At 45.3% G+C, this 115343-nt stretch carries 103 protein-coding genes, 1 pseudogene and 1 other annotated feature (2 of these 105 running past the window's edge); of the genes and pseudogenes, 80 read left to right on the top strand and 24 right to left on the bottom strand.

Features of this window, described 5'->3' with window-relative positions; translation table 11 throughout:
* Positions 1-274 carry the 5' portion of an ATP-binding protein gene (locus tag AC27IJ_RS15125; RefSeq protein WP_312446811.1) on the bottom strand. The gene continues 284 nt to the left of window position 1, outside the view, so 274 of the gene's 558 nt are visible here — the first part of the coding sequence; its start codon is at positions 272-274; the stop codon falls past the left edge of the window.
* 11 nt (positions 275-285) lie between these two features.
* Positions 286-780, bottom strand: a complete 495-nt coding sequence (locus AC27IJ_RS15120) for an NADH-quinone oxidoreductase subunit NuoE family protein (protein ID WP_312446814.1) — start codon at positions 778-780, stop codon at positions 286-288.
* Between the two features lie 218 nt (positions 781-998).
* On the opposite strand from AC27IJ_RS15120, the gene AC27IJ_RS15115 reads away from it, so the two are divergent.
* The 10 genes from AC27IJ_RS15115 (at position 999) to AC27IJ_RS15070 (ending at position 9457) form a co-directional block, all read left to right on the top strand.
* Complete coding sequence (locus AC27IJ_RS15115) at positions 999-1346, top strand: DRTGG domain-containing protein (protein ID WP_312446816.1); 348 nt, start codon at positions 999-1001, stop codon at positions 1344-1346.
* On the top strand, positions 1346-1768 hold the full coding sequence (locus AC27IJ_RS15110; protein WP_312446818.1) for an ATP-binding protein: 423 nt from the start codon (positions 1346-1348) through the stop codon (positions 1766-1768). The genes AC27IJ_RS15115 and AC27IJ_RS15110 overlap by 1 nt, the downstream gene beginning before the upstream one ends.
* 101 nt (positions 1769-1869) lie before the next feature.
* Complete coding sequence (locus AC27IJ_RS15105; RefSeq protein WP_312446820.1) at positions 1870-3282, top strand: [Fe-Fe] hydrogenase large subunit C-terminal domain-containing protein; 1413 nt, start codon at positions 1870-1872, stop codon at positions 3280-3282.
* Complete coding sequence (locus tag AC27IJ_RS15100) at positions 3260-3610, top strand: hypothetical protein (protein WP_312446822.1); 351 nt, start codon at positions 3260-3262, stop codon at positions 3608-3610. Before AC27IJ_RS15105 ends, AC27IJ_RS15100 begins: the two co-directional genes overlap by 23 nt.
* On the top strand, positions 3591-4307 hold the full coding sequence (locus AC27IJ_RS15095; RefSeq protein WP_312446824.1) for a PHP domain-containing protein: 717 nt from the start codon (positions 3591-3593) through the stop codon (positions 4305-4307). The genes AC27IJ_RS15100 and AC27IJ_RS15095 overlap by 20 nt, the downstream gene beginning before the upstream one ends.
* A gap of 90 nt (positions 4308-4397) precedes the next feature.
* Entirely contained in the window at positions 4398-5357 is a 960-nt protein-coding gene (locus tag AC27IJ_RS15090) for a polysaccharide deacetylase family protein (RefSeq protein WP_312502333.1), read from the top strand.
* 326 nt (positions 5358-5683) lie between these two features.
* A complete protein-coding gene (locus AC27IJ_RS15085; RefSeq protein WP_312446828.1) occupies positions 5684-6058 on the top strand; it encodes a GntR family transcriptional regulator in 375 nt (124 codons plus the stop codon).
* Positions 6055-6762 carry an ABC transporter ATP-binding protein gene (locus AC27IJ_RS15080; protein WP_312446830.1) on the top strand — a complete coding sequence of 236 codons (708 nt, stop codon included), beginning with the start codon at positions 6055-6057 and terminating at the stop codon, positions 6760-6762. The genes AC27IJ_RS15085 and AC27IJ_RS15080 overlap by 4 nt, the downstream gene beginning before the upstream one ends.
* Positions 6763-6779: 17 nt before the next feature.
* On the top strand, positions 6780-7652 hold the full coding sequence (locus tag AC27IJ_RS15075; protein ID WP_312446832.1) for a hypothetical protein: 873 nt from the start codon (positions 6780-6782) through the stop codon (positions 7650-7652).
* 653 nt (positions 7653-8305) lie between these two features.
* A complete protein-coding gene (locus AC27IJ_RS15070) occupies positions 8306-9457 on the top strand; it encodes an aldo/keto reductase (protein WP_312446834.1) in 1152 nt (383 codons plus the stop codon).
* Positions 9458-9551: 94 nt separating this feature from the next.
* Here AC27IJ_RS15070 and AC27IJ_RS15065 read toward each other — a convergent pair whose 3' ends face one another.
* The 3 genes from AC27IJ_RS15065 to AC27IJ_RS15055 are packed head-to-tail and all read right to left on the bottom strand — an operon-like array spanning position 9552 to position 11720.
* Complete coding sequence (locus tag AC27IJ_RS15065; protein ID WP_312446836.1) at positions 9552-10757, bottom strand: class I SAM-dependent rRNA methyltransferase; 1206 nt, start codon at positions 10755-10757, stop codon at positions 9552-9554.
* A 14-nt stretch (positions 10758-10771) separates the two neighbouring features.
* Positions 10772-11293, bottom strand: coding sequence for a hypothetical protein (locus AC27IJ_RS15060; RefSeq protein WP_312446838.1), 522 nt, complete (start codon positions 11291-11293; stop codon positions 10772-10774).
* A gap of 7 nt (positions 11294-11300) precedes the next feature.
* Positions 11301-11720 (bottom strand): DUF4430 domain-containing protein, encoded by a 420-nt coding sequence (locus AC27IJ_RS15055; RefSeq protein ID WP_312446839.1) that lies wholly within the window; start codon positions 11718-11720, stop codon positions 11301-11303.
* Positions 11721-11942: 222 nt separating this feature from the next.
* Between AC27IJ_RS15055 and AC27IJ_RS15050 the strand changes: the two genes are divergently transcribed.
* The 5 genes from AC27IJ_RS15050 (at position 11943) to AC27IJ_RS15030 (ending at position 15578) form a co-directional block, all read left to right on the top strand.
* On the top strand, positions 11943-12560 hold the full coding sequence (locus tag AC27IJ_RS15050) for an SIR2 family NAD-dependent protein deacylase (RefSeq protein ID WP_312502332.1): 618 nt from the start codon (positions 11943-11945) through the stop codon (positions 12558-12560).
* Between the two features lie 71 nt (positions 12561-12631).
* Positions 12632-13240 carry an imidazole glycerol phosphate synthase subunit HisH gene (hisH, locus tag AC27IJ_RS15045; protein WP_312502330.1) on the top strand — a complete coding sequence of 203 codons (609 nt, stop codon included), beginning with the start codon at positions 12632-12634 and terminating at the stop codon, positions 13238-13240.
* A gap of 11 nt (positions 13241-13251) precedes the next feature.
* Positions 13252-14013, top strand: coding sequence for an imidazole glycerol phosphate synthase subunit HisF (gene hisF, locus AC27IJ_RS15040; RefSeq protein ID WP_312446846.1), 762 nt, complete (start codon positions 13252-13254; stop codon positions 14011-14013).
* A 38-nt stretch (positions 14014-14051) separates the two neighbouring features.
* Entirely contained in the window at positions 14052-14726 is a 675-nt protein-coding gene (gene ung, locus AC27IJ_RS15035) for a uracil-DNA glycosylase (RefSeq protein ID WP_312446847.1), read from the top strand.
* An 18-nt stretch (positions 14727-14744) separates the two neighbouring features.
* Positions 14745-15578: an undecaprenyl-diphosphate phosphatase gene (locus AC27IJ_RS15030; RefSeq protein ID WP_312446849.1), complete on the top strand. Its 834-nt coding sequence runs from the start codon at positions 14745-14747 to the stop codon at positions 15576-15578.
* Between the two features lie 90 nt (positions 15579-15668).
* Here AC27IJ_RS15030 and AC27IJ_RS15025 read toward each other — a convergent pair whose 3' ends face one another.
* Positions 15669-15914: an HPr family phosphocarrier protein gene (locus AC27IJ_RS15025; protein ID WP_312446852.1), complete on the bottom strand. Its 246-nt coding sequence runs from the start codon at positions 15912-15914 to the stop codon at positions 15669-15671.
* 279 nt (positions 15915-16193) lie between these two features.
* Positions 16194-17222 carry a 3-deoxy-7-phosphoheptulonate synthase gene (locus tag AC27IJ_RS15020; protein ID WP_312502328.1) on the bottom strand — a complete coding sequence of 343 codons (1029 nt, stop codon included), beginning with the start codon at positions 17220-17222 and terminating at the stop codon, positions 16194-16196.
* 173 nt (positions 17223-17395) lie between these two features.
* Between AC27IJ_RS15020 and AC27IJ_RS15015 the strand changes: the two genes are divergently transcribed.
* The 12 genes from AC27IJ_RS15015 (at position 17396) to pdxT (ending at position 29305) form a co-directional block, all read left to right on the top strand.
* Positions 17396-17683 carry a hypothetical protein gene (locus AC27IJ_RS15015; protein ID WP_154522825.1) on the top strand — a complete coding sequence of 96 codons (288 nt, stop codon included), beginning with the start codon at positions 17396-17398 and terminating at the stop codon, positions 17681-17683.
* A 50-nt stretch (positions 17684-17733) separates the two neighbouring features.
* Positions 17734-18507: a MurR/RpiR family transcriptional regulator gene (locus AC27IJ_RS15010; protein WP_330694961.1), complete on the top strand. Its 774-nt coding sequence runs from the start codon at positions 17734-17736 to the stop codon at positions 18505-18507.
* A 189-nt stretch (positions 18508-18696) separates the two neighbouring features.
* On the top strand, positions 18697-20289 hold the full coding sequence (locus tag AC27IJ_RS15005) for a PTS transporter subunit EIIC (protein WP_312502326.1): 1593 nt from the start codon (positions 18697-18699) through the stop codon (positions 20287-20289).
* 34 nt (positions 20290-20323) lie between these two features.
* Positions 20324-21649, top strand: coding sequence for a 6-phospho-alpha-glucosidase (locus AC27IJ_RS15000; protein WP_312502324.1), 1326 nt, complete (start codon positions 20324-20326; stop codon positions 21647-21649).
* Between the two features lie 349 nt (positions 21650-21998).
* Complete coding sequence (gene deoC / locus AC27IJ_RS14995) at positions 21999-22697, top strand: deoxyribose-phosphate aldolase (protein ID WP_487149593.1); 699 nt, start codon at positions 21999-22001, stop codon at positions 22695-22697.
* Between the two features lie 22 nt (positions 22698-22719).
* Complete coding sequence (locus AC27IJ_RS14990; protein ID WP_487149591.1) at positions 22720-23181, top strand: PTS sugar transporter subunit IIA; 462 nt, start codon at positions 22720-22722, stop codon at positions 23179-23181.
* Positions 23178-24542, top strand: a complete 1365-nt coding sequence (locus tag AC27IJ_RS14985) for a PTS fructose transporter subunit IIC (RefSeq protein WP_312446866.1) — start codon at positions 23178-23180, stop codon at positions 24540-24542. The genes AC27IJ_RS14990 and AC27IJ_RS14985 overlap by 4 nt, the downstream gene beginning before the upstream one ends.
* A 26-nt stretch (positions 24543-24568) precedes the next feature.
* A complete protein-coding gene (locus AC27IJ_RS14980; protein WP_312446868.1) occupies positions 24569-25585 on the top strand; it encodes a Gfo/Idh/MocA family oxidoreductase in 1017 nt (338 codons plus the stop codon).
* A gap of 75 nt (positions 25586-25660) precedes the next feature.
* Positions 25661-26701, top strand: a complete 1041-nt coding sequence (locus AC27IJ_RS14975; RefSeq protein ID WP_312446869.1) for an alcohol dehydrogenase catalytic domain-containing protein — start codon at positions 25661-25663, stop codon at positions 26699-26701.
* Positions 26702-26905: 204 nt separating this feature from the next.
* The gene (locus AC27IJ_RS14970; protein WP_312446871.1) at positions 26906-27685 is read left to right on the top strand and encodes a DeoR/GlpR family DNA-binding transcription regulator; all 780 of its coding nucleotides are present in this window, start codon (positions 26906-26908) and stop codon (positions 27683-27685) included.
* A 176-nt stretch (positions 27686-27861) separates the two neighbouring features.
* Positions 27862-28734 (top strand): pyridoxal 5'-phosphate synthase lyase subunit PdxS, encoded by an 873-nt coding sequence (pdxS, locus tag AC27IJ_RS14965; RefSeq protein WP_487149587.1) that lies wholly within the window; start codon positions 27862-27864, stop codon positions 28732-28734.
* A gap of 10 nt (positions 28735-28744) precedes the next feature.
* Positions 28745-29305 carry a pyridoxal 5'-phosphate synthase glutaminase subunit PdxT gene (gene pdxT, locus AC27IJ_RS14960; protein WP_487149585.1) on the top strand — a complete coding sequence of 187 codons (561 nt, stop codon included), beginning with the start codon at positions 28745-28747 and terminating at the stop codon, positions 29303-29305.
* 429 nt (positions 29306-29734) lie between these two features.
* On the opposite strand, the gene AC27IJ_RS14955 is transcribed toward pdxT, so the two are convergent.
* Entirely contained in the window at positions 29735-30943 is a 1209-nt protein-coding gene (locus AC27IJ_RS14955) for a winged helix-turn-helix domain-containing protein (protein ID WP_487149583.1), read from the bottom strand.
* Between the two features lie 492 nt (positions 30944-31435).
* On the opposite strand from AC27IJ_RS14955, the gene AC27IJ_RS14950 reads away from it, so the two are divergent.
* The 7 genes from AC27IJ_RS14950 to AC27IJ_RS14920 all read left to right on the top strand — a co-directional run bounded on the left by AC27IJ_RS14950 (position 31436) and on the right by AC27IJ_RS14920 (position 46741).
* Positions 31436-37432 carry a fibronectin type III domain-containing protein gene (locus AC27IJ_RS14950; protein WP_487149581.1) on the top strand — a complete coding sequence of 1999 codons (5997 nt, stop codon included), beginning with the start codon at positions 31436-31438 and terminating at the stop codon, positions 37430-37432.
* An 88-nt stretch (positions 37433-37520) separates the two neighbouring features.
* Positions 37521-37777, top strand: a binding site (T-box leader).
* A gap of 39 nt (positions 37778-37816) precedes the next feature.
* Entirely contained in the window at positions 37817-39040 is a 1224-nt protein-coding gene (gene tyrS / locus AC27IJ_RS14945; protein WP_312502312.1) for a tyrosine--tRNA ligase, read from the top strand.
* Between the two features lie 303 nt (positions 39041-39343).
* On the top strand, positions 39344-42463 hold the full coding sequence (locus tag AC27IJ_RS14940) for an alpha-mannosidase (protein WP_487149579.1): 3120 nt from the start codon (positions 39344-39346) through the stop codon (positions 42461-42463).
* Between the two features lie 130 nt (positions 42464-42593).
* A complete protein-coding gene (locus tag AC27IJ_RS14935; RefSeq protein WP_312446882.1) occupies positions 42594-43136 on the top strand; it encodes an HAD family hydrolase in 543 nt (180 codons plus the stop codon).
* An 18-nt stretch (positions 43137-43154) separates the two neighbouring features.
* Positions 43155-44090: an ABC transporter permease gene (locus AC27IJ_RS14930; RefSeq protein WP_312446885.1), complete on the top strand. Its 936-nt coding sequence runs from the start codon at positions 43155-43157 to the stop codon at positions 44088-44090.
* Positions 44090-44956 (top strand): carbohydrate ABC transporter permease, encoded by an 867-nt coding sequence (locus tag AC27IJ_RS14925; protein WP_312502307.1) that lies wholly within the window; start codon positions 44090-44092, stop codon positions 44954-44956. The genes AC27IJ_RS14930 and AC27IJ_RS14925 overlap by 1 nt, the downstream gene beginning before the upstream one ends.
* 177 nt (positions 44957-45133) lie before the next feature.
* The gene (locus AC27IJ_RS14920) at positions 45134-46741 is read left to right on the top strand and encodes an extracellular solute-binding protein (protein WP_312446889.1); all 1608 of its coding nucleotides are present in this window, start codon (positions 45134-45136) and stop codon (positions 46739-46741) included.
* Positions 46742-46849: 108 nt separating this feature from the next.
* On the opposite strand, the gene AC27IJ_RS14915 is transcribed toward AC27IJ_RS14920, so the two are convergent.
* A complete protein-coding gene (locus AC27IJ_RS14915) occupies positions 46850-47764 on the bottom strand; it encodes an AraC family transcriptional regulator (protein WP_312446891.1) in 915 nt (304 codons plus the stop codon).
* A 169-nt stretch (positions 47765-47933) separates the two neighbouring features.
* Between AC27IJ_RS14915 and bglB the strand changes: the two genes are divergently transcribed.
* Both bglB and AC27IJ_RS14905 read left to right on the top strand, forming a co-directional pair.
* A complete protein-coding gene (gene bglB, locus AC27IJ_RS14910) occupies positions 47934-49010 on the top strand; it encodes a beta-galactosidase BglB (protein WP_312502304.1) in 1077 nt (358 codons plus the stop codon).
* Between the two features lie 65 nt (positions 49011-49075).
* The gene (locus tag AC27IJ_RS14905) at positions 49076-50722 is read left to right on the top strand and encodes a hypothetical protein (RefSeq protein ID WP_487149575.1); all 1647 of its coding nucleotides are present in this window, start codon (positions 49076-49078) and stop codon (positions 50720-50722) included.
* A 169-nt stretch (positions 50723-50891) separates the two neighbouring features.
* On the opposite strand, the gene AC27IJ_RS14900 is transcribed toward AC27IJ_RS14905, so the two are convergent.
* The gene (locus tag AC27IJ_RS14900; RefSeq protein WP_487149573.1) at positions 50892-52223 is read right to left on the bottom strand and encodes an HD-GYP domain-containing protein; all 1332 of its coding nucleotides are present in this window, start codon (positions 52221-52223) and stop codon (positions 50892-50894) included.
* 253 nt (positions 52224-52476) lie between these two features.
* On the opposite strand from AC27IJ_RS14900, the gene treR reads away from it, so the two are divergent.
* The 3 genes from treR (at position 52477) to treC (ending at position 56410) form a co-directional block, all read left to right on the top strand.
* Positions 52477-53190 carry a trehalose operon repressor gene (gene treR / locus AC27IJ_RS14895; protein WP_312502300.1) on the top strand — a complete coding sequence of 238 codons (714 nt, stop codon included), beginning with the start codon at positions 52477-52479 and terminating at the stop codon, positions 53188-53190.
* Between the two features lie 151 nt (positions 53191-53341).
* Positions 53342-54751, top strand: a complete 1410-nt coding sequence (gene treP, locus AC27IJ_RS14890; protein ID WP_312446900.1) for a PTS system trehalose-specific EIIBC component — start codon at positions 53342-53344, stop codon at positions 54749-54751.
* On the top strand, positions 54752-56410 hold the full coding sequence (treC, locus tag AC27IJ_RS14885; RefSeq protein ID WP_313259226.1) for an alpha,alpha-phosphotrehalase: 1659 nt from the start codon (positions 54752-54754) through the stop codon (positions 56408-56410).
* Here treC and AC27IJ_RS14880 read toward each other — a convergent pair.
* The 3 genes from AC27IJ_RS14880 to AC27IJ_RS14870 are packed head-to-tail and all read right to left on the bottom strand — an operon-like array spanning position 56407 to position 58923.
* Positions 56407-56970 (bottom strand): manganese efflux pump MntP, encoded by a 564-nt coding sequence (locus AC27IJ_RS14880; RefSeq protein WP_312446902.1) that lies wholly within the window; start codon positions 56968-56970, stop codon positions 56407-56409. The two genes, treC and AC27IJ_RS14880, sit on opposite strands and share 4 nt — an antisense overlap.
* Positions 56971-57009: 39 nt before the next feature.
* Positions 57010-57531, bottom strand: coding sequence for an NYN domain-containing protein (locus tag AC27IJ_RS14875; RefSeq protein WP_312446903.1), 522 nt, complete (start codon positions 57529-57531; stop codon positions 57010-57012).
* A gap of 21 nt (positions 57532-57552) precedes the next feature.
* Positions 57553-58923, bottom strand: a complete 1371-nt coding sequence (locus AC27IJ_RS14870) for an MATE family efflux transporter (protein ID WP_312446904.1) — start codon at positions 58921-58923, stop codon at positions 57553-57555.
* A gap of 731 nt (positions 58924-59654) precedes the next feature.
* On the opposite strand from AC27IJ_RS14870, the gene aspS reads away from it, so the two are divergent.
* The 5 genes from aspS (at position 59655) to AC27IJ_RS14845 (ending at position 65685) form a co-directional block, all read left to right on the top strand.
* Positions 59655-60986 (top strand): aspartate--tRNA(Asn) ligase, encoded by a 1332-nt coding sequence (gene aspS, locus AC27IJ_RS14865; RefSeq protein WP_487149569.1) that lies wholly within the window; start codon positions 59655-59657, stop codon positions 60984-60986.
* Between the two features lie 92 nt (positions 60987-61078).
* On the top strand, positions 61079-61372 hold the full coding sequence (gatC, locus tag AC27IJ_RS14860) for an Asp-tRNA(Asn)/Glu-tRNA(Gln) amidotransferase subunit GatC (protein WP_487149567.1): 294 nt from the start codon (positions 61079-61081) through the stop codon (positions 61370-61372).
* Between the two features lie 12 nt (positions 61373-61384).
* The gene (gene gatA, locus AC27IJ_RS14855) at positions 61385-62950 is read left to right on the top strand and encodes an Asp-tRNA(Asn)/Glu-tRNA(Gln) amidotransferase subunit GatA (RefSeq protein ID WP_487149565.1); all 1566 of its coding nucleotides are present in this window, start codon (positions 61385-61387) and stop codon (positions 62948-62950) included.
* Positions 62934-64367 (top strand): Asp-tRNA(Asn)/Glu-tRNA(Gln) amidotransferase subunit GatB, encoded by a 1434-nt coding sequence (gene gatB, locus AC27IJ_RS14850; RefSeq protein WP_487149563.1) that lies wholly within the window; start codon positions 62934-62936, stop codon positions 64365-64367. The genes gatA and gatB overlap by 17 nt, the downstream gene beginning before the upstream one ends.
* A gap of 31 nt (positions 64368-64398) precedes the next feature.
* Positions 64399-65685: an aspartate aminotransferase type Ic gene (locus AC27IJ_RS14845; RefSeq protein WP_312446912.1), complete on the top strand. Its 1287-nt coding sequence runs from the start codon at positions 64399-64401 to the stop codon at positions 65683-65685.
* 82 nt (positions 65686-65767) lie between these two features.
* On the opposite strand, the gene AC27IJ_RS14840 is transcribed toward AC27IJ_RS14845, so the two are convergent.
* The 5 genes from AC27IJ_RS14840 to AC27IJ_RS14820 all read right to left on the bottom strand — a co-directional run bounded on the left by AC27IJ_RS14840 (position 65768) and on the right by AC27IJ_RS14820 (position 69629).
* A complete protein-coding gene (locus AC27IJ_RS14840; protein ID WP_487149560.1) occupies positions 65768-66646 on the bottom strand; it encodes a LysR family transcriptional regulator in 879 nt (292 codons plus the stop codon).
* Between the two features lie 100 nt (positions 66647-66746).
* The gene (locus AC27IJ_RS14835) at positions 66747-67295 is read right to left on the bottom strand and encodes a GNAT family N-acetyltransferase (RefSeq protein WP_312446914.1); all 549 of its coding nucleotides are present in this window, start codon (positions 67293-67295) and stop codon (positions 66747-66749) included.
* An 87-nt stretch (positions 67296-67382) separates the two neighbouring features.
* Complete coding sequence (locus AC27IJ_RS14830; RefSeq protein WP_312446915.1) at positions 67383-68579, bottom strand: NADP-dependent isocitrate dehydrogenase; 1197 nt, start codon at positions 68577-68579, stop codon at positions 67383-67385.
* Between the two features lie 72 nt (positions 68580-68651).
* On the bottom strand, positions 68652-69071 hold the full coding sequence (locus AC27IJ_RS14825; protein ID WP_312446916.1) for a metal-dependent transcriptional regulator: 420 nt from the start codon (positions 69069-69071) through the stop codon (positions 68652-68654).
* Between the two features lie 261 nt (positions 69072-69332).
* A complete protein-coding gene (locus AC27IJ_RS14820) occupies positions 69333-69629 on the bottom strand; it encodes a hypothetical protein (protein ID WP_487149557.1) in 297 nt (98 codons plus the stop codon).
* A 294-nt stretch (positions 69630-69923) separates the two neighbouring features.
* Here AC27IJ_RS14820 and AC27IJ_RS14815 point away from each other — a divergent pair, with 294 nt between their 5' ends.
* The 3 genes from AC27IJ_RS14815 to AC27IJ_RS14805 all read left to right on the top strand — a co-directional run bounded on the left by AC27IJ_RS14815 (position 69924) and on the right by AC27IJ_RS14805 (position 75797).
* On the top strand, positions 69924-72788 hold the full coding sequence (locus tag AC27IJ_RS14815; protein WP_487149555.1) for a penicillin-binding transpeptidase domain-containing protein: 2865 nt from the start codon (positions 69924-69926) through the stop codon (positions 72786-72788).
* 13 nt (positions 72789-72801) lie between these two features.
* Positions 72802-74919 (top strand): penicillin-binding transpeptidase domain-containing protein, encoded by a 2118-nt coding sequence (locus AC27IJ_RS14810; protein ID WP_487149553.1) that lies wholly within the window; start codon positions 72802-72804, stop codon positions 74917-74919.
* A gap of 434 nt (positions 74920-75353) precedes the next feature.
* A complete protein-coding gene (locus AC27IJ_RS14805; RefSeq protein ID WP_487149551.1) occupies positions 75354-75797 on the top strand; it encodes a hypothetical protein in 444 nt (147 codons plus the stop codon).
* 9 nt (positions 75798-75806) lie between these two features.
* On the opposite strand, the gene AC27IJ_RS14800 is transcribed toward AC27IJ_RS14805, so the two are convergent.
* Complete coding sequence (locus AC27IJ_RS14800; protein WP_487149549.1) at positions 75807-76082, bottom strand: hypothetical protein; 276 nt, start codon at positions 76080-76082, stop codon at positions 75807-75809.
* A 252-nt stretch (positions 76083-76334) separates the two neighbouring features.
* Between AC27IJ_RS14800 and AC27IJ_RS14795 the strand changes: the two genes are divergently transcribed.
* The 3 genes from AC27IJ_RS14795 to AC27IJ_RS14785 are packed head-to-tail and all read left to right on the top strand — an operon-like array spanning position 76335 to position 83449.
* Complete coding sequence (locus AC27IJ_RS14795; RefSeq protein WP_487149547.1) at positions 76335-77390, top strand: hypothetical protein; 1056 nt, start codon at positions 76335-76337, stop codon at positions 77388-77390.
* 16 nt (positions 77391-77406) lie between these two features.
* The gene (locus AC27IJ_RS14790) at positions 77407-82872 is read left to right on the top strand and encodes an RHS repeat-associated core domain-containing protein (RefSeq protein ID WP_487149545.1); all 5466 of its coding nucleotides are present in this window, start codon (positions 77407-77409) and stop codon (positions 82870-82872) included.
* A 4-nt stretch (positions 82873-82876) separates the two neighbouring features.
* On the top strand, positions 82877-83449 hold the full coding sequence (locus tag AC27IJ_RS14785; RefSeq protein WP_487149543.1) for a hypothetical protein: 573 nt from the start codon (positions 82877-82879) through the stop codon (positions 83447-83449).
* 113 nt (positions 83450-83562) lie between these two features.
* Here AC27IJ_RS14785 and AC27IJ_RS14780 read toward each other — a convergent pair whose 3' ends face one another.
* On the bottom strand, positions 83563-83763 hold the full coding sequence (locus tag AC27IJ_RS14780) for a DUF6809 family protein (RefSeq protein WP_487149630.1): 201 nt from the start codon (positions 83761-83763) through the stop codon (positions 83563-83565).
* A 76-nt stretch (positions 83764-83839) separates the two neighbouring features.
* Here AC27IJ_RS14780 and AC27IJ_RS14775 point away from each other — a divergent pair, with 76 nt between their 5' ends.
* The 3 genes from AC27IJ_RS14775 to AC27IJ_RS14765 all read left to right on the top strand — a co-directional run bounded on the left by AC27IJ_RS14775 (position 83840) and on the right by AC27IJ_RS14765 (position 85105).
* Positions 83840-84247 carry a hypothetical protein gene (locus AC27IJ_RS14775; RefSeq protein WP_487149541.1) on the top strand — a complete coding sequence of 136 codons (408 nt, stop codon included), beginning with the start codon at positions 83840-83842 and terminating at the stop codon, positions 84245-84247.
* Positions 84235-84636, top strand: a complete 402-nt coding sequence (locus AC27IJ_RS14770; RefSeq protein ID WP_487149539.1) for a hypothetical protein — start codon at positions 84235-84237, stop codon at positions 84634-84636. Before AC27IJ_RS14775 ends, AC27IJ_RS14770 begins: the two co-directional genes overlap by 13 nt.
* Positions 84637-84838: 202 nt before the next feature.
* On the top strand, positions 84839-85105 hold the full coding sequence (locus AC27IJ_RS14765) for a DUF1871 family protein (RefSeq protein WP_487149537.1): 267 nt from the start codon (positions 84839-84841) through the stop codon (positions 85103-85105).
* Positions 85106-85222: 117 nt separating this feature from the next.
* On the opposite strand, the gene AC27IJ_RS14760 is transcribed toward AC27IJ_RS14765, so the two are convergent.
* Together AC27IJ_RS14760 and AC27IJ_RS14755 are read right to left on the bottom strand one after the other, a co-directional pair.
* Positions 85223-87013 (bottom strand): BlaR1 family beta-lactam sensor/signal transducer, encoded by a 1791-nt coding sequence (locus AC27IJ_RS14760; RefSeq protein ID WP_487149535.1) that lies wholly within the window; start codon positions 87011-87013, stop codon positions 85223-85225.
* 2 nt (positions 87014-87015) lie between these two features.
* Complete coding sequence (locus AC27IJ_RS14755; protein ID WP_312445066.1) at positions 87016-87399, bottom strand: BlaI/MecI/CopY family transcriptional regulator; 384 nt, start codon at positions 87397-87399, stop codon at positions 87016-87018.
* Between the two features lie 210 nt (positions 87400-87609).
* Between AC27IJ_RS14755 and AC27IJ_RS14750 the strand changes: the two genes are divergently transcribed.
* The 9 genes from AC27IJ_RS14750 to AC27IJ_RS14710 all read left to right on the top strand — a co-directional run bounded on the left by AC27IJ_RS14750 (position 87610) and on the right by AC27IJ_RS14710 (position 99684).
* On the top strand, positions 87610-89052 hold the full coding sequence (locus AC27IJ_RS14750) for an ABC transporter substrate-binding protein (RefSeq protein WP_487149533.1): 1443 nt from the start codon (positions 87610-87612) through the stop codon (positions 89050-89052).
* A 64-nt stretch (positions 89053-89116) separates the two neighbouring features.
* On the top strand, positions 89117-90055 hold the full coding sequence (locus tag AC27IJ_RS14745) for a carbohydrate ABC transporter permease (protein ID WP_312445069.1): 939 nt from the start codon (positions 89117-89119) through the stop codon (positions 90053-90055).
* A 12-nt stretch (positions 90056-90067) separates the two neighbouring features.
* Positions 90068-90931, top strand: a complete 864-nt coding sequence (locus tag AC27IJ_RS14740; protein WP_487149530.1) for a carbohydrate ABC transporter permease — start codon at positions 90068-90070, stop codon at positions 90929-90931.
* A gap of 64 nt (positions 90932-90995) precedes the next feature.
* Positions 90996-92819, top strand: coding sequence for a histidine kinase (locus tag AC27IJ_RS14735; RefSeq protein ID WP_487149528.1), 1824 nt, complete (start codon positions 90996-90998; stop codon positions 92817-92819).
* Positions 92819-94414, top strand: a complete 1596-nt coding sequence (locus AC27IJ_RS14730; protein ID WP_487149526.1) for a response regulator transcription factor — start codon at positions 92819-92821, stop codon at positions 94412-94414. Before AC27IJ_RS14735 ends, AC27IJ_RS14730 begins: the two co-directional genes overlap by 1 nt.
* 13 nt (positions 94415-94427) lie before the next feature.
* Positions 94428-96425, top strand: a complete 1998-nt coding sequence (locus AC27IJ_RS14725; protein WP_487149524.1) for a heparinase II/III domain-containing protein — start codon at positions 94428-94430, stop codon at positions 96423-96425.
* A 176-nt stretch (positions 96426-96601) separates the two neighbouring features.
* Complete coding sequence (locus AC27IJ_RS14720) at positions 96602-96916, top strand: FeoA family protein (protein ID WP_312445075.1); 315 nt, start codon at positions 96602-96604, stop codon at positions 96914-96916.
* Positions 96907-98217 carry a FeoB small GTPase domain-containing protein gene (locus AC27IJ_RS14715; RefSeq protein ID WP_487149522.1) on the top strand — a complete coding sequence of 437 codons (1311 nt, stop codon included), beginning with the start codon at positions 96907-96909 and terminating at the stop codon, positions 98215-98217. Before AC27IJ_RS14720 ends, AC27IJ_RS14715 begins: the two co-directional genes overlap by 10 nt.
* Positions 98218-98388: 171 nt before the next feature.
* Positions 98389-99684: a redoxin family protein gene (locus tag AC27IJ_RS14710; RefSeq protein ID WP_487149520.1), complete on the top strand. Its 1296-nt coding sequence runs from the start codon at positions 98389-98391 to the stop codon at positions 99682-99684.
* A gap of 90 nt (positions 99685-99774) precedes the next feature.
* On the opposite strand, the gene AC27IJ_RS14705 is transcribed toward AC27IJ_RS14710, so the two are convergent.
* On the bottom strand, positions 99775-100467 hold the full coding sequence (locus tag AC27IJ_RS14705) for a FadR/GntR family transcriptional regulator (RefSeq protein ID WP_312502261.1): 693 nt from the start codon (positions 100465-100467) through the stop codon (positions 99775-99777).
* Positions 100468-100742: 275 nt separating this feature from the next.
* On the opposite strand from AC27IJ_RS14705, the gene ilvD reads away from it, so the two are divergent.
* The 11 genes and pseudogenes from ilvD (at position 100743) to AC27IJ_RS14650 (ending at position 108774) form a co-directional block, all read left to right on the top strand.
* The gene (gene ilvD, locus AC27IJ_RS14700; RefSeq protein WP_312445083.1) at positions 100743-102458 is read left to right on the top strand and encodes a dihydroxy-acid dehydratase; all 1716 of its coding nucleotides are present in this window, start codon (positions 100743-100745) and stop codon (positions 102456-102458) included.
* A gap of 148 nt (positions 102459-102606) precedes the next feature.
* Positions 102607-102750, top strand: coding sequence for a hypothetical protein (locus AC27IJ_RS14695; RefSeq protein WP_312445084.1), 144 nt, complete (start codon positions 102607-102609; stop codon positions 102748-102750).
* A 51-nt stretch (positions 102751-102801) separates the two neighbouring features.
* A complete protein-coding gene (locus tag AC27IJ_RS14690; RefSeq protein WP_313260793.1) occupies positions 102802-102978 on the top strand; it encodes a hypothetical protein in 177 nt (58 codons plus the stop codon).
* A gap of 237 nt (positions 102979-103215) precedes the next feature.
* Positions 103216-103686 carry a methylated-DNA--[protein]-cysteine S-methyltransferase gene (locus AC27IJ_RS14685; protein WP_312445086.1) on the top strand — a complete coding sequence of 157 codons (471 nt, stop codon included), beginning with the start codon at positions 103216-103218 and terminating at the stop codon, positions 103684-103686.
* Positions 103673-104290: a DNA-3-methyladenine glycosylase family protein gene (locus AC27IJ_RS14680; RefSeq protein WP_312445087.1), complete on the top strand. Its 618-nt coding sequence runs from the start codon at positions 103673-103675 to the stop codon at positions 104288-104290. The genes AC27IJ_RS14685 and AC27IJ_RS14680 overlap by 14 nt, the downstream gene beginning before the upstream one ends.
* 133 nt (positions 104291-104423) lie before the next feature.
* Entirely contained in the window at positions 104424-105176 is a 753-nt protein-coding gene (locus AC27IJ_RS14675; RefSeq protein ID WP_331655719.1) for a DNA alkylation repair protein, read from the top strand.
* A gap of 32 nt (positions 105177-105208) precedes the next feature.
* Positions 105209-105772: a bifunctional transcriptional activator/DNA repair enzyme AdaA gene (locus tag AC27IJ_RS14670; protein WP_312445088.1), complete on the top strand. Its 564-nt coding sequence runs from the start codon at positions 105209-105211 to the stop codon at positions 105770-105772.
* 93 nt (positions 105773-105865) lie between these two features.
* Positions 105866-106009: a hypothetical protein gene (locus tag AC27IJ_RS14665; protein WP_312445089.1), complete on the top strand. Its 144-nt coding sequence runs from the start codon at positions 105866-105868 to the stop codon at positions 106007-106009.
* Complete coding sequence (locus AC27IJ_RS14660; protein ID WP_487149515.1) at positions 106006-107622, top strand: recombinase family protein; 1617 nt, start codon at positions 106006-106008, stop codon at positions 107620-107622. Before AC27IJ_RS14665 ends, AC27IJ_RS14660 begins: the two co-directional genes overlap by 4 nt.
* Positions 107623-107634: 12 nt before the next feature.
* Positions 107635-108480, top strand: a pseudogene (locus AC27IJ_RS14655) (nucleoside recognition domain-containing protein); the annotation flags it as partial.
* Positions 108481-108546: 66 nt separating this feature from the next.
* Positions 108547-108774 (top strand): hypothetical protein, encoded by a 228-nt coding sequence (locus tag AC27IJ_RS14650; protein WP_312445091.1) that lies wholly within the window; start codon positions 108547-108549, stop codon positions 108772-108774.
* A 128-nt stretch (positions 108775-108902) separates the two neighbouring features.
* On the opposite strand, the gene AC27IJ_RS14645 is transcribed toward AC27IJ_RS14650, so the two are convergent.
* Entirely contained in the window at positions 108903-109301 is a 399-nt protein-coding gene (locus tag AC27IJ_RS14645) for a bacteriohemerythrin (protein WP_312445092.1), read from the bottom strand.
* Between the two features lie 294 nt (positions 109302-109595).
* On the opposite strand from AC27IJ_RS14645, the gene AC27IJ_RS14640 reads away from it, so the two are divergent.
* The 7 genes from AC27IJ_RS14640 to AC27IJ_RS14610 form a co-directional block, all read left to right on the top strand.
* A complete protein-coding gene (locus tag AC27IJ_RS14640) occupies positions 109596-110384 on the top strand; it encodes a pseudouridine synthase (protein WP_313152471.1) in 789 nt (262 codons plus the stop codon).
* Positions 110374-112332: an NAD-dependent DNA ligase LigA gene (gene ligA / locus AC27IJ_RS14635; RefSeq protein WP_487149512.1), complete on the top strand. Its 1959-nt coding sequence runs from the start codon at positions 110374-110376 to the stop codon at positions 112330-112332. The genes AC27IJ_RS14640 and ligA overlap by 11 nt, the downstream gene beginning before the upstream one ends.
* A gap of 3 nt (positions 112333-112335) precedes the next feature.
* Complete coding sequence (gene metA, locus AC27IJ_RS14630; RefSeq protein ID WP_313259935.1) at positions 112336-113253, top strand: homoserine O-acetyltransferase MetA; 918 nt, start codon at positions 112336-112338, stop codon at positions 113251-113253.
* A gap of 121 nt (positions 113254-113374) precedes the next feature.
* Positions 113375-113638 (top strand): hypothetical protein, encoded by a 264-nt coding sequence (locus AC27IJ_RS14625; protein WP_312445098.1) that lies wholly within the window; start codon positions 113375-113377, stop codon positions 113636-113638.
* Between the two features lie 347 nt (positions 113639-113985).
* Positions 113986-114510: a CarD family transcriptional regulator gene (locus tag AC27IJ_RS14620; protein WP_312445099.1), complete on the top strand. Its 525-nt coding sequence runs from the start codon at positions 113986-113988 to the stop codon at positions 114508-114510.
* A gap of 291 nt (positions 114511-114801) precedes the next feature.
* Positions 114802-115125: a hypothetical protein gene (locus AC27IJ_RS14615; protein ID WP_487149509.1), complete on the top strand. Its 324-nt coding sequence runs from the start codon at positions 114802-114804 to the stop codon at positions 115123-115125.
* 155 nt (positions 115126-115280) lie between these two features.
* On the top strand, positions 115281-115343 hold the 5' end (the start) of the coding sequence (locus AC27IJ_RS14610) for a hypothetical protein (protein WP_487149507.1). It continues 111 nt past the right edge of the window; the window shows 63 of its 174 coding nt (coding positions 1-63); the start codon lies at positions 115281-115283; its stop codon lies beyond the right edge, outside the window.

The following is a 115343-nucleotide window of genomic DNA, read 5'->3' as shown; positions in this document are numbered from 1 at the left end:
CTGACTCAATGGAAAAACTTCCGCCTGTACTTTCCGCCGCATATTTAAAAAACGGAACGCCAAGGCCCACCTTTCTGGTTCCTCTGGTGGTAAAGAAGGGATCGGTCACTTTAAGCACCTGTTCCTTTGTCATACCGCAGCCGTTGTCCTCAATGGTGACAATCAGTTTGTCTGCCGCAGAATCAACGGTAACAAGAATGGTAACCAGGGTAGCCCCTGCCCGTGTGGAGTTTTCCGCCACATCCAGAATATTTAAAGAGATCTCTGTCATCATAAGCGTTATTTTTATTCGTACTTAGCAAGAATATCAGGAACATCGTCAGCGCTCAGCCTTCCGTAAACCTCCCCATTCACCATCATGACGGGAGCCAGGCCGCAGGCACCTACGCAGCGGCAGGAATCAAGGGAATACTTACCATCCGGTGTGCATTCGCCGTTGGTAATCCCTAGGATTTCTTCAATCTTATGGAAGATGTCTCCGGAACCCTTTACATAGCATGCGGTTCCAAGACAAACAGATATCTGGTACTTGCCCTTTGGCTGAAGTGCGAACTGGGCATAAAAAGTTGCAACACCATAAATCTTCTCAAGCGGTAAACCCGTTTCGTCAGAAATTATGGTCTGGACTTCGATTGGAAGATAGCCATAAATCTCCTGTGCCTTTTGCATGATAGGCATGAGAGATCCTTTTGTATCTTTGAGTAGGGCGATTGCTTCCTTTAAAGCAGCTTCCTGCTCCTTTGTCCCGTTAAACTGGACGCCTTGTTTTTTACAAGCCATTTGATAACCTCCTTAAATGTTGCTTATGCAATGTATCTGATATTTTACCATGTTATTGAGAAAAAATCTATAGTTTAATCAATATTCGACAAAAAAATAACAATCCTTCCGTGTAATATTTCTATACCAGACGCCCTATTTATGATATAATGGTCAATAATGATATGAATTGTGTGAATTGAGCGAATTGAGCGAATGTAGGAAAGGGGAGCGTCAATATGACAGTAAGAAATGTGAGAGATAAATTGGGTGCCCGGGTGCTGGCAGGAGAGGACCATCTTGATGAGGAAGTCCGGAGTGCCTGCGGTTCTGACATGATGAGCGATGTTCTGGCGTTTTCCAAAGATCATTCCGTCCTTCTTACGGGACTTTGCAATCCTCAGGTGATCCGTACGGCAGAGATGCTGGACATTGTCTGCATCGTTTTTGTCAGAGGCAAGACGCCGGATGAGTCCATGCTTCAGATGGCGGAGGAGCGGGGTATCATTATCTTATCTACCGGGCACCGCATGTTCTCGGCTTGCGGCATGCTTTATGAGGAAGGGCTTCATGGAGGTGCGGTCTGATGACGGATATGATGACGTTTCACTACAGGATTTCTCCCGATGATTTTACAAGGGCAGGAGAAGCCAGCAGTGATGTAAAGAGCAAGCTGAAAAAGATGGGGGTCACCCCGGAAGCGGTGCGCAAGGTGGCCATTGCCATGTATGAGGGGGAGATCAACATGGTGATCCACGCACAAGGGGGAGAAATAACCGTTAACATAACCCCGAACCGGATCGAGATGATCCTGGCTGATGTGGGCCCCGGAATACCGGATATTGCTTTGGCAATGCAGGCAGGATATTCCACCGCGCCGGATGCGGTGCGTTCCCTGGGCTTTGGAGCCGGAATGGGGCTTCCGAATATGAAAAAGTATTCGGATGAGATGGAAATCGATACGGCAATAGGAAAAGGAACGACCATCTGTATGGTGGTGAACATATAAAAGGTTTTTTTTAGGAACAGCGCCGGAACGTGAGGCGAGTGGAAACACTATACCTTTATGCCCAAAGGACGTGGGCGATAACTTGGAAATGAGGTAAAAATGTGGATAAATTTTATCATTCGGTAAGGCTTGATGAAGAGCTTTGCATGGGGTGTATTAATTGCATCAAACGGTGCCCTACCCAGGCCATCAGGGTGAGAAATGGGAAGGCACAGATCAACAGTAAATTCTGCATTGACTGCGGGGAGTGCATAAGGGTATGTCCTCACCATGCAAAACATGCCACATATGACAAGCTGGAGGCTCTGAAACAGTATAAATATACGGTGGCATTGCCGCCTCCGTCCCTGTACAGCCAGTTTAATAATCTGGATGATGTGAATATTGTTTTAAATGCCCTTCTTATGATGGGATTTGATGATGTATTTGAAGTGAGTGCGGCGGCGGAGTTAGTGAGCGAGGCTACCAGGGAGTATTTAAGTGAAAATCAGGACAAGCTTCCGGCCATCAGTACCGCCTGCCCTTCCGTAGTGCGGCTCATACGGGTCAAGTTCCCAAACCTGATCCCCAATCTGCTGCCCTTAAATCCTCCGGTGGAGGTGGCGGCTATCCTTGCGGTCCAAAAAGCCATGGAAAAAACCGGACTTGAAAGGGATAAGATCGGTATCATTTTTATTTCCCCCTGTCCCTCCAAGGTCACCTATGTGAAGTCTCCTTTGGGAACGGAGCACAGCGAAGTGGATAAGGTCCTTGCCATAAAAGATTTATATCCCCAGCTTTTATCCTGCATGAAGGCGGTGGGAGATGATCCGCCGGAGATCGGGACTTCAGGTAAAATCGGAGTCAGCTGGGGGCGCAGCGGAGGAGAAGCAAGCGGCCTGTTTACCGAGGATTACTTAGCAGCAGATGGCATTGAAAATGTCATCCGGGTCCTTGAAGATATGGAGGACCAGAAGTTTACAAACTTAAAATTTGTGGAGCTGAGCGCCTGCAACGGCGGCTGCGTGGGCGGTGTGCTCACGGTGGAAAACCCATATGTTGCGGAGGTGAAGCTGAAACGGCTTCGGAAGTACATGCCTGTGGCAAGGAGCCATATGCAGGCGGGAGCCGAGGAACTGGTAAAGTGGACTAAGGAGGTCCAGTATGAGCCGGTGTTTAATTTAGGCGAGACCATGATGGAAAGTTTTGCAAGGTTAAATCAGGTAGAAAGACTTTTAAAGAAGCTTCCCGGCTTAGACTGCGGTTCCTGCGGGGCGCCTACCTGCAAGGCCCTGGCTGAAGATATCGTGAGGGGAGAAGCGGTGGAATCAGACTGCGTTTATTTCCTCAGGGACAATGTGCATAAGCTGTCGGAGGAGGTTTCCAGGCTGGCGGCCGATATCGTGGAAGGCGACAGGGACAGTTATGAAAAATTCAAGGTCATGACAAAGTATATCCAGAGAATTTCCGATGAAATGACTCAGCTTGACAGAAAAGAGTGGAGGAAGCGAAATGACGGTAAGGGAATTGATTGACAGTAATCTATTTGAAGTGATCAATGAAGGAGAAGAGCTTGGCCGTGAGATCAAAAAGCCGTTTTGCTGTGATTTATTAAGCATTGCAATGGGAAGAGCGGCAGAGGGCTGCGCATGGGTAACGGTGATGGGAAACATAAACACACTTGCGGTAGCCTCTCTTGCCGACGCTGCCTGTGTTATCATGGCAGAGGGAACGGCTCTTGACGAAGCGGCTGTAAAAAAAGCGGCGGACCAGGAGATCACGGTTTTGAAAACAGAGCTGCCCATTTTTGAGGCCGCCCTGTTGATCTATCAAAGGCTCCCTCATGATGAACTTAACCTATGATCTTCACATCCATTCCTGCTTATCACCGTGCGGGGATGATGATATGACGCCGGCGAATATAGTGGGGATGGCCGCATTAAAAGGGCTTGACGTGATCGCGGTGACGGATCACAACTCCTGTAAAAATTGTCCGGCTGTGCTGCATTTTGCAAAGGAATATGGGATTGTAGCTTTGCCGGGAATGGAAGTCTGTACTTCGGAGGAAGTACATGCGGTATGCCTGTTTTCTGATCTTGATAAGGCCATGGAGTTTGATGAGTATGTGTATGAACGGCTGATGGCTTTTCCAAATAAGGAGGAAATATTTGGTAAGCAGCAGATATATAATAAGGAAGATGTCCTATGCGGAACCGTGCCCAATCTTCTTATTAACAGCGTGGATATCTCCTTTGACCGGTTATGGGACTTAGTCCGGTCCTATGGAGGTGTTATGTTTCCGGCCCACATCGACAAGTCTGCCAACAGCCTGCTCTCCAACTTAGGATTTGTGCCTCCTGACAGTCAATTTGCAACGGCGGAGGTAAAGGACCTTACAAGGCTTCACGAGCTTAAGAAAAAGAACCCATATCTGGAGGGCTGCCGTATCATCAGCAATTCCGATGCTCATTATTTGGAGGACATTCATGAGCCAAGGCTGACAATTGAAGCAGAAGAGAAAAGCATGGAAGCAGTGGTCCGTGCGCTTTTGCACCACTAGGACTTTTTAATTAAGTTTGGAAATTTTCTTCCAATTTTCTCCTCTTTCCTGTATAGTAGTGGTTATTAACAGGGAAAGGAGAGATGTAACATGAAAAAACTAATACAATGGGGCTTCGGCCTGATGACCGTAGCACTTGTGACAGCGTTCGTACCAGCGACACCGTTTCCTTCCATGGCGGATGAAACGGCATCGGGCCAGGAGGCATCGGAAGTACGGAATGACTGGATAGATGAAAACCTGGGACCAGGAGTGGCCAGGTGGGTAGATGGGAATGGTAATATTTCAGAACAACCGGGAAAGCAGACGGAAGATGGGGCCGGTGACGAGAGCCAGAGCAGCACGGAGGGCCAGGACTTAAATGCCGGGACTGCAGCAGAAGGGCAGCAGGAGACGGCTTCGCAGGAAAGCCAGGAACAGGCGCCCGCAGGACGTTATGTCGACCCTTCAAGGCCAATGGTGGCTCTGACCTTTGATGACGGGCCTTTTGCACCTGTGGGAAATCAGATTATGGATTGTCTGGCACAGTACGGCGGAAAGGCCACGTTTTTTGTGGTGGGAAGCCGTGTTTCCGCTTATGGGGCGGAAATGCAGCGCATGGTTGCGGAAGGGCATGAAATCGGCAATCACACTTACGAGCACAAAAACCTGACCAAGTTAAGCGGAGCCCAGATCCAGAGCCAGATCAACCTTTGCAATGACGCGGTACAAGCTGCCTGCGGCGTAAGGCCCGCCCTGGTAAGACCGCCGGGAGGAGCAAAAAACGGCACGGTCCTTGCAAATGTGCAGGCTCCTGTGATTATGTGGAGCATTGATACAAGGGACTGGAAGACGCGAAATGCCAGTAAAACGGTAAATTCGGTTATGAGCCAGGTACGGGACGGGGATATCGTTCTGATGCATGAGCTTTATTCCCAAAGCGGAGCGGCTGCCCTTGAAATCATCCCCAGGCTTACAGAAGCAGGTTACCAGTTGGTTACGGTCAGTGAGATGGCCGCGCTCCGTGGAGGAGTTGCTCCGGGCGGAGTTTATTTTCACTTTTATCCGTAAAGGATGAAGGAACTGTACAGATTTTAATATGGAACTTAAGATGTTTGAGCACCCCTATGTGTGGGTGTTCAAACATTTTTATTTATGCGGGCACCGAGCCGAACGAATACATGAAACTGAATCCCGGTATCGGAGATAACTAATTTAATCTTGCAGATGTCCACCTGGTACGCCAGATTAATGTAGAGAGTATACGATGACCAAGTTTTGGCAATGGTTTGAAAAATGATATTTTTAAAATGCCTATTGACAAATACTTAAAATAACTGTATTATTGTATTAACCAATTAGTACAACAATACAATAACACAAAAGGAGGCGGTCTCATGATCTGGAAACTGACCGATGATCGGCCGATCTGGATACAACTCGTCGATCAGCTCACCTTGCGCATCGTGTCTGGCGTGTATGCATCCGGCGCGGCTGTGCCAACGGTGCGCGCGCTGGCAAGCGAGGCAGGTGTTAACCCTAACACGATGCAGCGTGCACTGGCGGAGCTGGAAAGCAGGGGGCTGGTCGAAACGCGCCGCACAGCGGGACGGATTGTTACAGAGGATTTCTCACTCATCCGCAACGTGCGGGAAGAGCTTGCTTATGCGCGAATGGATGAATTTCTTGCGTCCATGCGTGCTCTTGGCTACACCGACGAACAAACCCGCGAGCTGCTCGCAGCATGGGATAAAAAGGAGGAACAGGTATGAATCAGGAACTTATTACTGCGCACGGCCTGACTAAGATTTACGGTACAAAGCCTGCGCTTGACCATATTGATCTGACGGTCGGCCGCGGCCGAATTGTCGGCCTTCTGGGGCCAAATGGCTCAGGCAAGACCACCTTTATCAAGCTTCTGTGCGGACTCTTGCAGCCAACTTCCGGCACACTGGAGGTAAACGGCAATGCGCCCGGCGTGGAAACCAAGTCAGTTATCTCTTACCTGCCAGACCGCATGTACTTTGCCGACTGGATGAAGGCCTGCGATCTGACAGACTTTTTCGCTGACTTTTATGCAGACTTTGACCGCACAAAGGCATTGGAAATGTTCGTGGCTCTTGGCATCCAGCCGAGTGACCGGCTCAAGACCATGTCTAAAGGCACCAAAGAAAAGGTGCAGCTAGCGCTCATCATGAGCCGCAAAGCGCAGCTTTATCTGCTTGACGAACCGATCGGCGGCGTTGACCCGGCAGCACGTGACTTCATCCTGAACACGATTCTGACCAACTATAACGAAAATGGCACAGTTATGCTGTCCACTCACCTGATTTCTGACATCGAGCGCGTGTTGGATGAGGCCATTTTCCTGCAAAACGGCAAGGTTGTGCGCCACGACACCGTGGATAACATCCGCGAGCAGGAGGGAAAGTCAGTCGATCAGCTGTTCCGCGAAATTTTCGCGTACGGCAGCTAACAAAAGGAGGAAGTAAGATGTTTGGCAAACTATGCAAATACGAATTTAAATCCATTGTGCGCACGCTTGCGCCGATTTATCTGGCGATTATCGCCATATCCATTCTCAATGCATTTTTGGGCGTAGGCTCGCTGGCTAACGGTTATTATAATGACCTGATGTCTGGCTTAAGCTTTGGCCGCGGCCTCGTAGGCCTGATTCAGACGGTCTCCGTGATCGCCTACTTCGGCGTACTGGTTGCACTGAGTGTACTGACGCTGATCGTAGTTATTCAGCGGTTTTACAAGGGCCTTTTATGTGATGAAGGCTATTTGATGTTTACCCTGCCGGTGAAGCCCTGGCAGCTGATCGCAGCAAAGGGCACGGTAGCGTTTGTGATGTCAATGGCCAGCTTCCTGACGGCTTTGGTATCCATTTTTATTCTGGTTTTAGGCACCGCAGGTCCTGCTAAGTTTTTTGCGGCAATTACCGATCCCCAGATATGGGCTGTCATCAACCGCGGGTTTGCTCAAGTTCCGTCCTGGCCGCTGCTCGTGTTTGAGCTGATTATTCTGATCGTAGCCAGCGGATTGGTTAAGCTTTATCACATGTACTTTTCCATGGCACTGGGCCATCTGTCAAACAAGTACCGTGTGATGATGTCCGTTGTTGCATTTATTGCAATATCTATGCTTTTTAGCTTTATTAACGGCTTTGCAATGATCATACTGGCAAATATACCGTCCTTAAAATCGTTCTTCAGCATGATTGATACGATGCCCGATACACAGGGGATATCCCTTGTCATGCACCTGACCTTCATCGGTTCGATTATTTACAACGTCATTCAGCTTGCAATATTCTTTTTCGGCACTGAGCGTATCCTGTCCAAGCGCCTTAATCTGGAGTAATAAAATAAATCTGAGTATGAAGGTAACGAAACAGGACGCTGTAAAATCAAGCAATTTAAACGATAAAAAATGCTGCCTCGCAATTAATTGTAAGCTAATTAATTGTGAGGTATTTTTTTATGAATTCGATCCATTCAGCAAAACATTTCCTCAGGATTTAAATCAACTTTTTCATACTAAGGAGTTTCAGTAATACTGTTAAAAAGGTAAATAAAATTAATAAATGAAATTATAAAAAAAGCATAAAAAAAGCATATAAAAGGTATATAAAAGGTATATAAAAGGTATATAAAAGGCGCAACAGCCCTTATAATTTTTATTATTTATCCTCCGGACAAAGTCTTGACTTATTTCATTTACAAGTGATGTTATAACAGTTATAATGAGGCAAAGGAATGAGATATTGAATGACTCTGCCGACATTAGGAAAGCCAATCAGAGTAAAAATTGAAGATTTTTATGGAATGGCTGAATATGGTTGGAAAAGGGCTGATATAGATAATGAGAAGTCTTGACACATACTTCAGCGGAGGAATGATTGATATGTTTTTAACAGAAAGTTCAGAGGTATTTGTTCGGCAAGATGGCAGTTGTAGACATGAGAATAGGCGAATCAAAGATTTAATAGAAATTTTAATATAGGAGGTAATAAAATGGAATACAGAGAGGTCGGGAAAACCGGCAAACATGCTAGCATCATTGGCCTTGGCTGCGAACACCTTGACGGCAAGCCATATGAGCAAGTAAAGGAGACGATTGACGCCGCACTGGAGTATGGCGTTAATATTATGGATGTTTTTATGCCAGGCACGGAAGTCCGCGAAAACATCGCAAAAGCACTTGGAAATAGGCGCGATCAGGTGATGTTACAAGGACATATCGGCTCCACGAATATAAACATGCAGTACGATATCAGCAGGGACTTACCTGTGGTCAAGCAGTATTTTGAAGAGCTGTTACGGATCTTCGGTTACATAGATTTTGGCATGATGTTTTTTATTGATTCAGAGCAGGACTATAAAAATGTTTTCGAGACAGATTTTGTCACATATGTGGAGCGTTTAAAACAACAAGGTGACATCAGGCACATTGGTTTTAGCTCCCACAATCCTGAAACAGCAGTGAAGGTCATTGAAACCGGAGTGCCGGAGATGATGATGTTCAGCATCAATCCCGCATTTGATATGCTCTCATCGAAAGCGAGCATTTTCGATTGTCTGGATAACGGCTTCCAGGCAGGGGTTTTTAATGGTATTGATCCTAAACGCTCGGAATTATACAAGCTGTGTACACAAAAACAAGTTGGTATTACTGTGATGAAAACCTTTGGCGGCGGCAAACTGCTCTCGCCGGAACATACGCCTTACAGCAGGCCGATGACTTCGGCGCAGTGTATCCATTACGCACTGTCAAGGCCGGCAGTGACCAGTGTCCTGACAGGCTGTAAAACGCGGGATGAAATGAATGACACCATGAATTATCTGTCGGCATCTGAAACTGACAAGGACTACACTTGGATTTATAATGAAGTACATAGTGCTTTTGAGGGAAATTGTGTGTATTGCGGGCATTGCCAGCCATGTCCCTCCGAAATAGACATTGCAACTGTTAACAAATACTTAGATATTGCACGGCTTGATAAAGAAGCTGTACCGCCATCCATACGTTCTCATTATCAAAGCCTTCATCATGGCGGCGATGAGTGTATAGCCTGCGGCAGCTGCGAAGAGCGTTGTCCATTTGGAGTGCCTATCATTAAAAATATGATAGAAGCCGAAACGCTGCTTGGGAGAAGAAGTGAATAATAATGTTGGTAATGTGTGAATGAGTCGTCGGGGGTATTCCTAAAGTAAGATCTAAAATTACTTTTGGGATACCCTCGGCTATTTGATTATCCGTTTATTTCTCGTCACAGACCTGAAAAATATAAAACTTCAGGTAATAAGAGGTTTCATCCCCCGCCCACAGAATGGGATGATCCGCCGCCTGGGTCCGGTATTCTACCTGGCGGAGGCGTTTGTGGACGTTTGCGGCTGCCTCCCGGATGGTTTTTGCGAAAAGTTCGGGGGTCATGAAATGGGAGCAGGAGCAGGTGGCTAAATAGCCGCCGTCCCTGACCAGCTTCATACCGCGAAGATTGATCTCACGGTAGCCTTTTACCGCGTTTTTCACGGAGTTCCTGGATTTGGTGAAGGCAGGGGGATCCAGGATCACCACATCATAAGTTTCCCCGCTTTTTTCCAGCTGGGGAAGTAGTTCAAAAACATCGGCACACTGAAAGTCCACCCGGTCAGATAAGCTGTTTAATGCGGCGTTTTCTCTTGCCTGTGCGATGCCAAGCTCAGAGGCATCTACGCCAAGGACTTCCCTTGCTCCGGCTATGCCGGCGTTTAAGGCAAAGGATCCGGTGTGAGTGAAGCAGTCTAAGACCCGCTTGTCCTTACATAAGCGCTGAATGGCAAGGCGGTTGTATTTCTGGTCAAGGAAAAAGCCGGTTTTCTGGCCGTCCTGGACGTCAACCAAATATTTAACACCGTTTTCTGTGATTTCCACTTTCGTGTCAAAGGAAGGTCCGATGAAGCCCTTCAAACGCTCCATGCCTTCCTGGAGGCGGACCTTGGCGTCGCTTCGTTCGTAAATGCCGCGGATTTTTATGCCGTCCTCATTGAGAACCATTTTCAGTTTTTCCAGGATCACAGGCTTTAGACGGTCAATGCCAAGGGCCAGGGATTCCACTACAAGGACATCGTCGAACTTGTCTACCACGATCCCGGGAAGAAAGTCGGCTTCCCCGAAGATAAGGCGGCAGCTGGAGGTGTCTACAGTGGCTTTGCGGTATTCCCAGGCGTTGCGGACCCGCATTTCCAGGAAGCTTTCGTTTATTGTTGTGCCTTTTTTTCGGGACATGATACGGACGGTGAGCTTGGAATTGGTATTGATGAAGCCTTGACCCAGGATATAGCCGTCAAAGTCTTCCACAGATACGATATCACCATTGGTGTAATCCCCGCTGATGGTATCGATTTCATTGTCATAGATCCACAGGCCGCCGGCTTTTAATGAGCGGCCTTCTCCTTTTTTTAATCTTACAGTTGCTGATTCCATAAGCATACACTCCTTTATTGATGTGATAGACCTCGTTTCAGCGAGGTGAGCAGCCGGTATAACGGCTGGAACAAAATGAGGGACAGAAAGAAATTACCTGTTCCGTGGACGATATCATATGGGATTCCTGCCGCCCACCAGGTAAAAGCTGCGCCGGGGCCTCCGGTAATGAAGTAGAACCCGGTGCAGAATAATCCGAACAGCATTCCAAAGATTCCGGAAAGCAGGGATATGCCAAAGGTTTTTGGCGTTTTGTTGTTGTAAATCAAAAATACAGCGGCCGGAAGAATGGGCCACACATACAAATAGGAAAACCACCAGAGGCCGAAGCCGTAGACCAACCCTTCCAATACAACAAACACGTACAGGATGAGCCATACGTGTTTGCGGAATACGAGGGTGTATAAAATTAGAAGCAGGGATACCAGTTCTACGTTGGGAAGCCAGGACAAACTCACCTGACTGACAAATAAAAGGGCTGAAAGCAGTGCGTCTAATACCAGCTCCCTGGTGGTAAACAGGGGATGGTTTCTCATTATTTTTTTATTCCTCAGAGGACAGGGTGTATTGAAAGGTATAGCGCTCACCATCCTTGATGGCCTGCTGGCTCACTCCATAGCTGCAAGGTTCCCCGTCGCAGAGAAGAGCCCAGTAAGCGCCGTCCTTTTTGTAGTCTGCCCGTTTTCCGTTAATAGTAGTGGCCATGAGGCCAAATTCTTCGGAAGTGGTTCCATCGATTTGAAAATTTGGTATGGATTTAAGCGCTTCTAACAGAAACTGCGCTTCTGTGGTTATCTGGTAGTGATCCGTTACTCCGTTTTCATATATCACTTCAATAGAAATGCTTTTTGTCCCTGCCATGGGAACCGGTTTTGTCAGGGTATATACGACCAACAGAAGTGCCAGGACCGCAATGGCGGCGCAGCCTCCCAGAAAGGGAGAAAGCCTCTTAAACTTATTCATAATCTGCTGACTTCCTTTTTTAATATTTTGCATCCAATGAATCAAAGGGATATGCAAGCAATGAGCCGGGTACAGGAATGCAGGCATTCCTGCATCTGACTAAATGCATGGATTAGTATAGCATATATCCATGGTACGCCGCAAGAACAGAATTTCCATCTTTTCTTAAAATACCCTTTGATGTATAATAAATGGGTATTGTTTGAAAGAGAAGGTGGATGGATGACTGTGAATGAACAGATTTTAGAAGAAATAACAGCTTGCGAAAAGCTTTTGATCGGAATCGGAGAGGAATGGAAGGCAGAGGAAATGCCGGATATTGGAAGCCTTTATGAGAAGATGGCCGGACTCATAAAAAACAAGGATTTTTTTATTGTAACCACAGTTACCGATGGAGAGATACTGAAATCTTCCCTGGAACAGAGCCGGCTGGTAGCCCCCTGCGGGAATGAAACATGGAGGCAGTGCTCCAAATCCTGTTCAAAAGATATCTGGGAGCCGGGAGAGATTCCCCAGGAGGTCTGTCCTCATTGCGGGGCACCTCTTACGGGCAATACCATAGAGGCTGAGGAGTACATAGAAGAGGGCTACCTTCCCCAATGGAAGGCCTATACCACATGGCTGGCAGGGACCCTTAATAAAAAGCTGCTGGTTTTGGAACTTGGGGTAGGTTTTAAGACTCCTACGGTCATCCGCTGGCCTTTTGAGAAGTCTGTGTCCTTAAACAATAAGGCCCATATGTACCGGATTCACGGGAAGTTTGCCCAGCTGCCGGAAACTGTAAAGGGAAAGGCTGATGCTGTTTTAGAAAGTTCTACAGAATTCTTTCGGAAATTATAGGCTTATTTTGCGTTGTACATTACACGTTACTGTGTTAAAATGTTGAAAAAAGGCGTAAAGAGGTGACGGCTATGATTGCGATAATCGACTACGATGCTGGAAACTTAAAGAGTGTGGAGAAAGCACTGACCGCCCTGGGGGAAAAGCCGGTGGTAAGCAGGGAAAAGGAAATCCTCCTTTCTGCGGACAAGGTGATTCTTCCTGGCGTTGGCTCCTTTGGTGATGCTATGGAAAAGCTTCATCAGTATGAACTGGTGGAGGTGATTCATCAGGTGGTCACAAGGGGAACGCCTTTTCTCGGGATATGCCTGGGGCTTCAGCTTTTCTTTGAAAGCAGCGAAGAGTGCGAAGGGGTCATGGGACTTTCCCTGCTTCCGGGAAAGATCGTGCGATTCCCGGAGACGCCGGGGCTTAAAGTCCCTCACATGGGCTGGAACCGTCTGGATATAAAGCCTGGTGCAAGACTTTTTAAAGGGATTGATTCCGGGGCATATGTGTATTTTGTCCATTCATATTATTTAGAAGCGGGCCGGGAATCCGATGTGGCCGCATCTGCAGCCTATGGAATCAGATTCGGGGCATCGGTGGAACGGGAAAATCTTTTTGCCTGCCAGTTCCATCCGGAGAAGAGCAGCGATACTGGTTTAAAGATTCTGAAAAATTTCATTGAATTGACTTAAGGAGGAACCGGATGCTTACGAAGAGAATCATTCCATGCCTGGATGTAATGGACGGAAGAGTGGTAAAGGGCGTTAATTTCGTGAATTTAAAGGATGCCGGGGACCCGGTGGAGATTGCCGCGGCTTATGATAAGGCCGGCGCCGATGAACTGGTGTTTCTTGATATCACCGCATCCTCTGACAACAGGAATACGGTTGTGGAGATGGTGAGCCGGGTGGCGGAAAAGGTATTTATCCCTTTTACCGTAGGCGGGGGAATCCGCACGGTGGAGGATTTTAAAATGCTTTTAAGAGAAGGTGCGGATAAGATATCCATCAATTCCTCAGCAATCAATACCCCTCAGCTGATCTCTGACGCAGCAGGCAAGTTTGGGCGCCAATGCGTAGTGGTTGCCATTGATGCCAGAAGGCGGGCAGATGGAAGTGGATGGAACGTATATAAGAATGGGGGCCGGATCGATACCGGACTGGATGCGGTGGAATGGGCCATGAAAGCAGACAGCCTTGGAGCAGGGGAGATCCTTCTTACCAGCATGGACTGCGACGGAACAAAGGCCGGGTATGATGATGAGCTGAACCGCGTCATAGCTGAGAATGTTTCCGTGCCGGTGATTGCTTCAGGAGGCGCAGGAACGATGGAGCATTTCCATCACGCCCTGACCAAAGGAAAGGCAGATGCAGCTTTGGCGGCATCCCTGTTTCATTATAAGGAACTGGAGATCATGGAATTAAAACGTTATTTAAAGATCATGGGAGTACCGGTGAGGATTTAAGGATAAAAGAAAAACATGGAAAATGCAAAGGAGAAAGAATGGGAGCAATTGAAAACGACTGGCTGGAACCCTTAAACGGAGAGTTTAAAAAGCCATATTACAGGGAACTTTATCAGAAGGTGAAGCATGAATATGAAATGACCCAGGTCTTTCCGGACCCAAACGACATATTTAACGCGTTTCAGTTCACGCCTCTTTCTAATGTAAAGGTAGTGATTTTAGGGCAGGATCCTTATCATAATAATGGGCAGGCCCACGGGCTGTGTTTTTCCGTAAAGCCTGATGTGGATATTCCCCCGTCTCTTGTGAATATTTATCAGGAGCTGCGGGAAGATTTGAGCTGTGAGATTCCCAATAACGGATATTTAAAAAAGTGGGCGGACCAGGGGGTCATGCTTCTTAATACAGTGCTTACCGTGCGTGCCCATGCGGCCAATTCCCACCAGGGGATGGGCTGGGAAACCTTTACGGATGCTGCCATTAAGATTTTAAATGAACAGGACCGGCCCATGGTATTCCTCTTATGGGGACGTCCGGCTCAGAATAAGAAGGTGATGCTCACGAACCCCAGGCATTTAATTTTAGAGGCGCCTCACCCCAGCCCACTTTCCGCTTACCGTGGATTCTTTGGATGTAAACATTTTAGCAGAACCAATGCTTATTTAAAGGAAAATGGGTTTGAGCCTATTGACTGGCAGATTGAAAATATTTAAAAAGACAGGGGAAAAGGAATGAATATCATTGAGATTTTAAAAGTAATTGTTCTTGGAATCGTGGAGGGCTTTACTGAGTGGCTTCCCATAAGCAGCACAGGGCATATGATCCTGGTGGATGAGATCATACACCTAAATCAGCCGACCGCCTTTAAAAACATGTTTTTGGTGGTAATCCAGCTGGGGGCGATCCTGGCGGTTCTGGTACTGTATTTTGATAAGCTAAACCCTTTTTCAGCCAGGAAAAAACCGGCGCAGAAGCAGGCAACTCTGATTCTCTGGTCAAAGATCGTTTTAGCCTGCATTCCGGCCGCTGTGATCGGCTTCCTGGTGGATGATATCCTGGATGAGTATCTGATGAACGGCTATGTGGTGGCAGCGACCCTGATACTCTATGGCGTGCTGTTTATCGTTATTGAGAACAGGAACCAGTACCGGAGTTTTGAAATACAGAAGGTGGGGGATATCTCGTACCAGACAGCCCTTTGGGTCGGCCTGTTTCAGCTTCTTGCCCTGATTCCGGGCACCTCCCGTTCCGGCGCTACCATTCTTGGAGCCATGATCTTAGGATGCTCCCGGGCTGCTTCCGCGGAGTTTTCCTTTTTCCTGGGAATTCCGGTGATGTTCGGAGCCAGTCTTTTAAAGGTTGTGAAATATGGAATGAATTTTACCGGCCCTCAGATATTTTATCTGATTTTAGGCATGGTGGTGGCTTTTGTGGTTTCTGTTTATTCGATTAAGTTCTTAATGGGATATATCAGACAGCATGATTTTAAATTCTTCGGGTATTACAGAATTGTATTGGGAGCAGTGGTGCTTTTGTATTTTATCATTACGGCTATCCTTGGCTAAGGAAATAATGAAAAGAGAGTTGATGATCAGCGATATGCTAATATCAACTCTCTTTTGGATGATAATCCATAAAGGTTCCTTTCTGACGGATCATGGTTGAAACAGCATCTCAATCCGTCCTTCGGCGGCCTGCTCATCAATGCCGTCGAAATTAAATTGTAAGTTCCGATTCTGCGTGTTAAGCCCTTTTTTCATCTCATCGTAGTCCTTGACGTTTACCTTTATTAAACCGTAGTCAATATAGATATCACAGTCAAAGGCATTGGCAGTGTTGATTAAAAGCGCGAGGGGAATGGGGGTGTAACGCAGCTGGATATCGACTTCAATGGTCCGCATACCCATACCTCCTTTTCCTGATAGCCGGATAAACCCGGCATGAACGTGCCAACAACTATATAGGGGTTATAGAGGTATCAACAGGATGAAGAGTCATATAACTGACTACAATTTTATTTTACCATCTCTTGTTAGAAAAACAAGATAAAATTGAAAAATAATTGAAAAATAGGTCAAATACTAATAACAAACAGAGAATACGAGGAGTAATCAGCAAAAAGAAACATGCCGGAGGCAATAAAAAGTGCCTCTGGCATGATCTTAAGTTGAAATATTATTTTATGCATTTTCAGCGATTTCATAGATCAGACGTTTAGAATCTTCCCAGCCAAGGCAGGGATCTGTGATGGATTTTCCGTAGATGCCTTCTCCTACCTTCTGGCTGCCTGGCTCAATGTAGCTTTCAATCATCAGGCCTTTTACCAGAGCGCGGATTTCAGGGGAATGCTTTCTGCTGTGAAGAACTTCTTTGGAGATACGAATCTGTTCCATGTATTTTTTGTTTGAATTGGAGTGGTTGGTATCCACGATGCAGGCCGGATTCTGGAGATTGCGGCGGCTGTACATCTCATGAAGAAGGAATAAGTCTTCAAAGTGGTAGTTGGGGATGCACTGGGCGTGCTTGTTGACTGCGCCCCTTAGGATGGTGTGGGCCAATGGATTGCCTTTGCTCCTTACTTCCCAACCCCTGTAGGTGAAATCATGGGCCTGCTGTGCAGCCACAACGGAGTTAAGCATAACAGACAAATCTCCGCTGGTAGGGTTTTTCATACCAACGGCAACGTCACAGGCACTGGAAGTCAGGCGGTGCTGCTGGTTTTCCACGGAGCGGGCGCCAATGGCAATGTAGGACATGATATCATCTAAGTATCCAAGGTTTTCCGGATACAGCATCTCATCGGCTGTGGATAGACCAGTTTCCATAAACACATTCATGTGCAGCCTGCGGATGGCAATAAGGCCTTCGTGCATGTCCGGCTTTTTTTCCGGATCAGGCTGGTGAAGCATCCCCTTGTACCCTTCTCCAGTGGTTCTGGGTTTGTTGGTATAGATTCTTGGTATGAGGATCAGACGGTCTTTTGTTTTTTCCTGTACTTCTACAAGCCGGTTTACATAATCAGAAACAGACTCCTCATTGTCAGCGGAGCAAGGACCGATAATAACAAGAAATTTATCGCTCTTTCCGGTAAGTACGTCGCTGATCGCCTGATCTCGTTCTATTTTAAGGGCTTTAAATTCTGCTGGAAGTGGAAAGCGTTCCTTGATCTCTTCCGGGCTTGGCAGATTGTTTACGTATTGAAATCCCATGGCATCCTCCTGTGTATGTGATTATTCTGTGTTTTTTCTGTTGATTATATAACAGAACCCGTGAAAAATCCAGCATTCATTGAAAATTTAGCAATGTGCCTCCCTAAAGTGTTTCTTTTTAAGGAAAAATGGTGTATGATTGCAGAGAATGAAAAGAGGAAGGATGGATTTCAATGGAACGATACTGGAATTGGCAGGGAAACTATATCGGAGTAAGGCAGAGGGATTACTTAGCCGCCTGTGACGGAAGGATTCTTGGGAAATTCTATGGAAAGGAAATCTACGACCAGAACGGGAATTATATCGGAGAAGTGGGCAGGGGCGGCCGCCTGATAAAAAATAAGAACAAGGAAGATTTTCGCCGCCAGGGGTTCAGCACTTATGTGAAGGGAACCATAACTGCACCGTTAAAGGACTGCGCCCCTTATCCCATGATCCAGGGGTATGAAGATTTTTTATAATGGCGGTGCATTCATTCGTATGCAATAATTAAGAAAGAAGGATGGCAGGAATGGTGGATTTAAGTAAGCTGACAGCGGGAAAGAACTTAACAGAGGTTGAGGATGGCGTTCTCCGTTATATCATTGAACACATGGATTCCATGCTTAAAATGGGAGTGCGGGGAGTTGCAAAGGAAAATTACACCTCAACCTCCACCATTATGCGCCTGACAAAAAAGCTGGGCTACAGCGGATTTGTGGATATGTATTACAAGCTGTTGCCGCTTGTAAACCGGGCCAGAGACAATGAGGATGCCGGTATGCAGTTTATCAATAGCTTTTGCTCCAACTCTCTTCTAAAGTATAATTCTTACGAAGACATCCGGGAATTTGCCAGGAGTCTGGGTTGTCTGGATGGAGGTTACGTATTCTTGTATGCAACAGGTTTTTCCGCCATTCCTGTGGAATACTTAACAAAAAAGCTTCTTGTCCTTGGGATAAAATGCATTTATTCCAATGGAATGGATTCTATCGGTGTTTTTGAAAACAATCTGGAGAACATGAAAATGCTCATTGTAGTTTCCCGGTCAGGCGAAACGGACTGGGTAGCGGACCGGGTAAAAACTGCCAGAGAGAACGGAATTTTTACCGTGTCCTTTACCAATGAGGCGGAAAACCGGGTCAGCTCCATAACAGATATGCAATTTCGCATAGAGGACAGCAATAAGCTGGATGACAGAAATATGATGGCAAACACTTTTTTCCCCAATGTGTTCATGCTGATGGAGCTTTTAATCTATGAATATCACAAGGTGCTTCAAAATATGGATAAAAAAGAAGAATAAAGGTTCCGGATGACGTTTAAAATAGCGGCATCCGGGATTTTTTTTGAAACCTGTTACTACTTGGAATAACAGGTTCCTATCCTTGCCCAAAGTATATACAAAGGGGGATACGGCGGCTATAATACGGATATGAATTTCACGTGAAATGAAAAACAGAAAACCAATCATTGATAGTTGGAGGAAAAGAGAATGAAAGATAAAGTGATGGATCAGTTGCAGCGCTTTTCAAAAGCAATGTTCATCCCGGTTTTGATCCTGCCCATCGCAGGTATTTTAATCGCTGTGGGGAACTTATTTACCAATGCAAAATTGCTGGAGCTTCTGCCCTTTATGGACAATCCGGTGACAAAGGGCTTTGGCACCATTTTGTCAGGATCCCTGGTTTCGATATTAAATAACTTAGGGCTGATCTTCTGCGTGGGACTTGCGGCAGGACTTGCCAATAAGAAAAAATATGAGGCCGGATTTACTGCTCTTTTGGGATTTTTGGTATTTATTAATGCCATGAACAAGTTCATGACCCTGACGGGGATTCTGTTTACAGGGGAATCTTTAAGGGGAACGGGTCAGGCCATGGTGCTGGGAGTACAGATCTTGGACATGGGCGTGTTCCTGGGAATTATTCTTGGAATCGTAACTGCCATGGTTCACAACCGGTTCTGTGAAACGGAATTTCAAAATGCATTCCAGATTTACGGAGGTTCCAGGTTTGTATTCATCGTATTGATTCCTGTGACTGTTTTCCTGGCTGTTCTCCTTACCTATGTCTGGCCGTTTGTCCAGTTGGGGATCACCAGCCTTGGCGGATTCATCAACCGTTCCGGTAATTTCGGTATCTTTATATACGGTGCTCTGGAACGCCTTCTCATACCTACAGGCCTTCACCATCTGGTCTATACCCCGTTTTTATACACCTCTCTGGGAGGCGTTGAAACCATAGGAGGTCAGGTGTTCGAGGGCGCCAGGAACATTTATTATGCAGAGATCGCAGATCCTTCCATTCAGGTGCTGTCCCGGTCAGTCATATGGGATGCAAGAGGAATTTCCAAGATGTTCGGTCTTATGGGAGCCTGTCTTGCCATGTATCATACGGCAAGGCCGGAAAACCGCAATAAAATAAAAGCCATTCTGATTCCTGCCGCATTTACTTCTTTTATTGCAGGCGTTACAGAGCCTATTGAATTTTCCTTTATGTTCGTGGCTCCGGTCCTGTTTGCCGTTCATGCGGGTTTGAGCGGACTGAGCATGGTGGTTCTTAATATATTAAATGTCCGTGCCATCGGTCCCAACGGCTTTTTAGATTTCCTGCTTTTCAATGTGCCTTTGGGAATCCGTAAAACCGGATGGCCCATGTACATCGTCACAGGCCTTATATTTTTTGTGGTTTATTACGCCATATTCCGCCTTCTCATTACAAAACTGAATTTAAAGACTCTGGGGCGCGAAACAGATGGCATGGAAATGAAGCTTCACACCAAAGCGGAATATAAGGAAAAGGTGGCTTCTGAAAAAGAGGGAAAAGACGGCGATGATGTGGATGCCCCGCTGATTATAAAAGCCCTGGGCGGTGCCGGTAATATTGAAAAGGTGGATAACTGTTTCACCCGTCTGCGCCTGATTCTTACAGATCCGGACCTGGTTCAGGATGAGGTGCTGAAAAATGGCACCGGAGCCAACGGCGTAGTGAAAAAGGGCAATAACGTTCAGGTGGTCTATGGCTTAAAGGTAACTGCCGTAAGAAGGGCCGTGGATGAGGAGCTGGGAAACGGCGAAAGTAACTAACTGAAAAACCAGGCAAAGCAAGGAGGTAAATAAGTTGAAAAAATTCTCAATCGTAATCGCAGGCGGCGGTAGCACCTATACACCCGGCATTGTAATGATGCTGATGGATAACCTGCACCGGTTTCCCATACGTTCTTTAAAGCTTTATGACAACGACGGAGAGCGCCAGGAAACCCTGGCAAAGGCAATAGAGATCGTTATGAAGGAAATTGCGCCGGAGGTGGAATTTTCCTATACAACAGATCCCAAGGAAGCCTTTACTGATGTGGATTTCTGCATGGCTCATATCCGGGTGGGCAAATATGCCATGCGGGAGCTGGATGAAAAGATACCCATGAAATATCATGTGGTGGGACAGGAGACATGCGGTCCCGGCGGAATCGCATACGGGATGAGAAGCATTGGCGGTATGATGGAGTTAATTGATATTATGGAGAAATATTCTCCGGACTGCTGGATGCTCAATTACTCCAATCCGGCTTCCATCGTGGCAGAGGCCTGCCGTGTGTTAAAGCCCCATTCCAAGGTGTTAAATATCTGCGACATGCCGGTGGGAACCAAACGGCGTATGGGATATATCGTAGGCAGGGACCCAAAAGACATGGATGTAAAGTATTTTGGGCTGAACCATTTTGGATGGTGGACCAGCGTAAAGGATAAGGATGGAACCGATTTGATGCCCCAGCTTTTGGATTATGTATCTAAAAACGGATATCTGACGGAGAAGGCTGTGGAGACTCAGCATATGGATGAAAGTTGGCAGCTGACCCATAAAAAAGCGGCGGATTTATTAAAGCTGGAGCCTGATTTTCTTCCCAATACGTATTTAAAATACTACCTTTACCCGGATTATGTGGTGGAGCACACCGATCCCAGCCATACCAGGGCCAATGAGGTGATGGAGGGAAGAGAACATGAGGTGTTTAACGCCGCAAGGGCCATCATAAAGGCAGGAACCGCAAGAGGGGGAGAATTCTCCATTGACAATCATGCTTCTTTTATTGTGGATCTGGCTTGTGCCATTGCCTTCAATACCCGTGAGCAGATGCTCTGCATCGTGGAAAATAAGGGTGCCATCTCTAATTTTGACCCAACTGCCATGGTGGAAGTGCCATGTCTGGTAGGAAATGAAGGGCCTGAGCCTTTATGCCAGGGGAACATTCCCACCTTTGAAAAGGGTATGATGGAAGAACAGCTTGCAGTAGAGCGTTTGGTGGTGGAAGCCTGGACCGAGGGAAGCTATTTAAAACTTTGGCAGGCCTTGACCTTATCAAAGACCGTACCAAGCGCCTCTGTTGCAAAACAGATTTTAGACGATCTTCTAGAGGCCAATAAAGAGTATTGGCCGGAGTTAAAGTAGGATTTTCTTAATTTCAAAGAAAAAAACGCTTAGCGAGATGATTGCCTCGTCCTTTTAATAGGACGGGGCTTTTTTTTTATCCCATACAATAAAACTTATCGTTATATAAAAAACCTCCAGCAATAATAAATGTGGGTAAAAAGCCACAAGTAAAAACGGAAGGCATCCAAATCCATAAGAACACATTACACTGCGTCTCATCGATACTCTTCAAACAAAAAGTTGAAATGAAAATGAAATCAAAGTATATAAAAATATATGAAAGAATATATTGACAAAGTGAAAAGATATGATAATATAATATTGAAATATAAAATCAAACAAAAATAAAGAGAAAGGAAATGAAAGAATGAAACTAAGTGAGTTAACGGAAGTTAAGCTGGCAAACCTGTTTGATCATACCTGCTTGAAAGCCTGTGCGGTGAAAGCAGATTTCGATCAGCTGTGCAGGGAGGCAAAAGAGAATGGTTTTAAGATGGTAGCGATCAATTCCTCACCGGTCGCCTATTGCAAATCCCTGTTAAAGGATACTCCGGTCCATGTGGGGGCCGCAATAGGATTTCCACTGGGACAGACAACCATCGAGACAAAGTGCTTCGAGACGCAGGATGCGATCCGGCATGGGGCGGATGAAATTGATTATGTAATCAATATCGGAGAATTGAAAAACGGAAATTATGATTACATTGAAGAAGAGATGAGACGGATCTGCGAAATCTGCCGGGAAGCCGGTGTTTTGAGTAAGGTTATCTTTGAAAACTGCTATCTTGAAAAAGATGAGATCCGCAAAGCAGCGGAGATTGCCCAAAAAGTGAAACCGGATTTTGTAAAGACCTCCACCGGATTCGGAACAGGCGGGGCCACTGCGGAAGATGTGAGGCTGATGAAAGAGGTCGTAGGAGAAGAGATCAAAGTGAAGGCAGCAGGTGGAATACGTGACTGGGAAACCTGCAGGCAGATGATTGAAGCCGGGGCTGAGCGCATCGGCACCAGCAGCAGTTTTAAAATACTGGAAGGCTACCGTGAGGCTTTGAAGACCGGCTATTAAAAGATGAGGGTGGGGAACAAAAATGCTTAAAATTTCAGCTTTAATCAATGAAGGTTTAATGATTACAGATTTATCGGCAGCCCATAAAGAGGAATGTCTTGCTGAGATGATCGCCCGACTTAAGGCAGATAGACGGATTGCAGACGAAGCGGTTTTTCTGGAGACGGTGATGGAGCGGGAGGCGGTTGGACCTACGGGAATCGGCATGCAGGTGGCAATTCCTCATGGTAAGAGCCATACAGTCAGGCGGCCAGCCCTTGTTTTTGCAAAAAGCAAAGACGGTGTGGATTTCAATGCTCCGGACGGGAGCCTTGCATCCCTGATCTTTCTGATTGCAGTACCGGACACAACGGATGATCTGCACTTAAAGATATTGGCGAAACTGGCAAGAAGCCTGATGCATGAAGAATTCAGAAGCCGTTTGCTGACATGTGAGGATAAAAGACAACTGTTCACTATTTTAGAAGAGGGGGTTTCTTTATGAAATTAGTAGCAATTACTTCCTGCTCCACAGGAATCGCACATACTTATATGGCGGCAGAGAAACTTATGATGGAAGCAAAGGCCATGGGACACGAGATCAAGGTTGAAACACAGGGGTCCATTGGTGCGGAGAATGTGCTTGCAGCGGAAGACATTGCCGCAGCAGACGCAGTGCTTATCGCATCCAATACCGGTGTCAACAAGGAACGGTTTCATGGAAAACGTCTGTATGAGACCAATGTGGAGGACGGCATCAACAAAGCTGGTGAGATCATTGAAAAGGCACTGGCAAGTACATATATTTACAAAAACACTGAGGCAGTCACGGATACGAATGCAGCGCAAAATTCAAAACAAAAGGTCAGTGTATACAAGCATCTGATGGCCGGTGTTTCCTATATGATTCCCTTTGTCGTGGCGGGAGGCATCTGTATTGCCCTTTCTTTTGCATTCGGCGGCATCCATTCGGAGGGGGCGATTGCACAGGCTTTCAGCATGATTGGCGGCGGAGTTTGCATGGCCCTGATGTTCCCAATTCTGGGAGGATTTATCGGCCACTCCATCTCCGACCGTCCCGGCCTTCTGCCCGGTATGGTGGGCGGTATGCTTGCAAGTACACTGAATGCGGGATTTTTAGGAGCGCTGATCGGCGGATTCTTAGGCGGATACGCGGCATTATTCCTGAAAAAAACGATTAAAATGCCAAAGGGACTGGAAGGCTTGATGCCTGTTTTGATTGTACCGTTTTTATCGTCTGTGATTGTAGGGCTTACCATGATTTTTATCATCGGCACTCCGTTTAAGGCGCTGAATACATGGATCACAGAGTTTCTAAACAGCTTATCCGGTGTGAATTCAGCTCTTTTGGGATTGATTCTTGGGGCAATGATGGCGGTCGATTTAGCTGGGCCGATCGGAAAGGCAGCTTATTTCTTTGGGGTTGCTTCCCTGACGACCTTGTCTCCGGGAGAGACGGCACCGGTTATGGCGGCAGTTATGGCTTCGGGTATGGTTCCTCCGTTAGCAATGGCACTTTCCACCATCATTGCAAAGGATCGTTATACCACAGACCAAATTGAGTCGGGAAAGACGGCTTGGATCTTGGGGGCTTCTTTTATCAGTGAGGGGGCAATCCCCTTTGCGGCAGCCGATCCGGTCCGTGTACTGCCTTCTGTTACCATAGGAGCTGCGGTTACCGGCGCGCTCTCTATGATCTTTAACTGCGGGCTTGCGGTTCCCCATGGCGGAGCCTTTGTATTTGTTATTCCGGGGGCGGTTTCCAATCTGCCGCTCTACCTTGTGGCAATTATCGTGGGAACGATCATATCCGGAGTTTTGGTAAGCTTTTTAAAGAAACGCTGATTTGACAGCGGTGAGGGGAAATAAGGATGAGAGACATAATAAATATCTGTTTGATCGGCGCAGGGCGTGCAGGAATGATTCATGCCAGAAATTTCGTATCTCGTATACCGAACGCGAAAATGGCGGCAGTCTGTGATCCTTCGGAAGCTGCGTGCCAGGCTGCGGTGAAGGAACTGGAGATTTCACTGTATTATACAGATTATAAGGAAGCGCTGAAAAATGAGGAGATCGATGCTGTAGTCGTTGTCACTCCTACCGTGTTTCACCATGAAATTGTGATAGCGGCCGCAAATGCAAAGAAACACATTCTCTGCGAAAAGCCCATGGCTATGAATGAGAAAGAGTGCGAGGAGATGATTGGTGCCGCAAAGGCAAACGGCGTCAAGCTTCAAATCGGGTTCATGCGGAGATTTGATGACAGCTTCGTCTATGGGAAGAAGCTTGTGGAGGAAGGGGAGATCGGTGATGTGGTGCTTGTTAAATCCCTCACAAGGGGCCCCAGCATACCCAAGCCATGGATGTATGATATTAAAAAGAGCAACGGTCCTCTCGCAGAAGTAAACAGCCATGACATCGACACGCTCCGCTGGTTTACAAAGGGAGAATTTCAAACCGTATACGCTGTGGCCGGAAATTACCGGTGCATGGAGGCGAAAGAGGAATTCCCTGATTTCTATGATAACGTAATACTGAATGCGAAGTTTGACAATGGCATTCTGGGAAGCATTGACGGCGCCCAGGGAGTGGGCTATGGATACGATGCGCGCGTGGAAATACTGGGAACCAGAGGACTGATCACATTAGGGGAGCTAAAGGATAAGTCCACAGTCATATATACCAAAAATAAGGTTGGTAAAATGGATGTTGTGAACAGCTGGACCCACCTGTTCCGGGAGGCTTATATCAATGAAGACATCAGCTTTATCCAGGCGATTTTAAATGACCGGGAACCGGAAGTGACAGGAAAGGACGGTTTGATGGCTGTAAAGGTGGTTAATGCCGGAAATGAATCCATTGTCACCGGAGAGATTGTGAAACTGTAAGGTGCAGGCTGCAGGAATTGTACCCCAGGGAACGTACTGCAGAAGCAGAGAGTGTAGAAATATAAGGGAGTATTTATGAAAGCGATAAGATTATATGGAAAAGAGGATCTGCGTCTGGAGGACGTAAATGTGCCTGAAATATCCGAGGATGAAATTCTGATAAAGACAAAGAGTGCGGCGCTTTGCGGAACTGATATCCGTATGTACAAAAACGGTGCGTCAGGAATCGATAAGGATCATCCGCTAATCATCGGACATGAGATCAGCGGGATCATTGAACAGGTTGGCAAACAGGTACGGGGCTATCGTCCCGGCATGAGGGTTGCCGTAGCCCCCAATATGGGCTGCGGAACCTGTGACCGCTGTGTGTCCGGCAATACCCATCTGTGCGCGGATTATCAGGCGCTTGGAATCAACTTAGACGGAGGATTTGCGGAATATGTCAGGATTCCGAAAGCGGCGGTTATCCAGGGAAATATAAAAATACTGGAGGACCACATGGGCTTTGACGAGGCGGCTGTGGCAGAACCGCTTTCCTGTGTGTACAACGGACAGGAGCAGGCAGGAATTCATCCCGGGGATAAAGTGCTGGTTATCGGAGCAGGGCCGATCGGTCTGATGCATGGAATGCTGGCAAAGATGCAGGGAGCAGGCATGGTCATGATGAATGATTTATCCGTAGAACGTCTGGCTTACTGTAAGTCTCTATATCCGTATATGCAGACCATAGAGGCAGATTCCCTTCGTGAGACGGTGATGCGTCTGACGAAAAACCGGGGTGCGGATGTGATTATTGTTGCCTGCCCGTCGGGAGAAATGCAGTCCATGGCCATCGAGCTGGCAGGCTTGTTCGGCAGAGTTTTGTTCTTTGGAGGCCTGCCAAAGGACCGGGAGAAGGTTTCAATCAACTCCAACTTAATCCACTATAAGCAGATCAGTATCCATGGAAGCACCAGGGCCAGTTTAAGCCAGTACCGCAAAGTCCTGGATTTTGCGGCAGACGGTGTCATCGACTTAAAGCAGCTTGTTACCCATGTCTATGAGATAGGCGATTACCAGAAGGCTTTTAGTGAAGCGGTAAAATCCATCGGACTCAAGCATGTGATACGATTTTAACCTCATCAAGTAAGTCCCCCATTTCAATGCCGGAAAGGCATAAGTGGTGATGGGGGACTTACTTGTGCCCGATAATGCGGGGCACGCTGTGAGTAAGTAGCAAAGCGGATTGCGAATATCCGATTGACAATTGGCATTCTCCTGACTTTATTTTTTTGGATATTTATAGTATATTAGATATAGTAAAAGCAGGGGTGAAGCCAAATGAATGAAAAAGAGACCGTATTTATGGAAGAAAGAAAGCAGATGATTTTGAATTTACTGCAGGAGACCGAGAAGGTGACGGTAGCCTATTTAAGTGAACTGTTCAATGTATCAGGTGCAACAATCCGCAGCGACTTAAGAGATTTAGAGAACGAAAAGCTTTTGCTCAGGACCCATGGCGGGGCAATGCGGATATCCAAGTCGGCATTTGAGATAGAGCCGCAAAAGCGCGGAGAATCTACCGAATGCAAGGAGGCGATAGCCAGGGAGGCGGTAAAGTTCATTGACGACGGGGATACGATTGCGGTGGATACGGGCAGTACCTGTTATATGTTTGCCAAGCTTCTGGGGACAAAAAAGGATCTTCGCGTCGTGACCAACGACTTAAGCATTGCCGCTCTGCTGGACCAGTTTGAGGATATTACAGTTTATTTCATCGGAGGTGTCATCCGTAAGCATTATAATTGTACGATAGGCAGCTTTGGTTCCGCACCGTTTCAGGATCTGGTTGTGGATAAGGCAATTATGGGTACAAATAGTTTTACTCTGGCAAAGGGAGCGACAACTCCTGATGTGGGACAGGCGGAGATGAAAAGGCTGCTTGTCTCAATATCGGATAAGGTTTTCATCCTTGGAAACAGTGATAAAATCGGCCGGAATTCGTTTGTGACCTTTGCGGAGAGCAATCACATTGATGTGATCATTACGGATGGGGCGATCAGTAAGGCATATAAAGAAAGCATAGAGGACAGTGGTATTGAATTGGTGATTGCTGAATAAAAGGGAGTGCGGCAAAGGAAAACTACGCCTCCACCTCAATCATTTGTTTCTAAGGCTGCTCAAAAAAATTCTAACTGGTATTTTTAAATAAACATAAACTGGTACTTTCGATAAGGCCAGTTTTGAGGCATAATAAGGATATTAACTTAGACTCTAAAATACCAGGAGGATTTATCATGTCAGAGCAATATGAACTCAATAAAAATCTGGCTCAAATGCTAAAGGGCGGCGTAATCATGGACGTCAGCACCCCGGAACAAGCGCAAATAGCTGAAAAAGCGGGTGCGTGCGCGGTGATGGCATTGGAGAGGATTCCCGCTGATATTCGGGCAGCAGGTGGCGTTTCCCGGATGAGTGACCCTAAAATGATTAGAGGGATTCAAGCGGTGGTTTCCATTCCCGTAATGGCAAAAGTACGCATTGGTCATTTTGTGGAAGCGCAGCTTTTGGAGGCCATCGAAATCGACTACATAGACGAAAGCGAAGTGCTTTCTCCGGCTGATGACATCTATCACATTGACAAAACTAAATTCCGCGCCCCCTTTGTCTGCGGTGCGAAAGACTTAGGAGAAGCATTGCGCCGCATTGCTGAGGGCGCGTCGATGATTCGTACCAAGGGCGAGCCAGGGACTGGCGATGTGGTGCAGGCCGTGCGGCATATGCGGAAAATTCAAAGCGAAATACGGATGCTCACTGCATTGCGGGCAGATGAATTATTTGAAGCCGCTAAACAACTGGCTTCCCCATTGGATCTGGTGAAATGGGTGGCACAAAACGGCAAACTGCCTGTGGTGAACTTTGCCGCCGGAGGCGTGGCGACTCCTGCTGATGCCGCGCTGCTGATGCAGCTGGGAGCGGAAGGTGTGTTTGTGGGTTCTGGCATCTTTAAATCCGGCAATCCGGAAAAACGTGCTGCCGCCATTGTGAAAGCTGTTACCAATTTTAATGATGCAAAGCTGATCGCAGAACTTAGCGAAGACTTGGGTGAAGCAATGGTAGGTATCAACGAGCAGGAAATCGCCCTCTTGATGGCGGAACGTGGAAAGTAGAGTGAGCACCATGAGAATTGGAATACTTGCCTTGCAGGGCGCATTTATAGAGCATGAAAAGATGTTGTCCAATCTGGGGGCAGACAGCTTCGAAATCCGGCAACGGGCAGACTTTACCGAAGAGATGAGCGGCTTAATTTTGCCTGGCGGCGAAAGCACGGTGATGGAAAAGTTGATGCGGGAATTAGAATTAAAGGAGCCAATCCTTCAAATGATTCAGAGTGGATTCCCTGTGATGGGTACCTGCGCTGGTATGATTCTGCTGGCGAAAACGATTATCGGAGGTGAAAGCCATCTTGCCTGTATGGACATTACAGTGGAGCGCAACGCATACGGGAGGCAACTGGACAGCTTCAAAACTGAATCGGAATTTGGCGGCATTGGAATCATTCCGATGGTGTTTATCCGTGCGCCATATGTTGCGAATGTTGGTCAGGGTGTGGAGGTTTTGGCAAAGGTTGATGGAAAAATCGTAGCTGCCCGGGAAAAGAATATGCTGGCTTGTGCTTTCCATCCAGAGTTGACGGAAGATACGACCGTTCATTCTCACTTTTTACACATGTGTAGATAAATGAATTGTTGAGAGAAGATTTTGTTGAGTGACAATAAAACGAGCTAAATAGAGTATGCCACATGATGCAGGGCCTCGATTGTTCGTGATGCTGCTTCCTGGCTTCCGTAGATATCGCTGTATTAAAATGATATAATTAGGTTTAGGGGAAACAGGAGGATCAAAACTGTAAAGCGGATTGTGCAGCGTGTATCCTCATTTTTCCATACTGGATTTAGTTGTTATCTCCTGATATTCTCAGAAGAAAGCATCAATTAAGAGCCAGCTGGCTCATAGTGAAGTTCAGGTTAGTTTAAAATCAAACAGATACACGATTTTCTGTGTATCTGTCTTTTGCTTCGCCTGGTATTGTCGTAATCGAAACAGTGCAAGACCGTAATGAACCCTGATAGTTGGAAACATGCAGCCTATGAACAGAAATCATACCTGTCATGCATCCAGATATGCAAAATCAATCACATCACACTCATTAAATTTAGCGAACCGTTTCATACAGCCGTTAACGGCTGCCTGAAGCTTTTTTGTTTGCCTGATTCCATCCTCATACCAGATGTTTTTGACAACCAGCGTACGTTTCTTTATGTCAGCAACTGCTTCCACGCGTCCGATAAAACTATTGCCATAAAGAATCGGTAAAACATAAAAACCATATTTACGTTTGTCAGCCGGAGTATAGATTTCCCAGGTGTATTCATAGCCAAATAATGCACGGATCAGCTTTCTGTCCCACATCATGCAGTCAAGCGGTGCAATCAGTTCACAGCGGGGTTTATAAGTATCGGTTTGTAATACAGTATCTATAAGAAATAAATCCTCTGCCTGGCAGAAAAGAATATCCTTTAAGCCGTCTACACTGACTTGCAGAATTTTCCCTTCATCGAGCAATTCTTTGAACATTTCAGTTCTTTGAGGAGATTTAAGCCCCCAAATATTTAACCATGCGTCAGACGGACGATTCCATAGAAGCCCTACTGCGCCTATCCGCCGAAGAATACGCCATTTTTGATGCTCAAATTCATCCGGCAGCGGGTCAGGAATGCCAAGGAGTTCGGCAGGTAAATGTTTATGGGTGAGGTCGTAATACTTCCGAGAGCCTTTTTTATGGTGAATGATCAGCTCACCGGTAGAATATAACTGTTCCAGCACCGCCCGTGATGCATTGGTATCGCCGCTCCAATTACCGCTCCAATGAATGGAAGAGTGCCAGTGTATGCTGCCCTGTATGGGCAGGTTGTCAGAGCCGACCGCTCCGTTTGCCTGGATGTAATCCTTCGTGTTTGCTTCCAGCTCCTCCAGTTCTTTGAAACGCCGTCCGCCTTCCCGTGCAGCATTCCGATAACGTTCAAAATACGGCCAGTCCTCTGTGGGAATGATGGAAAGATTTTTATCGGGATAATCCACAAGCATTCGGTCGTTATACAGCAGCTCGTAAAGCGTTTGCTTTGTAAAGCCTTTGACACGGGATTGCAGCGTAAGCTCCGCATTCTTTCCGCAGGAATCAACCGGATCAAACTGAATACAGCCTGCCTGGCGCACAAAATCAAAGGCGCCCTGCTTACCGTTAAATTTGTGATCGCCCAGCAGCCCGTGTTTGAGAAGCATAAAATGTCTTGCCTGTTTGTTAGTTAAAGTGATCATAGGTTTTCTCCCAGTATGTTTCCGGATTCGTTATTGTGCTCTCTTTTTGATGCAGTAATGTTCGCAATTCTAGATGCATTCATTCTACCACAATCCAAAATATTTTACTATCTTCCATAACTTCATATCATGTAAAGCCACGAATCTTTCGTCTGTTTGCCAGTCAATCCCAATCTTTAAAATTGTTTCGTTTGTTTCAGATTACCTGCAATAAAATCAGTTCATTCTTTCTGATAATCAAAAAATGTCGATAAATGTAAGCGCTTTACCATATGAAATATTAAAAACAATGACCAAAAACAAGTGAGAAATATGTAAAAAATATACAGCAGATCCATATCGTAATTTGATTATATTGAATAAATTCACCAATAAAGATTAGGATTTATTTACAAAGTTTGATACAAATGTAAATATATGGTTGATTATTAATTTTCTACGCTGTAATATTGAACTGTAAGCGCTTACACTACTATTTGGGAGGGAACAAAAATGAATGCTTTATTAAAGCGGTGCAGGAAGGCATTAGCTGTATTCCTTGCCGTGGCAATGCTGCCCCAGTTTGCAGCATCCGGTGGGGGGACTGCTTATGCAGAGTTATCCTCAGCTCTGGATGGCATTAAGGAAGCAACGCCGTCCAACGCGGCGGCCACGCCATCCAATGCCGATGCTTCTAAGGCATACGGGGATGTCTCTGTTCTGGAGACAATGGCTACGCCATCGGTTGCGGCTGCCTCTCCATCCAATGCAGAGCTTTCACTGACGGGTGAGAGCCGTTACAGCAGATCGGAAGGAAGCTATGATGTAACAAATGTAAGAGTACTTAAGCTTGCTTATGATGATACATCCATTACTCTGGTTTGGGACAAGCCGGAGAATTACGGGGATGTGGCAAATTACAATATATACTGTGATGAAGTAAAGATAGGAGATGCACGAAGCAATTTTGCAAAGTATGCGGATTGGGCCAGTACATATATGAACGCTTTTTACGGTTATTATGATGCCCGGGAGATAGATATGGTAAAGGCAGATATCCATACCTTCCGGGCGGACGGGCTCACACCGGATACCAGTTATACCTTTTCCGTTGCGGCAGTGGATGCAGATGGGGCAGAGTTGGGGGACAGGGCCTCGGTCATCTGGTCTACAACTGGGACGCCGGAAGTATTTGATATCCGGGATTACGGAGCGGAGCCGGTGGAAACAGGTTTTACTTCCAGTGATGAAGATACAGATGCCTTTATTGCAAAGAATACAAGGGCTATCCAGAGCGCCATTGATGCTTGCAGCGAAGGCGGAAAGGTAGTGATTCCGTCAGGAATCTATATGTCCGGTTCTCTGTATTTAAAGAGCAACATGACCCTGGAACTGGAAAAGGGAGCAGTTCTCTTTGGTTCGCCCAATGTGGGCCACTATGATCAGAACTATCTTTTATACCCTTATTCTACCGATACCAGGTCCTGGGCCCTGATCAATGCCTACAGCGCAGATGAAAACGGATTGTTTGAAAATATCCGTATTGTGGGAAAAGGCACGGTTTATGGAAACGGGTGGAAATATGGTTCCGGCAGCGCCATAAGCGGAGATGGTTATTCCCCTGCTTTTCAGAAAAGACAAAGCGGTGATCCTGACTGGACAAAAGCAGAGTTTCAAAAATATGCGCTGAAGAACTGGGTGGCAGGAAGCAACAGCAAGGTTTCCGGAAGCAGCAATTTTGGCATATTGGCCAAGAGCGCCTTTGATATGGGAAAAGGAAAGGGGCTTAACGACAGTGAAGCTTATGCCATGAGGCCAAATCTGATCGTTCTCCGGGGCGTGAATGGAGTTTATATCGAAGGAATCACAGTGGAAAATCCTGCAAACCATACGATTGCGGTCCTTGACAGTGAACATGTAGTTTCTGAAAATGTAAAGTACATTACATACGATGCAAACAATGGGGACGGAATCGAGCTTGGCAATACCCAGGATGCAATGGTTTTTAACAATTTCTTCGACACAGGCGATGATGCGGTCAATTTTGCCACCGGTATGGGCAAGGGCGTGCAGGATACGGAACAGAGGCCGTCAAGCAATATCTGGACCTTTAATAATTTTCTCCGTGAATGCCATGGAGGTGCCATTGCAGCAGGCAGCCACACCGGAGCGGGCATTGGGGAGATACTGGTGGAGGATAATGTCTTAAACCACAGTGATATGCCGTTCCGCTTCAAAAGCGCTCCTGTAAACGGCGGCGGGGTATCTGATATTCTGATCCGCGATTGCGCCGTAGGGGATGCCCAGCAGGTATTTACTTTTAGTACCTCCTACTCCGACGCCAATCAGGCCGTAACGGTAGAACCGGCAGATAAGCCGGCGGAGTTCTATGAGATTGACGCGTACAATATTACGGCGGATACCATTACAAAGAATACGTTCGAAATAACGGCATCTGTGGATTATGGAAAGATGTTCCAGCCATGGCATACCCACCATGATTTGTATTTCCAGGATATTACGTTTACCAACATTGAACCGTCCCTGGCAAAAAGCTCAGAATCGCTGGCGGGTGTTTCCAATGCCGTCTTCCACAACGTGGTCATGAACTGGAGGGGAATTGAGAAAAAAGACAATGACGCGGCAGCTTCTGATTACAAGGCATGGGGATCCGTTAAATTCTGCAATGACTTAAGCTTTACGGGAACCACGACCCAGTCCACCGTCTCCTATGATGCCATGGCAAAGCCGGTATGGCCGGATGATGTTCTGACGGTCGCCAGTGCGTCGGAAGCCTCAAGGAACGGATCTGAACGAAGAGTGAAGCTAAAATGGCCTGCGGCAGAAGACGGGGAACAGGAGACCGGCAGCGGAGGAATCACAGGCTATATCGTTGAAACCTACTTAAATGATGAATTGATCGACGTAACAAAGCCTGTGACCGGCACTTCCTGTGAACTGGGAGGACTTTCCCCTGATATGACCTATGTGTTTAAGATATATGCAGTCGATGCTCCGGGAAATAAGGTGCTGGGGCTCCTATATGACTGGACTACATCAGGAGGAGAAGACCCGGAAGTCAAAGAACCGGCAGATGGTAAAATCACATTCAGCGGAATTGGGTACACATGGGGAACTGCCAAATTCAAATCCGCGAAGGTGGCGGATTCCAGAATACGGGGTTATCATGCCTATGTAAACGGCGAGCTTGCGGCTACCGTTTATAATTACCAGCTTGAAAAACCAGAGGCGGGAGAGATCAGCATGACCATCGGCCGTATGCTGGAGGAGAAAAACGATGTATATCTGGAAGCGTTTACGGACTCGGACCAGATTTATGAGTACGAGGAGGAAACCGTAAAAACAACCAGGGCTTATGATTACCTTGCGCCGGTATGGAAAAGCAGTGGATTAAAGGTATCCTTATCCGGCAATGATTTCATCCTTTCATGGAACGAACCGGAGGATGAATCAGGTATCTACGCATACCGTGTTTATGCAGATGGAAAGCCCGTGTATACAACCGAAGGGGATTACTTTAATCATGTCAACGACGCTTATACCACGAAGGATACGTCCTTTACGGTGACAGGACTGGATCCGGCGGAGCATCACACATTCCGTGTAGAAGCAGCAGACCGCTGGTGGAAAGCCCTGAATGGAAGCGGGCCGTTCCATTGGACCAACAGCGGCCCGGCAGGAAACTGGAACGGACCGGAGGCGGAAGTCCTTTGGAGATCCTCGGCATTCGGGCAATCCACAGACTTAAACTTCAGTTCCAATGTGCTGGACAATAAAGTGGGGGTCAACTACACCTGGCCGGTAGGTTCCGGTGAACCTCTGGGTATGGAAGGAAGACCGGTCCAGGATGTTGTGATTGAATCAAGAGGCGGAAAGCTGCAGGCAGGACATGACGGTTTGACCTTTTATTATGCAGAGGTACCTACCAATAAGAATTTCAGTCTGACCGCAGATGTCACCGTAGAGCAAATGGGACCAGAGAACGGAACCAATCCAAACCAGCAGGAGGGCGCAGGTCTTATGGTCCGCGATATAAACGGCTCTCCCAGAAAGGATCCCTTAGAAGAAGGTTATGAGGAATATCCGGCCGCTTCAAATATGGTAATACTTCATGCAGGATCAGCAGGAAAAACACTGAATGCGGATTTAAACTTGCTGGCGGCAGCCCGCTATGGAGTTAACAGTCCGGCAGGAAATTTAAAGTCAGTAAAAACTACGGCAACCTTTGAAAAGTCCGTATCAAAAGCAGATAAAAAATATGCGCCGGAAGGTGCCCCCTATTCGTCCAATTTTTATGGGACCCAGATGAAGCTTCGTCTGGAGCGGACGGATGAAGGGTTTAAGGCCTCCCATCTTGATGATGAGGGTAATGTGGTCAGCACCTATACCTTTACGGACAAAAATGTCACCCCCAACATTGTGGCTCATCTGGATAAAGATACCATGTACGTGGGATTCTTTGCCGCAAGAAATGCCCGTATGTCGGTGAAAAATATCTCCTTGGTATTAAGCGATGTAGAACAGGCGGATGAGTCACCGGCTTATATTGCCCCAGACGATGAATCTGCGTCACTTTATGTGGCATCTGCAGCCTATACCAATCGCCCTGCTTATACGGTTTCAGCTCTTACCAATCAGTCTGGCCGTATGATTGTAAGCCAGGATGGAGCGGTCATTGCGGCAAATAAGGAAGTCACAGGAGGGGTCCAGTTCATTTGCCAGGCTGTCATCACAGGAGACGAGGCAGAATTCAAGTTGAGTTTTGTACCGAACGAAGGTGCTGATGCAGGAAAAGAGAAGGTGCAGACCTTCCGCGTGAAAAAGGAAAGCTATGGGAATGACTTATACGCGGCACCTGACGGAAGCGACTCCGGAGCCGGAACCATGGAGGCGCCCATGTCTATGGAGTCAGCGATAAACAGACTGGTTCCCGGAGGAACGATCTACATGGCAGAAGGAACGTACGGACCGTTCCAGATTCCCCTCAGTTCGTCCGGAAATAAAGATGCCAGGAAAGCCCTGACTGCAAGAGGAGCAGTAAAAATAGCAGGAAGCGGAAAGATCTTTGTTCTGGATTCCGATTACTGGGATGTAACAGGTCTTGATGTGGACGGTAAGAATGTGGAAGGAAGCAGAGGCGTGATGATCCACGGCAGTCACAATGTGATAAAAGATTCCCTGATCCACAACACTTCCAGTGATGCGGGCCTTACGATCACAAAGTCACGGGGCAGCAGGGCATTGTGGCCCTCCTATAACCTGATTGAAAACTGTGAGTCTTATGAAAACATTGACGGCTCAAGGATCAATGCCGACGGATTTGCTTCAAAATCCTGTTCCGGCGATGATAACCGCTTTATAAACTGCGTGTCTCATGATAATGCGGATGATGGCTGGGATCTGTACAATACCTTGTCCGACGGCCCCAACGGAAGGACCATTATTGAAAATTGTGTGGCATATAATAATGGGAACAATGGATTCAAGCTGGGAGGAGAAGGCCGGGAGGTCAGGAACATCTTAAGAAACAGTGTGGCATTCCACAATAATCTGGATGGAATTACAGATAATTTTAATCCGGGAGAACTGATCATCGAAAATAATACCTCCTTTGATAACCGGCGTTTTAACATCATCATGCGCCCCAGTCCTTATAAGTCAGATTCAGACGGAAATTTAACAGCCGACGGCACTGTGGTAAATAATGTATCATATCGAACCGCATCCTACAGTGCCTCCCTTGATAAAGTATACGATGATAAAATTGCAGCCAGAGAAATAAGCAATAATTATTTATATCAGAACGGAATGAATGCCATAACATCCGATAACTTCCTTTCCCTGAATCCGGCGGAATGCTTTAGCAGAGTTAATGGAAGAATCGTATTCGGCGATTTCCTGCGTCCGGCAAAGGACAGTGTCATAAGGAGGGCAGGTGCAGGTGCGGATCTGCCGGGAATCAATGATCCGGAACCGGAGCCAGAACCGGAACCTGAGCCTAAACCGGAACCTGAGCCAAAACCTGAGCCTGAGCCAAAACCTGAGCCTGTACCGGGAAAGAATACCGGCGGCGGTTCTGACTCAGACAGAGACTATGGCATAAAAAAACGCTCCGATGAAACAAAGGGAAGCTGGAAAAAGACTGGAGAAGGCTGGCGCTTCCAAAGACAGGATGGATCGTATCCGAAGGAAGAGTGGATAAAGGTCAGCGGAACATGGTACTATTTTGGACTGACCGGTTACATGGCCACCAGCTGGAATGAAGTCGGCGGAATCTGGTATTTTATGGACCAGAGCGGTGCAATGAAAACAGACTGGGTGATGTGGAACGGAACATGGTATTACATGAACCTTGACGGATCTATGGCGGTGGGCTGGATCAATGTCCATGACAAATGGTATTATCTGAATCAGTCAGGAGAATGCCTGATGAATACGATCACGCCGGACGGATACCGGGTTGATGAGAATGGAGCCTGGGTAAAATAAGATCATGACCAGACATAAAAAAAATAAAAAAACCACTCTTGACAAATAAAACAAAACAACATATACTAGTCAATAACTTCATAAACAAGTAAAAGCGTTGATAAGAACAAGTAGCAGTACGAAGGACCACACAGAAAGCAGCCGGCAGATGAGAGGCGCGTGGAATACGGATTGCGAATACATCTTTGAGCTTCGCACCCAACGGCCAAAAAGCCAAGTAGGCTGCGACGGATTCCCGCACCCGTTATTGTGCTAGAGTATCGCATCAGGTACTCAAAGAGGTGGACAGCGTGAGCTGTTTATAAACTTAAGGTGGTAACACGAGACTTCAGCCTCGTCCTTTTGATAGGACGGGGCTTATTTTTATGAAAAAGGAGAATGATGATGAAGATTTATGAAGAATTGAAAGCCCGTGGCCTGATCGCCCAGGTGACCAACGAAGAAGAGATCAGCAAAATGGTAAATGAAGGAAAAGCCGTATTCTATATCGGATTTGATCCCACGGCCGACAGCCTTCATGTAGGTCATTTTATGGCCCTGTGCTTAATGAAGCGTCTTCAGGAGGCAGGTAATAAGCCCATCGCCCTGATCGGAGGCGGAACCGGTATGGTTGGAGATCCTTCCGGAAGAAGCGACTTGCGGCAGGTAATGACAGTGGAAACAATCCAGCATAACTGTGACTGCTTTAAAAAGCAGATGAGCCGTTTTATAGACTTTTCGGAAGGAAAAGCTCTTATGGTTAATAACGCGGACTGGCTGCTGAACTTAAATTACATCGATTTTCTTCGGGAGGTCGGCCCCCATTTTTCCGTCAACCGTATGCTGACCGCAGAATGCTATAAGCAGCGTATGGAAAAAGGCTTAAGCTTCCTGGAATTCAACTACATGATCATGCAGAGCTATGACTTCTATGAGCTGTTTAACCGTTACGGCTGTAACATGCAGTTTGGCGGAGATGACCAGTGGAGCAATATGCTTGGCGGTACAGAGCTGATTCGCCGGAAGCTGGGAAAAGATGCACATGCTATGACCATCACCCTGCTATTAAATTCCGAGGGTAATAAGATGGGTAAAACCCAGTCCGGCGCTGTATGGCTTGATCCGGAAAAGACTACTCCTTTTGACTTTTTCCAGTACTGGAGAAACATTGCTGATGCGGATGTGTTAAAATGCCTGCGCATGCTTACCTTCCTTCCTATCGAGCAGATTAACGAGATGGACGGCTGGGAAGGCAGCCAGTTAAATGAAGCAAAAGAAATTCTTGCCTATGAGCTGACCAATCTGGTTCATGGGGAAGAGGAAGCAGAAAGAGCTAGAGAGAGTGCCAGAGCGCTGTTTACCGGCGGCAATGCGGCAGATATGCCGACCTGTGAGCTGGAAGAGGCAGATTTTACGGACGGAAGTATTGACATCCTGTCCATTCTTCAGAAATCTGGTTTAGCTCCTACCCGTTCCGAGGCAAGGCGCAATGTGGAACAGGGAGGAGTAACTGTAGAAGGCGAAACTGTTTCCGACGTGAAAGCCGTTTTTGCAAAAGAACAGTTTTCCGGAGATGGGATGATCGTAAAACGCGGTAAGAAAAAATTTGTAAGAGTAATTGTAAAATAATAAAAAAGTGGCTGTTGAAAGATCAATGCTATTCAGCTAAAACTTCACACCTCTTCAAGATAGAACAGGGCTTGCAGAAATGCATGCCCTGTTTTTTGCGTACTTTCATAAGCATTGCCTGATTTTATAATTTTCTACGCCGTCTTTTGATTCGTATAAATGACTTTAAAGTTTTTCATGTAGAACATTTGCAATAAATGCAAATGTTCTACGGCAACTTGACAAACATTGCGTAGTTACCCGCCCATGAGATAACGTATAATAAGGAAAGTAGATTGTACTATACTAGGGAGGGATATGTAGATGGTGCTTGCAGCAGAACGAAACGGACGGATAAACATATGGATTGAGGAATTAAAAGACCATTTGTTTTATAAGCTTGATGATGTGGCATTTACTGGATTTACGACGAAACAGCATTTCACTTATGAGGAAGCAATAAAGCAGGATTTTTATCCAATGCCCCAGGGGACTTCATGGGGAACCAAATGGGAATACGGCTGGTTTCAGACAGAGATTGTATTGCCCAAAGAGGCGGAGGGAAAACGGATTTTCCTTCATTCTGAGGTAGGTGGGGAGATGTTGATCTGGGTGAATGGAAAAGCAGCAGGTTCAAAAGATTTAAAACACGACGGAATTACACTGACCCGCTGCGCGAATGCAGGTGAGCGTTTTTTTGTGGTAGCAGAAAGCTATGCTGGGCATGGTCCAAGATTGGAAAAGGGGGGACCATGCCCACCTTGGCGTATTGCGGTTCCCGAACCTCCGCCGTTTCAGGTAAAGATTGGCGCTTCGGATTTTGGTATCTGGAATGAAGATGCATTTCAGCTTCTCATGGATGTACATACCCTTTACAAGCTTTCCGAAGGGCTTGATCCCAAGTCTTTAAGAGCTATGAAAGTAAACCAGGGACTTTTGGAATTTACCTTTCTGGCAGATTTTGAGCTGGACCGGGAAGCACGGGATGAATCCTTTCGTAAGGCAAGAAAAGAACTGGCGCCGCTGCTTTCCTGCGTCAATGGGTCAACTGCACCGGAGTTTACCATATTTGGACAATCCCATCTGGATCTGGCCTGGCTATGGCCCTGGGAGGAAACAAAACGAAAATGCGTCAGAACCCTGTCTACACAAATTGCTTTGTCCGAAGAATATGAAGATTACAAATTCCTTTTATGTGAACCTCCCATTATGGAAAATGTAAAAGAAAATTATCCGGAGCTGTACGGACGTCTTCTTCAGAAGGTCGAGGATGGATCATTTATACCGGAAGGCGGGATGTATGTGGAATCGGATACCAATCTGGTATCCGGAGAGAGCCTGATCCGTCAGTGCCTTTACGGAAGAAAGTGGTTTTTAGAAGAGCTGGGAAAAGAAAGTGTCATGGTTTGGCTTCCGGACTGCTTTGGTTTTAACGGACAGCTGCCTCAGATCATGAAAGGCTGCGGAATCCGCTACTTTACGACTCAGAAGATAGCCAGGGCACGGAAAGGCTGTGATGTATTTCCTTATAATAATTTCTGGTGGGAAGGAATTGACGGTACCAGAATTTTAACTCATTTTTATAAAGAGAATAATGCCAGGCTGGATCCCCTTGAATTAATCAAGAGATGGCGGGAGGATCGTGTTCAGCAGGAGAATATTGATTCCTTTCTCTTTCCTTTCGGATTTGGTGACGGCGGAGGCGGTGCCACCAGAGAAATGGCAGAAGTAGCAAGGCGTGTAAAGGATTTAGAAGGAGCCCCACGCACCCACATGGAAAGCCCTGTTAATTTTTTTCAAAGGCTGGAAGAGGAAGGTTCAGTAACGGAGGTTTACAGAGGGGAACTCTACCTGCCCTGGCATAGGGGAACCTACACAACCCAGGCGTGGATCAAGAAAGAAAACCGGCTGACAGAACGGAAGCTCCGAGAAGCAGAACTTTTAAATTCCATCGCATGCTTCACAGAAAGCGGAAAAAACCGGAGGGAAGAGCTGGAATCTTTATGGAAAGTGCTGCTCTTTAACCAGTTCCATGACATCATTCCCGGAACCTCCATTACCAGGGTATATGAGGATGCCAGAGAAGCGTTAAAATCCATCGGAGAAAAAGCACTTGGTTTTTACGTAGAAGCAAGAAAGCAGATTACAGGATCAGAGGATGACGGTGTCTTAATATTCAATTCTTTATCCTGGGAGCGGGAGGAACTGGTGGAGATTCCGGCCAAAGATGGAGATCGTTTGGTTCGGAGCGGAAGATTCCCTGTGACCCAGAAAATCGGAGACAGGCTGCTGATTCCTGTGAAGGTTCCTTCCTGTGGCTATACCGATCTTGGCGGGCAGACCCAAACAGCTTATGGAAATTCCGGAATTTCAGAAGAAAAGGTATGCCGGATCTATGAACAAGATGGTTGGTTTGTTCTGGAAAACGGGCTGGCCAAGGTTATTGTTGACGGTCTTGGTCAGGTGAGGAGTGTTATAGATCAGGAAACAAAAATCGACTATGTCGATGGGATTGCAAACCAGTTTTTCCTGTATCAGGATATTAATGTGGATTATGATGCTTGGGAGATAAGTTCCTTCTATAAGAATGTACCGGTAGAGTTGGGGGATACGGCGGTGCTCACCATTGAGGAGAGAGGGCCGCTTAAAGTGGTGCTTCTGGTAAAGCGGATGATTCACCAATCCTCTCTGATGCAGAGAATTGCATTATCCTATAACAGCAGGCGGATTGATTTTGTTACGGTCATTGACTGGCAGGAAACTCATAAGCTGCTGAAGTCAGCTTTCCCGATTAATATCCGAACGGAAGAAGCTTTGGAAGAAATCCAGTTTGGGTATGTTAAACGCCCAACCCATCAAAACCGCCGTTACGATGCAGATCGTTATGAGGTATGCAATCACCGGTATACTGCTATGACGGAACCGGGAAGGACCGCAGCAGTACTCAATGATTCCAAATATGGAATCAGCACCAGTGGCAATTCTATAGAACTGACTCTTTTAAAGTCTCCTGTATGGCCGGATATGCATGCGGATAAAGGAATACAGGAATTTACTTATTCTTTCTATATAGATAGCAGGAATTTTACAGAAAGCGGAGTTGTAAGGGAAGGGATGCAGTTAAACAGCCCCCTGACATTTTGGGGGAAAGGTACCGGAGAAAAAGAATTTTTCCGGATCTCAGCAGAAAATGTGATTTTGGAGACGGTGAAGATGGCAGAAGACGGCGAAAATCATATGGTTTTAAGATACTATGAAGCATTAGGAAAACATACCTCCTGTTTGGTGACGGCTAGCTTTAAAATCAGCAAAGTGTGGGAAACTACCATGGAGGAGAACCTGGAAGGCGGAAAAACTGTTCCAGTGAATCTGCATGAAAATTGCAGTGAGATACTCTTGCATTTCGCTCCTTTTGAGATTAAAACCCTTCGGCTGGTTCCATAAACGCAAAAAATGCGAATAAGGTAGTTTCGATAAAAACAAATTACGCATAGCAACAATGTGACCAAAATATTATAATGATTTCATCAGCTTTAAGAAGAAAACACCAAAACTTGATACGGAGTTAACAAAGATGCCAAAAAAACTAATCATTTTTACAGACAGTGGAGATACAATTATTGACGAAGGTACCGAAATCCACAATGAAGATGGTATTGTAGTTCACGCAGAATTGATACCCGGTGCAGGAGAGACTCTAAAAGCCCTTTACGATGCCGGTTATGTCATTGCCATGGTGGCGGATGGAGAAGAACAGTCCTTCACCAATGTTTATGAAGAAAACGGCCTTGGTTATTGTTTCCACACCAGAACAATTTCCGAGATAGTCGGGATCCAGAAACCTTCCCAACGGATGTTTCAGGACGCCATGGAGAAGAATCACCTTACAGAAGAAGACAAAAAGAGGGTGGTTATGATTGGAAATAATGTGAGAAAGGATGTTGCAGGAGCCAACCGTTTTGGAATTACTTCTATTCTTATTGACTGGTCTCCACGTTATGATATGATTCCGGCTGATGAATGGGAAACGCCGGACTATACCGTCCATGAACCGAAAGGACTTCTGGCTCTGGTAGAAAGACTGGAGGCAGAGCTTATAAAAGACGGGAGCGTATAGAAAGAAGGTGTGGATAATATGAAAGAAAAAACAACAAAGGGAAAGGTGCGAAAGATCCCGTTTAAGGTATATCTGCGCAATACCTGGCAGCTTTACTTAATGCTTCTGATTCCGGTAATTTATATGCTTCTGTTCCGTTATAAGCCAATGATCGGAGGCATAATTGCTTTTAAGAAATTTAATGTATTTGCCGGTATCTGGAACAGTCCGTGGGTTGGTCTTGCGAACTTTAAGGAAGCCTTTGGATCAAAGGATTTCTGGAATGCATTGAAAAATACCCTGATTTTAAACGCAGGTGATTTGATGATTGGATTTCCGATTCCAGTTTTTATTGCTGTATTCCTTTTTGAGATCAGAAACATACATATCAGGAAAGCTACGCAGACAATTTTGTATCTGCCTCACTTTCTTTCCTGGGTTATTATTGCAGGTATTATTACACAGCTGTTTTCCGCGAGTGGTCTTGTCAATGATCTGATCCGGAGAGCAGGATTTACAGAAGTGAACTTCTTAAGTTCTCCGTTTGTCTGGCGTTTTGTGTATTGGTTTTCAGGTGTCTGGCAGTCAGCAGGTTACTCTCTGATCATTTTTCTGGCAGCACTGACAGCGACTGATCCGTCATTAGGCGAAGCAGCGTATATAGACGGTGCTACAAGGCTTCAGAGAATTGCCCATGTTACGATACCGCAGATCAGACCAACGATTTCTATCATGCTCATCATGCAGCTTGGAAAAATCGTATCTATTGATTTCGACCGTCCTTATATGATGGGAAATACTTTAGTAAAGAGTGCTTCAGATGTTATTAGTACCTATGTTTATAACGTTGGCCTTCAGGCAGGACGTTTTGATTTTGCTACTGCAGTTGGATTGTTCCAGTCAGTGGTGGGAATTATCCTGATTCTATCGGTTAATAAAGTTTCCAAAAAAATGGGAGAGGAGGGAATTATGTAATGGGAGAATTAAAGAGCAAGACAGAACGCCGGTTTCAGTTTTTCTGGAATACTTTTTTTGCAGCAATCAGTATTATTGCGCTGATACCGATCCTCCGCGTTATATCCATGTCCTTCAGCTCCAAAGATGCAATTCTGAGCGGAAAGGTTTTTTTATATCCGGTACAGTTTACGACGGAAGCTTACGTCAGGGCATTTCGAAGCGGAAGTTTCGCCTCTTCCTTTATTTATTCCGTTTTTCTGATGCTGGGATCTACGGCTGTGTGCATGATCATGACAATCATGGCGGCATACCCACTTTCGAAGAAGAATTTAAAAGGCGGAACAATCATTATGGCCCTGTTTGTTGTGACTATGTATCTGGATCCGGGAATCATCCCCAAATATTTGAATGTGAAGGATTTTAAGATGATTGATACCGTATGGGCTCTGCTCATCCCGGAGGCACTCAGCGCGTATAATATGATCATAATGTGTACCGCTTTCAAGGGATTAGACTCCTCACTTTATGAAGCGGCAAAGATTGATGGCTGTAATGAGATTCAGACCTTATTTAGAGTAGCGATTCCTTTGGTTTATCCGACATTGGCTACACTCGCTCTGTTTTATGCAGTAGGCAGATGGAACCGATTGAGTGACGTTCTTTATTATGTAAACACTTCTAAGCTGTACACGGTTCAGATGGTATTAAAACAGCTGATTGAATCAGTTAAGATATCCCAGGAAGAAGGGATTGCATCACAACTGGTTGCTGATAACATAAAATCAGCAAGCATTGCGATTTCTATGACACCAATGATTATTGCCTATCCGTTTATACAGAAGTATTTTACAAAGGGCATTATGCTTGGTGCAGTAAAAGGCTGATTATTATTTTAACCTCGTCAAGTAAGTCCCCCACTTCAAGGCCGGAAAGGCATAAGTGGTGGGTGGGGACTTACTTGTGCCCGATAAAGCGGGGCACACTGTGAGCAAGTAGCGAAGCGGATTGCGAATATCCGATTGACTAATAAATATGGGAAGAGAAGAAAGGGAGGGTTTTTTATGAGAAGAGCAAGATTATTGAAAAGCTGTATGGCAGTTTTTGCAGCAGCAGTTCTGGTAACCGGATGCGGTTCCGGTGCCGGCAAGGACGCGGCGAAAACAGCAGGCACTGCAGAAACAAAGGCTGGGGCGACGGCAGCGGAAGAGAATGGAGAGGAAGTAACCATCAAGGTTATGGTTTGGGACAGAGGTGATGCAGCTCCTGGAACGACTGTAGAAAACAACACCCAGACGGAATGGATCAAACAGCAGATGAAGGAAAAGTATAACATCAATGTGGAATATGTTTCCGTTCCAAGATCCTCTTCTGATGATAAGCTGAACATCATGATGTCCGGCGGAAACGCTCCTGATATCGTATTTACATACAATCAGAACATTTACTATAACTTTGCACAGAATGGCGGTCTGGCTGACTTAACACAGGCGTATGAAACCTATGGCTCAGATATTAAGAAATTTGTTTCTGATGCACAGAATATGGGACAGATCGACGGAAAACAGTTTGCAATTATGAAGCAAAGAGGTGTGGAATCTCCTCGTCATACTGCTTATATCCGTCAGGACTGGCTGGATAAGCTGGGAATGGAAATGCCGAAGACAAAAGAGGAATTGACTGCGTACTTACAGGCAGTAAAGGATAAGAATCCAGGCGGTGTTGATCATGTAATTCCATGGGCAATGAGCGGACGCAATGATACAGAGAAGGGTTATTTAAACTTTGTAGGTTCTTATGTAAACCTTGAAAGCGACAAGGATGCTTATGTTTACAGCGAGACTTATATGGCAGTTGCTAAAGGCGCTGTTGAAGGGCTCAGGAAATTAAACGAATTGTACAACAAGGGACTTATCACAAAAGATTTTGCTACAGATACAACCGAAGATATCTACAAAGCTCAGGTAACTGCAGGCAATGCAGGATTCTTCTTAGATGACACAGAGCGTCCATGGGATTACATCACGATCTTAAACCAGAGTACAGGCGGAAGAACTTTTGTACCGGTACAGTGCTTTGAACTGGCCGACGGTTCCTACCGAACACCGTTCGAACAGAGATACGGTATGTTTGTAATGGTTCCAAAGTCAAGTGAGAAAAAGGTTGATGCTTGTATGAAGTATCTAAACTGGCAGGCAGATCCGGAAGTTGCTGAGAATATTGTTTACACAACAGAGCATAAGAGAGACGAAAACGGAGTACCGATTAAATTATCCAGTGAAGAGCTTTCCAGCAAAGGATATCCGGGAACCTGTGATGACTTAAATATTGTAAATCTTGCTATGGAATGGACGAAGAGTAAAGATGCTATCGTATCCAAATGGGCAAAAGATCAGTCAGTTGACTGGGAAACTCCGGATTGGTTCTCCAATTTCTATGATGTACGTTCTGAAGGCAAATTCCGCTTCCCTGTATACTCTAATATTTCTCAGGCAGAGGCAGATTACGGACAGAATGTAGTAAACATGTTGATTGAATATGTTTACAAACTGGTAAGCTGCTCACCGGATCAGTTCGACAGTATGCAGCAGAAAGAATACAACAACCTTGTAAATGCAGGGCTGCAGAAGATTCTTGACGCAAGAGCAGAATATTATGACAGCATAAAGTAATTCCTTTTACGGGGCAGAAGGCTATAAGAAGCTCGTTACAGCTCTTTTTCATCGAAATAGTGATGATGCCGGGAAGCTGTAACGAGCTTTTTCTGTCCATTTGGTATTTTAAAGAATGGTTGGAAGGCTGTTTCCGCCTCCATCTTTTCGAAATTCCGATGGTGACTGGCTGCAATATCTTTGAAAAATACGGTTAAATTGAGAGAAGCTGGTAAAACCGCATTCTTCCGCCAGTTCAGAAATCTTCTTTTTGGTGTTTATAAGCAGGTATTGTACGTTTCGGATCCGTGTCATCTGAATGTACTGGGTGAGGGTGTACCCCGTCACATCTCTAAACTGATGGGACAGATAGTAAGGACTGATATAAAATTCCCTGGAAAGGGAGTCCAGAGTCAATTCTTTCGAATAATGATTATGAATGTAATTGGCAATGGTGTATATTTTTTTGGAGGCTTCATTCTTTAAAGGCTCATTGGTGTAGATGTTAGAAGGTGCCAGCTGCCTAATCGTATAGAGAAACTCCACAAACATTCCGTGAACAATCAGGGATTTTAATTCCGGTTCTTCATCCTGAAAGGAGTAGCGGTAAATTCGGTTTAGTTTTTCGTTGATCAGCTGCTGTTGTTTGGAGGGGAAGCGGTATATGGGAAGGGGGGAATAAAATGGTTCGAAAAGCTTTTGATAAGTTTCCGGCATTCCCCAGAGTTCGGGAGGGTACAAAAAGCCGATGATAAGCCGTTTGCTGGGAGCTCCTTTCTGATATTCCGTTTGGTGAAGAACCGATGGGCGCAGAAGAACCAGGTCACCTGCACGGATGGAATAAGGGAGACCCTCTACCAGGTGGCATGCCTGAGGACTGATTAATATCATGATTTCATAAAAGGAATGAAAATGCTGGAATGGCATGTTGATATCGAAGGAACGTTCATCGTAGTCAAAGTAATAATAAAGGGAATGCTGGATATCGTTGATGGTAATATTATGTTTTTTCTTATAAAGCAGTGTATCACCTTGATTTGTCATAGAAATCGCCTTTATTCTTTCTAGGGAATGGTCATGTTTCGGATATGTATTATAACAGAGTGGTCACAAGATATGCAATACATTAGCTGAAAAAAAGGAAAAATATTGTAGAGATTGCAAAGTGCACCGACCGATAAGGTGGCGACAGCAGAAAGGGAGTGACAAAGGAATGGAAAAATTAAAAGAAAAAATAGATTTGCTGGTTTCAAGCTTTGAAAAGATTCTTTATGAAGAAGATGATATCTTCTTAAAAAATATGGAAAAAAATAACCTGTCCGGAGACAATACAGAGCGCTACCGGTACTGGGAATGGACGCAGGGAGTAGGACTGTTTGGTTTATGGAAAATATATGAAGAAACCGGAGAGAAAGAGCTTTTAGAGAAACTGGAAAACTATTATGGAAGACAGCTTGCCATTGGTTTGCCTGCACGCAACATTAATACAACAGCTCCTCTTCTGGCCTTGTCCTATCTGGCAGAAAAAAGTGGAAATGAGACCTATATGGAAATCTGCAGGAACTGGGCACAGTGGCTTGTGGAAGAACTTCCCATGACAGAAGAAGGCGGATTCCAGCATCTGACCTCCGATACTTTAAACGAGCAGGAGCTGTGGGATGACACATTGTTTATGGCTGTTTTATTTCTGGCCCGTATGGGAGTTCTGCTGGATAATAAAAAATGGATTCATGAAGCGGAATACCAGTTCCTTCTTCATGCTAAATATCTGGCTGACAGAAAAAGCGGTCTCTGGTACCATGGCTGGACATTTCACGGCCGCCATAATTTTGCAAATGCATTCTGGGGAAGAGGAAACAGTTGGATCACTATGGCGATTCCGGAATTATTCGGCATCATTCCTTGCAGCGGAGCTGTGAAGCATTATCTGACAGAAGCACTGAAAAATCAGATTGAGGCGCTGATTTCCTACCAGAATGAAAGCGGTATGTGGCATACGGTAATCGATGACAGTACCTCTTACGTGGAGGCAAGTGCAACTTGCGGGTTTGGTTATGGAATATTGAAAGCAGTTCATTTAGGACTTATTGATCCGTCATATGAAGCAAGCGCCAGAAAGGCTCTCTTGCCGGTTCTTCAATGCATTGATGCAGAAGGTGTGGTACATCAGGTATCTTATGGAACGCCTATGGGTAGAGAAAGTGTACAGTTTTATAAGGATGTTGAACTTCGCCCAATGCCATATGGACAGGCAATGGCAATACTGTTCCTGTTAGAAGCGTCAAAATAACCGAAATTAAAACCGGCACCGGGAGTGAAAAAGAAAGGTCAAGAGCTAAAAGACGGAGGAAGATTATGAAGCGTTATATAGTACATCTGCTGAAGGGAGCAGAATATAGGACGAAACAGTTTATAGATGGGCAGGTAAAAGATCCGGAAAACCTGCAGTACGGAGGAATCCGGGGAGATATCTGGGAGGCAAAGCCAACAATTTATGCGTTGACCACGGCAGTGGCTGTATATCTAAACAAAAAAAGCGGTTTTTACCGACATGAGGCTCTTTATGATGCCATTAGCTTGGCACTGGATTTTGCGGCAAGGACTCAGAGAGAGGACGGGAGCTTTGATTATCCGTCCTGTAATTTCAAATCTGCTGCAGATACTTCTTTCTGTTTCAAGCGGATGATCTCAGCCTACCGGCTGCTGGTAAAATATGATGTGGAGAAAGATCCGAAGCTCCTAATCCTTCGGGAAAAATATCTGACTATCATGCACCGTGCTCTGGAGGCTATTCTGACGGGAGGCTTCCATACGCCGAATCACCGCTGGGGCATAGTGGCGGCCTTGCTTCAGGGAGCCAATCTGTTTGCTGAAGAGAAGGAGTTCTCCGGACAGCTTAAGGACCGGGCTGGGCAGTATCTGTCTGAGGGGATCGATGGGGATGAAGACGGTGAATATGCAGAACGTTCCACTGGTAATTACAATGCGGTGGTGAATAGCGCAATGATGGCCATGTATGAGGAGAGCAAAGATGTGAACTTCTTAGGCTACATGGAGCGGAATCTGGCCATGATGTTGACTTATATAGATCCAGACGATACCATATTTACCCAGAATTCCACCAGACAGGACAAGGGAAAGCTTGAATATGCGGATAAATATTTTTACCAGTACCTGTTTTTGTGTAGTTATGCAGAGAATCCTGTGTTTGACGGAGCTGCCCATAAGATCATACGCGACAATATGGAGCGGGGAAACCTGGCGCCAGACTGTCTGCATATTATCATGAACCATGATGAAATGCTTGAGCATTGCTTTAAAGGATACGGCTTTTTAGAGGAGTACCGGAAATTTTTCCGTCATGCAGGAGTGCTTCGCGTAAAGAAAAAGGTCTACACCTATACGGTGCTGAACGGAAAGAGTGCATTTTTGTATTTTAAATGCGGAGGTACCATGGTCTATGTAAAGATTGGAGAGAGCTATTGCGACATTCGCAACTTTATTCCTCAGAAAATAGAGGAGCAGGAGAACGGATGCAAGGTGGAGGCCGTGGCAAAGGGCTGGTATTATCTGCCGTTTAAAGAGAAGCAGAATACCTCCGACTGGTGGAAAATGGACCATACAAAAAGAGAAAAGCAGATAAGCAGCCAGCTGAAAACCACGGTTGAGATCCATGAGTTGGAACAGGGACTGGAGTTTTCCGTTAAGGCGGAGGGGCTGGACCGTCTTCCCATGCGGCTGGAGGTTTGCATCCCCGCAGGGAGTACCCTGAAGCATCCGGCCTTTAGTCTTAAAGCGGGAGTGGGCGAAGGTCTGATTCTGAGAGATGGCTTTCTGACGGTTCGGGATGAACAAAAAGAGCTGGTACTGGGGCCGGGTTTTGGTGAGCATGAATTCCAGGGCCATTATTCAGGCGAAGAGGAAAACTGTGATGGGTATACGGTCTATGCCAATGGATATACGCCGCTGGAGAAAACTTTTCGGATTACAGTTAATGGTTGAAAAAGGAGATAAAAATATGTATCAAAAAGGGTCGGCCTGGTGGAAGGATAAAGATTGCAGCAGGTGTAAGCTTCAAGCCTGAAAGATTATGCCTGAAGCCATTTTCTGCCCTATCCCGGGATTTGTCTATGGTCTGAATCCGGCTGGAACCAGCCGGATTTTTTGTGTTTCAAGGCCACGAAGGCATAAGCTCCAGATCTTTTAAAGTAAGTGCGAAATGAAGCTTTTCATGATAGGACTCTAAATGAGGGAGAGATTCGTATTCTGTTCTCAGTTTCTCGTAAATGCTTAATATGGGCTGACAGCGGATGGCGGTTGTGTCAAGGATTTCATCAAGATGTTCCGCCGCCAGGTCAACAATGGCTTCATCCAGGAGGCCATCATGCTTCATTCTGTTGAGGATGGTCAGAATGTGGTCTGTTGGAAAGGAGTCCTTATAGCTTCTGGTACCGGTCAGGGCACTGATGATATCGGCAATAGCCACGAGACGTTCCTCCGTAGTTAGCTCCTCGGCTCTCAGCTTTTTAGGATATCCGGATCCATCTAGTTTCTCATGATGACGCAGTGCGATGCGCTCAATAGCTTTATCAATACTACCCCCGAATATTTTCTCTGTGTAATTTACATGGGTCCGCATGATCGCCATGGCCTGCCGGCTTAGCTTTCCCGGATACTCAAGGATTTCAACCGGAATGGCGATCTTACCTAAATCGTGCAGAAGTGAGCCGCAGAGAACCATGTTTAAGTGTTCCTCATTTAAGGACAGGAGTTTACCCAGCTCATAGCTGATGCTGGTGGTAGTTATGGTATGGGTTACGGTATGATGGCTTCTGAAATCAATGATAAAGACCAGCATTTTCAAATATTCCGTAGTCTCTTCTTCGGAAAGGGGAATGCTGGTTAAAAAGTCAAAGTATTCTGAATCATTTCTCCATTCATTTTCAATGGAATCCTGAAAATCAAGCTTGGCAGCAAGATCTACAATGTGAGGTGCGAAAACGTTATTCGTTCCCTGGATGATCAGCTGGAGGGTTTCTTTCCAAGAACGTTTTTCCAGTGACATGGAGACATCAATGCGGTCTGCAATGTGAAGAATCTGTGATAGATTTTTTGTTTTTGAGTTGGGTTCTTCCTCGTTTTCCAGAAAATTCCAGGTGATATGGTGTAAAAGTACCGCAGGGGCCAATTTTTTGAGGGGAGAAAAGTATCGTATGAAGAGGTATCCGTAGAAAGAATGATCCCAAATATCATCGGTTTCAAATTTAAGCATTTTGGAAATTTCTTCTGTCTTGTATGCTCCAATATCATGTAGCTGGGCCAGAAAACAGATATCACGAAGCTCCTGTTGGGAATATTGCCCGGTATTCCGCAGCATGCGGGAAATGATATAAGCCACGTGGGAACCGTGTTCCGTCAGCCGTGGATCAATGTAACCACAGAAGCGCCGGATAATGCCTAAGACGCTTTTATTATTTAAATTTTTTGTGTACTGCATTTGCATGCATGAATCCTCCTTTGTAGTCTTTGCTCTAAAAATAGTTTACCATATCAATCCATATATGGAAAGAATAGAAAAGGGTTAGTTACATAAATATTTGCTTTCATATAGGAAAGGTGTATGTAAAAAAATAAATAGATATCTGCTTGTTTTTAGGTTTGAACCTGAATTATTTGACTAAGGTATACGTATATGTTAAAATAAAATATGATATATTAATCAATGGAAAAGACAGGTAAAGTGAGGATGTTAGCCCATGGAAAGTAAATACAGGCGTCTTTATAAAGAATTGCTTGAAAAAATAGAAAGGCGGGAATACCGTCCGGGAGACAAGCTTCCGTCGGAAGGAGAGCTGATGGAAATTTACGGTGCATCCCGTGATACCGTCCGTAAGGCCCTGGGGCTTTTGGAGGAGGATGGCTGCATTCGCAAAGCCAGGGGAAAAGCCGCCGAGGTGGTAGATAAGAGCAAGTTTAATTTCCCGGTATCGGAGATAGCAAGCTTTAAGGAAATCTACCGCTATTCGGATTCCAGGCCCAGAACCTTTGTGGAGAATTTAGAAATCGTGAAAAATAATAAAAAGCTGATGGAAGCGCTTCAAATCGGCCCGGAGGATGAGGCCTTTGTGCTGGAACGGGTCCGGGAGATCGATGGGGAGAAAATCATCATTGATAAGGATTATTTTTCAAGGAAAGTTGTGGAGAATCTGCCTTTGCGTGCTGCCCAGGATTCTGTTTATGAATATCTGGAGAATGAACAGGGACTTAAAATAGGTTTTGCCATGAAGGAGATCACGGTCCATACGGCTTCGGATGAGGATTACCGCCTCCTTGATATGGGGCGTTATGATATGGTGGTGGTAGTGAAGAGCTATACGTATCTGGAGGACTCCACTCTGTTCCAGTACACGGAATCGCGCCACAGGCCGGACAAGTTTAAGTTTGTGGATTTTGCCCGCCGGAAATTATAATTGCCGCCTGCACCGCCCCTTGCCTGTTTGCTGACAAGTTAAATAATCTTTTCTGCATATTGACATAGTTATACGTATATGTTATAGTGTAATCACAAAATAAACATATAAGTTTGCGAACGTCAAAAACATGTATGAAGGGAGTATGAATATGGGTAAGTATGAGAGCGATGCAAGGAAACTATTAGAGTATGTGGGGGGGAAGGAAAATATAGGGGCAGTGTCCCACTGTATGACGAGGATGCGTTTTGCCCTGGTTGACCCGGAAAAAGCGGATACAAAGCAGATCGAAACGCTTTCAAGTGTCAAAGGCACCTTTACGCAGGCAGGACAGTTTCAGGTGATCATTGGAAATGACGTGCAGTCCTTTTACAATGACTTTGTTTCTGTATCCGGCGTAGAAGGAGTATCCAAGGACGATGTGAAGAAAGAAGCAAAAGGGAACTTAAATCTTTTGCAGCGGGCGGTGGCAGATATTGCGGAGATCTTTGCTCCATTGATTCCGGCGATTATCGTAGGCGGTCTGATCCTTGGCTTCCGCAACGTGATAGGTGAGATCAAGTTCATGGACGGAGGAAAGTCAACCCTTATTCAGGTGTCCCAGTTCTGGGCAGGCGTCCACAGCTTCCTCTGGCTCCTTGGTGAAGCGATTTTCCATTTCCTGCCGGTAGGAATCACCTGGTCTGTCACAAAAAAAATGGGAACCACCCAGATCCTTGGAATTGTTCTGGGACTTACCCTTGTATCTCCCCAGCTTTTAAATGCCTATGCCATGGCATCAGGCGCTGAGGTGCCGGTCTGGGACTTTGGATTTGTGAAAATGGAGATGATCGGCTACCAGGCTCAGGTCATTCCAGCCATTCTGGCAGGCTTTGTATTAGTCTATCTGGAGCGGTTCTTTAAGAAAATTACTCCACAGGCGATCTCCATGATCGTAGTTCCATTCTGTTCCCTGCTGCTGGCAGTGATCGCAGCTCATGCAGTGGTAGGCCCTATTGGCTGGGCGATTGGATCCTGGATTTCAAAAATTGTTTATGCAGGGCTTACCTCCAGCTTCCGCTGGCTGTTTGCAACCTTATTTGGTTTTGTATATGCTCCCCTTGTTATTACCGGCCTTCATCATATGACCAATGCCATTGACTTACAGCTGATGGCAGAGTTTGGAGGAACGATGCTGTGGCCTATGATCGCTTTATCCAACATTGCACAGGGTTCTGCAGTTCTTGGCATGATGTATCTTCAGAAAAAGAATGAGGAAGCAAAGCAGATCTCCATTCCTGCCTGCATTTCCTGCTATCTGGGAGTTACGGAGCCTGCTATGTTCGGTGTGAACTTAAAGCGGGGCTTCCCGTTCCTTTCTGCCATGATCGGTTCCGCCATAGCGGCTACGGTTTCCGTGGGAATGAATGTTATGGCAAATTCCATCGGAGTGGGAGGCATTCCCGGAATCCTGTCCATACAGCCCCAGTATATGGGAATTTTCGCCTTGTGTATGCTGATTGCCATTGCAGTGCCCTTTACACTGACAGTTATGGTTGGAAAAAAGAAAGGGATCATATAAATGGAGAGCTTTAAGAAATCATGTGTTTATCAGATCTATCCCAAATCCTTCCGGGACAGCAACAGTGACGGGATCGGAGATTTAAACGGAGTGATGGAAAAACTGGATTACTTAAAAACGCTGGGAGTGGATTACCTCTGGCTGACCCCATTTTTCTTATCCCCTCAAAATGACAACGGTTATGATATAGAAGATTACTGCCGGATCGATCCCCTGTTCGGGACCATGGGGGATTTGGAGGGGCTGATCGCAAAGGCCGGAGAACTGGGTATGGGGCTGATGTTTGATATGGTCTTCAACCATACATCCACAAGCCACGAATGGTTTCAGAAGGCCCTTCACGGCGATAAGAGGTACCAGGATTACTATTTCTTTAAGGAAGGAACCCCTGAAAACCCGCCTACCAACTGGCAGTCAAAGTTTGGCGGCAGCGCATGGGAATATTCGGAAGAAGCCGGGAAATATTACCTCCACTTATTTGACAAGACCCAGGCAGATTTAAACTGGGAGAATCCCATGGTACGGGAAGAGATAAAAAAGGTGATCCGTTTCTGGAAGGAAAAGGGGATTAAGGGGTTCCGGTTTGATGTGATCAATCTGGTATCCAAGCCTTCTGCCTGGGAAGATGATGAGGAGGGAGACGGCCGTCGGTTCTACACCGACGGCCCCCGGATTCATGAACACCTGCGGGAAATCGTGGTGGATACGGGACTGGATGCCGATGATATCATCACGGTGGGAGAGATGTCCTCCACCACCATTGATCACTGCATCCGATATACCAATCCGGATGAAAAGCAGTTTAAGATGTGTTTTAATTTTCATCATTTAAAGGTGGATTATAAGGGCGGAGACAAATGGTCCTTAATGCCCTTTGATTTTGAAAAACTGAAAAAGATCTTCCACACGTGGCAGACCTGCATGGCCGAAGGAAACGGCTGGAATGCGGTGTTCTGGTGCAATCATGACCAGCCAAGGGCAGTATCCAGGTTTGGCGATGATGGAATATACCGAAAGCGTAGTGCAAAAATGCTTGCTACCGTCATACACGGGATGCGGGGAACGCCCTATATTTACCAGGGAGAGGAAATTGGCATGACTAATGGCTATTTTACCCATATTTCCCAGTACCGTGATGTGGAAAGCCTTCATTACTTTGAAATATTAAAAGAGCAGGGAAGAAAAGAAGAAGAAATTTACCGGGTGTTAAGGGAGCGGTCCAGAGACAATGGCAGAACTCCTATGCAGTGGGAAGCAGGAGGGCAGGCCGGTTTTACCACAGGCACCCCCTGGATCGGTGTCAATGAAAACTCCGGGGAGATCAATGTGAGGGAGAGCCTTGCTGATCCTGATTCGATCTTTTTCTACTATCAGAAGCTGATCCAGCTGAGGAAACGCTATCACGTCATCAGTGAAGGAAGCTATGAGCCTGTTCCGCTTAAGCAGGAAGGGATTTTTGCCTATAAAAGAAGCTGGCAGAAAGAAAATCTGCTGGTCTTTGCAAATTTTACCGGCAAGCACCAGGAGATAGAAGGAAAGGAAGACTTGGAGAGCAAGGAGATCCTGTTATCAAACTGCGGCACTCCGAAGATCAATGGGAAAAAGCTTGTGCTGGACCCATTTGGCGCAGTTATGCTGTATTCCTTTACGCAGGCTTAAAATTCCAACAGATGCTGCACCAGGATTTTGAAGCCCATAAGGATCAGGATCAGCCCGCCGGCGAATTCTGCCTTTGATTTATAACGTGTTCCAAATACATTTCCTACTTTAACTCCCAGGACAGACAGGGTAAAGGTGGTGGCTCCGATAAAGGAAACAGCCGGAACGATCTGTACCTGCAGGAATGCAAAGGTAACCCCTACTGCCAGTGCATCAATGCTGGTTGCGATTGCCAGAGGGATCATGTTTCTGGGGGCCATGGGGGAAACATCACATTCTTCCAGTTCATTGCTGAATGATTCCTTTATCATGCTGATGCCAATGGCTCCAAGCAAAATAAAAGCGATCCAGTGATCAAAAGAAGTGATGGCCTCCTTAAACTGCGATCCCAGCAAATAGCCAATAAGAGGCATTCCGGATTGGAATCCCCCGAAATACAGGCCCACACCGACCCCGTTGTTCCAGTTCATCTTTGGCATGCATAACCCTTTGCAGATGGAGACCGCAAAGGCATCCATGGATAAGGCTACCGCGATGATGAACAATTCCAGTAATGACATGAGATATTCCTCCAGTGTATTGGTTTTATAAATATATGCCTAATCCTTTTTATTCAGCCGTATTTTTTCCAGATATTCCATAAGCTCAGGATCAACATTATCGAAGAGACGGTTTTTCTTTGAGGGAATTCGTTCCAGATGTTCCTTCTTAATCTCAAGATTCGTCTCTTCGATTTCTTTTTTTAAATCCCTGGCGGAGAGGCGTGTGCAGCCTTTTCCCAGGATGATGATCTGTTCCAATTTGTCCGAAGTGGCTACCTGCACCTGATACTGTCTGCCGATTTGCTGGGAGACTTTTTCTATGTACTGGTCCGCAGTTTCCGCTTCCTTGGTGAAAATTACATGAATGTTGTGGTATTCCATGACTGTGCCTGGGTTTCCCTTGACCTTGTAGCCGTCAAATACCAGGATGACATTGCATTTTTTATAGCCCTGGTAGTTGCATAGCATATCCTGAAGTTTCGTTCTGGCGGAGTCCATATTGGTCTCCGCCAGTTCCTTTAGCTCAGGCCAGGCAAATATGATGTTGTAACCGTCTATTAAAAGATAATTGGAACTCATTCTTTAACCTCTGTGGGAAACCTAAAGTTTTTTGATACAGTTTTCATAAATTCGTTTAAACAGGATGGTGGTTAAGACCAGGGACATGATTTCGGCCAGAGGGAAGGCATACCAAATTGCATTAAGACCAAAGACTTTCGCGAAAATATATGCAATTGGTAAAATACACACTAACTGTCTGGCAACGGATACGATCAGGCTGTAGATGCCGTTTCCAAGAGCCTGGAAAACGGAGCCAACGATAATGCTGTAGCCGGCAAAGAGGAACCCTAAGCTGATGATACGAAGAGCGGGGACGCCAATGGAAATCATGTGCTCGGAGGCATCAAACAGGAGCAAAAGCTGCTTCGGGAACACCTGGAAGATGATAAGTCCCAGGAACATGATGGAAACAGATCCTATGATGCTGGAGCGTATGGTTTTCGTGATACGGTCCTTGTTTTTTGCGCCCCAGTTATAGGCGACAATGGGAACCATACCGTTATTAAGTCCGAATACGGGCATGAAGATGAAGCTTTGCAGCTTAAAGAAGATGCCGAATACGGAAACCGCGGTTTCAGAGAACAAAAGAAGGATCTTATTCACACCAAAGGTCATGACAGAACCAATGGACTGCATGATAATGGATGGAAGCCCTACCTTATAAATATCAACGATGGTTTCCTTATGGGGACGGAAGCCCCGCATGTTTAAGTTTACATCGGGATTCCTGGTTATATTAAAATACAGCAAAAGCCCCATGGCAATGATCTGGCCGATAACGGTTGCGATGGCGGCTCCGGCAATGCCAAGGCGGGGAAAGCCGAAAAGCCCGAATATGAGGATTGGGTCCAGAATGATGTTGATGATGGCTCCAAGCCCCTGGGTGATCATGTTATAGATGGTGCGGCCGGTGGACTGCATGATCCGTTCCAAAGCGATCTGCATATAAACGCCGAAGGAGAATATCGTACAGATGGAAAGATAAATAGTTCCCTGGCTGATGATCTCCTCATTGCCTGTCTGCACTGTAAAATAAAACCTGGCAAAGAAAATTGCAAACACGGCGGAGACCAGATAGCTGAGAATGAAAACGAATAATCCATTGACTGCGGCAAGATTGGCCGCTTTCTGATTCTTTTCACCTAAGGAGCGGGAAAGGAGAGCATTGACTCCCACACCGGTTCCTACGGCGATGGCGATGATTAAATTTTGTATGGGAAATGCAAGGGAGACTGCTGTAAGGGCTGTTTCCCCTATCTGAGCCACAAAAATACTGTCGACTACATTATAAAGCGCCTGTATCAACATGGAAATAACCATGGGAAGAGACATGGTCAGTAAAAGCTTGTTCACCGGCATGGTTCCCATCTTATTTTCTTCAGGTCTTAAAGCATCTATTGTTTCAGACATAAAAAAAGGCCCTCCTGATTCTTTCGTAAACGTGAACATAATTGTAACTGTTCCGACAGGAAAAGTCAATATTGTATGATTTATTAGGTTTTGTTTTCCAATGCTGGAGAGAATTTGTGAAAAATAAATATTGCAGGTTAAAATGGATTATGTTATTATAAGTGAAATTCATTGTAGTGAAGTGATAAACTGTTATAAAACAGGCTTGTACGGGGAATCATGAATCAACAGGAGTTCAAAGGCATCATTTACTTCATGAATGGTATTTGGTAAATGTGCCGTTCGGTGAGCCAAAGGCGAATCGAATTTCCGATATATTGAAAAAGGCAGAGAAGGAGACTCTGGCCTATGGACCTCAACAGGAAGAGGGCGTCACCGACTGAGAGCGCCGTCACGTGGGACTTGGCTATGGGAACACTCCGGAGCCGATATGCCGAAGCGGCGGTCAATCCTTTCGGGGATAGACGGTGACATGAGTAGGCATATCCGTACACATGCGTTAAATGTTTGAGTGGAGGCATTTGCTGATCCGGCTGTCATATCTGCGGCCGGAGGAGGAAGCAGCTGTCTCAATGCGGGTGGTACCGCGGGAACTTATAGCCATATAAATCCCGTCCCGGAATATGTAACTGTATTCCGGGGCGGGATATTTTTATGCTTAGCACGGCTAAACGATAAAATACCCTTTACCGGAATCAAAACAATTACATTCAGGTAAGGAGAATGCAGATATGGAATTTATCAGTGGTGTAAAAGAAAAGGATACGGTCCCGATGGACAGCATAAAATCAGGCGGTTATGAAGGCCGGACCGTGAAAATGGAAGGAAGCGTCCATACCATAAGGGATATGGGAGAGGTTGCTTTTGTGATCCTTCGGAAAGCGGAGGGCCTGGTGCAGTGTGTGTATGAGGAAGGGAAAACGGATTTTGACTTAAGTCTTTTAAAAGAAGAGTCAGCAGTCCGGGTCACTGGAATCGTAGCAAAGGAAGAGAGGGCTCCCCATGGGTTTGAGATCCGCCTTTTGAAGATTGACTTATTGTCCCAGCCGGCGGAGGCCCTACCTGTGGCAATCAGCAAGTGGAAATTAAACACTTCCCTTGAGACAAAGCTGACGCTGCGCCCGATTACCCTTCGCAATCCCATGGAGAGAGCAAAGTTCCGTATTCAGGAAGGCATTGTAAGAGGGTTCCGGGACTTCCTTCATAGCCAGGGTTTTACGGAGATCCGTACACCAAAGATCGTAGCCCGCGGAGCAGAAGGCGGCTCCAACGTATTTAAACTGGATTATTTTAATAAGAAAGCAGAACTGGGCCAAAGCCCCCAGTTTTATAAGCAGACCATGGTAGGCGTATATGACCGGGTATTTGAGGTTGCTCCCGTCTTCCGTGCAGAAAAGCATAATACAACAAGACATTTAAATGAATATACCAGCATGGATTTTGAAATGGGATACATTGACAGCTTTGAGGAAATCATGGAAATGGAAACAGCTATGCTCCAGTATACCTTTGGACTTCTTTGTGAGGAATACGAAACAGAGCTTAAAATGCTTAAGGTCACACTTCCCGATGTAACCAATATCCCGACGGTCCGCTTTGCAGAAGCTAAGGAGCTGGTTGCCGGGAAATATAACCGGAAGATCAGAAACCCCTATGATCTGGAACCGGAGGAGGAAGTGCTTATCGGCCGTTACTTTAAGGAAGAGACTGGCAGCGATTTCGTATTTGTCACCCATTATCCATCAAAGAAGCGTCCTTTCTATGCCATGGACGATCCGGCAGACCCTAAGTTTACCTTAAGCTTTGATTTATTGTTCAAGGGGCTGGAAGTGACTACCGGAGGCCAGAGAATCCATGATTATTCTGATATCCTCAAGAAAATGGAAGCCAGAGGCATGAATCCGGAGGATATTTCTTCCTATTTAATGATATTCCAATACGGCATGCCGCCTCACGGAGGCCTTGGAATCGGTCTGGAGCGTCTTACCATGCGCCTTCTCGACGAAGGGAACATAAGAGAAACCACCCTGTTTCCAAGAGATGTAACGAGACTGGAACCATAAACACCCTGCGGGTATGACTTTATGCCCGGTAAAACGGGGCGGGCCCTGCCCGGAATACGTGGGCAGGAAAAAGGAAAGAGAGGAAGAAAAAGATGGCGCACATGATCGATGATGCTACAATCGAATACGTAGGAATCCTTGCACAGCTTGAGCTTGACCAGACGGAAAGGGAAGCGGCAAAGAATGATATGGGCCGCATGCTGGATTATATTGATAAATTAAACGAACTGGATACCGATGATGTGGAACCCATGTCCCATGTATTCCCGGTACACAACGTTTTCCGTGAAGATGTGGTGGAAAACGGTGATGACAGAGAGAACATCTTAAAAAATGCTCCGGAAAGTAAGGATGGAGCTTTTAAGGTGCCAAAAACAGTGGAATAGGGGGAGTCTCGTATGACAGCAAAAGAAATATTATCCCTCACGGCGGTGCAGTTGGGGAAGAAAATAAAAGACGGAGAGGTCACCTCCGTAGAAGCGGTAAAAGCGGTCCTGGGCCAGATAAAGGCCATGGAGCCGGTGCTTAACAGCTTTGTGACCATAGAGGAAGAAAAAGCGCTGAAACAGGCGGAGGAGGTGCAGAAGCGGATCGCAGCCGGCGAGTTTACCGGCCCTCTGGCAGGCGTACCGGTGGCGGTGAAGGATAACATTTGCATCGAAGGAATGAAGACCACCTGCAGCTCCAAAATCCTCTCAAGCTTTGTTCCTGCTTATACGGCCTCAGCAGTGGAGAATTTAAAAAAGGCAGGTGCGGTGATCCTTGGGAAAACCAATATGGATGAGTTTGCCATGGGAAGCACCACGGAAACCTCGGCATACGGGGTCACGAGAAACCCATGGAACCCGGACCACGTTCCCGGCGGCTCTTCCGGCGGTTCCTGTGCGGCAGTTGCGGCGGCGGAATGCTTTTATGCCTTAGGTTCGGATACAGGAGGTTCCATAAGACAGCCTGCCTCCTTCTGCGGGGTGACTGGATTAAAGCCCACTTACGGGACTATTTCCAGGTATGGACTTATTGCCTATGGGTCTTCCTTAGACCAGATCGGCCCCGTTGCAAAGGACGTGACGGACTGCGCCGCGGTTCTGGAGGTTCTGGCTTCCTATGACGGGAAGGACAGCACATCAGTGGAGCGGAAAGACTGTGACTTTACTGAGGCTTTAAGAGATGATGTGAAGGGAATGCGGATCGGCATTCCAGCGGATTACCTGGGAAAGGGTCTTGATCCTGAGGTAAAGGAGGCGGTTTTAAGAGCCGCCAGGGTTCTGGAGGAAAAGGGAGCCATCCTGGAGACCTTTGATCTGGGGATGGTGGAATATGCGATTCCTGCATACTATGTGATCGCATCCGCAGAGGCCAGCTCTAACTTATCCAGGTTTGACGGTGTGAAATACGGCTATCGTGCAAAGGAATACGACGGACTTCACGGTATGTATAAAAAGAGCCGTTCCCAGGGCTTTGGCCCGGAGGTAAAACGCCGCATTATGCTTGGCTCCTTTGTTTTAAGCTCCGGATATTATGACGCCTATTATCTGAAGGCTTTAAAGACAAAGGCTTTGATCAAGAAAGCGTTTGACGAGGCATTTTCAAAATACGATGTGATTCTGGGGCCGGCTTCCCCGTCCACGGCGCCAAGGCTTGGAGAAAGCTTAAAAGATCCCTTAAAGATGTACCTGGGCGATATCTATACCATATCCGTAAACCTTGCCGGGCTTCCTGGTCTTACGGTTCCCTGTGGCAAGGATTCCAAAGGGCTGCCCATTGGAGTCCAGTTTATCGGGGACTGCTTTAAGGAAAAGAACATCATCCGGGCAGGTTTTGCTTTTGAGCAGAGCAGAAGCTATGAGATGCCCCCTATGGCGGCAGATGCTATTTGCGGAAACACCCCGCGGGTATCCCTTTATGACCAAAAGACATGGGCAGGAAAGGGGAAAGGAGGAGAGGTAAATGAGCAAACAGTATGAGACGGTTATCGGTTTAGAAGTCCATGTGGAACTTGCCACGAAAACGAAAATCTTCTGCGCCTGCTCCACAGAATTCGGAGGAGCGCCTAATACCCATACCTGTCCGGTCTGCACTGGTATGCCAGGTTCCCTTCCTGTCCTTAATAAACAGGTGGTGGAATACGCCCTGGCGGTAGGCCTTGCGGCAAACTGCCAGATCAACCAGTACTGCAAGTTTGACAGGAAGAATTATTTCTACCCCGATAATCCGCAAAACTATCAGATATCCCAGCTTTATCTTCCTATCTGCCATGACGGCTGCGTGGAGATTAACACACCGGCAGGAAAGAAGAAAATCGGGATCCATGAGATCCATATGGAAGAAGATGCGGGAAAGCTCATCCATGATGAGTGGGAGGACTGTTCCCTGGTGGACTTTAACCGGAGCGGGGTTCCTCTCATTGAAATTGTGTCAGAACCTGATATGAGAAGCGGGGATGAAGTGATCGCCTATCTGGAAAAGCTGAGACTGATCATTCAGTATCTGGGCGCTTCTGACTGCAAGCTTCAGGAAGGCTCCATGAGAGCCGATGTGAATTTATCCGTCCGCGAGGCGGGTTCGTCCGAATTGGGAACCAGGACGGAAATGAAGAATTTAAATTCCTTTAAGGCCATTGCCCGTGCCATTGAAGGAGAACGGAAACGCCAGATCGAATTGATCGAAGAAGGGAAACCGGTGGTCCAGGAAACAAGGCGGTGGGATGACAACAAGGAGTTCTCCTATGCCATGCGCTCCAAGGAGGATGCCAGGGATTACCGTTATTTCCCGGACCCGGATCTGCCGCCTGTGGTCATAAGTGAAGAATGGATCAGGAGTATTAGGGACAGACAGCCGGAGCTGCGGACGGAGAAGATGGCCCGCTATAAAGAGGAGTTTAAGCTCTCTGAATATGATGCGGATATCATCACCGGCTCCAAGCATATGGCGGATATTTTTGAAGCGGTCACCGCAATCTGCCATAAGCCGAAGGAGGCTGCAAACTGGCTGATGGTAGAGGCCATGCGGCTTTTAAAAGAGCATGACATAGATCCTGAAAAAATGACATTTTCTGCAGAAAACCTTGCAAAATTAATTGATTTAGTGGATAATGGTACCATTAACCGTACCGTGGGCAAAGAGGTTTTTGAAAAGATTTTCGCAGAAAACATTGATCCGGAACAGTATGTGGAAGAGAATGGATTAAAGGTTGTAAATGACGAAGGAGAGCTGCGCAGGGTAATTGAGGGAATAGTTTCCGCAAATCCCCAGTCCGTGGAGGATTACCATAGTGGGAAAGAGAAGGCTTTTGGGTTTTTGGTAGGCCAGACCATGCGGTCTATGAAGGGAAAAGCCGATCCGGGAGCGGTCAACAGGATGCTTAAGGAACTATTAGGTTAAAGGAGTCTATATGAGGAGGAAAAAGAAATCTATGAAGCCATATGTTGAGATGACAAAGGAAGAGTTACAGGAACTGAGAAAACAGCTTCACGTGCAGTATAAGGAGTTTCAGGGCAAGGATTTAAGGCTTGATATGTCCAGAGGAAAGCCCAGCACGGAACAGTTGGATATATCCATGGGAATGATGGATGTATTGAGCAGCAACGACGATTTAACCTGTGATGACGGTACTGACTGCCGTAACTATGGGGTGCTTGACGGAATCAAGGAGGCAAAGGAGCTACTTGCCGATATGATGGAGGTTGCGCCTGACCATATCATTATTTACGGCAATTCCAGCTTAAATGTCATGTATGATACGGTTTCACGCTCCATGACTCACGGCGTTATGGGAAGCACTCCCTGGAGCAAGCTGGATAAAGTGAAATTCTTATGTCCTGTTCCTGGGTACGACAGACATTTCTCCATAACCGAATACTTTGGGATCGAGATGGTGAATGTCCCCATGACCCCAACCGGTCCGGATATGGATATGGTGGAAGAACTGGTGGCAAACGATGATTCCATTAAAGGGATCTGGTGCGTTCCAAAGTATTCCAATCCTCAGGGAATTTCCTATTCCGATGATACGGTACGCCGTTTTGCCCGCTTAAAACCGGCTGCCAAAGACTTCCGTATTTACTGGGACAATGCGTATACCATCCATCATTTATACGACAGGGACCAGGATCATCTCATTGAAATCCTTGCAGAGTGCAAGAGAGCCGGAAATCCGGATATGGTTTACAAATTCGCCTCCACCTCAAAAGTCAGCTTCCCAGGCTCCGGTATCGCAACCATAGCGGCCAGCCAGAACAACCTGGTTGACATTATGAAGCAGTTAAAGATCCAGACCATCGGCCATGATAAGGTGAACCAGCTGCGCCATGTACGCTTCTTTGGAGATATTCACGGAATGGTGGAGCATATGAGAAAGCATGCAGATATCATGAGGCCAAAATTCGAAGCAGTGATCCAGATCCTGGAAAGAGAGCTGGGCGGACTTGGAATCGGAGAATGGACCAGTCCCAAAGGCGGCTATTTCATTTCCTTTGATTCCCTTGACGGTTGTGCAAAAGCCATTGTGGCAAGGTGTAAGAAATCCGGCCTGGTCATGACCGGAGCAGGAGCCACTTACCCTTATGGAAAGGATCCCCGGGATAACAATATCCGCATTGCGCCTTCTTATCCTCCTTTATCTGATCTGATCCTGGCGATGGAATTATTCGCTCTTTGTGTGAAAATCGTCAGCATTGACAAGATTCTAAAGGAATCATAAAACAGAAGCACCGGAAAATGACAGCAGTTACGTCATTTTCCGGTGCTTCCTTTTGGTTTATCTGGATCAGGCTCCTATCCTTCTATTCGAACAATACCAGGTTGATAAAAGCCTGGAATGCTTCTGTCTGGAATTTGTCTTTATGAAATACCACATGATTCATACAACTGATATCTAAGTTCTTCACTTCTATTTCAGTAATTTCCCCTCTTTTTACGGATTCATCGGCAAAAATCCTGGGAACAATGCCGATTCCGATATTTTCCTTTACTGCCTGCAGGATCACATCCGAGTTAGTGCTGGACCAGAGAGGCTCGGCTGATAAATTATTTAAGGACAGGGCACAGTCAAAGGTATCACGTATGGTACATCCCTGTTCTCTTAAAAGCAAAGGTTCTTCAATGAGCCGGTCCAGCGCCACCGGCTGTGCAAGGCGCTCTGCAAAAGGATGGATGGGGGCGCAGATGACCGCTATGGGATAGGAAGAAAAAGGAATCTTCTCTAACTGATCATCAGCTATGACACCCTCGATAAGTCCGATATCCAGCTCATTTTTTAAAAGCTTATTGGTGATCTCAAGGGAATTATTAACGGTGACCTTTAGTTGGATACCAGGGTTAGTCAGGGCAAAGCGGGATACCACCTTGGGAAGCAGGTAGCTGGCCAGGGTTACACAGGAACCGATCCGTAAAGGGGCCTGGAGATGCAGGGAGCCGGAGTAGTTTTCCAGATCCTGATACAATTCCAGGAGAGGGATGACCTTTGACAAATAAAATTTTCCGTTCTCATTGATAACCACTCTGCGGGATACACGGTCAAACAAAGGAGAACCTACGGATTCTTCCAGTTCATTGATGGCGTGGGAGATGGCAGGCTGTGTCATGGACAGCGCTTTGGCTGCTCCGGTGATGCTGCCTTCTTCATACACCGTTTTAAAGATAGTAAGATGTCTTAAGTTCATGTCAAAGATCCTTCCATTACCAAGATGTTATATAATAATGTTCATTATATCATTTTGATAATGATATGAACAGGGATTTTGTGAAAAATATGGAAAATCTTCAAAGTCTTACCATCATCAGCTGGGCGGCCGCATAGCTTCCATCCCGGTATTTAAAGCAGTACTCTCTGGTACCGTAAGTCTCAAAGCCAAACTTTTCATAAAGAGCAATGCCCCGCTGGTTTTCCTGTACCACTTCCAGCTCCAGCTGTTCATAGCCCATTTCCCGGGCGCCCCTTATGATGGCGGCAAGGAGATGGGAGCCGATCCCAAGCCCCCAGTATGCCTTGCATATGGAGATACCAAAGGTGGCCCGGTGCAGGTAACGTTCAAAAACTGCAATGGGATTGATTCCGGCATTTGCAATTATCTTTCCGTTTACCACGGCGCAGATCATCAAATCCTTCTGGCTTTTAAGGGTGGAAGAAAGAAAATCCTGTTCATGGTGGAGGGTGATGTTGACCTCATCTGCGTACCTGGCCATATAGCTGGTTTCTTCTGAGGTCTGGCTCATGAGTTTTAAGATGGCGGATGCGTCGCCCGGGCCGGGACTTTTTAAGAGGCAAGGGGTCCCGTTTTTTAACAGGACTTCTTTTGGTTTGTATTCCATAATCGAGTTACCTCCTGAAAGGAAAAAGAAAGCAGCTGATTTTGCGGCTTTCTTTTTCTGTCTTGGTTTATTTGGAACCAGGTGTCTTTACAGCCGTTTTGCAATGGCTTTTATAAATTCCTCACTGTTTAATGCCGTTGGATTAGGAATGGTAGTAATGAGTGCCAGATCCTTTGTCATTTCACCGGCCTCAATGGTGTCGATGGTCGCCTGCTCCAGTCTATCTGCAAAAGCGGCCAGTTCTGCGTTTCCATCCAGTTCTCCCCGTTTTCTCAATGCCCCGGTCCATGCAAAGATGGTGGCAACGGAGTTTGTGGAGGTTTCCTCTCCCTTTAAGTGCTTGTAGTAGTGCCGCTGTACGGTTCCGTGGGCTGCCTCGTATTCATAGTCCCCATCCGGAGATACCAGAACAGAGGTCATCATGGCCAGAGAGCCGAATGCAGATGATATCATATCGCTCATCACATCGCCGTCATAATTTTTGCAGGCCCAGATATAGCCGCCTTCCGATTTCATGACCCGGGCTACTGCATCGTCGATCAGGGTATAGAAATAAGTGATACCGGCTTCTTTAAATTTGTCCTGGTAATCAGCCTCAAAGATGTCCTGGAAAATATCCTTGAAGGTATGGTCATATTTCTTGGAAATGGTATCCTTGGTGGCAAACCATACATCCTGACGGGTGTCGAGAGCGTAATTAAAACAGCTTCTGGCAAAGCTTTCAATGGAATCATTTAGGTTGTGCATACCCTGTACGATTCCAGGACCGTTAAAGGAATGGACCAGCTCCCGTGCTTCGCTTCCATCCTCTGCGGTATAGACAAGTTCCACTTTGCCGGCTCCCGGGATCTTCATCTCAGATCCTTTATAAACATCACCGTAAGCATGCCTTGCTATAGTAATAGGTTTTTTCCAGTTCATCACACATGGTTCGATTCCCCTGACAACAATGGGAGCGCGGAATACGGTTCCGTCTAAGATTGCCCGGATGGTGCCGTTGGGACTTTTCCACATCTCTTTTAAGCTGTATTCCTTTACACGGTCTGCGTTGGGAGTGATGGTGGCGCACTTGACGGCGACCTTATATTTTTGGGTGGCATTGGCGGAGTCAATGGTAACCTGGTCGTTTGTCTTGTCACGGTATTCCAGACCCAGGTCGTAGTATTCTGTATTTAGATCAATATATGGCAGCAGAAGGTGGTCTTTGATCATCTGCCAGAGAATCCTGGTCATCTCATCGCCATCCATTTCGACGATAGGGGTTGTCATCTTAATCTTATCCATGTGTTTGTCCTCCTTAGAAATGTTCGTGTTATGCTATAGTATACGATGAATTATAAAATCACACAAGCGTTTCTATGTAAACTTATCCAGCCAATTTTCAAGATTATACACAGTTATCGGCTCAATGAAATGTTCCACCTTTTCCACTTGTTCCAGCTCATTGGAATTTTGGTTGATATAGCAGAAAAACCGGCGGAGGACTTCGTGTCGGAATAATAAATATTCTCCAAGCTCCAGGCCGTCCTCTGTCAGGGAAACGGTGCCGTATTTCTCAAAGCGCACCAGTCCCTGCTTCCTTAAGTTTCCGGTCATCTTTGATGCAGAGGAAGGCTTTACATGCAGGCATTCCGCCAGCTCCTTGATGCGGACAGGCTGACCGTCACGATGGATCCTGCATATCATTTCCAGATAATCTTCCATGGAAGAGGTGATTTGCGTATGCTCCAAAAGGGAGTAGCCTTTCAGAGTATAGAAATTATCGGTTTGGGCCATGGTTCGATCCTTTCTTTTAACCTTTGAATATTACTTATATTTATTCTCTTCCACAGGGATCTATGAGTGAGTAGGATAAAAGGAGTGACGATTCCTTTATCTGTACGCTAATAGCATTTTGAACAGGGAGTCCTGCCAAGGGCTTCTGCATCTGATTGTGTCATGTGGGCAGGGCCTTTCATATTGCTGCAGTTTGACTTTGAATGATATTTTGTGCCGGTTCTGGACACCCATACCATTTTTTCCTTATTCTTTCCTGCATCAGTGCTTTGAGAGGTATCCCGTGCCGGAAATGACCAATGCTCCGTTTGCATCCACTGTTTTTCCATCGGGAGTCGTGGTATTGGTCAGGCAATAGCCGCTTTCATTGAAATAATAGCATTCTGATACACCATCTGCATCTCCATCGATCCATTGCCAATTGCTTACCGGATAGGTACCGTCATCATTTTGGTACCACAAGCCTTTGGCATCCTGATTCCATTGTCCGGCAAAAGCAGTAAAACTCATTGCAATGGAAAGAGCGGCTGTTACAATTAATAACTTCACTTTTCTCATGATTCTACCCCCATTTTTAATTTTAATTAAGATGTCAGTGGATTTAAGCCATTCCAACAATTTATCAATTAAATTTTAATAAAAGAATCTAAATTTCTCAATACAATTCTATTAAAATTGCATCGAACCGCATCGAAACTGTGTAGCATATATGCTGCCTGTTGCAGTATGGTTACGAACTGCACGATACTTTATGATACAACAGCAGATGTGATTTTATAAAAAAAAGTTTACATCAGTACCAAATGCATGTATAATTAAATCTTACAAATGTAAGATTAAAGGAGAATTAATTTGCGTAAACATAAATTATGGAAAAGTGAGAATTTTTCCGGACTTCAATTGCTGGACCGGATTCCAAGGCTGGCGATTCTGAGCATTCTTTTCGGTTTCCTGTTCCTGGTGCTTATTTTACGGCTGTACCGTCTTCAGATCCTGGAAGGGGCAGCGAATCAGGAAGAGTTCATGAGTTCCATTATGAAGACCCAGAGACTTGCCGGAAGCCGCGGAAACATCTATGACAGGAATGGAAATTTACTGGCTTCAAACCGGCTTTCCTATGATATCACCCTGGAGGATTCCCAGAATTACAAGACAAAGAAAGAACGTCAGCGGTCCTTGAACGGAATTGCCTATCAGCTGATCCGCATGGTTCAGGATGAGGACAAGCTGAATGAAGTTCTGCCTATATCTGTAAATGAACAGGGTAACTATGGATTTACGGAAGAAGGGTGGAAGCTCAGCCGTTTCAAAGCTGATTTTTATGGAAAAAGCACGGTGGATGAACTGACGGAAGAAGAAAAAACCGAGACAGTGGAAGAGATCATGAAAAAATTATGCAGCAAGGAAAAGTTCCTGATTGAGGAGACTTACACAGATGAGGAACAGGAACAATACGGACTGCCTCATACCCTTACTGCTAAGGAGATTCTGCAGATAGCCAACATACGTTACGGCCTTTCCCTGAATTCATACCGCAAATACCTTCCATATCTGGTCGCGTCGGATGTGTCCGAGGAAGCGATGGTGGCAGTGCTGGAAAAGAAGCGCAGCCTGCCGGGGGCGGATATCCAGGAAGACAGCATCCGTGTTTACTACGGAGGAGAAAGCCTTTCTTCCATATTGGGGTATACCGGGGCGGTTTCCGCCGATGAACTGGAAACAGGGAATCGGGAAGGTGCCGTTTACACGAATCAGTCCACGATAGGAAAAGGCGGAATTGAGAAATCTATGGAAGACCGGCTTCGGGGCCAGGATGGCATGGAACAGTTTTATACGGACGTCGTGGGAAATAGGAAATCGGACCCGGAAATTACCAGGGTACCCCAGTCAGGAAACGATGTTTACCTGACCATTGACAGGGATTTACAGAATGCGGTTTATCAGATGCTGGAACAGCAGATTGCCGGAATTCTCCTTGCCAATATGACAGAGAGCAAAAGGGCGGACATGCCCAAAGCAGCCAATGCCTCCCAGATCCGGATTTCATCGGATGAAGTGTATTTTGCCTTAATAAAGAATTATGTAATTGATACCGTACAGTTTCAGAAAGCGGATGCAACGGATCTGGAGAAGGCCGTTTATGAGAGGTTTACTAATAAGAAAGAGCAGGTTTTCATGGAGTTTTCTGATTCCTTTGATGTTTCAGACTCCGGGTATGACTCTTTAAGCAGTGAGGTGAAAGGTTATTATGATTATCTCATGGATGTAGTAAAGAAGAAAAAAATACTTTCGGAAAAAAGCGGGGACTGGGATCGGAAGCAAAAAAGCTTCCGCCAGTATCTTTCCGATTGTATTGCAAATGGCTGGATTGATTTAAGCCAGGTGGAAGCCTCTGAAAAATATATGACACTTGATAACAGCAGAAGCCTGATTGAAGAAAAGATCCTAGACAGTTTAAAGAAAGATTCCGGTTTTGATTTACTGATATTCCAGGCAATGATTACAGAAGGTACTCTAGCCGGGGAGGATGTGGAAAAACTTCTTTATGAGCAGGGAATACTATCAAAAGAGGACCCTGATTATGCCCTTCTTTTAAATGGGCAGCTCAATGCCTGGCAGTTCATACGCCAAAAAATAAAAAACTTAGAGATCACCCCTGCCCAGCTGGCATTAAATCCCTGTTCCGGATCGGCTGTGATAGTCCAACCCCAGGACGGACAGGTATTGGCCTGCGTAAGCTATCCGGGCTATGATAACAACCGGCTGGCTAATCAGATGGACACGGACTACTATTATAAGCTTGCAGCGGATTTATCTCTGCCCTTATTTAACCGGGCTACCAGCCAGCTGACGGCTCCGGGATCCACCTTTAAGCCGATAACGGTAATTGCAGGATTGAACGAAGGGGTCATCAGCACAGATACCAGTGTGGTATGCTCCGGCGTATTTGATAAGGTACAGCCTCCTCTGCGCTGCTGGAAACGATCAGGACACGGCCCGATTCTCTCCAGTGCCGATGCCCTTAAAAATTCCTGTAATGTGTATCTGTCCGAAATCACGTACCGGCTGGGGACCGAAGAGGACGGGACATTTTCGGAAGAGAAAGGATTAAATAAGCTTCGGGAATATGCCGGTTTGCTTGACCTGGATAAAAAGACAGGCATTGAAATCGGAGAAGCAGAAGCTCATGTAACGGACCGGTTCGCCATACCTTCTTCCATTGGACAGGGAACCCACAACTATACGACGACACAGATGGCGAGGTATACTTCGACCCTGGCCAACCATGGGAATAGCTATGATCTTTCCCTGATTTATAAAGTGACAGATTCAGATGACAATACGATCCAGTCTTTTAAGCCTGTGCTTCAGACCGATGTTTCAATTCCGGATTACATATGGAATGACGTGGCTAAGGGTATGAATGAACTGGTAAAAACCAATGCGACCTTAAAAGATTTGAAAATTAATGCAGCCGGAAAGACCGGAACGGCAGAGGAATCAAAAAGCCGGCCCAATCACGGACTATTCATAGGATATGCCCCGTTTGAGGATCCGCAGATAGCCATAACCGTGCGGATTGCCAATGGTTACAGTTCTGGCAATGTGGTCGGGGTAGGAAAAGAGATATTCAATTATTACTTTCATCTGGAAGATCCCCAAAATATCCTTACCGGGACGGCTTCCGGCGTGTCAAATAATCTACGGACGGATTAACAGGAGGTATGCTATGAGGCGTAGAAAAAGGAGATTTTTATTCAGTACTGTTTGCACACTTGTTATTTTGCTGGCTGGTTTGGCGGGAGCGGCTCTGTTCTTTCGGATTCAGGAGAAAATCGGAGCGTCAAGGAAAACGCCGGATGCGTTGTTCCTGGAATATATGGAATGCCTTTCTAAGGCAGATTATAAGGCCATGTATGGGTTGTTAGACGACCAGAGCCATTTAAATATCAGTGAAGAGGATTTTATCACCAGGCATAAAAATATCTACGAAGGAATTGAAGGCTCCGGAATAACTGCCCAGATCAGGCAGGTAGAAGAAAAAGACGGGGTAGCAGCGGTCAGTTACAATATGAGCCTTGACAGTACTGCAGGGGAAATAAACTTCAGCAATCAGGTAACGTTCCGGAAGGAAAAGAAAAAAGGCTATCAGATGGTGTGGAACGACAGCGTGATCTTTCCGGAGCTGGGGCGTTCCGATAAGGTAAGAGTATCAACGGACAAGGCGAAGAGAGGAAGTGTTTTTGACAGGAATGGACTGCTTCTTGCAGGAAAAGGCACCGCTTCCTCCGTAGGCCTGGTTCCCGGAAAGATGAGCGGGGATTCTGCCGGAGATCTGGAGACCCTTGGGAACCTCCTTGGGATGTCTGCGGATGCAATCGGGAAAAAACTGTCAGCCAAATGGGTGAAAGAAGATTCTTTTGTACCTTTAAAAACCATTAAAAAAGTGGATGAGCTTAATTTAGGTTCCATGGAGCCCCGGGAGGACAATGTTAAAAATAAGGAATTCCAGGATAAGCTTCTGACTGTTCCGGGAGTCCTGATTACAGACACGGAAGTACGCTATTACCCATTGGGAGAGAGTGGAGCACATCTGGTGGGATATGTCCAGAATGTGACGGCAGAGGATCTTGAAAAGCATCCGGCAGAGGATTATCTTTCAGACAGCGTGATTGGAAGGAGCGGGATGGAGGCCTTGTATGAGAAGGAACTGAAAGGGACCAATGGACGGACAATTACCATCACTGACTCTGAGGGGACCGTTAAGAAAACCCTGGCTGCAAAGCCGAGGGTAGACGGAACGGATATTACCCTGACCATTGACAGTACCCTTCAGGCTGAGATTTATCAAACATTCAAAGAGGATAAGAGCTGTACGGTCGCCATGAATCCTTTTACCGGCGAAGTGCTGGCCCTTGTCAGCACGCCATCCTACGATGACAATGATTTTATCCTTGGAATGTCTGAAGAAAAATGGGCTTCTTTAAATGATGACGAAAGAAAGCCCATGTTCAACCGGTTCCGCCAGAGATTTGCTCCGGGATCTTCCTTTAAGCCCATAACCGGTGCCATCGGGCTTACCACCGGAGCGATTGATCCTAACGAGGATTTTGGTAGAGAAGGGTTAAGCTGGAGAAAGGATGAAAGCTGGGGGAATTACTATGTCACTACCCTTCATGATTACAGCCCAGCGATAATGGAGAATGCATTTATTTATTCGGATAACATTTATTTTGCAAAGGCTGCATTAAAAATCGGCTATGATGATTTCATGTCCGGTCTCGATAAGCTAGGGTTTAATCAGGAGATTCCTTTTGATATTTCTGTAACAAAGTCTCAATACTCCAATACGGAACGGATCGAAACGGAGGTTCAGCTGGCTGACAGTGGATATGGACAGGGTCAGATGTTAGTGAATCCCATACACTTGGCATCGCTTTATACCATGTTTGCCAATCAGGGAAACGTTATAAAACCGTATCTGCAGTATAAAGCGGAACCAGAGCCGGAAGTCTGGCTGCCGGGTGCATGTTCACCGGAGATTGCGGACAGGATCCGGACTGCTCTTAGTAAAGTAATCAGTTCCGAACACGGAACCGGTCATGCGGCTAACCGAAATGATATGGAACTTGCCGGAAAGACGGGAACGGCTGAGATCAAGGCATCGAAAGACGACAGAACTGGTACGGAGCTTGGCTGGTTTGCTGTCTTTACAACGGATCCAAACCTGGAGACTCCCATTCTTCTTATCAGTATGGCAGAGGATGTAAAGGATAGGGGAGGGAGTGGATATGTGGTGAGAAAGGACAAAGCTATATTAAATTCTTATATTCCAGGGGGACAGTAAATAGAGGGCTGCCGAAATGGTTTGAATTTAATATGCTATTTCTTTTCTTTAATTAAAAAACGTTTTTATTATAAATATGATATCAAGAAATTATGCATAAACATACACGAAAAATCCCTAAGAACAAAATTAGGGATTTTTTTGTGTATGTTTATGCAATTTTTTTGCCTGGTTGGGGAGGGAATGTAACCTTAGATTTATAAATATAGAACATACGTTCGAAAAAAGCATTGACATCTGGATTCGATAGTATTATAATCCAGATGTCGACAAAACAGAACATATGTTCGAAAATGTAAGAAGAATAACGTAGGATCATAGATTGTTTCGTGGCAATGTTTGTAACAGTTTAATGATCAGAATTAACGTGATTAGCGGTAAAATAGCTAAAGAAATCAAAGAAGAAAAATTCAAATTAAAAGAGGAGAAATAATATGTCAAGTACAAATAAAACTTCATTAGGATTAAATATGTGGGAAGCATCGGATAAGCCGGTAAGACAGGATTTTGTCAATGATAATGTTATTATTGATGAGAAGATAACTAAGTTAAATAGTGATTTGACGGTGGTGAGCAATACCCTGAATAATAAGTTTTTACTTAATTCTAGTTCGAAGTATTTTGCAGCTAAGCAAGTTGGCTTTTCGAATACTAATGGCAATGACTGGGTAAATGTTAGCTTGTTACAAATGGGCATAACTGGTAAAAAGTTATCAGATATATGCGCTTCAATGGCATGTATATCGTGGAATGTTGGAAGTGGATTTTGGGTTGTGTATTGTACTAAATATGATGACACCACGCTACAAGTCCGGTTTAATGTTCCAATACCGTCAGCATTTCGAGTTACACTTATGTTTGATTTAATTGATGCTTAAATGATCATTTTACGATATGGCTGTAATAGCAACATAATATAGCTTATTGCCATCATTTATGTATAGGTTGCCACCCTGAACTGCAATTGATATAGGCGTGTTATAATTGTAATCTTTTATAGTATTGGCCAGCCCCGCAGCGGTTGCTCCTGTTTTAATATTTTGTACTTCTGCGGAGACGGCATTTAAAGCGCTGACGTTTGCTTTGTTATTTAAATTGCTATTTGTGTTTGTTAAATCACTGGCATTTGCCTTCAAAACTAAATCACTATTTACTTGAGTCAAACGGAACTGATACTCCTTCTTCCCTTCAATATGTAAGGATGAGTATCAGCATAATAATGATTTTTTCTATCATAAAGTTTACCATTGGCAAAAAAAGAAATATGGCAAGAAACCACATGGTACTGAAACAGGAAACATCATAATCACGACGAGATACAAGTGCAGAGCACCAGACGAAAAAATCCAAATACAATCGATTATGAAACAAAACTAAGATTACCAATAGAAAACGAAAGGAGAAACCTATAATTTATGAACCGACCGGAATGTTTACATATCCCCACCCTCCACGAGGGAGAACAAGCACAAATCAGCTGGGGAGCGGTGGAAGCAGATAAAAATTATATTGTAGAACGGGTATTTAATGAATCTTTTTTACAGGCCCTGTCCGGATACACCTGGGATAATATCGACAGCACCAATGAACCATGGAGCAGGCATGATCAGGCTGCCCTAAACTGGCATCAAATCGAAACCAGAACAGGCAAAGGTCAGAACTGGGAATGCCTGGATTATGAGCAGTTAAGCTGGTCGCAGCTTGAGAATCATTCGTATACATGGCAGCAGTTAGAAAGCCGGGAAATCAGTTTTGAAATATTTAAAGGCCCCGGCGCCAGACGGCCCGGCATTGAGCAGGGACGTACCTGGCTGGAACTGGACGAACTTAATAAAGCATGGAGCAGCCTGGAAAATTCCGGACATTCATGGGATGAAGGAGAGAAGGTGACGTTGCCTGGCATATCATGGGAGAGCATTGACTCCAGATGGCTGACGTTTAACGAATGGGAAGGAAAAGAATTGACCTTCCATGAACTGGATACACAGAAACATATAGAAGAACACCGGGGAATGACAGATTCCATCCCAATTGGGGCGTCCAACGCAATGTACCGGATCAAAGCATATGATTCTAAAAGTGATGAATCTGATTATTTAACAACTGCACAATTGTCGGTTATTCCTATATTTTACCGCAACAGTACCATGGAATACCCGGTAAAGACCGGCAAACGTTACGCAGTCCTGCTGAAAGCCCAGGAGGTCAGCGGTCTGGATAAGATCCGCATGAGCCTCCGGTATAATCCATACTTATTGGAATTAACCAGCCTCGCAGCCGGCAGCCTAAGAAGCATAACAGTTCCAGGAAATTATCCGGAAGAAAATTTAAGAATATATTCCAGTATTCCGGGAAAACTGTGGTTTCAATCAACCAGACAGTTAAGTCAGAATGAATGCTTTAGCGGTTCCATTGCATTGGTGGAATTTATCGCCAAGGGGACCGGAAGCGCAGCAGTATCATTATTTTAAGATAAGAAGGGAATAGATGGACGATAAAAAGATTATAGAGGATCACATTGATAATAATGAATGGGAAGAGCCTGATACAAAGACGGCGGAGGACGTATCAGGCGAAGAAGAGAATGAAGCAAAAAGCCGGGAAACACTGTTTAGCCGGGCAGTGCTGCCTGCGGAGGAGGAAGAATTTTCCGATATAAAACAGTATCCGGAATCCCCATTTACCTACTTCGAAACAAATCATGTAAATGTTCAATTAAGCACCGGCAATGTCCAATATGAGACAACAGATTTTGTACTGCCTGGAAGGGATGGGTTCGACGTATCCATTGCCAGACGCTATGACTCCGGCTGCGCCAATTTAGTGGATATGGATCCATATGTCAAAAATAATAAGCTAAAAACAGGTTCGAAAGATAACAGTTTTTATGCTGCGTCATATGGACTGGGATACGGATGGTCCTTTGTCCTGCCGTCCATTGAGACAGTGCCATATCTTAAGTGTTCTTACATGGTAATACCGGTTGTTCCTCCGGAGTCAATTTTAATAGGAACTCCAGGTTTTGATTATATTCTGCATCTGGAAGACGGCAGAAGTTTAAAAATAAGCCGGTCCTCAGACAGATTTGAGGACCATAGCCTAAACGATGTCAGTATTGTTACCAGATCAGGTACGATTCAGCACCCCTATGCAGCCAATATTGCAAAAAGTTATGATATCATAATTGTATACAAGAATGGAAACAAGGACTATTTTAAAAATTTATATGAAACTGTTGACGAACGAAATGGATTGTTGCCGCAGAAGTTTACACTGGTCGCCCGGCAGGATAAGTTTGGAAATGTGATTTGTTACGATCTGAAGGATTCCGGCGGTATGGAGATTGTGGATACCTGGGGGCGTAAAATCAGCCTGGAGAAGACCGATTATGGACTTATCTGGAAATTGCCGGAAAGCAAGGACGGAAAAGCATGTGAACTTTCCTACCATATCGATCAGGCGCATCCGCTTAAGCTCACCGCAGTAACAGACCCCGTAGGCCGTAAGACCCAGTATAACTACTATTATCCGGGAGATTACAAGGGCATTATGAGTTATGCCTCCAAAAAAGTAGCAGGAAACACTACTGCAAATATGACGCGCAATTATCTGCTGCTAAAGAGTGTCACATACCCAAATCATGCATCCACACAGTTTACATATGGCAGGGAAATTAGTATTGAAAATGATGCCGGTGGAAAGATTACCCATTTTGCATTGACAATGAAAATGGATATCGCTGACGGAACCGAATACAACCGGGGAGAATATTACTACAGGCTTGATTCCGGAGCAGCCTACAGCAATGGCAAGTATATCGAATATGCAGAAGTAAAAAATCATCAGGACATTCTGGAAACCCATCAGTTCGATCGAGAAGGGCAGCTAATAAAAAAGGAGGTCCGGCATCAGGAGGCTCTTATTTCAAAAAGCGTTTATAAATATAGTAATAAACTAATCGTGTCAGCAGTTGACCAGGTATTTGACAGGAACAATGAATCAAAATTTCTGGAAAAGAAGACCTCCTGGAAATATTCTGCAGATCAAAAAGCAAATATAATCCAGCTCATTGAAGAATATTCGGATGACCCTTCCTGCAGCCAGGAAATCAATACAAGCTATGGAGACTACAGCATCATTCTTGAAACAGAAAGAAAAAAAGGCTCTGACCAGATCAGGGAAACAAATGAGCTTCATACGGAATTGGGAAAGCGGGTAATAAAGTATCATCGGATCTATGAAAATGGAGTCTTAAAAGAAAAAACAGTATATGATTATATGGATTCGAAAAATCCCTACTGTGTGACCAACGAAAGAAGGTATTTCCTGGTAGGCAGCGGGAACCTGGAGCAGTCAGGTGATTATACTGAAACAATTTATAAATACAGCTCTCCTTCCAGTACTGACAGTAGATACACACATAACTTTATATCAAAAGAACAAACCGGCATCATAGATGCGGACGGCAGGACCTGCGATCCAATCAAGGAAGAATTTCAATATGACAATTGGGGACGGCTCATCTCCAAAAAGGATTCCAGGAATCAGGTCAGCACCATTCGCTATGACGGGCTGGGACGGGTTGAAGCAGAGACACTGCCTCCGGCAGACGGCCAGCAGGCCATAAATGAAACCTATTATAATGACCGCTTAAACTATATCACGGAAACAGATGCGAACCACCAGAAAAGAAGAATTCAATACACACCGTTTGGACAGATTAGGCAGGTCTGCCTGGCCGTATCCAATGAACCGGCCTCCGGTGATGTGGTGCTGCAGGATTTCCGGTACAATTCATGGGGAGAGCTGACCGAAACAGTTACATATGATGGGAACGGCTGGACAGCGGAACATGTAAGAAAGACCGAGCGTTATACCTACGATTCTTTTGGCCGGGTGCTATCCCACACGATTCTACAAGTGGGCTATGAGGAGAATTATGAATACAATGAGGTATATACCGATCCGACGGATGGCAGGAAGTACTATCGGGAACTGAAAAAAGTCATAGGAGATGCCTCCGCTCCGGATATTGTGACAGAATGCTATAAAGACCAGAAAGGCCAGGTCCGGAAGGAATTTTTAGCTGGAGAGAGGATGTTTACCTACGAATATGATAATGCAGGTAACAAGATCCGAAAAATAGACGCCGGCAACAAAGTGGAACGCTGGGAGTACGATTATGCAGGACGGGTCGTAAAGACCACACGAACGGAATCCGGCCAGGATAGAATTACCAGCATTCAATACGATGCGTTAGGCAATAAACGGTTCCATTGTGATGAAGCTGGGAAGAAGACCGAATTCCAATACGATAAGGCAGGACACCTGGTTCAAGTCACCGCGCCATTTGACCACCGCAACCGAATTGTAAAATATTACTATGATGGAGCCGGAAATATCATATGGGAAAAGAAGGCACAAAAAGATGGATGGCAGGAAATTCAGTACGTTTATGATGCCAGGAACCGTTTAACTGATACCTACCAGTACCTAAGCCCGGGCAATTGGATCAGGACCACCTGCCGGTATGATGCGATGAATCAGGTCATTCTAAGAATGACCGGGGATACCCCGTCCGGTGAAGGGCGGGAGGTTACAAAATATGCCTATGACCGCTTTGGAAATGTCACGGCAATGACGGATGCCCGCGGCTGTTCGGAATACTATGAGTATGACAAAGCCGGAAGACTGCAGAATAAAACGGACAGGAACAAGGACCAGACCGTTTATCAGCATGATGCCCTGGAACATCTGATAAAGGAAACCGTGCAAAAGAGAACTCCTGATGGAGTGGCAGTCAGTGAACGGGAGTACGCATATGGTAAGAACGGCAAGCGAATCCGGGAAGTCAGCCGGGAATCCGTGGGAGGAAAACAAACTGTCTTATTGGAGACGAAGTACCGCTACAATCATAAAGGCCAGCTGACCCGCCAGGAAGATCCGGGAAATGTAAGCAAAGATTATACTTATGATATATATGGAAACCGCCAGTCTTTTCAACTAACCCGTGAAGGAAATGCAAGCCCGGATGTAAGTCTGTATTACGTGTATGATGAATTATATCGTCTAAAGCAGGTAAGGAAAAGTAACGCTGCCGGGGTTATATTGGCAGAGTACGAATATGATGAAAAAGGCAACCGTAAAACCCTTCGCTATCCGCAGTCTGGTATGGAAACCAGTTATAAGTATAATGATGGCAACAGGGTAATATCTCTAGAGAATAAACGGCAGGGAACCGTGATTTCTGCATGGGAATACAACTATGATGTGGATGGGAACATTCTAAGTAAGATTAACAAAGCTGGTTCTGCCCCAGTCACCATATCATATCAATATGACCGGCTGGGTCGTCTGACAGAAGAAGATTATTCCGGCTGGAAGCGGACGCTTTATACCTATGATGTTTATTCCAACCGTATAAAAATAATGGTGGAAGGAAGAACAAAGGATGAGCTGGTCAGTGTTACTAGTTATGAGTATGGTTTGAACAACCGATTGGAAAAGGAGACAAAAAAGCAGGGGAAAACAACGGAAACGTATCGTTATCGTTATGATGATAATGGGAACGAAACCTTCCGTATTTGGGAGAAAACAGCGCCGACACCGGACTATCCGGGAAATGTCAAGTTATCGGGGTACTATCAAAAGGAGATTCCGACAGTTTATGAGTGGAGACATTATGATGGATTCAACCAACTGAACCGGATTAATCAGGATGACAAAGAGATTCTATATCAGTACCGGGGAGATGGCTTGCGTCACAGCACCCAGGTCAGGAAACTGACCGAAAGCCAGGAAAAATTAAATTTATATTGCTGGGATGGAACCGATATCGTAGCGGAACAGGTTGACGGCGAAAAGATTAAAACCTATTTAAGAGGGATCAATTTGATTGCCAGAGAAATAGACCGTATGGTATACTACTATATATTGAATGAACATGGGGATGTTACACATCTGTGGAGTCAAAGCGGAGCGTGTAAAGCCTCGTATGAGTATGATGCTTATGGAATTGAGAGAAATCCAAATAAGGAGGAGGAGAATCCGTTCCGGTATTGTGGGGAGTATCTGGACTTAGAGACGAATGCCTATTACTTGCGAGCTAGGTATTATAGATCTGTAACTGGGCGTTTTACAAGCGAGGATACGCTCCGATGTGTTAAAAATCAATTGCCGAATAAGCAAGAAGTGAGTGACCCATCATCGCTTAATTTGTATAATTATTGTCACAGCAATCCAGTATTTTACACTGATCCAACCGGGCATATTGTACATCCTTTTTTGGTTGTTGCAGGGCTAGTTGGTTTCGCGGCTGGAGCGATTGCAGGTGGAATTTCATCGGCACTTAGTGGTAAGTTTTCAAAGAAAGCAGTTCTTCAGGGTGCTGCAATCGGAAGTACGGTCGGTCTAACTGGAGGAGCGGGCCTTGCATATGGTGTTACTGGCAGTGCTCTTGCATCAACGGGTGCAGTTACGTCAGGTCTTGGATTTGGTGCAGCAACAGTAGGTCCTGCTGGAGCAACTGGTTTTGAGCAGGCGAGGCAATTACTTCAAATGAGGGCTGGTGAGGTTGCGGGAAACGGTTTGGTAAAAGAAGGCTTGGGTAAAATTTCAGGAAATACCTATCAAGTGACACAGTTCAACATTGATTCTATAACACGGCATTTATCGGGTGATCTCTATGCAGAAGAAAATGTCGCCATGATTAATAGATTACAGAATGCTTTGAATTCTGGACAATCAATTACAGGCGCTGACGCAAGTTTTTATCTGCATGAACTGAAAGAGATAGAATTAATGCAAGGTGGAATGATCCAAACCGCAGCACACGACGCAGCTATAGATTTTTATCAAGTTTCAAAGTATAGCACATATCATCCTGACGTTATAAAATCTTATTCAGGTTGGTTTAATGATGCTTGGTTTAATTTCTGGGGAATAGCGAGGTGATAGAATGTTTAAAATAAAAGAATATTCAAACGGAAAGATTAAAATCACTATTAATGAAGAATTGACTCATAACAGACTATTAACTGAATGTTCAAAAAAAGTAATAAACTTAAATAGAACTAGGTTGTATCATACACTGTATTCATTGGGACTTGAGGTAGCAGTACATAGAGGCGGTAGAATTTGTTATGGATTGTTATCCGCTTCAATATCTCCCAACGATAATGCTGATTCTATGTTGCTATCAGTTGCATATACACAAAAGAATACAGAGAAGTATTGTGAATCGATCTTATTAGATGATAAGCATTGTTATAAGGGATTGTCATACGAATATCTTGAAGCAGTTATAAATGGTGCAGCCAAATCTATAACTGAGATAGATACATTTCCTTTATGTAACATATCTTTCGATTATTCTGCAAACTGTGAGGTTGGTTCAAGCCCGATGTTTTTCAGAATAATAGCAGAATCTATAATTGAACTTATTTCAATGTTAAACGTTGCAAACTTAAGCGAATTAACACTAAAACCTTGTGAAGATTTTTTAGTAAATAAATTCGGTTTAAGAAATTAAATACGCTCCAACACAGAAAGGGTCGATTTTCAGCCCTTTCTGCGTCAATGCTAAATTTTCATACCCAAGGCCTCGATAGCAATCCGCATTCTCCGACATAAACCGTCGTCAAATCAATCGGCCACTACAATTCGACTCATGTTTCCATGAGCATCGGAAAAACCAGCAAGAAGTTCTTTTTCGGAATCGTTCAAGAGAGCCAGCAATTTTTCTTCTGTGTCAGACACAGTTTTAAGCTCTTTGCCATACACAGAATTTCTGTCAAAGGATTTTTCGCTTGGACTTATGTTGCCGTAGTATAAATCTTTAAGTATTTGGATCTTTTTTCACCTCGTTTTCAGCAAACAGCGATACCTGAAATAAGATGTACAAGTCTTTACGGTGTCCGGTATGGGAACTGGTGAAGTTATTGGTGGACAAAAAGTAGTTAAAACTGTAAATCAGACCCTGAAGTTTGGAAAAGATGATATAGTTTATGGTATATATGATAATCCTTCTATTATTAAATTACAGCAAAGTGCAGGAGGGAAATTCCTAAGCAATTTTCATAGGCCGGGTGATATGTCATGGGTTGATTTTATTAAACAGATGATTGAAAAAATAATAGCAGAAGGAAATATGATTCGTTTTAATTTAACCAATATGGATATACATAAATCGATGATGGGGATAGGAGAATATGCCCAATCAATTACAACTCAAGAATTCAGGTATATTCAAGAAAATTGGGAGAGGTTAAGTCATGGCATTAGATTTTATCAAAAAGGAGTGGAAGTAGGTGTACCATGGATAAGGTGAGGTTAGTATCAAAGGAAAGCTCTCTGACATTAGTTGCGGAATCTGATTGGAAATGCCATGTATATTTCTCTGATAACAATAAGTATCAGAATCATTATCTTGGTGTGGCGCAGGTAGAGTATGTTTGTTCACAATTGATATTAGGTCTGTTGAAAGAGAGGGTAGAAGGTGACGGGGTATATAAACATGGAGATTTAGATGTTTTTTGGATAATGTCATTATTTGTTGGTCATACGAGTTTATATGGTAATATATCCGATTCAGATTTTACCCTTTTTTGTGTAGAGGATGGAGGGCATTATTTGCCAACGATTACATTAAATTCCGATTGTATAAAGCAATGGGTCATACAATTATCTGAACTTAGAGAAAAATATCAACAGATATGATAGTGAAGTAAGAGGATAAGCAGGTATATATTTGTTAAAGTGCAAATATATGTCTGTTTATACTATAATGTGCGTTTACAATGAGGACTAGCCTTAGAATGACGAGCACCTAAATGACTTGTTGCAATAAGAACAGCACTCCAAGATTGATGCTGATGCTGCTATGAAAGAAATTGTGAAGAAGCTTTTTGGAGGTTAAGATATGTTACTTTCATACACTGATATAAAAAGCATTATTGATGAGTGGGATCCCATTGAATTGCTTATTACTCATGCACCACCAGATGAGTATGATTATGAAACTAAGGAAATATTTGATGCAATTCAAAAGAATCATAAAATATGCGCTGATGATTTAACCAATATTATTTTTCGGGTTTTTACCAATGAGTTTGGGAGTGATACTTTCACTAAAGATGCAGAAGAATGTAAAGAAATAGCTGAGAAAATACTTTCTACTGTAGTGTAGCAAGCAATTTCACAACAGCCACCTACGGTCACTCCTAAGGTGGCTGTTTTTTTTTGCCTTGAACTTGTCTACCTAGAAGGGAGCATACCAATAGCCGGTACAGCATCCTTTTTATGCTCATTGGCTATAAATTTCTTCATCATTTAAAATATCCAATGTAATTTTTCCTGCCGTGCTACCATTCGCCTGAGTCCCGCCCTGAATGTTTGTCGCAAACACATAGGTTTCATCTCCGGTCTCCACAAAACCGATGAACCAGCCGTTTACATTTTCCCCTTCCACGGTCCCGGTCCCGGTTTTCCCATACAGGGTAGCTCCATTGGAAGAAGAGAGGAGTAAGGACTCTTTTACCGCCTTTATATTTTCCGACCGGAATGGAAGCTCATCCTGATAGAACCGAGCTAAAAGCTTCACCTGCTCAACCGGTGAAATCTTTAACGAAGATTGGATCCAGTAACGCCCTATTCCGCCGGATAAGTCCCTGTTGCCATATCCGATGGTATCTAAGTATTGCTTTAACCTGGGAAGTCCGGTCTTTTCATCCAGGGAAGTGAAATACCAGTTAACCGAACGCTTCATGGCAGTGTCAAGAGTCTGGTCCTGGTTCCAGGCTTCAAAAGGGTAACTGGTCCCATCCCAGGAAAGCAGGGAAGCTTCCGGAGTTATGGTTCCAATTTCCAGGGCGGCCAAAGCGCTGTAAATCTTATAAGTGGAATCCGGGGAAACCCTCCTTGTTCCTGCTTCACGGTTATAGATGCAGTATTGCCCCGAATCTAAGCAATACAGAACAAAGCAGCCATCGTATCCGTTGAAATAAGAGGTTAAATCCAACGCGGTTACATTTTCAGCCGTAAAGTCGTAATCTGTACCGGTGTAGGCATCTGCAGACAATACCGGAATACAACCCAGCACCAGTGCCGCAATCACAGTAAAGAGGATTCTGCTTTTCACCTCACACCACCTGGATACTTTTCGGTAACCGGCAATGTTCAGGATGCGCTTTTTTATCTCTTTCTTTGAGCCGCTGATTCTGGCGGCGGAATAGGAAAATAGGGATATCTTTTCAGCAAAATTTATCAGCGTGCTTCCATAATCCAGATAGCAGTCCGAATCCAGCAGGGACAGAACTGATGAATCGCAGGCAATCTCCCGGTCACTTCTCATTTCCTTAAAAGCAAACCAGACAAAGGGATGGAACCAGTAAATGATCTGTGCCAGAGCCATAAGCCTGTTTACCAGAAGGTCCTTGTGTTTGCAGTGTAAAAGCTCATGGAGAAGGATATACCGGATCTCTTTTTTTGAAAGTTCCGAAAGCATATGGATAGGAACAATAATGCAGGGTTTCCATAATCCGGCCGCAATGGGAGAGGAGATATAAGCGCTGCTATAAATTGGTATTTCTTTTATAACACCCGATTCTTCCATGCATTTTGTAAATAGCTCCCGTATCTCCTTATTTTGAAGAGGAAGAGAGGATTTTTTCAACTGCCTGATTTTCCGGCTGGAATGGATATGAAAGCCGGTCATCAATGCCATGCCGGCGATCCAGATTCCGGATAAAGCAGTTGGAAGGCCCGTATGCGCTGCGCGGCTTACGGAAACAGAAAAATCCTGGAGGAAATATTCGGTGGCTGCCGCAGTTTTATAGGCAGCTCCTAAGGTTCCTGCATGCTCAGGCGAAAAGGAACTGCCCAAAAACCGCAGCAGTTTAAAAGCGTATCCAGGAAAAAGAAAAGAACAAGGCAGAAATGGGACAGCCAGTACAAACAGAAACAGGAACCACAGATTGTATCGGATTCTTGCAGTCAGCTGCTGGTTTAATAATTTCCTGACCAGCAGGATTGCGGCAAGCAAAATGGCCAGGATCACGCTGTTAAGACAAAGGCGTGTCATAAAAGAATCGGGCATAATCAGCGTTCCTCCTCTTGTCTGCCCAGAAGAAGCCTTCTCAGCTCTGCCAGGTCCTCGTTTGATACATGGTCACTGCTTATATAGCTGGTCACCATACCTGATATCTTTCCATTGTAGAAGCGGTTTAAAAAATGATCATTTTCTTTCTTTAAATATTCTTTTTGCTCCACAAGCGGGGTATAAACGAAAACGCGGCCTTCCTTCCGGTAGGTGGCAGCCCCCTTTTGGACCAGCCTTTTTAAGAGTGTGTGGATGGTCTTTGGGTTCCAGCTAGTGGTCTTCACCAGTTTGTCCGTCACTTCGTTGGTACTGATGGGGGCATCATTCCATAGCACCTTCATTACCTCATATTCTGCTTCGGATATTTGCGGCAGTTGATTCATATGCGGTCTCCTGTTCTTACAATTGTAATAATATTATTATAAGAGCACGATGCCGGCATGTCAATAAGTTCTATGACTCTGTCAGTTATCTATCAGCTTAACATTAAAAACATAAACAGATTTTAAACATGCGACTGTCAGATATTGCATTTACTTAACAGCCATTTTTCCGTAAAATGAAACCATAAATAAACATGGGAGGTTAAAGGGATGAAATTAAGGAGATTAAGCGGAATTCTGATGGCAGGGCTTATGACAGCAGGCACGTTGGCCGGATGTTCAGGGACCAAGACAGATGCCACAACAGCGGCAGCAGGCGGACAGACGGCTGCTCAGACAGAAACGGAAAAGGCGCAGTCAGCAAGTGGGGAAAAAACCGTCATTAAGGTTTGGTCCAAAGACCGGCACGACGCCACATATGTTCAGAAAAAAGTAGACGAATACAATGCAAGTAACACGGATAACATTCAGGTGGATTATCAGCTTTATACGGATAACTACGTACAGGCCATTGATATGGCGGTACAAAGCGGGGAGCTCCCTGATATTCTGGTACAGCAGGATCAGATGTTTGATAAATATGTAAACGAGGGGCAGTGGGCAGATTTTTATGATTACATGGATTCTGAAATGAAAGAATATTTTAAATCTGTGGTTTATCCCGGTTACAATGAACTGGATGGAAAGCTGTATTTCATCCCAACTACCGGAACTACCTGCCGTCTTTTCTATAACAAAGAAATCTTTGAACGTGTAGGGATTACGGAACCGCCAAAAACGCTGGAAGAGGTGGTGGAGTATGCTAAAAAAATCAATACGGAATTATCCAAAGAAGGAATTTATGGATTTGCAGAAAACATGAAAAGTGCCAGCTCCGGCTTGCAGCGTTCCATGTGCGTCGGCCTGGATAGAGAGACCGGAATGGTACGTGGATACGACTTCGTAAAGGGAGAGTACGACTTTACACCGTGGGCAGATACTTTAAAGCTTTGGAAGGAACTGCTGTCTGACGAATGTGCCTTTCCTGGCTGTGAATCTCTGGATATCGATCCTTTAAGAACCCAGTTTGCAGCCGGCAAGATTGGTATGTATATGTCTTACAGCCATGCAGAGCCAGGGGTATACCAGAATCAGTTCCCCATGGATTCCTCCAAATGGGACTGCGTTCCAATTCCAACCGTAGGCGGAAAAACCACAGGAAAGCAGTATTTTACCGGTACAGGAAGTTATGTTTTAAATGCAAAAAGCCCTAACGTGGAAAAAGCATACAAGGTTTATAAGGATGTCTTTGCAAATGAGGATTATTTAATCGGATACTACGAAGGCGGATTTGGCGTAAGCATTCTTCCAAGCGTTATTGAAAAGGCGAAGCCAGGTAAAGATTTCCAGGATAAAAAATGGCTGCTCATCAGTGATATCGATGCCCTTCTTCCAAAGCCTCCTCACACTGCCTTCGCATCTGGTATGGTGGTGGAAGGTGAGGATATGTTTAAAACCTGCGAATCTATTTATTATGGAGACGCGGATATAGATTCTACCTTAAAGGATTTAACGGGCCGTTACAATAAAGCGTATCAGGAAGCAGTGAAAAACGGAAGCGGTCATGAAGTAAAGATTGAAAACTATGACCCGATGAATCCAACTTTACAGTAATATCTGAAAGAGGGGCGCAAAATCAGCGAAGCCCCTCTTTCTTTGAAAAGAAAGGAGTATGCAGATGAAAGACCGGAATAGCAAAAGTGCCTTGCGGGGAAGTAAGACTGTGAAAAAAAACCTGCAGGCCTATTCGTTTATGCTTCCCAACTTGATTTTGTTCACCGTCTGTTCCTTATATCCGGTGGTGTGGACTTTAAAATATGTGTTTTTCCAGTATGGGGGATATGGAACAGGAGTACCGAGATTTGTCGGCCTTGCAAATTTTGCCCGGGTGTTCCGGGATAAAGTTTATTGGGAAAGTGTGATCCATACTTTTACATACGGTTTCGGGAAGGTGGTTTTTATCATTCCTCTGGCCTTTTTTCTGGCGTTTCTCTTAAATCAGCAAAAGCGGGGAAATGGTGCGGCCCAGAGCATTGTATTTTTGCCAACCATTATGAGCTCTGCGGTCATGGGTCTGGTGTTTTATCTGCTATTCAATGCCTACAATGGGGAAGTCAACAAGTATTTAATGGCGGCAGGTCTGATACAAAAACCCATAAACTGGCTGGGGAAAGAACATGCCATGAAAACCCTGATTCTGACAGCGGTCTGGGGCGGTGTAGGGAATTACATGGTGTATTTTATAGCCGGAATCCAGCAGGTATCCGGGGAGGCCATAGAAAGCGCCAGAATCGACGGGGCCGGCAAGCTCCAGACCATCTGGTACATCATCATTCCAATGCTTGGACCCATATTAAAAATTATACTTATGCTGGCGATCACCTCAGCTTTTCACGACATTACCAATGTGATGGTATTGACCGAGGGGGGCCCCAACAATGCTACCATGGTTATGTCCCTTTACGGGTACCGTTATTTCTTCCCCATATCAGCGGCAGAGGCCACGGTTCCCCAATATGGCTACGGTGCTGCAGTCAGCGTCATATCCGCAGTGATCGCTGGTCTGGTAACCGTAGGTTATCTGCGAATATCCAAAAAACTAGATGAAATTTATTAAGGAGGCGGCAGCATGAAAAACTGGAATGGAAAACATATATCAAAAGCCGCCTGGCTTTCTTTGGCCGGAAAATGGGTATTTCTGGGCATCATGATTTTATTTACGCTTTATCCGGTCATTTATACAGTGCTGGGATCTTTGAAAACCAATGCAGAGCTGACCCAGGGCGGCGGCTTTTTTCCGGAGAAATGGCATTTTGAGAATTATTACCAGGCTTTTGTCCAGGCAGACTTTACAAAATATACGTTCAACAGCATCGTGGTCAGCGTCTCCGTTACACTTCTGGCTGTGGTTACCTGCTCACTGGCCGGTTTTATTCTGGCCAGAAGAGAGTTTGCCGGGAAAAAGGTTCTCCTGGCCCTTTACTTATCCATGATGTTCGTATCCTTAGGGTCGGTTACCCTGTATCCAATCTACGAATTACTGCGGGCATTAAAGTTAAATAAGTCCATATTTGCCCTTATTGTGGCTCTTACGGGAGGGCAGGCTACCAATGTTTTTCTGGTCATGGGTTTTACCAAAGGGATTCCCAAAGAACTGGATGAGGCAGCAATCATTGACGGCTGCAGCCTGTATGGAGTTTATTCCCGGGTCGTTCTGCCCCTAAGTAAGCCAATCCTGGCGGTAGTAGCTCTATTTTCTTTCCGGAATGCCTGGAATGATTATATCACCAGCCTGATCATGACGATTTCCATGCCGAAGCTTCAGACTCTTACCGTGGCGGTTGTCCAGTTAAAATATTCTGTCAATGCCGCGGCCGAGTGGCACATCATGCTGGCGGGAGCGTCTATCGCCATCATCCCGATCCTGATTGTCTATTTGTTTGCCAACAAACAGTTCATTGCAGGCCTTACGGCAGGTGCGGTAAAAGGATAGGATAAAGGGCGGGTCCTGTGATATACTGGAAAAAAATAGAAGAGCAGGAAAACGGGGGGAAAGCATGAAGAAATTTATAAACAATTTAAGATTCCGCAGTAAAATCATCTGGCTGTTCGGAATCATGTTTTTCTTTACTACCGCCATCAGTGGATTATCCTATTACCAGTACGCATCCAATGATATTGAAGAGAATTTCAAAGTGGGGGCAGAGGACGTCCTGGCTCAGATTGTGGATACCTTAGGCCAGCGGCTGAGTGTCATCAATCAGAGGGCCAAGGGAATGCTTGCTAATTATACCTTTATGGTAACCCTTTCCGATTATTTAAATAATCCCAATGACATCAACCTGGTAAAAGCCCTGGGGACCATTCCGGATTTCATGAGAGACTTTGAGACCGGGGAGGGGCTGATCCACTCCACCTATATTTATACGGATAAAGGGAGCTTTGATAATTTTGTCCATATGAGAAATTGGGAATTTGATTTTAAAGAGTCTGTTTATTACAAAAGCTATCAGGCAGACAGAGGCGGTGCCATCCGCTGGTTCCCGGTATGGAAAGATGAGATATTTCAGGACAATGACCAGATCATCCCCTGTGTATGGCAGTTCAGCGTTCAGGGCTATGTGGGAAATGAATATCTGGTGATCCAGTTAAAGAAAACAGAACTGGAACGTCTTTTAGAAGGAAAATATGAATTTTTTGACAAAATACTCATTCTGGATGGAGCAGGAAATGTAATGATAGGTTCCCCGGATATGGATCCGGGTGAACTAAGGAAGCTTTCGGAGACCAGGGAAGGGGGGAGCAATGTCATTACAAGCGACTTTCAGTACGAAGGAGATTCCTATCTGGTCACCTATGAACGTCTTAAGGAAAACGGTTGGCAAATCTATGGACTGAAATCAAGGCAGAGTTTATTGGGAAGCTTGAATATTCTAAGAAACACGATTTTTGAGATCATGGGGGTTGTATTCTTAATAGGAGTAGCGGTCATCCTGCTGTTGTCCCACCAGATGACGGATTCCTTAAGACGGCTGGAAAAACGTATGAGCTGTGTGGAAAAAGGAGATCTGGGAGTCCGCTTTTTCTATCCATATAAGGATGAGGTGGGCAGCCTGGCTAAGTCCTTTAATTATATGATCGGAGAGATCCAAAGCCTGGTCCGGAAACAGGAAGAGACCATTGAGGAGCTGAAGTGGGAGCGGGATTATGTGGCTGAAGTCCAGAAGCAGAAACGGAAAGCGGAATTAAAGGCCCTGCAGGCTCAGATCAATCCCCATTTCCTTTATAATACCTTAAATGCCATCACCTGGCAGGCCGCCGACCAGGGGGCGGAAGAAATCAGCATTCTTTCCAATTCTCTGGGAAAGTTTTTCAGGATCGGCTTAAGCAAGGGAGCAGAGGTGATCTCCCTTCGGGAAGAGCTGGAACATGTGACAAGTTATTTAGACATCCAGAGCATCCGCTATCATTCCCGCTTAAGCTATGAAATCCATGCGGATGACAGATGTCTGGATTTCCGGATGATCAAACTGATTCTGCAGCCTCTGGCTGAAAATTCCATTTATCATGGAATCAAGGAGAAACAGGGAGCTGGTATCATAAAAATCTCCGTCAGTGAGGAATGGTCCGGCAAGGAAAAGTTCACAGAACTTGCAGTTTGGGACAACGGGGCAGGGATTACGGAAGAAAAGCTTGCTTTCATCAATGAAACCTTAAAAAAGGGCGGAACGGACTGTGAAGCAGGCTATGGCATTTACAATGTCAATGAAAGGATCCGGCTGTTTTACGGAAAAGAATATGGGCTGTATTATGAAAGCAGCTTCGGCCATTGGACAAAAGCGGTTCTTAGGATTCCGGCAATGACAGAGGAGGTGGAGTGATGTACCGCATATTGATCGTAGATGATGAAGACTATGTAAGAGACTTACTGGTGAGAAACATCCAAAATTCCGCCCTGGAAGTGGATGTGGTCGCGGTGGCAGGTGACGGAGAAGAAGGGCTTAGAGAAGCTCTGTCAAAAAAGCCGGATATTATCATTACGGACATTGCCATGCCCTTTATGAATGGCCTGGAATTGATCCGCAGGATTCAGGAAGCAGGGCTTTACAGTAAAAACGTGGTCATAAGTGGTTACGATGAATTTGACTATGCAAAACAAGCCATTTCACTTGGGGTCAAGGATTATTTACTAAAGCCCTTTTTGCCCAGGGAAATGATCGATGTTTTAACAAAGGTGATACAGGAACTGGACAGCCAGAAGGCGCTTTTGCAAAACATGAGCTTGTTAAAGGAACAGGCAGTGAGCCGGGCCGGACTTGCCAGGGAAAAGGCGCTGAAGGCGCTCTTAAGGGGAAAGGAGTGCAAAGAGGAACCGGACTTTATACTGGAAGGCAGGTTTTACGCGGCAGGAGTGATCCGAATGGAAGGCGGAGCATGGGATTTCAGCAAGCAAGAGCATGTGGAGGAATTTCTGATGCTGATACGGAACGGTTATCTTTCTGCCGGGATCTGCCTGTATGCGGTCAGCTTTGACGGGATCCAGCTGGCGTCCATCTGGTGCGGAGACGGGGATAACGAGGAGCATTTCCTTAAAAAGATTGGGGAAAGCCTGGAAAAAGTCAGTGTGAGCCTGGAGAAATATTACCATATTCAGATGAACAGCGCCCTTGGCCGTGCTTATCGGAGTCAGACAAAGCTGGTGGATTCTTACCGGGAAGCCATGGCTGTGTGGCGGGGAAACTTAGATGCAGAAAAGAGATTCCTGCTTTATGGAGAGGAAAGCAGCCGGAAAGAAGAAATCAGCAGCAGCCAGATCCGGGAGTGGAAAAACCAGATCCGGCTTTCTGTGCGTGCAGGACAGGAGGCTGGGGCTCTAACTGGGCTATCCGGCCTTATGAAGTGTTATGCCTCCATGTCCAACAGGAAGAACGATTATGTGGGTGTCTCTGTGGGGGAACTGATTTATGCAATTCAAAATGATATGGAGCAGGATGGATATGACCGGGCGGATACGGAGCCTCTATCCTCCATGCAGGATAGAATTAATTACGGAAGTCTGATGGATATGAACCATATGCTGGCCTCCTATATTGAAAAATGCTGCCGTGTGGTACGGGAAAATTCAGAGGAAACCAGGGCGGATGCAGTGGTGAAGCAAATGAAGCAGATCATTGAAAATGATCTGCATAAGACGGAGCTGGATCTGGAGGGAGTGGCTTTAAAGGTGCATTTCAGCTCCAGTTACGTCAGGCAGATTTTCAAACAGTACGCGGGAGAGTGTTTTGGAGAATACTTAATCCGAAAGCGTATGGAACGGGCCGGGAGGCTGCTCCAGAAAACAAACATGAAAATCCAGGAGGTGGCAGACCAATGCGGGTATGAAAACCAGCGATACTTTGCCAGCAGCTTTAAGAAATTTTATGGCTGCACTCCTACGGAATATAAAAACTTGGTGGAAGAAGAGAATTTATATTAGGAGGGTTAGGATAATGATTCAATTTACTGAACAGGAAGTCCGGCACTTGAGAGAAAAATTCCAAAGGCAGCAGGGAGCTGTTGATCGTATCATGGAAGATGTGAAAGAAATCATGGCAGAGCCGGTTTTGGTTCCTAAGACAGGGATCGCCAACTGGGCCCTTTATTATTACTGCCCGGATTGTTCTGTGCAGCTTACTTTTGACAGGAACGATAAGTATCATCACAGCTGCCCCTCCTGTGGGCGGGTGTATTCCGGTGAGCCATATGACAGTACCTGGTGGGGGATTATTAACAGCAGAAATTACACGGCGGTATTTCAGATGGGACTGATCCATCTGATCACAGGGGAAACTGACTATGCCAGAAAAGCCGTGGATATCATGATGGAATATTCCGGATACTATAAGGACTATGAGGTCCACGGCAATATTCCTTATAATGGTCCCGGAAAGTCCGGTGCTCAAACTCTCGATGAGGCCAATTTCCTCAGAAACTTTGCCATGAGCTATGATCTGCTGTCTGATTTCATGACGGAAGAGGAAAAAGAGTTCATTGGAAAGGAAATGCTCATCCCAGGGGCGGAATTTCTCATGGAACACCGGCATAACCAGCTTCACAATCATGAAGTGATCATCAATTCCGCCATTGCGGTCATTGGCCTGATCTTTGGGATTAACCGGTACGTCCGGTTTGCCGTTTATGAACCTTATGGGATCCTGTATCAGCTGGAAAAGGGGATGCTATCCGATCACATGTGGTTTGAAGGAGCATTCGGATATCATTTTTACGCCCTTACCAGTTTCTTTGCCTACGAAAAGTTTGCCCTTCATACGCCTCACAGCCATATCAAACATCCCAATTACAAGGCCATGATGGAGCTTCTGGTGTCCTATGTGGAGCCGGGATTCCGTATTCCCATGCTCAATGACACGAATTACGGGCATACCTCTAAAAGCCTGCACTTATATGAATTTGCTTACCGGGAGTTGGGTGGGGAGAAGCTTCTTTTTATACTGAACCGGCTGTATGAAGAAGAAAAGAGAGACAATCCGGAAGCTTTTATTTATGGGGTTGACGAGCTGCCCCGGTGCAGCATGGAGCCTGGAAATTATCATGTGGAAGCAGGACAGTCGGGGAGCACGGTTTTAAGGGGAAAGGATGGAAGATATCTGCTGTTAAAGCATGACCGCTATGGCGGGGAGCATGATCATTATGATCGTCTTGGCATCAGTTATCTGGCCTATGGGAAGAGGATATCTCCTGATCTGGGTACTACCGGTTACGGTGCGGTTATGCACTATGATTTTTATAAGAATACGGGTTCCCACAATACAGTAAACATCGGCGGAGAAAATCAGGCGCCGGTCAATGCCAGGCTCACCCGTTATGAAGAACGGGATGGGGGCATATATGTGGAAGCGGAAGCGGATTGGACCCTGCCTTATGAAATGCCGGACAGCTTTACCATCGTCCAGTGGAAGGAAGAAGCTTACCGCCCTGTAAAGATGGTGAGAAAGATCGCATGGGAAGAGCATTATTTTGCGGAAGTATTCCGGATAGAGGGAGCAGGGAAGGATCTGCCCGTTGACTGGGTCATGCATTTTTCCGGAAACCGGATAGAACAGCCTGAGGGAATGGAAATAGAAATATTTTCTGACAGGAAGCCTTACAGCTATCTTCATCATATGAAAAAGGCCGTCCTGTCAGAAAATCAAGCCAGTGTGGTCCATGATTATGAGGATGGTGGAATCCACACACGGGTATTTACCTGGAGCCAGGGGAAGGAATTGTACGATGGGATGGGGCCGGATAATCCTTCTATATCCGATATCAATTACCAGATCGAACGTGGGTATGGTCCGGAGATTGTGTTTGCCCATGTGATCACCAGCAGCAACGGGCTCTGTCTGGTCAGGAACGTAACCTTTTCCGAAGATGGGGACTACATAGCCATTGAAGTGGAAGGAGAAGGGGAGGAAGGTAAATTTAGCAGGATCCACAAGATGTAAACGATAGGAATAGGGCGGCCCAAAGTCGGTAATCGGCTTTTGGGCCGCCCTATTCGGAGATTAAGCCACAGGTGTATACGAGAACACAAAAGCATGTAAATAAAATGGAACCTCATTTTTATCTTCCGCATATGTTAGGATATGGAAACATTTAAGGATAAATGGAGGCAAAAGGGATGTCAGAAAACGTTCGTTTAACAGATTTAAAAAGGGGCCAGAAAGCGGTGATTGCAAAGCTGGCCGCCTATGATGATATGAGAAGGCGCTTGCAGGATATCGGTCTTATTGAGGGCACCACTGTGGAATGTCTGGGTAAAAGCCCTTTAGGAGATCCTACGGCATTTTTAATACGCGGTGCGGTGATCGCCCTTAGAAGTGAGGATTCCGGTCGTGTTTTAATACAATCAAATGGAGAGGATAAGGCGAAACGCCGCTATGGTGAGGAAATGGTGGCTGCTAACCTTTCTCTGGAGGAAAAAGTATGGGATTAAGCAGGGAGTCAATGGGAATAAAGTCTGTGGACTGCGGTCTGGAAATCAAAAAGCGGAAGGAAGAGGATAAGGTCATTGCGCTTGCCGGAAATCCCAATGTAGGTAAGAGCACGGTGTTTAACCAGCTTACCGGGTTGAACCAGCATACGGGAAACTGGCCGGGAAAAACAGTAGCCAATGCCCAGGGCTGGTGTACGGATGGCCAGCAGGGATACGTTATGGTGGATATTCCGGGCTGCTATTCCCTGATGGCCCATTCCACGGAAGAAGAGGTAGCCAGGGACTTTATTTGCTTTGAAAACCCTGATGCAGTAGTGGTAGTCTGTGACGCCACATGTCTGGAGAGGAACTTAAATCTGGTACTGCAAATCATGGAGGCCACGGCCAGCGTGGTGTTATGTGTAAACCTTTTGGATGAGGCTAAAAAGAAGAAGATTTTCTTACACCTTGATATGCTGGAACAGCGCCTGGGTGTCCCGGTTGCCGGAACGGCCGCCAGGAGCAATAAGGGGCTGGATCAGATTTATACCGGCATAAAACGCTGCCTGGAACGAGAAGTGGAGGAGGTAGGGGAAAAACCTGCCCTTATCCAATATCCCCAATATATTGAAGATGCCATTGCCAGGCTCCTTCCCGTAGTGGAACCTAAGGTCAATGGAAAGACAGAGGCCCGCTGGCTGTGTGCCAGACTGTTGGATGCCAATGAGAACTTAATGGAAGCCGTAAAGAAATACCGAAAGCCTGTGGCTGAATCCGAGGAAGTGACTGCCAGCCTTTCTGAAATTTGGGAGGAGTGGAAGGCCGCCGGGATCAGCCAGGAGCAGGTAAGTGATGATATGGCTGCTGTTTTTATAAAAAAGGCGGAATTTTTATGTAACGGTGTAGTGGAATACGAAAACCAGACCTATGACAGGAAGGACCGGAAGCTGGATCAGCTTTTTACCAGTAAGGCTACGGGTTTTCCAATCATGTTCCTGGTTTTGCTTGGGATCTTCTGGATCACCATAACAGGAGCCAATTACCCGTCAGAGTTAATAAGCACTGAGTTGTTTAAAATAGAAGGGTGGCTGAGCAGACTGGCTGACACTGTTGGCGTGCCGTTCATTATATCAGATCTGCTGATTCATGGCGTGTACCGGGTTCTGGCCTGGGTGGTAGCGGTTATGCTGCCTCCTATGGCAATCTTTTTCCCGCTGTTTACTCTCTTGGAAGATTTTGGATACCTTCCCAGAGTGGCATTTAATTTAGACCGCTGCTTTAAAAAGTGTTCTGCCTGCGGTAAGCAGGCGCTGACCATGTGACAGAAGAAATCTATGCTTTTTTGTTGGTTTTACAATGATAGTCTTGACACTTTTTCTAAGAAATGATATAGTTACAGCTGTAAACTGTAACTAAAAATAGTACAGAATCTTTGTTAAAAAGATGCCAAAAGTAAGTAAAAAACGACACAAACTTATAAGGAGGTACAGTATTTGGGATTTTCTATTGACGTAAGTATTCCAGTTTTAACCGTGTTTCTTCAGGGGATTATCAGCTTCTTTTCTCCCTGTGTGCTACCCCTCATCCCGCTATACATAGGCTATCTGTCGGGAGGAACGGGAGTCCGTGGGGAGGACGGGCGGATTTACTATAAACGCAGCAAGGTCATGATTCACACCGTTTGCTTTGTGATTGGAGTCAGCTTTGCATTCTTCCTGCTGGGGCTGGGTTTTTCTGCTCTTGGAAGCTTTTTTAAATCAAACCAGCTTCTTTTTGCAAGAATGGGAGGAATCCTGGTAGTTTTATTCGGTTTGTACCAGCTGGGAGTCTTTGGAACCTCTTCAGTATTGGGAAGGGAACGCAGACTGCCGTTTTCCCTTAATACCCTGGCCATGTCTCCCTTAACCGCGTTAATCATGGGATTCACCTTCAGCTTTGCCTGGACGCCCTGTGTGGGACCGGCCCTTGCAAGTGTACTTCTTATGGCCGCCTCAGCTTCTACAAAGGCTATGGGTTTTGTCCTGATCGGTGTGTATACCCTGGGGTTTGTCCTTCCGTTTCTGGCAGTGGGATTCTTCACCACCACTGTGCTTGAATTTTTTAAGGCTCACGGCAATATTGCAAAGAATGGGGTAAAAGTCGGAGGAGTTCTCATGGTATTTATGGGAATTTTAATGTTCACCGGAAAAATGAATGCGGTGACAGGATACCTTTCCTCTATACCTTCTCCTGCGGTCACAGAATCAAGAGAGGTGCCGGAGCCGGAAACGTCTACAGAAGCGCAGGAAGAAGAATCCACATCTGAGCCGGAGAAAACCGGGGAGTCAGATGAAACGGATCAGCCTCTTCCGGCAGTTGATTTCACCTTGACCGACCAATACGGCAACACTCATTCTCTTTCTGATTATAAAGGAAAGACGATATTTTTAAATTTCTGGGCGACCTGGTGTCCTCCATGCAGAGCGGAGATGCCGGACATCCAGAAAATATATGAAACCGCCGATACAGAGGGGGATAATGCGCTGATTGTTCTGGGAGTGGCAGCCCCAAATTATGGAAGTGAAAAGGACGAAGAGGGAATTAAACAATTCCTGGATGAAAACGGATACACATATCCGGTTCTGATGGACACGAATGCGGATCTTTTTGACGCTTACGGAGTATTCTCTTATCCGACCACATTTATGATTGATAAGGATGGAAACGTATTTGGTTATGCAAGCGGCCAGCTTTCCGAAGATACGATGCGCAGCATCATTGAGCAGACCATGAAGGGGCAGCGGAAATAATCCTCCTTACCGTAAATAAAAAACAAAATGATTTAAGGCATTCCAAGGTAAAAAAAGACTTTGGAATGCCTTTTCTATTGGGAGGAATGATCAGGTAGAGCTTTTTTCCTGGACCTTGCGCAAATGGTCCCGGTTGTAAATGAGATGAAGAGTCATGGCATCCTGTGCGGCAATGGCATCATTATTCCGTATGGCATTTACAATTGCCATATGTGTTTTTATGGTTTCTTCTTTTAACTCGGAATGGGTAATGTCAATAAACATATCAATGGCATGCATGATAAGGGGCTCAAGCTGCGGTACGATAACATTTTCGCTGATTTCTGCGATCTTGGCATGGAAGAGGGCATCGGCTTCCGAATGGGGTTCCCCTGCATCGAAGCATTCCACTACCCGGTCTGCCAGGTGGAGAAGCTCCTCGGCCTGTGCCGGGGTGGCGTTTGAGGCAGCCAGGGCAGCTACCCTTGGCTCGATCATCATTCGGAATTCCAAAAGATCGGCTACCAGTTTTTCCTTATTTTCTATAAATGTGAAACCCAGGGGATCGTCAGCCACGCCTGTATTGTGGCAGACGTAAATTCCGGATCCCTGCTGAACCGTTAGAATATTGCGTGAAACAAGAGCCCGAACAGCTTCCCGCAGGGTGCTTCGCCCCACGCCCATAAGAGAGGAAAGTGTGGTTTCGTTGGGAAGCTGTGCGCCTTCTTTTAATTTATTATCAATAATGTATTTGATGATTCCTTCGGCTGTTGTATCGGCAAGAGATTTATGTGATGAGGTCATGGCGAATTCCTTTCTGCTGCAAAATAGTATTCTCTGATTATAAAGGTTATTTATTATTCCTTCAAGTGTAAATGAATCAGGAGAGCAATGAGCTCATTAAAATATTGGTCTGATGAATTTGCTGAAATCAATTTATACAATTAGGTAGTATGCGCGGAAATGTTAGTAAAATACAGGAAAAGAGGGGACTGATCATAAAGAACAGTTGACAATCATGTGATGAATTATTATAATTAAGATAAAAAATACAAGATAGACATGAAAGGAGCATTGTTATGGTTAGTCAGGAGATTCGGAAACTGGCTCCGGAAATAGACCCGCTTCGGATGGGTATGGGCTGGAAGGTAGAGGACCTTTCGAAAATGCAGATCATGGTGGAAAGCACCTTTGGAGACAGTCATCCGGGAAGCGCTCATCTGCTGGAGCTGGTGAACAGGACGGTAGATGGGGTAAGAGATAAAGGAGGAAAGGCGGCAAGATATTTTACAACGGATATCTGCGATGGAATGGCCCAGGGTCATGACGGTATTAACTATTCTCTGGTTTCCCGCGATACGATCTGCAATATGATTGAAATTCATGCGGGTGCAACTCCCTTTGACGGCGGAGTATATATTTCAAGCTGTGATAAGGCGGTGCCCGCTCATCTTATGGCAATCGGCCGGGTAAATATGCCTTCCATTCTGGTAACCGGGGGTGTTATGGATGCAGGGCCGGATCTTCTTACCCTGGAACAGATTGGAAAGTACAGTGCCATGTGCCAGAGAGGAGAGCTGGAGCCGGAAAAGCTGGAATACTATAAGCAGCATGCCTGTCCATCCTGCGGTGCCTGTTCTTTTATGGGAACGGCATCAACCATGCAGGTCATGGGAGAGGCCCTTGGCCTGATGCTTCCAGGATCAGCTCTTATGCCGGCAACCTGCCCGGATTTAAAGGCTGTGGCTGAAAGAGCCGGACATCAGATCATGGAGCTTGCGGCAAAGGGAATAAAGCCAAGAGATATTGTTACCATGGAATCCTTTGAAAATGCGATCATGGTGCATGCTGCCATTTCAGGTTCAACCAATTCCCTGATCCATCTTCCGGCTATTGCCCATGAATTTGGTTTGGAAATAGACTCTGAGATGTTTGACCGCCTGCACAGGGGTGCCCATTATCTTCTTGATATCCGGCCCGCCGGAAAGTGGCCGGCCCAGTACTTCTACTATGCAGGCGGAGTGCCGAGGATCATGGAAGAGATCAAATCAGTGCTACACCTGGATGCAATGACAGTGACTGGAAAGACCCTGGGTGAAAATCTCGATATGCTGAAGCAAAATGGTTTTTATGACAAATGCGATGAATATTGTGCAAACGCCGGGGTGAAAAGGGAAGAAATAATCCGGCCGTTTGATGATGCCATCGGAACAGATGGGGCAATTGCCATTTTAAAAGGAAATCTGGCGCCGGAAGGTGCAGTGATCAAGCATACCGCTTGTCCAAAGGAAATGTTTCATGCAGTGCTGAATGCACGCCCCTTTGACAGCGAGGAAGAGGCGATCGATGCGGTCCTGAAACATCGTGTAAAACCTGGAGATGCTGTATTCATCCGGTATGAAGGTCCAAAGGGAAGCGGAATGCCCGAAATGTTCTACACCTCTGAGGCGATCTCATCGGATAAGGAGCTTGGACGCACCATTGCTCTGATCACAGACGGACGTTTTTCCGGAGCTTCCACCGGTCCTTCCATCGGACATGTTTCACCGGAAGCGGCGGAAGGCGGACCGATTGCACTTGTGGAGGAAGGGGATTTGATTCAAATCGATATTCCTGACCGGATCCTTGCAATTGTAGGCGTAAATGGCCAGCGAAAGACAGAAGAAGAGATGGATAAGATACTTAAGGAGCGGCGGGAACAATGGCAGCCAAGGCCGTCAAAATACCAGTCGGGAGTATTGAAAATATTCAGTGAACGAGCAGTGTCGCCAATGAAGGGCGGATATATGGACTGATGAAATGAACAGGAAAAGGGTATGGCAGAGCGGCTGCCATGCCCTTTTTCCATTCATGAGTCTTTCCTTAGGGCTTAAACAGTGCCTGCATGTGCCGCGGTATATGGTACAAACCCATTTGAATAAGATTTCTCAGGAGGTGCATGAAATGGATTCATCAGTTCAGGTAACCTATGAGGAAAAAAAAGTGACCGTAAAGGTGGAACGGGTTTTCATTGGTGAAAAGACTGAAAAGGAGCTGGTTTTGGAATTATTGAGAAAACGCAGGGAGGCCGGGGAGTTTCGGCCATGACCGGGGCCAGGTATGATCGCTCCCGAACCTGGCTCAGGATGCTTTGCACCTATGTCCGGGATAGCGGCTTTGAAACTTACTGGAAGTATGTACCATATTTGTATCCGGATTATGAGTATTTTAGGAAAATTTATTGTAAATACAGGGGAAAGAATCCGTCAGGGTAAAATAAGAGATATAGGGATGGATCATGTAATTATTGATGCGGTAAAGCTGGCAGAGGATTAGCAGTGGATTTAGAATTTAAAGCTTTTGAAATAAAAACATGATGCAAAAGGGCCGGAATCCATAGTGATGATGGTCCTTTTGTTTTTAATGGGAATGCGGACGGTCCACTTCTGGATTTTCTTATAAAAACAACCGTGCAGCGTAAGAATTATTTTTATATAAAATTAAATGGTGCAAAATAGGAGGACAAGCAGTCAGATTTCGGATATATTAGAAATAGAAAAGGAGGCAAATCTTATGAAACATACAGCATATATTAAAACCGTCTTAGGGCCGATTGAAATATCCGAAGTGGATGGTTTTATTACGGAGTTGTTTTTTGTAAAAGATCCCTATGAAATCCCCGGAGAGCAGAAGACACCTTTGTTGGAGAAAGCAGAAAAGCAGATTAAGGAATATCTGGACGGGACGAGCAGGGGATTTGACTTGCCGCTTGCTGCAAAAGGGACAGAGTTTCAGAAGGCCGTATGGGAAACCCTGTGCAAAATTCCATATGGGGAAACACGAAGCTATAAACAGGTTGCAGAACTGATCGGGAGACCGGACGCATCCCGGGCTGTGGGTATGGCAAATAGCAAAAATCCCATACTGATTTTGATGCCCTGTCACCGGGTAGTGGGTTCGGATGGCAAATTGACAGGCTATGCGGCAGGCCTCGGAATCAAGGAGCAGCTACTGGAATTGGAAATGACATATGCCGGCCGTTGAGACGAAGTTCTTTGATTACAGCAAAGAGGAAGTAGAATACCTCTCCCATTCGGACCCGGTGCTCGGTGATGCGATGGCACGGCTCGGACGGGTGGAGCGGGAGGTAATTCCGGATCCGTTTGCAGCTCTGGTCAATGCGATTATAGGCCAGCTGATATCTGTTAGTTCTGCCAAAACCGTATGGAACCGCATGCAGGAAAATCTAGGAGATATAACCCCGGAAAATCTGTCAGCCGTTTCAGAGGATGATATTCAGCGCTGCGGCATGATCATGAAAAAGGCCGCTGCCATCTCTGAGCTGTCAAAGGATATTCTACAGGGCAAGGTATGTCTGGATGATTTAGGGAAACTGACGGACCAGGAGGTCATCCGGTACCTGACGACGATAAAAGGGGTTGGGCTTTGGACGGCCGAAATGCTTCTTATTAATTGCCTGGAACGCCCCAATGTGGTTAGCTGGGGTGACATCGCCATTCGCCGGGGAATGGAAAAACTGTATGGTCTTCCGAAGCTGACAAAGAACCAATTTGAAGTGTGCAAGAGCCGGTATTCTCCTTATGGCTCGGTAGCTTCCATTTATTTGTGGAAGATTTCTTTTTTATAGGGTAGGATAACCGTATGGAAACATGAAATTAAAAAGCTTAATATTTTAATCGATGCCTCTGGAGAATGAGTTACGGTTAACGGCATCAGAAATCTTAAGGTTAAACAAAAACAAAGGAAGAGAGAGCATACCATTGAGAAAGCAGGCTCCGGTTGAAAAAATACATGAATCTTACAGCAGGATTACAGTTGATTCCGTAATGATAGGGGATAATATTAAACAACAATTAATAGCACTAGCGGAGGAAGACTACCGAGTGTTCACCTCCGGTCTGCTCCCTGATACTGACAATGTATTAGGCGTCCGGCTTCCCATGCTGCGTAAAATAGCAAAGCAGCTTGTAAGGTCGGATTGGCAGGGATATCTGCAGACAGCGGGGGAAGATTCTTTTGAAGAGATCATGCTTCAGGGAATGGTGATCGGCTATGCGGCATGTCCGGCTGAAGAACGGTTATTCTATATGAAAGAGTTTGTTCCGAAAATCCACAACTGGTCAGTGTGCGACAGCTTTTGTGCCGGACTCAAATTCACCAGGAATAATTCAGAGCTGGTGTGGGATTTTCTCAAACCCTATTTTCAATCAGAACGGGCATTTGACCTCCGGTTCGCGGTTGTTATGCTTATCTTCTACTATATCCAGGAGGGAACGATCCGTGAAGTGCTGAATGTCCTGGATAGCGTGCGCCACGATGGTTATTATGTAAAGATGGCAGTAGCGTGGGCGATATCCATGTGTTATGTTCAGTTTCCGGAGCAAACCTTGTTTTATCTGAAAAATAATAGTCTGGATGATTTCACTTATAACAAAGCATTGCAGAAGATCACCGAGTCTTTAAAAGTAGATAAAGAAACAAAAAAGCAAATCCGGGTAATGAAACGGAAGTGATCCATACAAAAAATGAAAGGAGGTGTGTCACCATGCTGACAGAGGAGGAAAAATGGAAGGCAGCGCTGGAATGCGATGTGTCTTATGACGGCAGATTTTATTACGGAGTAAAAACTACAGGAATTTTCTGCCGTCCTTCCTGTAAATCAAAAAGCCCTAAACGTGAAAATGTTGAATTCTTTGATACGGCGGAGCAGGCACGTGAAAGCGGACTTCGCCCCTGTAAGCGCTGCCGGCCTGATTTGCTGGAGTTCCACCCGCAGAAAGAGAACGCGGAAAAAATCAAAGCAGTTTATGATCTTTATTTTTCAGACCATGATCACTTAAGGGAGGAATTGAAAAAGCTCGGTCTCAGCAGAAACAGAATCATTCAGGTGTTTCAGAATCAATATGAAAAGACCCCTACGGAGTATTTAAACGGCTTACGTGTAGCCAGCGCAAGAAAGCTTTTAACCAATACACCGGATAATATTTTACAGATTGCTTTACAGAGTGGTTTTGAGAGCCTTTCAGTTTTTTACACACAGTTTAAGCGGATAACTGGAGTTTCCCCCAATGAATACCGGGAAAGCTTCTCAGGAACGAAGGCTGATTAAAATAAAGCCGCACGGAAATAGGAGGACCCGGTTGCCTTCCCATAGTATATGGTACAAACCTGCTGGAATAAGATTTCCCAGGAGGTGTAAGAGATGGATCTATTCGCTCAGGGAACCTATGAGGAAAAAAACGTTATTGCAAAGGCAGAGTGTTTTTGTACAGGAGAAAAAGACGTAAGAGAGCTGATTCCGGAATTGGAGAAAATGCGGTATGAGACAGAAGAGCTTCCGTCATGACCGCGTCAAAGTGGGGCAATCCGGAGGCCTGCTACAGCGCTGCTCTTTACATGCGCCTGTCAAAAGACGACGATGGCACTGGAGAAAGCTCAAGCATCAGCACCCAGCGGAAAATGCTTCGTTCCTATGCCATAGAAAATGACTTTGAAATATACGGGGAGTATGTGGATGACGGCTACAGTGGAACCAATTTTGACCGCCCGGCATGGAATCGCCTGTTGAAAGATATAGAAGCAAAGAAGGTAAATCTGGTTATCACCAAGGATCTGTCCCGTCTTGGACGGGATTATATCATGACAGGACAGCTTACCGAAATTTATTTTCCTTCCAGAGGAATCCGATACATAGCGGTCAACGACGGGTATGATTCCGATAGCCCGTGGAGCGATATCGCACCCTTTAAGAACATTGTAAATGAGATGTATGCCAGAGATACTTCAAAAAAGATCCGCAGTGCATTCAAGACCAAAATAGAAGAAGGAGCATTTATCGGGAATTTCGCTCCATATGGCTACCAGAAGGACCCGGAAGATAAAAACCACTTACTCGTGGATCCCGTGGCAGCTGCCATTGTCCGTGAGATATTTGAGCAGGCAGAACAGGGAGCGGCCCCGTCCCGGATCGCTGGGATTTTAAATGAGAGAAAGGTGCTGACTCCGGCCATGTACCGCTGCGCCGGGCGTCCTTATTTGAATCCGGACACCTATTCTGCGCGGAAGGAATGGACATCAGGCACAGTATGCAAGCTGCTAAGCAATTCCGTATATTTAGGCCACATCGTCCAGGGAAAGACCGTGAAGGTTTCCTTTAAAAGCAGTGTGACTCTTCGAAAGCCAAGGAAAGAGTGGGTGGTGGTTGAGGATAAGCATGAGCCCATTATTTCCCGGGAGACTTTTGAACGGGTAAGAAGTAGGAGCGTTTCCCGTAAAAATACGGCGGAAACCGGTTTTGCCAATATTTTTTCCGGACTTGCCAGGTGTGGGGACTGCGGCAGAAATATGTCGTCCACAGGAGCCGGAGGAAAGACGGGGTCCCGCAAGCTGGTATGCGGACGGTATAAGCTGTACGGAAAGAGGGAGTGTACGAATCACTATATGGATTACGAACTTCTTTATAAGGTGGTGCTTCAGGAAATCCGCAGTCTGCTTACCTTTACGGAGGGGGAAAAGGAAGAACTGGAAGAAGCCCTTAAGGTACCCTTTTGCCCGAAAGAAATACCGGGTAAAGAAAAAACGGTGGATGCACTTAAAAAAAGGGGAAAAGAGCTTGAAAGCATCATTAAAAAGCTCTATGAAGACCGGGTAAACGGAAGGATCGGTGAGGATCGGTTTTATAAAATGCTGGATTCCTGTGAAAAGGAGGAAAAAAAAATTGAAGAAAGCCTGGCCCTGTTGGAACGGAACTCTTCCTTGGCGCAGGAAGGAGAGTCTGATTTTTCCGGTCTGTTTTCCAGCTTGTTAGAGGAAATAAGCCAGGAAAAAGAGATTTCTACCGATTTGCTGGGGAAATTTATAGACAAAATCGAGGTTTTCCAGAGCAGAGAAGGATTCCAAACGATCCGGATCTATTACAAGGTGCTGGCTCCTACAGAAGAAGGGAATGGTCTGGCATAAATTTCCGCTGTCATGTGCATGGGGTTTGGATGCAATGCAGCAGGAATCATTGGCTGCCGGATCATTGATTCACCAAGAGAACGGCTGATTGCCATGATTACCAATAATTTTGTGCCGTGCAACGGACGCTTCCCCACCATGATCGCCATTATTACCATGTTCTTTGTGGGAGGAGCTTCTGGCGCGTTTTCTTCCGTATTATCGGCGGCTATCCTGTCAGGCGTAATCATCCTTGGGATTTTTATGACGCTTCTCATATCAAAGCTGTTATCAGCCACCATATTAAAGGGGGTCCCCTCCTCCTTTACCTTGGAGCTGCCGCCTTACCGGAGGCCTCAGATCGGCAAAGTCATTGTGCGTTCCATATTTGACCGCACCTTGTTTGTATTAGGCCGCGCTATTTCTGTAGCGGCTCCGGCTGGTATGGTCATCTGGCTTTTAGCCAATATATCGGTTGGAAATGCGACCCTGCTGGCCCACTGCTCCGGTTTTCTGGATCCGTTTGCCAGGCTCATAGGTTTAGACGGAGTCATCCTTCTGGCATTTATCCTGGGGTTTCCGGCTAATGAAATTGTGGTACCCATCATTATCATGGCGTATATGGCGGAAGGCAGCATCCGGGATATCAGCGATTTATCCGTCTTAAAAGAGCTTTTGGTAGCAAATGGCTGGACCTGGATCACTGCGGTCAGCACCATGCTGTTTTCTTTAATGCACTGGCCCTGCTCCACCACCTGCCTTACCATCAGGAAAGAGACACAGAGCATAAAATGGACGGCTGTTTCCTGGCTGGTACCCACTGTAACCGGATTTGTCGTATGCTTTTTATTCACCACCGTTGCAAGGGTTTTCCTCTGATGTTTAAATTTCCCTGTGATTGTCTACAATAGGAGTAGAATACCGAATGGGAAAGGAGGGTGAAGCGTGAGCAGGATCTACCACGTTTACGCCCTGTCAGACCGGTTGAAAGCCAGAAAAATCGAGGGCGAGATTGCCAAGGTTGACGGGGTGAAAGATATCAGAATCTCGGAAGACTTACAAGAAATGAATATTGAAATGGACACAGGAAAAATATCCGCTGTCATGGAGCGGGTGGTAAACATCTGCAGCCGGATATCCTACGGATGTGAAGTGCATTATAAGTTTATTTAAACCGGACATTGAAAAAGGCGGCCAATGGGGCCGCCCTTTTCATCTGAAACGTTTCTCTGATATTCCTTTACGCCCGGTAAAAAGGGACGGGCTCTGCCCCAAAAGCATGGGCAGATAAGCAGCAGGCATCAGTGTGCATTTTTTGCATACTCGCCTATTTTTTTGTCCATGTTGGATATATGTTTTGTAAGCCAATCCACTACCATTTGGTTGGCGTTTAAAATCACCAGCAGATTTCCGCCGGAAGATTTATATTCGCTGCGTAATTTATCCAGTTGTGCAATGAAAGCGGTATGAGCCTGCTTTTGTTCCGCATAACCGGGATAGTGAATGCTCATCATATATTTTTCTTCATCTGCAAAATGTTTTTTTGTGTAATCATCCAAAAAATCAAGAAGCTCTCCAACGTATTCCTTTGCGCGGTTGTTTTTCCCCGCCTCAAACAGCATTTCTGCTTTCTTAAACCACATTTTATGCTGATCGTCAATCATTGATATCCCTACAGATAAGTTCTGTGTCCACGGCATAGCAATTCCTCCTAAGTTTTTAAAATATTTATACATCTTCTTCCATTTTATAATAAATTTTCCAAAAGTTCAACTATAGTTATGAGACAGAATGGGTATTTCAGATAAAGTGATGTATTTTTCATGCAAAATGCGGATCAATGGGCGCCCAGGGGAAAAGCGCAGTCAAAATAAGCAGATGAATTGACGTACCTTCCCGGTAATGCTATAATTTTTATTTAGTATATAGTAAGGGAGAATGACCCTCTACGGGAATACCATTATGCCCAAAAGCATGGGCAGGAAAGAGGAAACATGGATACAGAAGGAATCCGTCTGAACAAATTTTTAAGTGAAGCAGGGATATGTTCCCGAAGGGAGGCGGATCGCTTCATTGAGGCTGGAAAAGTATGTATAAACGGACAGGCAGCCACGCCCGGCCAGAGAGTTTTTCCCGGCCAGTCAGTAACTGTGAACGGGCGCACCATTCACGCTGGTAAAGGAGATAATAGCCATAAGGAAGAATCAGTTCTTCTGGCAGTCCATAAACCCAAAGGCATCGTATGCACCACATCGGACAAGGACCGTGCTCCCAACATTGTGGATATGTTGGATTATCCCGTAAGAATTTACCCTATCGGCCGCCTGGACAAGGATTCCGAGGGGCTGATCCTCATGACCAACCAGGGTTCTCTGGTGAATAAAATGATGCGCAGTGGAAATGCTCATGAAAAAGAATATCTGGTGAAGGTCAACCGCCCGGTAACCGATGATTTTATCCGGAAAATGAAAAAGGGAGTATTCCTGCCGGAGTTAAATGTGACCACCAGGCCCTGCGTTGTAAAGAAGGCCGGTGAAAAAACGTTCCATATCATTCTGACCCAGGGGCTAAACCGCCAGATCCGGCGGATGTGCGGACAGCTGGGCTTTGAAGTACGGATGCTAAAACGATTGCGGATTATGAATGTTGAACTGGGAGATTTAAAGCCCGGAGCTTACCGGGAGCTTTCGAAAAGAGAGTACCACCAGATGAAAGAGGCCTTAAAAGGCTCGACGAATCGTTCCTATAAAGAGCAGAAAAAGGAGAAATCTGATGGACGTTAACATAAGCAGAATGAAAGAACTGATTGCCGTTCTGACAGCAGCAGGAAAGGCTTACTATCTGGAAAGCCAGGAAATCATTAGCAATTTTGAATATGACAGGCTTTATGATGAGCTAAAGGAGCTGGAAGAGGGGACCGGTATTATACTTTCCCAAAGCCCCACGCAGTATGTAGGGTACCAGGTTTTAAGCGAGCTTCCTAAAGAGGCCCACGAAACCCCCATGCTTTCCCTTGATAAGACCAAGAGCGCGGAAAGTCTGCAGGAGTGGCTCGGCGGCCAGACCGGAGTGCTGTCCTGGAAACTTGACGGGCTGACCGTAGTTCTTTCTTATAACCACGGAACCCTTCAAAAGGCCGTGACCCGGGGAAACGGAGAGATCGGTGAGGTTATCACAAATAACGCAAAAGTATTTTCCAACATTCCTTTAAATATATCCCATCAGGGAGAACTGGTTTTACGGGGAGAGGCAGTGATCAAGTATTCGGATTTTAACCGGATTAACGAAGAGATCGAAGAGGTAGCCGCCAAATACAAGAATCCCAGGAACTTATGCAGCGGATCCGTAAGGCAGTTAAATAACCAGATTACAGCCAAGAGAAATGTAAATTTTAAAGCATTCGGCCTTGTAACGGCTGAGGGCGTTGACTTTAAAAACTCCAGAAAAGAGCAGTTTGAATGGTTAAAGAGGCAGGGCTTTGATGTGGTGGATTATAAAATGGTGACCAGAGATACCCTGCCAGAGGCGGTAGAAGAGTTTTCCAAAGCCATTTCCAGTTATGATATCCCTTCAGACGGCCTGGTGCTTCTGTTTGATGATATCGCTTACGGAGAAGCTCTTGGCCGAACGTCCAAATTCCCCCGTAATGCTATTGCTTTTAAATGGGCTGATGAAATCAAAGAAACAAAGCTTGACCATATCGAATGGAGCCCCTCCAGAACCGGGCTCATCAACCCGGTGGCAATCTTTGACCCGGTGGAACTGGAAGGAACCACGGTGAGCCGGGCCAGCGTCCACAATCTAAGCATTATGGAGGCATTGGAGCTGGGGGAGGGAGATGAAATCACGGTTTATAAGGCCAACATGATCATTCCCCAGATCGCCGATAACCTGACAAGAAGCAAAAAAATACGGATTCCCGGACAATGTCCTGTCTGCGGAGGAAAGACGGAAATCCGCAAGGTGAATGATGTCAAGAGCTTATACTGCACTAACCCGGACTGCCAGGCGAAACGGCTGAAAGGTTTTACCCTTTTTACGAGCAGGGATGCGTTAAACATTGACGGCTTATCAGAGGCGACCCTGGAAAAATTCATTGGAGCCGGGTTTATACGGGAATTTGCAGATGTTTTCCATTTGGAGCAGCATGAGGAAACCATCACCCAGATGGAAGGTTTTGGAAAAAAGTCCTACGATAACCTGATAAAAGCAATAGATAAAGCTTCCCATACTACCCTTCCAAGGCTGATATATGGCCTGGGGATCGCGGGTATCGGCTTGGCAAATGCCAAGATGCTGTGCCAGGAATTTAAGTTTGATTTTGAGAAGATGCGCACCGCAGGGGAAGAGGAACTGACCGCAGTCCCAGGCATAGGCAAGGTACTGGCGGATGCATGGATCACTTATTTTAAGGAAGAGAAGAATAATGAGATGGTGGACCGCCTGTTGACTGAGGTAAGCATCGAGGGCGTTATGGAGGCCAGGGGGGGCGGAATCTTTGAAGGCATGGTATTTGTCATTACCGGTTCCGTGAACCACTATGAAAACCGCAAGGCCCTTCAGGAGGCCATTGAAGCCCATGGAGGCAAGGCAACCGGTTCGGTGACCTCCAAGACCACTTATTTGATCAACAACGATACTACGTCCAATTCTTCCAAAAATAAAAAGGCAAAGGAACTTGGAGTGCCCATTATTTCAGAAGAGGATTTCATAAAAATGCTGGAGGAATAAATTATGCCGATTAAAGTACAAAAGGATATACCTGCTAAAGCAATACTGGAAAAAGAGAACATTTTTATGATGGATGAGGACCGTGCTTTAAGCCAGGACATCCGTCCTCTTCAGATTTTGATCATTAATCTCATGCCGGTAAAGGAAGAGACAGAGACCCAGCTTCTCCGGGCATTATCCAACACTCCGCTGCAGGTGGACTGTACCTTTTTGATGCTGGAGAGCCATACTTCCAAGAATACATCAGCCAGCCACTTAAATAAATTTTATGTTTATTTTAACGAGGTAAAGAAAAGAAAATTCGACGGCATGATCATCACCGGAGCACCGGTGGAGAACATGGAATTCGAAGAGGTTAATTACTGGGAAGAGTTAAAAAAGATCATGGAATGGAGCAAAACCCATGTGACCAGCACCCTCCACATCTGTTGGGGGGCCCAGGCAGGGCTTTATTACCATTATGGCATACAAAAATACAAGAGAGAGAGCAAACTGTCAGGCATCTACCGGCATAAGGTTCTGGACCGGAAGGTCCCCCTTGTCCGTAGCCTGGATGATTATGTGATGGCTCCTCATTCCCGTTATACGGAGGTGAGGAGAGAAGACATTGTAAAGCATTCGGAGCTGGTGATCCTGGCGGAATCAAAAGAAGCCGGGATCCTTCTGGTGATGAGCCGGGACGGAAAGCAGGTATTTGTCCAGGGACATCCGGAATACGACCGTATGACTTTAGACGGGGAATATCACCGGGACTTGGGGAAGGGATTGGAACCTGAGATTCCATGTAATTATTATGAAGATGATGACCCAAGTACGGTACCGGTGCTGAATTGGAGAAATGTGGCAAATACACTGTATGGAAACTGGCTGAACTTTTATGTTTATCAGATCACGCCTTATTTGCTGGATGCGGAGGAATGATAGTCCTTTATTTTACAAGGATTTCCGCATTTTAAATTAATTACTTGTAAATGGAAAAGTATCGTAGACTATCGCAATAAAGGTATATTCCTTTTAGGTTGTCACAGATGGCAGGATTATAATGAATAAGAAAGAAAAAAAATTATTGTACAGTGGAACTTCTTTAGAGTCATTTTTGTTTATAAAAAATAAATTAGACTCCAATGGAATAAAATACTTAGGATCCACAAAAAAGAATGACAGTTGGTTTCGTTTTTTTCTTCAACTTTTTTTTATAGGAACGGGCAGTTATGGTATGAATGGAGAACATGTTATGCACTATTACATTTATGTTGAAACGGAAGACTATAGTGCAGCCTCTCAATTAATTAAAGGTGTAGATTAAAGGATAGTTGTGGAATCTAAGGTATTTGCTATCATGTAGTGATAAGCCGGTATTTTAACCGGCTTATCAGAGTGTAGACAAAGACAATTTTAGAGAACAGTATTGAATATGTACTTATAAATATTCAATACTGTTTTTTCACATCTATTCGTGGTATCTATGGTAAATCAAAATTTATCATAGATTAGTTCATAATATAGTTATGAATTTTGGAGGAAATTACCGTTTACATTTTATCTATAATTATGCTATAATAAAGATATTAAACGTGTGGTTCGCTTTGCGGGACGTAAGTCCAGTTTCAGTGGCCGCACATTTTTTATTTTATCAGAAAGAGGTGAGATATTATGAACATAGGTGATGTTATCATATACGGCAGTCATGGTATTTGTAAGGTTACCGGATTACAGGATATGTGCATGGATGAAAAAGTCCGCTCATATTATGTTCTCAAACCTGTTTTTCATACTGCCTCAACAGTATACATCTCAGTTATAAGCGACAGAAGAAAAACAGAAATCCGCCACATTCTCTCTGCCGATGAAATTTTCTCTCTGGTTCAGAAAATGTCGGGCAAAGATTTAATTTGGATTAAGGATAATCATAAGCGAAAAGAAATATACAGGCAGATTCTTTCAGATGGCAACCGTTCCGAACTTGTAAAATTGATAAAAACATTGCATTTGCGCCAACAAGAGCTGAAAAATACAAATAAAAACAAAAAACTAAATATTTCTGACGAATGCTTTCTCAAAGATGCTGAAAAAACGCTTTGTGAAGAGTTTGCTTATGTGCTGAATATCAAGCGTGAAGAAGTTATGCCGTTTATCTGTGAGCAGATGGAAATAACCTTGAATAAAAACAGAGAGTAGTGGCGTGACAATAACCCATTTTACATTTAACCGCTCAATTTAAATTTTATCAGCTCATTTCATCATCATTCCTTATCAGTATATCAAGACCACTTACTCTTATTATTCCTGCAATATGTTTTAATCTTAAATCCTCCATTATTCTCCTTTCCGGTTATTTCGTCAAACTTTGGTTTTAATAACATTTAAATAACAATTCATTACATTTACCATTCTTCTACTTAGATATTAGATATTATTATTTTAAGGAAAAGCTTGTATTCCATAATATTTAAAGAGCGAGGTAAAAGTATGGAAAATGAAGGCAGTTTAAAATTTGGATTAGGCATTAAAATTTGGTGCATAATCAGCATTTTAGGAAGTACTTTAAGTGCATTAGTAAATTTTAATTTAGGATTTTATAGTGTAACAGCTATCTGCATAGGGACTGTCATACTATATGTTTGGCTATTCTTTAAGAAAAAACGCATCGTCTTCTATCTGATGTTAATCGTGGCCATAGTGCGCCTTATAATAGGCCTTGTCGCATTTAAAGATCCATCATTAATCTTAGGATTAGGCAATCCTTTAATCACATACGCATTTCTCCATAAATATTGGAAGCAAATGGTATAATCCTTTCAACACGTATCCTTCTATCTCATCTGAATGGTACGTGTTTTTTCAGCCATAGGTTCGATTTTGAATTGACCTATGGCTGTTGTAACTACATACTGATAAGCCGGTCTTTCGACCGGCTTATTTGTATACTGAATATGAGGAGAAATAATTTGAATAACACCCTTGATTTTGAAATTGCACTATCTGATTGGTTGGCCTGGATGAGCAACTAT

Source organism: Lacrimispora sp. YZC11 (assembly GCF_057543815.1).
The sequence above is the reverse complement of the archived record's forward strand: the minus strand, read 5'-3'. Positions and strand labels throughout refer to the sequence as shown.

What these genes read in the sequence shown, in the direction of transcription:
- hisH (WP_312502330.1), top strand. Translation starts at nt 12,632, where the DNA reads ATGATTGCGATAATCGACTACGATGCTGGAAACTTAAAGAGTGTGGAG.
- AC27IJ_RS14805 (WP_487149551.1), top strand. Translation starts at nt 75,354, where the DNA reads ATGTCAAGTACAAATAAAACTTCATTAGGATTAAATATGTGGGAAGCA.
- AC27IJ_RS14740 (WP_487149530.1), top strand. Translation starts at nt 90,068, where the DNA reads ATGAAAAACTGGAATGGAAAACATATATCAAAAGCCGCCTGGCTTTCT.
- AC27IJ_RS14790 (WP_487149545.1), top strand. Translation starts at nt 77,407, where the DNA reads ATGGACGATAAAAAGATTATAGAGGATCACATTGATAATAATGAATGG.
- AC27IJ_RS14735 (WP_487149528.1), top strand. Translation starts at nt 90,996, where the DNA reads ATGAAGAAATTTATAAACAATTTAAGATTCCGCAGTAAAATCATCTGG.
- pdxS (WP_487149587.1), top strand. Translation starts at nt 27,862, where the DNA reads ATGTCAGAGCAATATGAACTCAATAAAAATCTGGCTCAAATGCTAAAG.
- AC27IJ_RS14990 (WP_487149591.1), top strand. Translation starts at nt 22,720, where the DNA reads ATGCTTAAAATTTCAGCTTTAATCAATGAAGGTTTAATGATTACAGAT.
- AC27IJ_RS14820 (WP_487149557.1), bottom strand. Translation starts at nt 69,629, where the DNA reads ATGAGAAAAGTGAAGTTATTAATTGTAACAGCCGCTCTTTCCATTGCA.
- pdxT (WP_487149585.1), top strand. Translation starts at nt 28,745, where the DNA reads ATGAGAATTGGAATACTTGCCTTGCAGGGCGCATTTATAGAGCATGAA.
- AC27IJ_RS15090 (WP_312502333.1), top strand. Translation starts at nt 4,398, where the DNA reads ATGAAAAAACTAATACAATGGGGCTTCGGCCTGATGACCGTAGCACTT.
- AC27IJ_RS14765 (WP_487149537.1), top strand. Translation starts at nt 84,839, where the DNA reads ATGTTACTTTCATACACTGATATAAAAAGCATTATTGATGAGTGGGAT.
- AC27IJ_RS14625 (WP_312445098.1), top strand. Translation starts at nt 113,375, where the DNA reads ATGAATAAGAAAGAAAAAAAATTATTGTACAGTGGAACTTCTTTAGAG.
- AC27IJ_RS15085 (WP_312446828.1), top strand. Translation starts at nt 5,684, where the DNA reads ATGATCTGGAAACTGACCGATGATCGGCCGATCTGGATACAACTCGTC.
- AC27IJ_RS14980 (WP_312446868.1), top strand. Translation starts at nt 24,569, where the DNA reads ATGAGAGACATAATAAATATCTGTTTGATCGGCGCAGGGCGTGCAGGA.
- AC27IJ_RS15020 (WP_312502328.1), bottom strand. Translation starts at nt 17,222, where the DNA reads ATGGGATTTCAATACGTAAACAATCTGCCAAGCCCGGAAGAGATCAAG.
- treR (WP_312502300.1), top strand. Translation starts at nt 52,477, where the DNA reads ATGGAAAGTAAATACAGGCGTCTTTATAAAGAATTGCTTGAAAAAATA.
- AC27IJ_RS14685 (WP_312445086.1), top strand. Translation starts at nt 103,216, where the DNA reads ATGAAACATACAGCATATATTAAAACCGTCTTAGGGCCGATTGAAATA.
- AC27IJ_RS14875 (WP_312446903.1), bottom strand. Translation starts at nt 57,531, where the DNA reads ATGAGTTCCAATTATCTTTTAATAGACGGTTACAACATCATATTTGCC.
- AC27IJ_RS14970 (WP_312446871.1), top strand. Translation starts at nt 26,906, where the DNA reads ATGAATGAAAAAGAGACCGTATTTATGGAAGAAAGAAAGCAGATGATT.
- AC27IJ_RS14900 (WP_487149573.1), bottom strand. Translation starts at nt 52,223, where the DNA reads ATGCAAATGCAGTACACAAAAAATTTAAATAATAAAAGCGTCTTAGGC.
- AC27IJ_RS14880 (WP_312446902.1), bottom strand. Translation starts at nt 56,970, where the DNA reads ATGTCATTACTGGAATTGTTCATCATCGCGGTAGCCTTATCCATGGAT.
- metA (WP_313259935.1), top strand. Translation starts at nt 112,336, where the DNA reads ATGCCGATTAAAGTACAAAAGGATATACCTGCTAAAGCAATACTGGAA.
- AC27IJ_RS14750 (WP_487149533.1), top strand. Translation starts at nt 87,610, where the DNA reads ATGAAATTAAGGAGATTAAGCGGAATTCTGATGGCAGGGCTTATGACA.
- AC27IJ_RS15030 (WP_312446849.1), top strand. Translation starts at nt 14,745, where the DNA reads ATGAATATCATTGAGATTTTAAAAGTAATTGTTCTTGGAATCGTGGAG.
- AC27IJ_RS15025 (WP_312446852.1), bottom strand. Translation starts at nt 15,914, where the DNA reads ATGCGGACCATTGAAGTCGATATCCAGCTGCGTTACACCCCCATTCCC.
- AC27IJ_RS14660 (WP_487149515.1), top strand. Translation starts at nt 106,006, where the DNA reads ATGACCGCGTCAAAGTGGGGCAATCCGGAGGCCTGCTACAGCGCTGCT.
- AC27IJ_RS14690 (WP_313260793.1), top strand. Translation starts at nt 102,802, where the DNA reads ATGTCCGGGATAGCGGCTTTGAAACTTACTGGAAGTATGTACCATATT.
- gatA (WP_487149565.1), top strand. Translation starts at nt 61,385, where the DNA reads ATGACAGCAAAAGAAATATTATCCCTCACGGCGGTGCAGTTGGGGAAG.
- AC27IJ_RS15080 (WP_312446830.1), top strand. Translation starts at nt 6,055, where the DNA reads ATGAATCAGGAACTTATTACTGCGCACGGCCTGACTAAGATTTACGGT.
- AC27IJ_RS14770 (WP_487149539.1), top strand. Translation starts at nt 84,235, where the DNA reads ATGGATAAGGTGAGGTTAGTATCAAAGGAAAGCTCTCTGACATTAGTT.
- AC27IJ_RS14830 (WP_312446915.1), bottom strand. Translation starts at nt 68,579, where the DNA reads ATGGATAAGATTAAGATGACAACCCCTATCGTCGAAATGGATGGCGAT.
- treP (WP_312446900.1), top strand. Translation starts at nt 53,342, where the DNA reads ATGGGTAAGTATGAGAGCGATGCAAGGAAACTATTAGAGTATGTGGGG.
- AC27IJ_RS15115 (WP_312446816.1), top strand. Translation starts at nt 999, where the DNA reads ATGACAGTAAGAAATGTGAGAGATAAATTGGGTGCCCGGGTGCTGGCA.
- AC27IJ_RS14975 (WP_312446869.1), top strand. Translation starts at nt 25,661, where the DNA reads ATGAAAGCGATAAGATTATATGGAAAAGAGGATCTGCGTCTGGAGGAC.
- AC27IJ_RS14775 (WP_487149541.1), top strand. Translation starts at nt 83,840, where the DNA reads ATGGGAACTGGTGAAGTTATTGGTGGACAAAAAGTAGTTAAAACTGTA.
- AC27IJ_RS14645 (WP_312445092.1), bottom strand. Translation starts at nt 109,301, where the DNA reads ATGCCGTGGACACAGAACTTATCTGTAGGGATATCAATGATTGACGAT.
- AC27IJ_RS14695 (WP_312445084.1), top strand. Translation starts at nt 102,607, where the DNA reads ATGGATTCATCAGTTCAGGTAACCTATGAGGAAAAAAAAGTGACCGTA.
- AC27IJ_RS14845 (WP_312446912.1), top strand. Translation starts at nt 64,399, where the DNA reads ATGAAGCCATATGTTGAGATGACAAAGGAAGAGTTACAGGAACTGAGA.
- treC (WP_313259226.1), top strand. Translation starts at nt 54,752, where the DNA reads ATGGAGAGCTTTAAGAAATCATGTGTTTATCAGATCTATCCCAAATCC.
- aspS (WP_487149569.1), top strand. Translation starts at nt 59,655, where the DNA reads ATGGAATTTATCAGTGGTGTAAAAGAAAAGGATACGGTCCCGATGGAC.
- AC27IJ_RS14810 (WP_487149553.1), top strand. Translation starts at nt 72,802, where the DNA reads ATGAGGCGTAGAAAAAGGAGATTTTTATTCAGTACTGTTTGCACACTT.
- AC27IJ_RS14725 (WP_487149524.1), top strand. Translation starts at nt 94,428, where the DNA reads ATGATTCAATTTACTGAACAGGAAGTCCGGCACTTGAGAGAAAAATTC.
- AC27IJ_RS14840 (WP_487149560.1), bottom strand. Translation starts at nt 66,646, where the DNA reads ATGAACTTAAGACATCTTACTATCTTTAAAACGGTGTATGAAGAAGGC.
- AC27IJ_RS14785 (WP_487149543.1), top strand. Translation starts at nt 82,877, where the DNA reads ATGTTTAAAATAAAAGAATATTCAAACGGAAAGATTAAAATCACTATT.
- AC27IJ_RS14920 (WP_312446889.1), top strand. Translation starts at nt 45,134, where the DNA reads ATGAGAAGAGCAAGATTATTGAAAAGCTGTATGGCAGTTTTTGCAGCA.
- AC27IJ_RS15095 (WP_312446824.1), top strand. Translation starts at nt 3,591, where the DNA reads ATGATGAACTTAACCTATGATCTTCACATCCATTCCTGCTTATCACCG.
- AC27IJ_RS15005 (WP_312502326.1), top strand. Translation starts at nt 18,697, where the DNA reads ATGAAAGATAAAGTGATGGATCAGTTGCAGCGCTTTTCAAAAGCAATG.
- AC27IJ_RS14665 (WP_312445089.1), top strand. Translation starts at nt 105,866, where the DNA reads ATGGATCTATTCGCTCAGGGAACCTATGAGGAAAAAAACGTTATTGCA.
- AC27IJ_RS14705 (WP_312502261.1), bottom strand. Translation starts at nt 100,467, where the DNA reads ATGACCTCATCACATAAATCTCTTGCCGATACAACAGCCGAAGGAATC.
- AC27IJ_RS15065 (WP_312446836.1), bottom strand. Translation starts at nt 10,757, where the DNA reads ATGGAATCAGCAACTGTAAGATTAAAAAAAGGAGAAGGCCGCTCATTA.
- AC27IJ_RS14870 (WP_312446904.1), bottom strand. Translation starts at nt 58,923, where the DNA reads ATGTCTGAAACAATAGATGCTTTAAGACCTGAAGAAAATAAGATGGGA.
- AC27IJ_RS14955 (WP_487149583.1), bottom strand. Translation starts at nt 30,943, where the DNA reads ATGATCACTTTAACTAACAAACAGGCAAGACATTTTATGCTTCTCAAA.
- AC27IJ_RS14680 (WP_312445087.1), top strand. Translation starts at nt 103,673, where the DNA reads ATGCCGGCCGTTGAGACGAAGTTCTTTGATTACAGCAAAGAGGAAGTA.
- AC27IJ_RS14795 (WP_487149547.1), top strand. Translation starts at nt 76,335, where the DNA reads ATGAACCGACCGGAATGTTTACATATCCCCACCCTCCACGAGGGAGAA.
- AC27IJ_RS14745 (WP_312445069.1), top strand. Translation starts at nt 89,117, where the DNA reads ATGAAAGACCGGAATAGCAAAAGTGCCTTGCGGGGAAGTAAGACTGTG.
- AC27IJ_RS14905 (WP_487149575.1), top strand. Translation starts at nt 49,076, where the DNA reads ATGAAGCGTTATATAGTACATCTGCTGAAGGGAGCAGAATATAGGACG.
- AC27IJ_RS15110 (WP_312446818.1), top strand. Translation starts at nt 1,346, where the DNA reads ATGACGGATATGATGACGTTTCACTACAGGATTTCTCCCGATGATTTT.
- AC27IJ_RS14915 (WP_312446891.1), bottom strand. Translation starts at nt 47,764, where the DNA reads ATGACAAATCAAGGTGATACACTGCTTTATAAGAAAAAACATAATATT.
- AC27IJ_RS15055 (WP_312446839.1), bottom strand. Translation starts at nt 11,720, where the DNA reads ATGAATAAGTTTAAGAGGCTTTCTCCCTTTCTGGGAGGCTGCGCCGCC.
- AC27IJ_RS14835 (WP_312446914.1), bottom strand. Translation starts at nt 67,295, where the DNA reads ATGGAATACAAACCAAAAGAAGTCCTGTTAAAAAACGGGACCCCTTGC.
- AC27IJ_RS14935 (WP_312446882.1), top strand. Translation starts at nt 42,594, where the DNA reads ATGCCAAAAAAACTAATCATTTTTACAGACAGTGGAGATACAATTATT.
- AC27IJ_RS14720 (WP_312445075.1), top strand. Translation starts at nt 96,602, where the DNA reads ATGTCAGAAAACGTTCGTTTAACAGATTTAAAAAGGGGCCAGAAAGCG.
- AC27IJ_RS15050 (WP_312502332.1), top strand. Translation starts at nt 11,943, where the DNA reads ATGACTGTGAATGAACAGATTTTAGAAGAAATAACAGCTTGCGAAAAG.
- AC27IJ_RS14755 (WP_312445066.1), bottom strand. Translation starts at nt 87,399, where the DNA reads ATGAATCAACTGCCGCAAATATCCGAAGCAGAATATGAGGTAATGAAG.
- deoC (WP_487149593.1), top strand. Translation starts at nt 21,999, where the DNA reads ATGAAACTAAGTGAGTTAACGGAAGTTAAGCTGGCAAACCTGTTTGAT.
- AC27IJ_RS14760 (WP_487149535.1), bottom strand. Translation starts at nt 87,013, where the DNA reads ATGCCCGATTCTTTTATGACACGCCTTTGTCTTAACAGCGTGATCCTG.
- AC27IJ_RS15060 (WP_312446838.1), bottom strand. Translation starts at nt 11,293, where the DNA reads ATGAGAAACCATCCCCTGTTTACCACCAGGGAGCTGGTATTAGACGCA.
- AC27IJ_RS14825 (WP_312446916.1), bottom strand. Translation starts at nt 69,071, where the DNA reads ATGGCCCAAACCGATAATTTCTATACTCTGAAAGGCTACTCCCTTTTG.
- AC27IJ_RS14730 (WP_487149526.1), top strand. Translation starts at nt 92,819, where the DNA reads ATGTACCGCATATTGATCGTAGATGATGAAGACTATGTAAGAGACTTA.
- gatB (WP_487149563.1), top strand. Translation starts at nt 62,934, where the DNA reads ATGAGCAAACAGTATGAGACGGTTATCGGTTTAGAAGTCCATGTGGAA.
- AC27IJ_RS15100 (WP_312446822.1), top strand. Translation starts at nt 3,260, where the DNA reads ATGACGGTAAGGGAATTGATTGACAGTAATCTATTTGAAGTGATCAAT.
- AC27IJ_RS15015 (WP_154522825.1), top strand. Translation starts at nt 17,396, where the DNA reads ATGGAACGATACTGGAATTGGCAGGGAAACTATATCGGAGTAAGGCAG.
- AC27IJ_RS15070 (WP_312446834.1), top strand. Translation starts at nt 8,306, where the DNA reads ATGGAATACAGAGAGGTCGGGAAAACCGGCAAACATGCTAGCATCATT.
- AC27IJ_RS15075 (WP_312446832.1), top strand. Translation starts at nt 6,780, where the DNA reads ATGTTTGGCAAACTATGCAAATACGAATTTAAATCCATTGTGCGCACG.
- AC27IJ_RS14925 (WP_312502307.1), top strand. Translation starts at nt 44,090, where the DNA reads ATGGGAGAATTAAAGAGCAAGACAGAACGCCGGTTTCAGTTTTTCTGG.
- AC27IJ_RS14715 (WP_487149522.1), top strand. Translation starts at nt 96,907, where the DNA reads ATGGGATTAAGCAGGGAGTCAATGGGAATAAAGTCTGTGGACTGCGGT.
- bglB (WP_312502304.1), top strand. Translation starts at nt 47,934, where the DNA reads ATGGAAAAATTAAAAGAAAAAATAGATTTGCTGGTTTCAAGCTTTGAA.
- tyrS (WP_312502312.1), top strand. Translation starts at nt 37,817, where the DNA reads ATGAAGATTTATGAAGAATTGAAAGCCCGTGGCCTGATCGCCCAGGTG.
- AC27IJ_RS14670 (WP_312445088.1), top strand. Translation starts at nt 105,209, where the DNA reads ATGCTGACAGAGGAGGAAAAATGGAAGGCAGCGCTGGAATGCGATGTG.
- ilvD (WP_312445083.1), top strand. Translation starts at nt 100,743, where the DNA reads ATGGTTAGTCAGGAGATTCGGAAACTGGCTCCGGAAATAGACCCGCTT.
- AC27IJ_RS14950 (WP_487149581.1), top strand. Translation starts at nt 31,436, where the DNA reads ATGAATGCTTTATTAAAGCGGTGCAGGAAGGCATTAGCTGTATTCCTT.
- ligA (WP_487149512.1), top strand. Translation starts at nt 110,374, where the DNA reads ATGGACGTTAACATAAGCAGAATGAAAGAACTGATTGCCGTTCTGACA.
- AC27IJ_RS15010 (WP_330694961.1), top strand. Translation starts at nt 17,734, where the DNA reads ATGGTGGATTTAAGTAAGCTGACAGCGGGAAAGAACTTAACAGAGGTT.
- AC27IJ_RS14985 (WP_312446866.1), top strand. Translation starts at nt 23,178, where the DNA reads ATGAAATTAGTAGCAATTACTTCCTGCTCCACAGGAATCGCACATACT.
- AC27IJ_RS15120 (WP_312446814.1), bottom strand. Translation starts at nt 780, where the DNA reads ATGGCTTGTAAAAAACAAGGCGTCCAGTTTAACGGGACAAAGGAGCAG.
- AC27IJ_RS14940 (WP_487149579.1), top strand. Translation starts at nt 39,344, where the DNA reads ATGGTGCTTGCAGCAGAACGAAACGGACGGATAAACATATGGATTGAG.
- gatC (WP_487149567.1), top strand. Translation starts at nt 61,079, where the DNA reads ATGGCGCACATGATCGATGATGCTACAATCGAATACGTAGGAATCCTT.
- AC27IJ_RS14930 (WP_312446885.1), top strand. Translation starts at nt 43,155, where the DNA reads ATGAAAGAAAAAACAACAAAGGGAAAGGTGCGAAAGATCCCGTTTAAG.
- hisF (WP_312446846.1), top strand. Translation starts at nt 13,252, where the DNA reads ATGCTTACGAAGAGAATCATTCCATGCCTGGATGTAATGGACGGAAGA.
- AC27IJ_RS14620 (WP_312445099.1), top strand. Translation starts at nt 113,986, where the DNA reads ATGAACATAGGTGATGTTATCATATACGGCAGTCATGGTATTTGTAAG.
- ung (WP_312446847.1), top strand. Translation starts at nt 14,052, where the DNA reads ATGGGAGCAATTGAAAACGACTGGCTGGAACCCTTAAACGGAGAGTTT.
- AC27IJ_RS14615 (WP_487149509.1), top strand. Translation starts at nt 114,802, where the DNA reads ATGGAAAATGAAGGCAGTTTAAAATTTGGATTAGGCATTAAAATTTGG.
- AC27IJ_RS14640 (WP_313152471.1), top strand. Translation starts at nt 109,596, where the DNA reads ATGGATACAGAAGGAATCCGTCTGAACAAATTTTTAAGTGAAGCAGGG.